The 114,615-nt window shown below is 33.6% G+C and carries 125 protein-coding genes and 1 other RNA gene (1 of these 126 only partly in view); 53 read left to right on the top strand and 73 right to left on the bottom strand.

Going from position 1 to position 114,615, the window contains the following annotated elements; translation table 11 throughout:
• From cmk to lon, 3 genes are all read right to left on the bottom strand, one after another.
• Window positions 1–618 carry the 5' portion of a (d)CMP kinase gene (gene cmk / locus Q0845_RS11185; protein ID WP_298512951.1) on the bottom strand. The gene continues 72 nt to the left of window position 1, outside the view, so only the first 618 of its 690 coding nucleotides appear in the window; its start codon is at window positions 616–618; the stop codon falls past the left edge of the window.
• 33 nt (window positions 619–651) lie between these two features.
• Complete coding sequence (gene porQ / locus Q0845_RS11180) at window positions 652–1,671, bottom strand: type IX secretion system protein PorQ (RefSeq protein ID WP_298512949.1); 1,020 nt, start codon at window positions 1,669–1,671, stop codon at window positions 652–654.
• Window positions 1,672–2,155: 484 nt separating this feature from the next.
• Window positions 2,156–4,618: an endopeptidase La gene (gene lon, locus Q0845_RS11175; RefSeq protein WP_298512946.1), complete on the bottom strand. Its 2,463-nt coding sequence runs from the start codon at window positions 4,616–4,618 to the stop codon at window positions 2,156–2,158.
• Between the two features lie 249 nt (window positions 4,619–4,867).
• On the opposite strand from lon, the gene Q0845_RS11170 reads away from it, so the two are divergent.
• The 4 genes from Q0845_RS11170 to Q0845_RS11155 all read left to right on the top strand — a co-directional run bounded on the left by Q0845_RS11170 (window position 4,868) and on the right by Q0845_RS11155 (window position 7,972).
• Window positions 4,868–5,422: an RNA polymerase sigma factor gene (locus tag Q0845_RS11170; protein ID WP_298512944.1), complete on the top strand. Its 555-nt coding sequence runs from the start codon at window positions 4,868–4,870 to the stop codon at window positions 5,420–5,422.
• 132 nt (window positions 5,423–5,554) lie between these two features.
• Window positions 5,555–6,127 carry a hypothetical protein gene (locus Q0845_RS11165; RefSeq protein WP_298512941.1) on the top strand — a complete coding sequence of 191 codons (573 nt, stop codon included), beginning with the start codon at window positions 5,555–5,557 and terminating at the stop codon, window positions 6,125–6,127.
• On the top strand, window positions 6,108–7,196 hold the full coding sequence (locus tag Q0845_RS11160) for a hypothetical protein (protein WP_298512938.1): 1,089 nt from the start codon (window positions 6,108–6,110) through the stop codon (window positions 7,194–7,196). Before Q0845_RS11165 ends, Q0845_RS11160 begins: the two co-directional genes overlap by 20 nt.
• A gap of 47 nt (window positions 7,197–7,243) precedes the next feature.
• Entirely contained in the window at window positions 7,244–7,972 is a 729-nt protein-coding gene (locus Q0845_RS11155; RefSeq protein ID WP_298512936.1) for a head GIN domain-containing protein, read from the top strand.
• Between the two features lie 79 nt (window positions 7,973–8,051).
• Here the strand turns inward: Q0845_RS11155 and Q0845_RS11150 are convergent, their stop codons facing one another.
• The 7 genes from Q0845_RS11150 to Q0845_RS11120 all read right to left on the bottom strand — a co-directional run bounded on the left by Q0845_RS11150 (window position 8,052) and on the right by Q0845_RS11120 (window position 13,809).
• Window positions 8,052–8,666, bottom strand: a complete 615-nt coding sequence (locus Q0845_RS11150; RefSeq protein ID WP_298512934.1) for a hypothetical protein — start codon at window positions 8,664–8,666, stop codon at window positions 8,052–8,054.
• An 80-nt stretch (window positions 8,667–8,746) separates the two neighbouring features.
• On the bottom strand, window positions 8,747–9,451 hold the full coding sequence (locus tag Q0845_RS11145) for a hypothetical protein (RefSeq protein ID WP_298512931.1): 705 nt from the start codon (window positions 9,449–9,451) through the stop codon (window positions 8,747–8,749).
• Entirely contained in the window at window positions 9,441–10,145 is a 705-nt protein-coding gene (locus Q0845_RS11140) for a hypothetical protein (protein ID WP_298512929.1), read from the bottom strand. The genes Q0845_RS11145 and Q0845_RS11140 overlap by 11 nt, the downstream gene beginning before the upstream one ends.
• Window positions 10,135–10,845 (bottom strand): hypothetical protein, encoded by a 711-nt coding sequence (locus Q0845_RS11135; RefSeq protein ID WP_298512926.1) that lies wholly within the window; start codon window positions 10,843–10,845, stop codon window positions 10,135–10,137. The genes Q0845_RS11140 and Q0845_RS11135 overlap by 11 nt, the downstream gene beginning before the upstream one ends.
• The gene (locus tag Q0845_RS11130) at window positions 10,835–11,557 is read right to left on the bottom strand and encodes a hypothetical protein (protein WP_298512924.1); all 723 of its coding nucleotides are present in this window, start codon (window positions 11,555–11,557) and stop codon (window positions 10,835–10,837) included. Before Q0845_RS11130 ends, Q0845_RS11135 begins: the two co-directional genes overlap by 11 nt.
• A gap of 29 nt (window positions 11,558–11,586) precedes the next feature.
• Window positions 11,587–12,915 carry an MFS transporter gene (locus Q0845_RS11125; RefSeq protein WP_298512922.1) on the bottom strand — a complete coding sequence of 443 codons (1,329 nt, stop codon included), beginning with the start codon at window positions 12,913–12,915 and terminating at the stop codon, window positions 11,587–11,589.
• Window positions 12,916–12,987: 72 nt separating this feature from the next.
• On the bottom strand, window positions 12,988–13,809 hold the full coding sequence (locus tag Q0845_RS11120; RefSeq protein ID WP_298512920.1) for a M48 family metallopeptidase: 822 nt from the start codon (window positions 13,807–13,809) through the stop codon (window positions 12,988–12,990).
• A gap of 160 nt (window positions 13,810–13,969) precedes the next feature.
• Here Q0845_RS11120 and Q0845_RS11115 point away from each other — a divergent pair, with 160 nt between their 5' ends.
• Window positions 13,970–14,842 (top strand): alpha/beta hydrolase, encoded by an 873-nt coding sequence (locus Q0845_RS11115; protein WP_298512918.1) that lies wholly within the window; start codon window positions 13,970–13,972, stop codon window positions 14,840–14,842.
• 441 nt (window positions 14,843–15,283) lie between these two features.
• On the opposite strand, the gene Q0845_RS11110 is transcribed toward Q0845_RS11115, so the two are convergent.
• On the bottom strand, window positions 15,284–17,686 hold the full coding sequence (locus tag Q0845_RS11110; protein WP_298512916.1) for a glycoside hydrolase family 31 protein: 2,403 nt from the start codon (window positions 17,684–17,686) through the stop codon (window positions 15,284–15,286).
• Window positions 17,687–18,253: 567 nt separating this feature from the next.
• On the opposite strand from Q0845_RS11110, the gene Q0845_RS11105 reads away from it, so the two are divergent.
• The 5 genes from Q0845_RS11105 (at window position 18,254) to Q0845_RS11085 (ending at window position 19,512) form a co-directional block, all read left to right on the top strand.
• A complete protein-coding gene (locus Q0845_RS11105) occupies window positions 18,254–18,427 on the top strand; it encodes a hypothetical protein (RefSeq protein ID WP_298512915.1) in 174 nt (57 codons plus the stop codon).
• Between the two features lie 111 nt (window positions 18,428–18,538).
• A complete protein-coding gene (locus Q0845_RS11100) occupies window positions 18,539–18,712 on the top strand; it encodes a hypothetical protein (RefSeq protein WP_298512912.1) in 174 nt (57 codons plus the stop codon).
• Between the two features lie 45 nt (window positions 18,713–18,757).
• Window positions 18,758–18,952 (top strand): hypothetical protein, encoded by a 195-nt coding sequence (locus tag Q0845_RS11095; RefSeq protein WP_298512909.1) that lies wholly within the window; start codon window positions 18,758–18,760, stop codon window positions 18,950–18,952.
• A gap of 36 nt (window positions 18,953–18,988) precedes the next feature.
• The gene (locus Q0845_RS11090; protein WP_298512905.1) at window positions 18,989–19,171 is read left to right on the top strand and encodes a hypothetical protein; all 183 of its coding nucleotides are present in this window, start codon (window positions 18,989–18,991) and stop codon (window positions 19,169–19,171) included.
• 158 nt (window positions 19,172–19,329) lie between these two features.
• Window positions 19,330–19,512 (top strand): hypothetical protein, encoded by a 183-nt coding sequence (locus tag Q0845_RS11085; protein WP_298512902.1) that lies wholly within the window; start codon window positions 19,330–19,332, stop codon window positions 19,510–19,512.
• 61 nt (window positions 19,513–19,573) lie between these two features.
• Here Q0845_RS11085 and glgB read toward each other — a convergent pair whose 3' ends face one another.
• From glgB to Q0845_RS11070, 3 genes are read right to left on the bottom strand one after another with little or no spacing between them, the layout of a single operon-like run.
• Window positions 19,574–21,484, bottom strand: coding sequence for a 1,4-alpha-glucan branching protein GlgB (gene glgB, locus Q0845_RS11080; protein WP_298512900.1), 1,911 nt, complete (start codon window positions 21,482–21,484; stop codon window positions 19,574–19,576).
• Window positions 21,485–21,487: 3 nt separating this feature from the next.
• The gene (locus tag Q0845_RS11075) at window positions 21,488–23,107 is read right to left on the bottom strand and encodes a phosphotransferase (protein WP_298512897.1); all 1,620 of its coding nucleotides are present in this window, start codon (window positions 23,105–23,107) and stop codon (window positions 21,488–21,490) included.
• Window positions 23,108–23,124: 17 nt separating this feature from the next.
• The gene (locus tag Q0845_RS11070) at window positions 23,125–25,062 is read right to left on the bottom strand and encodes an alpha-1,4-glucan--maltose-1-phosphate maltosyltransferase (protein ID WP_298512895.1); all 1,938 of its coding nucleotides are present in this window, start codon (window positions 25,060–25,062) and stop codon (window positions 23,125–23,127) included.
• 256 nt (window positions 25,063–25,318) lie between these two features.
• On the opposite strand from Q0845_RS11070, the gene Q0845_RS11065 reads away from it, so the two are divergent.
• Window positions 25,319–26,143: a hypothetical protein gene (locus tag Q0845_RS11065; RefSeq protein WP_298512893.1), complete on the top strand. Its 825-nt coding sequence runs from the start codon at window positions 25,319–25,321 to the stop codon at window positions 26,141–26,143.
• A gap of 190 nt (window positions 26,144–26,333) precedes the next feature.
• On the opposite strand, the gene Q0845_RS11060 is transcribed toward Q0845_RS11065, so the two are convergent.
• Entirely contained in the window at window positions 26,334–26,549 is a 216-nt protein-coding gene (locus tag Q0845_RS11060) for a hypothetical protein (protein WP_298512890.1), read from the bottom strand.
• A 230-nt stretch (window positions 26,550–26,779) separates the two neighbouring features.
• On the opposite strand from Q0845_RS11060, the gene Q0845_RS11055 reads away from it, so the two are divergent.
• The 8 genes from Q0845_RS11055 (at window position 26,780) to Q0845_RS11020 (ending at window position 32,405) form a co-directional block, all read left to right on the top strand.
• Window positions 26,780–28,006, top strand: a complete 1,227-nt coding sequence (locus Q0845_RS11055) for an alginate lyase family protein (RefSeq protein WP_298512888.1) — start codon at window positions 26,780–26,782, stop codon at window positions 28,004–28,006.
• A gap of 98 nt (window positions 28,007–28,104) precedes the next feature.
• Window positions 28,105–28,491, top strand: coding sequence for an AraC family transcriptional regulator (locus Q0845_RS11050; RefSeq protein WP_298512885.1), 387 nt, complete (start codon window positions 28,105–28,107; stop codon window positions 28,489–28,491).
• Window positions 28,492–28,539: 48 nt separating this feature from the next.
• Window positions 28,540–28,935, top strand: coding sequence for a VOC family protein (locus Q0845_RS11045; protein ID WP_298512882.1), 396 nt, complete (start codon window positions 28,540–28,542; stop codon window positions 28,933–28,935).
• A 29-nt stretch (window positions 28,936–28,964) separates the two neighbouring features.
• Complete coding sequence (locus tag Q0845_RS11040; RefSeq protein WP_298512880.1) at window positions 28,965–29,516, top strand: VOC family protein; 552 nt, start codon at window positions 28,965–28,967, stop codon at window positions 29,514–29,516.
• A 121-nt stretch (window positions 29,517–29,637) separates the two neighbouring features.
• Complete coding sequence (locus Q0845_RS11035) at window positions 29,638–30,594, top strand: SDR family oxidoreductase (RefSeq protein WP_298512877.1); 957 nt, start codon at window positions 29,638–29,640, stop codon at window positions 30,592–30,594.
• 69 nt (window positions 30,595–30,663) lie between these two features.
• Complete coding sequence (locus tag Q0845_RS11030; protein WP_298512874.1) at window positions 30,664–31,476, top strand: AraC family transcriptional regulator; 813 nt, start codon at window positions 30,664–30,666, stop codon at window positions 31,474–31,476.
• A 150-nt stretch (window positions 31,477–31,626) separates the two neighbouring features.
• A complete protein-coding gene (locus Q0845_RS11025; RefSeq protein ID WP_298512871.1) occupies window positions 31,627–31,839 on the top strand; it encodes a hypothetical protein in 213 nt (70 codons plus the stop codon).
• A gap of 170 nt (window positions 31,840–32,009) precedes the next feature.
• Window positions 32,010–32,405 (top strand): hypothetical protein, encoded by a 396-nt coding sequence (locus Q0845_RS11020; protein ID WP_298512868.1) that lies wholly within the window; start codon window positions 32,010–32,012, stop codon window positions 32,403–32,405.
• A 175-nt stretch (window positions 32,406–32,580) separates the two neighbouring features.
• On the opposite strand, the gene Q0845_RS11015 is transcribed toward Q0845_RS11020, so the two are convergent.
• Both Q0845_RS11015 and glgA read right to left on the bottom strand, forming a co-directional pair.
• Window positions 32,581–33,849, bottom strand: a complete 1,269-nt coding sequence (locus Q0845_RS11015; protein WP_298512865.1) for a glucose-1-phosphate adenylyltransferase — start codon at window positions 33,847–33,849, stop codon at window positions 32,581–32,583.
• Between the two features lie 8 nt (window positions 33,850–33,857).
• Window positions 33,858–35,060, bottom strand: a complete 1,203-nt coding sequence (gene glgA, locus Q0845_RS11010) for a glycogen synthase (protein ID WP_298512862.1) — start codon at window positions 35,058–35,060, stop codon at window positions 33,858–33,860.
• Window positions 35,061–35,276: 216 nt separating this feature from the next.
• On the opposite strand from glgA, the gene msrB reads away from it, so the two are divergent.
• From msrB to Q0845_RS10990, 4 genes are all read left to right on the top strand, one after another.
• Window positions 35,277–35,765 (top strand): peptide-methionine (R)-S-oxide reductase MsrB, encoded by a 489-nt coding sequence (msrB, locus tag Q0845_RS11005; protein ID WP_298512860.1) that lies wholly within the window; start codon window positions 35,277–35,279, stop codon window positions 35,763–35,765.
• Window positions 35,766–35,969: 204 nt separating this feature from the next.
• The gene (locus tag Q0845_RS11000; RefSeq protein WP_298512858.1) at window positions 35,970–36,545 is read left to right on the top strand and encodes a uracil-DNA glycosylase family protein; all 576 of its coding nucleotides are present in this window, start codon (window positions 35,970–35,972) and stop codon (window positions 36,543–36,545) included.
• A gap of 277 nt (window positions 36,546–36,822) precedes the next feature.
• Window positions 36,823–37,293: a hypothetical protein gene (locus tag Q0845_RS10995; RefSeq protein ID WP_298512856.1), complete on the top strand. Its 471-nt coding sequence runs from the start codon at window positions 36,823–36,825 to the stop codon at window positions 37,291–37,293.
• Window positions 37,290–37,853 carry a DUF1572 domain-containing protein gene (locus tag Q0845_RS10990; protein ID WP_298512854.1) on the top strand — a complete coding sequence of 188 codons (564 nt, stop codon included), beginning with the start codon at window positions 37,290–37,292 and terminating at the stop codon, window positions 37,851–37,853. The genes Q0845_RS10995 and Q0845_RS10990 overlap by 4 nt, the downstream gene beginning before the upstream one ends.
• A 107-nt stretch (window positions 37,854–37,960) precedes the next feature.
• On the opposite strand, the gene Q0845_RS10985 is transcribed toward Q0845_RS10990, so the two are convergent.
• From Q0845_RS10985 to Q0845_RS10915, 15 genes are all read right to left on the bottom strand, one after another.
• Entirely contained in the window at window positions 37,961–38,914 is a 954-nt protein-coding gene (locus tag Q0845_RS10985) for a hypothetical protein (protein WP_298512852.1), read from the bottom strand.
• 195 nt (window positions 38,915–39,109) lie between these two features.
• Window positions 39,110–39,976 (bottom strand): SGNH/GDSL hydrolase family protein, encoded by an 867-nt coding sequence (locus Q0845_RS10980; RefSeq protein WP_298512850.1) that lies wholly within the window; start codon window positions 39,974–39,976, stop codon window positions 39,110–39,112.
• Window positions 39,977–40,063: 87 nt separating this feature from the next.
• Window positions 40,064–41,707, bottom strand: a complete 1,644-nt coding sequence (locus Q0845_RS10975) for a serine hydrolase (RefSeq protein ID WP_298512847.1) — start codon at window positions 41,705–41,707, stop codon at window positions 40,064–40,066.
• An 87-nt stretch (window positions 41,708–41,794) separates the two neighbouring features.
• Entirely contained in the window at window positions 41,795–42,985 is a 1,191-nt protein-coding gene (locus Q0845_RS10970) for an AraC family transcriptional regulator (protein ID WP_298512845.1), read from the bottom strand.
• 31 nt (window positions 42,986–43,016) lie between these two features.
• On the bottom strand, window positions 43,017–43,520 hold the full coding sequence (locus Q0845_RS10965; RefSeq protein WP_298512843.1) for a zinc ribbon domain-containing protein: 504 nt from the start codon (window positions 43,518–43,520) through the stop codon (window positions 43,017–43,019).
• 34 nt (window positions 43,521–43,554) lie between these two features.
• Complete coding sequence (locus Q0845_RS10960) at window positions 43,555–44,310, bottom strand: hypothetical protein (protein WP_298512841.1); 756 nt, start codon at window positions 44,308–44,310, stop codon at window positions 43,555–43,557.
• A 23-nt stretch (window positions 44,311–44,333) separates the two neighbouring features.
• A complete protein-coding gene (locus Q0845_RS10955) occupies window positions 44,334–44,729 on the bottom strand; it encodes a hypothetical protein (protein ID WP_298512838.1) in 396 nt (131 codons plus the stop codon).
• An 11-nt stretch (window positions 44,730–44,740) separates the two neighbouring features.
• Window positions 44,741–45,373: a hypothetical protein gene (locus Q0845_RS10950; RefSeq protein ID WP_298512836.1), complete on the bottom strand. Its 633-nt coding sequence runs from the start codon at window positions 45,371–45,373 to the stop codon at window positions 44,741–44,743.
• 9 nt (window positions 45,374–45,382) lie between these two features.
• Window positions 45,383–45,859 carry a hypothetical protein gene (locus tag Q0845_RS10945; protein WP_298512834.1) on the bottom strand — a complete coding sequence of 159 codons (477 nt, stop codon included), beginning with the start codon at window positions 45,857–45,859 and terminating at the stop codon, window positions 45,383–45,385.
• A gap of 18 nt (window positions 45,860–45,877) precedes the next feature.
• Window positions 45,878–46,243 (bottom strand): hypothetical protein, encoded by a 366-nt coding sequence (locus Q0845_RS10940; RefSeq protein WP_298512832.1) that lies wholly within the window; start codon window positions 46,241–46,243, stop codon window positions 45,878–45,880.
• Between the two features lie 107 nt (window positions 46,244–46,350).
• Window positions 46,351–46,839 (bottom strand): hypothetical protein, encoded by a 489-nt coding sequence (locus Q0845_RS10935; RefSeq protein ID WP_298512830.1) that lies wholly within the window; start codon window positions 46,837–46,839, stop codon window positions 46,351–46,353.
• A 104-nt stretch (window positions 46,840–46,943) separates the two neighbouring features.
• On the bottom strand, window positions 46,944–47,972 hold the full coding sequence (locus Q0845_RS10930) for a hypothetical protein (protein WP_298512828.1): 1,029 nt from the start codon (window positions 47,970–47,972) through the stop codon (window positions 46,944–46,946).
• Window positions 47,969–48,553: a hypothetical protein gene (locus tag Q0845_RS10925; RefSeq protein WP_298512826.1), complete on the bottom strand. Its 585-nt coding sequence runs from the start codon at window positions 48,551–48,553 to the stop codon at window positions 47,969–47,971. Before Q0845_RS10925 ends, Q0845_RS10930 begins: the two co-directional genes overlap by 4 nt.
• Window positions 48,554–48,655: 102 nt before the next feature.
• Window positions 48,656–49,189: an AAA family ATPase gene (locus tag Q0845_RS10920; RefSeq protein ID WP_298512823.1), complete on the bottom strand. Its 534-nt coding sequence runs from the start codon at window positions 49,187–49,189 to the stop codon at window positions 48,656–48,658.
• An 81-nt stretch (window positions 49,190–49,270) separates the two neighbouring features.
• Window positions 49,271–50,398, bottom strand: coding sequence for a hypothetical protein (locus Q0845_RS10915; protein ID WP_298512821.1), 1,128 nt, complete (start codon window positions 50,396–50,398; stop codon window positions 49,271–49,273).
• Between the two features lie 857 nt (window positions 50,399–51,255).
• Between Q0845_RS10915 and lpdA the strand changes: the two genes are divergently transcribed.
• From lpdA to Q0845_RS10880, 7 genes are all read left to right on the top strand, one after another.
• Window positions 51,256–52,647, top strand: a complete 1,392-nt coding sequence (gene lpdA / locus Q0845_RS10910; RefSeq protein WP_298512819.1) for a dihydrolipoyl dehydrogenase — start codon at window positions 51,256–51,258, stop codon at window positions 52,645–52,647.
• A gap of 62 nt (window positions 52,648–52,709) precedes the next feature.
• Entirely contained in the window at window positions 52,710–53,027 is a 318-nt protein-coding gene (locus tag Q0845_RS10905) for a DUF3817 domain-containing protein (protein WP_298512817.1), read from the top strand.
• A gap of 134 nt (window positions 53,028–53,161) precedes the next feature.
• On the top strand, window positions 53,162–53,383 hold the full coding sequence (locus Q0845_RS10900; protein WP_298512814.1) for a hypothetical protein: 222 nt from the start codon (window positions 53,162–53,164) through the stop codon (window positions 53,381–53,383).
• A gap of 108 nt (window positions 53,384–53,491) precedes the next feature.
• A complete protein-coding gene (locus tag Q0845_RS10895; protein ID WP_298512812.1) occupies window positions 53,492–53,740 on the top strand; it encodes a hypothetical protein in 249 nt (82 codons plus the stop codon).
• Window positions 53,741–53,897: 157 nt separating this feature from the next.
• On the top strand, window positions 53,898–54,137 hold the full coding sequence (locus Q0845_RS10890) for a hypothetical protein (protein WP_298512810.1): 240 nt from the start codon (window positions 53,898–53,900) through the stop codon (window positions 54,135–54,137).
• Between the two features lie 250 nt (window positions 54,138–54,387).
• Window positions 54,388–54,609, top strand: a complete 222-nt coding sequence (locus Q0845_RS10885; protein WP_298512808.1) for a hypothetical protein — start codon at window positions 54,388–54,390, stop codon at window positions 54,607–54,609.
• Window positions 54,610–54,731: 122 nt separating this feature from the next.
• Complete coding sequence (locus Q0845_RS10880) at window positions 54,732–54,863, top strand: hypothetical protein (RefSeq protein ID WP_298512806.1); 132 nt, start codon at window positions 54,732–54,734, stop codon at window positions 54,861–54,863.
• Window positions 54,864–55,084: 221 nt separating this feature from the next.
• Here the strand turns inward: Q0845_RS10880 and Q0845_RS10875 are convergent, their stop codons facing one another.
• From Q0845_RS10875 to Q0845_RS10855, 5 genes are all read right to left on the bottom strand, one after another.
• Complete coding sequence (locus Q0845_RS10875; protein WP_298512803.1) at window positions 55,085–55,807, bottom strand: diphthine--ammonia ligase; 723 nt, start codon at window positions 55,805–55,807, stop codon at window positions 55,085–55,087.
• A 92-nt stretch (window positions 55,808–55,899) separates the two neighbouring features.
• On the bottom strand, window positions 55,900–56,316 hold the full coding sequence (gene aroQ, locus Q0845_RS10870; RefSeq protein WP_298512801.1) for a type II 3-dehydroquinate dehydratase: 417 nt from the start codon (window positions 56,314–56,316) through the stop codon (window positions 55,900–55,902).
• Window positions 56,317–56,401: 85 nt separating this feature from the next.
• Window positions 56,402–57,007, bottom strand: a complete 606-nt coding sequence (locus tag Q0845_RS10865) for a porin family protein (protein WP_298512799.1) — start codon at window positions 57,005–57,007, stop codon at window positions 56,402–56,404.
• A 128-nt stretch (window positions 57,008–57,135) separates the two neighbouring features.
• Complete coding sequence (locus Q0845_RS10860; RefSeq protein ID WP_298512797.1) at window positions 57,136–57,741, bottom strand: porin family protein; 606 nt, start codon at window positions 57,739–57,741, stop codon at window positions 57,136–57,138.
• A gap of 232 nt (window positions 57,742–57,973) precedes the next feature.
• Window positions 57,974–58,465: an outer membrane beta-barrel protein gene (locus Q0845_RS10855; RefSeq protein WP_298512795.1), complete on the bottom strand. Its 492-nt coding sequence runs from the start codon at window positions 58,463–58,465 to the stop codon at window positions 57,974–57,976.
• Between the two features lie 166 nt (window positions 58,466–58,631).
• On the opposite strand from Q0845_RS10855, the gene xerD reads away from it, so the two are divergent.
• Window positions 58,632–59,528 carry a site-specific tyrosine recombinase XerD gene (gene xerD, locus Q0845_RS10850; RefSeq protein ID WP_298512792.1) on the top strand — a complete coding sequence of 299 codons (897 nt, stop codon included), beginning with the start codon at window positions 58,632–58,634 and terminating at the stop codon, window positions 59,526–59,528.
• 60 nt (window positions 59,529–59,588) lie between these two features.
• Here the strand turns inward: xerD and Q0845_RS10845 are convergent, their stop codons facing one another.
• The 5 genes from Q0845_RS10845 to Q0845_RS10825 all read right to left on the bottom strand — a co-directional run bounded on the left by Q0845_RS10845 (window position 59,589) and on the right by Q0845_RS10825 (window position 62,448).
• Window positions 59,589–59,759, bottom strand: coding sequence for a hypothetical protein (locus Q0845_RS10845; RefSeq protein WP_298512790.1), 171 nt, complete (start codon window positions 59,757–59,759; stop codon window positions 59,589–59,591).
• A gap of 150 nt (window positions 59,760–59,909) precedes the next feature.
• Complete coding sequence (gene rny, locus Q0845_RS10840; protein WP_298513330.1) at window positions 59,910–61,481, bottom strand: ribonuclease Y; 1,572 nt, start codon at window positions 61,479–61,481, stop codon at window positions 59,910–59,912.
• A gap of 181 nt (window positions 61,482–61,662) precedes the next feature.
• Window positions 61,663–61,789: non-coding RNA, 6S RNA (ssrS, locus tag Q0845_RS10835), on the bottom strand.
• A gap of 53 nt (window positions 61,790–61,842) precedes the next feature.
• Complete coding sequence (locus tag Q0845_RS10830; protein WP_298512786.1) at window positions 61,843–62,136, bottom strand: cell division protein ZapA; 294 nt, start codon at window positions 62,134–62,136, stop codon at window positions 61,843–61,845.
• A 21-nt stretch (window positions 62,137–62,157) separates the two neighbouring features.
• Window positions 62,158–62,448 carry a hypothetical protein gene (locus tag Q0845_RS10825; protein ID WP_298512783.1) on the bottom strand — a complete coding sequence of 97 codons (291 nt, stop codon included), beginning with the start codon at window positions 62,446–62,448 and terminating at the stop codon, window positions 62,158–62,160.
• A gap of 185 nt (window positions 62,449–62,633) precedes the next feature.
• On the opposite strand from Q0845_RS10825, the gene Q0845_RS10820 reads away from it, so the two are divergent.
• The 5 genes from Q0845_RS10820 (at window position 62,634) to Q0845_RS10800 (ending at window position 69,504) form a co-directional block, all read left to right on the top strand.
• A complete protein-coding gene (locus tag Q0845_RS10820) occupies window positions 62,634–64,334 on the top strand; it encodes a M23 family metallopeptidase (RefSeq protein ID WP_298512780.1) in 1,701 nt (566 codons plus the stop codon).
• Window positions 64,335–64,393: 59 nt separating this feature from the next.
• Window positions 64,394–66,811 carry a TonB-dependent receptor gene (locus tag Q0845_RS10815; RefSeq protein WP_298513328.1) on the top strand — a complete coding sequence of 806 codons (2,418 nt, stop codon included), beginning with the start codon at window positions 64,394–64,396 and terminating at the stop codon, window positions 66,809–66,811.
• 148 nt (window positions 66,812–66,959) lie between these two features.
• Window positions 66,960–67,607 (top strand): hypothetical protein, encoded by a 648-nt coding sequence (locus tag Q0845_RS10810; protein WP_298512777.1) that lies wholly within the window; start codon window positions 66,960–66,962, stop codon window positions 67,605–67,607.
• A 53-nt stretch (window positions 67,608–67,660) separates the two neighbouring features.
• On the top strand, window positions 67,661–68,128 hold the full coding sequence (locus Q0845_RS10805) for a hypothetical protein (RefSeq protein ID WP_298512774.1): 468 nt from the start codon (window positions 67,661–67,663) through the stop codon (window positions 68,126–68,128).
• Between the two features lie 383 nt (window positions 68,129–68,511).
• Window positions 68,512–69,504, top strand: a complete 993-nt coding sequence (locus Q0845_RS10800) for a hypothetical protein (protein WP_298512770.1) — start codon at window positions 68,512–68,514, stop codon at window positions 69,502–69,504.
• A gap of 245 nt (window positions 69,505–69,749) precedes the next feature.
• On the opposite strand, the gene Q0845_RS10795 is transcribed toward Q0845_RS10800, so the two are convergent.
• The 4 genes from Q0845_RS10795 to Q0845_RS10780 all read right to left on the bottom strand — a co-directional run bounded on the left by Q0845_RS10795 (window position 69,750) and on the right by Q0845_RS10780 (window position 74,238).
• Window positions 69,750–70,475 carry a glycosyltransferase family 2 protein gene (locus Q0845_RS10795; RefSeq protein ID WP_298512768.1) on the bottom strand — a complete coding sequence of 242 codons (726 nt, stop codon included), beginning with the start codon at window positions 70,473–70,475 and terminating at the stop codon, window positions 69,750–69,752.
• The gene (locus Q0845_RS10790; RefSeq protein WP_298512767.1) at window positions 70,462–72,294 is read right to left on the bottom strand and encodes a glycosyltransferase family 39 protein; all 1,833 of its coding nucleotides are present in this window, start codon (window positions 72,292–72,294) and stop codon (window positions 70,462–70,464) included. Before Q0845_RS10790 ends, Q0845_RS10795 begins: the two co-directional genes overlap by 14 nt.
• A gap of 97 nt (window positions 72,295–72,391) precedes the next feature.
• Window positions 72,392–72,952 carry a hypothetical protein gene (locus Q0845_RS10785; protein WP_298512765.1) on the bottom strand — a complete coding sequence of 187 codons (561 nt, stop codon included), beginning with the start codon at window positions 72,950–72,952 and terminating at the stop codon, window positions 72,392–72,394.
• Between the two features lie 137 nt (window positions 72,953–73,089).
• A complete protein-coding gene (locus Q0845_RS10780) occupies window positions 73,090–74,238 on the bottom strand; it encodes a cysteine desulfurase family protein (RefSeq protein WP_298512762.1) in 1,149 nt (382 codons plus the stop codon).
• Window positions 74,239–74,381: 143 nt separating this feature from the next.
• Between Q0845_RS10780 and Q0845_RS10775 the strand changes: the two genes are divergently transcribed.
• Window positions 74,382–74,897, top strand: a complete 516-nt coding sequence (locus tag Q0845_RS10775) for a hypothetical protein (protein WP_298512760.1) — start codon at window positions 74,382–74,384, stop codon at window positions 74,895–74,897.
• A 21-nt stretch (window positions 74,898–74,918) separates the two neighbouring features.
• On the opposite strand, the gene Q0845_RS10770 is transcribed toward Q0845_RS10775, so the two are convergent.
• The 8 genes from Q0845_RS10770 to Q0845_RS10735 form a co-directional block, all read right to left on the bottom strand.
• Complete coding sequence (locus Q0845_RS10770) at window positions 74,919–75,305, bottom strand: hypothetical protein (protein WP_298512758.1); 387 nt, start codon at window positions 75,303–75,305, stop codon at window positions 74,919–74,921.
• A 24-nt stretch (window positions 75,306–75,329) separates the two neighbouring features.
• Complete coding sequence (locus tag Q0845_RS10765) at window positions 75,330–75,884, bottom strand: Smr/MutS family protein (RefSeq protein WP_298512755.1); 555 nt, start codon at window positions 75,882–75,884, stop codon at window positions 75,330–75,332.
• Between the two features lie 12 nt (window positions 75,885–75,896).
• Window positions 75,897–76,145: a hypothetical protein gene (locus Q0845_RS10760; protein WP_298512752.1), complete on the bottom strand. Its 249-nt coding sequence runs from the start codon at window positions 76,143–76,145 to the stop codon at window positions 75,897–75,899.
• Window positions 76,146–76,296: 151 nt separating this feature from the next.
• Window positions 76,297–76,752, bottom strand: coding sequence for a DUF5362 family protein (locus tag Q0845_RS10755; RefSeq protein ID WP_298512749.1), 456 nt, complete (start codon window positions 76,750–76,752; stop codon window positions 76,297–76,299).
• Window positions 76,752–78,029, bottom strand: coding sequence for an ornithine--oxo-acid transaminase (rocD, locus tag Q0845_RS10750; protein WP_298512746.1), 1,278 nt, complete (start codon window positions 78,027–78,029; stop codon window positions 76,752–76,754). The genes Q0845_RS10755 and rocD overlap by 1 nt, the downstream gene beginning before the upstream one ends.
• 142 nt (window positions 78,030–78,171) lie before the next feature.
• On the bottom strand, window positions 78,172–78,555 hold the full coding sequence (locus tag Q0845_RS10745) for a DUF6768 family protein (RefSeq protein ID WP_298512743.1): 384 nt from the start codon (window positions 78,553–78,555) through the stop codon (window positions 78,172–78,174).
• 5 nt (window positions 78,556–78,560) lie between these two features.
• Complete coding sequence (locus tag Q0845_RS10740; protein ID WP_298512740.1) at window positions 78,561–79,100, bottom strand: RNA polymerase sigma factor; 540 nt, start codon at window positions 79,098–79,100, stop codon at window positions 78,561–78,563.
• Between the two features lie 186 nt (window positions 79,101–79,286).
• Window positions 79,287–79,739, bottom strand: coding sequence for a hypothetical protein (locus Q0845_RS10735; protein WP_298512737.1), 453 nt, complete (start codon window positions 79,737–79,739; stop codon window positions 79,287–79,289).
• Window positions 79,740–79,969: 230 nt separating this feature from the next.
• Here Q0845_RS10735 and Q0845_RS10730 point away from each other — a divergent pair, with 230 nt between their 5' ends.
• Together Q0845_RS10730 and Q0845_RS10725 are read left to right on the top strand one after the other, a co-directional pair.
• Window positions 79,970–80,257 (top strand): hypothetical protein, encoded by a 288-nt coding sequence (locus Q0845_RS10730; protein WP_298512734.1) that lies wholly within the window; start codon window positions 79,970–79,972, stop codon window positions 80,255–80,257.
• A gap of 51 nt (window positions 80,258–80,308) precedes the next feature.
• Window positions 80,309–80,611 carry a hypothetical protein gene (locus tag Q0845_RS10725; protein WP_298512732.1) on the top strand — a complete coding sequence of 101 codons (303 nt, stop codon included), beginning with the start codon at window positions 80,309–80,311 and terminating at the stop codon, window positions 80,609–80,611.
• Between the two features lie 119 nt (window positions 80,612–80,730).
• Here Q0845_RS10725 and Q0845_RS10720 read toward each other — a convergent pair whose 3' ends face one another.
• The gene (locus tag Q0845_RS10720; protein ID WP_298512730.1) at window positions 80,731–81,516 is read right to left on the bottom strand and encodes a hypothetical protein; all 786 of its coding nucleotides are present in this window, start codon (window positions 81,514–81,516) and stop codon (window positions 80,731–80,733) included.
• 259 nt (window positions 81,517–81,775) lie between these two features.
• On the opposite strand from Q0845_RS10720, the gene rlmD reads away from it, so the two are divergent.
• The 4 genes from rlmD to Q0845_RS10700 all read left to right on the top strand — a co-directional run bounded on the left by rlmD (window position 81,776) and on the right by Q0845_RS10700 (window position 85,198).
• Window positions 81,776–83,188 carry a 23S rRNA (uracil(1939)-C(5))-methyltransferase RlmD gene (gene rlmD, locus Q0845_RS10715; RefSeq protein ID WP_298512727.1) on the top strand — a complete coding sequence of 471 codons (1,413 nt, stop codon included), beginning with the start codon at window positions 81,776–81,778 and terminating at the stop codon, window positions 83,186–83,188.
• An 18-nt stretch (window positions 83,189–83,206) separates the two neighbouring features.
• Window positions 83,207–83,782, top strand: coding sequence for a DUF6452 family protein (locus Q0845_RS10710; RefSeq protein ID WP_298512724.1), 576 nt, complete (start codon window positions 83,207–83,209; stop codon window positions 83,780–83,782).
• Window positions 83,763–84,518: a DUF6048 family protein gene (locus tag Q0845_RS10705; RefSeq protein ID WP_298512722.1), complete on the top strand. Its 756-nt coding sequence runs from the start codon at window positions 83,763–83,765 to the stop codon at window positions 84,516–84,518. The genes Q0845_RS10710 and Q0845_RS10705 overlap by 20 nt, the downstream gene beginning before the upstream one ends.
• 161 nt (window positions 84,519–84,679) lie before the next feature.
• Window positions 84,680–85,198 (top strand): phosphohydrolase, encoded by a 519-nt coding sequence (locus tag Q0845_RS10700; RefSeq protein WP_298512720.1) that lies wholly within the window; start codon window positions 84,680–84,682, stop codon window positions 85,196–85,198.
• A gap of 84 nt (window positions 85,199–85,282) precedes the next feature.
• Here the strand turns inward: Q0845_RS10700 and Q0845_RS10695 are convergent, their stop codons facing one another.
• The 3 genes from Q0845_RS10695 to Q0845_RS10685 all read right to left on the bottom strand — a co-directional run bounded on the left by Q0845_RS10695 (window position 85,283) and on the right by Q0845_RS10685 (window position 88,489).
• Window positions 85,283–85,516 (bottom strand): hypothetical protein, encoded by a 234-nt coding sequence (locus Q0845_RS10695; RefSeq protein WP_298512718.1) that lies wholly within the window; start codon window positions 85,514–85,516, stop codon window positions 85,283–85,285.
• Between the two features lie 14 nt (window positions 85,517–85,530).
• Window positions 85,531–86,700, bottom strand: coding sequence for a class I SAM-dependent RNA methyltransferase (locus Q0845_RS10690; protein ID WP_298512716.1), 1,170 nt, complete (start codon window positions 86,698–86,700; stop codon window positions 85,531–85,533).
• A 124-nt stretch (window positions 86,701–86,824) separates the two neighbouring features.
• Window positions 86,825–88,489, bottom strand: coding sequence for a hypothetical protein (locus Q0845_RS10685; protein ID WP_298512712.1), 1,665 nt, complete (start codon window positions 88,487–88,489; stop codon window positions 86,825–86,827).
• A 234-nt stretch (window positions 88,490–88,723) separates the two neighbouring features.
• On the opposite strand from Q0845_RS10685, the gene Q0845_RS10680 reads away from it, so the two are divergent.
• Window positions 88,724–89,866, top strand: a complete 1,143-nt coding sequence (locus Q0845_RS10680) for an AraC family transcriptional regulator (RefSeq protein ID WP_298512709.1) — start codon at window positions 88,724–88,726, stop codon at window positions 89,864–89,866.
• Between the two features lie 129 nt (window positions 89,867–89,995).
• Window positions 89,996–91,054: a serine hydrolase gene (locus Q0845_RS10675; protein WP_298512705.1), complete on the top strand. Its 1,059-nt coding sequence runs from the start codon at window positions 89,996–89,998 to the stop codon at window positions 91,052–91,054.
• Window positions 91,055–91,069: 15 nt separating this feature from the next.
• Here Q0845_RS10675 and Q0845_RS10670 read toward each other — a convergent pair whose 3' ends face one another.
• Complete coding sequence (locus Q0845_RS10670; protein ID WP_298512702.1) at window positions 91,070–91,681, bottom strand: hypothetical protein; 612 nt, start codon at window positions 91,679–91,681, stop codon at window positions 91,070–91,072.
• 573 nt (window positions 91,682–92,254) lie between these two features.
• On the opposite strand from Q0845_RS10670, the gene Q0845_RS10665 reads away from it, so the two are divergent.
• On the top strand, window positions 92,255–92,509 hold the full coding sequence (locus Q0845_RS10665; protein ID WP_298512699.1) for a hypothetical protein: 255 nt from the start codon (window positions 92,255–92,257) through the stop codon (window positions 92,507–92,509).
• A 185-nt stretch (window positions 92,510–92,694) separates the two neighbouring features.
• On the opposite strand, the gene Q0845_RS10660 is transcribed toward Q0845_RS10665, so the two are convergent.
• Complete coding sequence (locus tag Q0845_RS10660) at window positions 92,695–93,132, bottom strand: PAS domain S-box protein (protein WP_298512696.1); 438 nt, start codon at window positions 93,130–93,132, stop codon at window positions 92,695–92,697.
• A 139-nt stretch (window positions 93,133–93,271) separates the two neighbouring features.
• Between Q0845_RS10660 and Q0845_RS10655 the strand changes: the two genes are divergently transcribed.
• On the top strand, window positions 93,272–93,991 hold the full coding sequence (locus Q0845_RS10655) for a hypothetical protein (protein ID WP_298512693.1): 720 nt from the start codon (window positions 93,272–93,274) through the stop codon (window positions 93,989–93,991).
• Window positions 93,992–94,178: 187 nt separating this feature from the next.
• On the opposite strand, the gene Q0845_RS10650 is transcribed toward Q0845_RS10655, so the two are convergent.
• Window positions 94,179–95,294, bottom strand: coding sequence for a DUF5018 domain-containing protein (locus Q0845_RS10650; RefSeq protein ID WP_298512690.1), 1,116 nt, complete (start codon window positions 95,292–95,294; stop codon window positions 94,179–94,181).
• Between the two features lie 503 nt (window positions 95,295–95,797).
• Between Q0845_RS10650 and Q0845_RS10645 the strand changes: the two genes are divergently transcribed.
• Window positions 95,798–96,529, top strand: a complete 732-nt coding sequence (locus Q0845_RS10645; RefSeq protein ID WP_298512687.1) for a bifunctional 2-polyprenyl-6-hydroxyphenol methylase/3-demethylubiquinol 3-O-methyltransferase UbiG — start codon at window positions 95,798–95,800, stop codon at window positions 96,527–96,529.
• Complete coding sequence (locus Q0845_RS10640; protein WP_298512684.1) at window positions 96,526–97,197, top strand: ZIP family metal transporter; 672 nt, start codon at window positions 96,526–96,528, stop codon at window positions 97,195–97,197. The genes Q0845_RS10645 and Q0845_RS10640 overlap by 4 nt, the downstream gene beginning before the upstream one ends.
• A 6-nt stretch (window positions 97,198–97,203) precedes the next feature.
• Here Q0845_RS10640 and Q0845_RS10635 read toward each other — a convergent pair whose 3' ends face one another.
• Window positions 97,204–97,632 (bottom strand): DUF1573 domain-containing protein, encoded by a 429-nt coding sequence (locus tag Q0845_RS10635; RefSeq protein WP_298512681.1) that lies wholly within the window; start codon window positions 97,630–97,632, stop codon window positions 97,204–97,206.
• Window positions 97,633–97,817: 185 nt separating this feature from the next.
• Between Q0845_RS10635 and Q0845_RS10630 the strand changes: the two genes are divergently transcribed.
• Window positions 97,818–98,246 carry a DUF4268 domain-containing protein gene (locus Q0845_RS10630; protein ID WP_298512678.1) on the top strand — a complete coding sequence of 143 codons (429 nt, stop codon included), beginning with the start codon at window positions 97,818–97,820 and terminating at the stop codon, window positions 98,244–98,246.
• A 126-nt stretch (window positions 98,247–98,372) separates the two neighbouring features.
• Here the strand turns inward: Q0845_RS10630 and Q0845_RS10625 are convergent, their stop codons facing one another.
• Window positions 98,373–98,999, bottom strand: coding sequence for a hypothetical protein (locus Q0845_RS10625; RefSeq protein ID WP_298512675.1), 627 nt, complete (start codon window positions 98,997–98,999; stop codon window positions 98,373–98,375).
• A 277-nt stretch (window positions 99,000–99,276) separates the two neighbouring features.
• Here Q0845_RS10625 and Q0845_RS10620 point away from each other — a divergent pair, with 277 nt between their 5' ends.
• Window positions 99,277–101,562, top strand: coding sequence for an ATP-binding protein (locus tag Q0845_RS10620; RefSeq protein ID WP_298512672.1), 2,286 nt, complete (start codon window positions 99,277–99,279; stop codon window positions 101,560–101,562).
• Between the two features lie 264 nt (window positions 101,563–101,826).
• On the opposite strand, the gene Q0845_RS10615 is transcribed toward Q0845_RS10620, so the two are convergent.
• Genes Q0845_RS10615 through Q0845_RS10605 form a run of 3 tightly spaced genes read right to left on the bottom strand, consistent with a single transcriptional unit; the run spans window position 101,827 to window position 103,844 of the window.
• Window positions 101,827–102,369, bottom strand: a complete 543-nt coding sequence (locus Q0845_RS10615; protein ID WP_298512669.1) for a DUF4287 domain-containing protein — start codon at window positions 102,367–102,369, stop codon at window positions 101,827–101,829.
• A gap of 3 nt (window positions 102,370–102,372) precedes the next feature.
• The gene (locus tag Q0845_RS10610) at window positions 102,373–102,951 is read right to left on the bottom strand and encodes an SRPBCC domain-containing protein (protein ID WP_298512665.1); all 579 of its coding nucleotides are present in this window, start codon (window positions 102,949–102,951) and stop codon (window positions 102,373–102,375) included.
• Between the two features lie 59 nt (window positions 102,952–103,010).
• A complete protein-coding gene (locus Q0845_RS10605) occupies window positions 103,011–103,844 on the bottom strand; it encodes an AraC family transcriptional regulator (RefSeq protein ID WP_298512663.1) in 834 nt (277 codons plus the stop codon).
• A gap of 248 nt (window positions 103,845–104,092) precedes the next feature.
• On the opposite strand from Q0845_RS10605, the gene Q0845_RS10600 reads away from it, so the two are divergent.
• Both Q0845_RS10600 and Q0845_RS10595 read left to right on the top strand, forming a co-directional pair.
• A complete protein-coding gene (locus tag Q0845_RS10600; protein ID WP_298512660.1) occupies window positions 104,093–104,827 on the top strand; it encodes a TlpA disulfide reductase family protein in 735 nt (244 codons plus the stop codon).
• Window positions 104,828–104,998: 171 nt separating this feature from the next.
• Window positions 104,999–106,900, top strand: a complete 1,902-nt coding sequence (locus tag Q0845_RS10595; RefSeq protein ID WP_298512657.1) for an FAD-dependent oxidoreductase — start codon at window positions 104,999–105,001, stop codon at window positions 106,898–106,900.
• Between the two features lie 252 nt (window positions 106,901–107,152).
• Here the strand turns inward: Q0845_RS10595 and Q0845_RS10590 are convergent, their stop codons facing one another.
• The 7 genes from Q0845_RS10590 to Q0845_RS10560 all read right to left on the bottom strand — a co-directional run bounded on the left by Q0845_RS10590 (window position 107,153) and on the right by Q0845_RS10560 (window position 114,357).
• Window positions 107,153–107,617, bottom strand: a complete 465-nt coding sequence (locus Q0845_RS10590) for a hypothetical protein (protein ID WP_298512654.1) — start codon at window positions 107,615–107,617, stop codon at window positions 107,153–107,155.
• Between the two features lie 20 nt (window positions 107,618–107,637).
• Window positions 107,638–107,865 carry a hypothetical protein gene (locus Q0845_RS10585; RefSeq protein WP_298512651.1) on the bottom strand — a complete coding sequence of 76 codons (228 nt, stop codon included), beginning with the start codon at window positions 107,863–107,865 and terminating at the stop codon, window positions 107,638–107,640.
• 76 nt (window positions 107,866–107,941) lie between these two features.
• Window positions 107,942–108,667 carry a DUF2071 domain-containing protein gene (locus Q0845_RS10580; protein WP_298512649.1) on the bottom strand — a complete coding sequence of 242 codons (726 nt, stop codon included), beginning with the start codon at window positions 108,665–108,667 and terminating at the stop codon, window positions 107,942–107,944.
• Window positions 108,668–108,825: 158 nt separating this feature from the next.
• On the bottom strand, window positions 108,826–109,914 hold the full coding sequence (locus tag Q0845_RS10575) for a hypothetical protein (protein WP_298512645.1): 1,089 nt from the start codon (window positions 109,912–109,914) through the stop codon (window positions 108,826–108,828).
• A 95-nt stretch (window positions 109,915–110,009) separates the two neighbouring features.
• Window positions 110,010–110,450, bottom strand: a complete 441-nt coding sequence (locus tag Q0845_RS10570) for a LexA family transcriptional regulator (RefSeq protein ID WP_298512642.1) — start codon at window positions 110,448–110,450, stop codon at window positions 110,010–110,012.
• A gap of 12 nt (window positions 110,451–110,462) precedes the next feature.
• Window positions 110,463–111,728 (bottom strand): Y-family DNA polymerase, encoded by a 1,266-nt coding sequence (locus Q0845_RS10565; RefSeq protein ID WP_298512639.1) that lies wholly within the window; start codon window positions 111,726–111,728, stop codon window positions 110,463–110,465.
• Window positions 111,729–111,861: 133 nt separating this feature from the next.
• Window positions 111,862–114,357: a zinc-dependent metalloprotease gene (locus Q0845_RS10560; protein WP_298512637.1), complete on the bottom strand. Its 2,496-nt coding sequence runs from the start codon at window positions 114,355–114,357 to the stop codon at window positions 111,862–111,864.
• Window positions 114,358–114,615: the final 258 nt, after the last annotated feature.

The raw sequence follows: 114,615 nt of genomic DNA, 5'->3' as shown, positions 1-114,615 counted from the left end.
ATCAATAGCAATGGCGCCTTCCGCTTGTCGTAAAGGTGAATCTTCTCGATGCGAATCTATATAATCTCTGTTTTGCACATTTCGCAATACGTCTTCATAATTAACATCGTCGCCTTTTTCAATGAGTTCTTTGTAACGACGGATCGCTCTTTTTTCTGGAGAAGCCGTCATGAAAAGTTTTAATTCTGCTTCAGGAAATACAACAGTCCCAATATCTCTTCCATCCATTACAATGCCACTGTCTTGCCCCATTTTTTGTTGTTGCTTTACCAATTGATACCGTACTTCAGGAACTGCAGCGACTTTACTCACAAAGTCAGAAACTCTTAAGGTTCTGATTTCTTTTTCTACATTTTCTCCATTCAAGTACATTTCGGCGAAGCCTACTGCATCATTATATACAAAGTGTAAGTGAATGCTATCTAAGTCTTCGACCAAAGCATTGATAGAAAAATTGTCTGGATTGATATATTCGTTGCGAAGTGCGTACAAAGTTACCGCGCGATACATAGCGCCTGTGTCTACATATATATATTCTAATTCTTTGGCAAGTTGTTTAGCAATCGTGCTTTTTCCTGTAGATGAGAAACCATCAATGGCAATGATAATTTTTTTCATGATCGCATTCTTTTTTGGTGGTAACGCGTCGTTTTATTGCAAATTAATTGTAACACCAAACATACTTGTGTTTGCCGCAATAGCGTAACGTGCGTAGGTATAATCGAATTTTAGTTTATTGATTCGAAGTCCAAATCCAGCCGTAATTCCAGAGAAATTACGTTGATCTATAATTTTTAATTCTTCTCCTCTACGGAAGTTGTATCCTAATCGAATATTAAATCCTTTGTCTGGGAACAATTCCATTCCTACAATGGTTCGTCGAATTAAGTTTTTAAAGAATGTCACTTTTTCTTCCGTTACGCCACCTTCAATCGATTGTTCTGCTCTATTTGGATTGGCAAACGCAATATTCCATTCTTGTAAGTTTTCAAAGGTAACATGCCAACGAATAGGAACGTGTTCAAGCTTTTGCGATAATCCTAAAATTAATTCAAAAGGCAATTGTTCTTGCACACCTGCATAAGTTGTAAATTGAAGTCCTAAGTTTCTAGCTACTAACGCAACATTGAATTCTAGTTCTTCATTTATATACATAATTCCTAAATCTACCGCACCACCAAAAGAATTGTATTGTTCTAATTTAGAGTTGATAAATTTTGCACTGGCACCAATATGAATATCTGTCCAAGGAATATTGTATGCATATCCCATTGACAACGCAACTTCATTTCCTGTAAAGCTTCCTGTAGCATTTCCTTCTTCATCATATCCATCAAATTGACCGTATGATACATAGGTAACTCCTGCATGAAACGTTTGTACTCTTCTGTCCCAAGTATACGCATAGGCAGCTGAACCGTAATTTACATCTCCTAGATAATTGACATAATTTACTGACAACTGATTATCCATTGTATAGTTAATAGTTGCAGGATTAAACAATGCCTGATTTACATCTTTATCGTAATTCGTAATTACTTTTCCTCCAAGAGCTGCTTGCCTTGGAGAAGAAATTAAGTTTAAAAACTGGTACGTGTATCTACCTCCTATTTGAGCGGAGGCCAGCGTAGTTATAAACAAAAAAAAGGAAAAGAGGATCTTTTTCTGCATGTGTACAAAGTAACTAAAATCTTTATTCAAAACGTTTAGATATTATAAATATTTTATACGCTTTTTAAAAAAATTCAGATATTTCTGTTAATTGATTTTTTTCTGCGGCAAAACTACACTTTTTATTGGCAATCCTTTACTAATATGGCTTTTAAAGCACTTTATTTTTATTGATATTTTATAAAACCGCACCTCATGTCTTTGTTTTACAACATAAAACAACCGTTCTTCAAAAGAATTTCTGAATCAACGACATGCAAAACATGTAAGAACTCGGAGATGTTTAATTATGTAACAGTTGCTCAATAACAAAAATGTTTCGTTTCGTTTAGTTTAACACATTGGGCAGCTGTTCTTTTTTAGTTACTATCAAATTTGTATGATGCAAAAAAGACTCAGCGTTATGTAGTAACTCCAAGTCTTTTTATATGATGGTAACATTGAATTTAAAATTGTGTACAACTTCAAGTCATTGTCAATTTTGTTAATCTACAGATAATGTTTTTGCATTTTTTACAGCTTCATTGGTCACTGCATGCTTAATTACATCGCTCATTTCGGTTACATAATGAAATGTGAGTCCTTTTAAATAAGCTGCTTTGATTTCTAAAATATCACGTCTGTTTTGTTCGCACAAAATGATTTCTTTGATTCCTGCGCGTTTCGCTGCTAATATTTTTTCTTTGATTCCACCAACAGGCAACACTTTTCCTCGCAACGTAATTTCTCCCGTCATGGCAATATCTTTTTTCACTTTTTTCTGTGTGAATAACGAAACCAAAGATGTCAACATGGTAATTCCCGCACTTGGTCCATCTTTTGGAGTACCACCTTCTGGAACGTGAATGTGCACATTGTATTTTGAAAATATTTCAGGTTTTACGCCTAAAAAGTCTGCATTCGACTTCATATATTCCATCGCAATCGTCGCAGATTCTTTCATCACTTTTCCTAAGTTTCCTGTGATGGAAAGGTTTCCTTTTCCTTTTGATAAAGTAGATTCTATAAATAAAATATCACCTCCAACACTTGTCCAAGCTAATCCTGTAACAACTCCTGCCACATCATTATTTTCATATTTATTGCGCTCCATACGTGCAGGACCTAATACTTCTTCTATGATAGCATTGGTTACTTTTTTCTCGTATTTATCTTCCATGGCAATAGATTTTGCCGCATAACGCACCATTTTAGCGATTTGCTTTTCCAATCCACGTACACCACTTTCACGCGTATATCCTTCTACTATTTTTTCAAGCTGCTTCTTCCCTATTTTTAAATCTTTTTCAGAAAGTCCGTGTTCTTTCAATTGCTTTTCTAGCAAATGTTTTCCACCAATTTCTACCTTTTCTTCTGTCGTATATCCTGTGACATTGATAATTTCCATACGATCGCGTAATGCAGGCTGAATGGTACTTAGACTATTTGCCGTTGCAATGAACATTACTTTTGACAAGTCGTAGCCCATTTCTAAGAAATTATCATAAAAAGCGGTGTTTTGTTCTGGATCTAATACTTCTAACATTGCCGATGACGGATCGCCATTGTGACTGCTAGAAAGCTTATCTATTTCATCCAATACGAATACAGGATTTGACGTTCCTGCTTTTTTCAGACTTTGAATAATTCGTCCTGGCATGGCTCCAATATATGTTTTACGATGTCCGCGAATTTCAGCTTCATCACGCAATCCACCTAAAGAAATACGCACATATTCTCGTCCTAAAGCTTCTGCAATTGATTTTCCTAAAGAGGTTTTTCCAACTCCTGGAGGACCATATAAACATAAAATCGGTGATTTCATATCGTTACGTAGCTTTAGTACTGCCAAATATTCTATGATACGCTTCTTTACATCTTCCAAACCTGAATGATCACGATCTAAGATGGTTTGTGCTTTTTTCAGATTGAATTTATCTTTACTGAATTCATTCCAAGGTAAATCTAAAAACAACTCCAAATAGTTACGCTGAATAGAGTATTCGGCAACTTGCGGATTCATGCGTTGCATTTTTGACAATTCTTTATCAAAATGCTTCTTTATATTTTCGTCCCACTTTTTCGTTTTGGCACGAGCGCGCATTTCTTCTACTTCTTTTTCATACGAAACGCCTCCACCTAATTCTTCTTGGATTGTTTTCATTTGCTGATGCAAGAAATATTCACGCTGTTGCTGATCTAAATCGTGGCGTACTTTTGACTGAATATCATTCTTTAACTCCAACTTCTGCATTTCCAAGTTCATGCTTTTCAGCGTTGCTAATGCACGTTGTTTTAAATCGGTCACAGCCAATAATTCTTGTTTCTCCTTTACGGTCAAATTCATATTTGAAGATATGAAGTTGATTAAAAACGAAGAACTTTCAATGTTTTTGATGGCAAACGATGCTTCCGACGGAATGTTTGGACTCTCTTTGATGATTTGTAATGCCAAATCTTTGATCGAATCTAAAATCGCGGTAAACTCTTCATCATCTTTTTCCGGACGTGTTTCTGGCACTTCTTTCACCGTTGCTTCCATGTATGGAGTATCACGCAATAAAGTATCTACTTCAAAGCGTTTTTTTCCTTGAATGATAATCGTTGTATTTCCATCTGGCATTTGTAAGACACGCAAAATACGCGCTACAGTTCCTAGAGTATTGATATCTTCTAATGCAGGATTTTCTACTGTTTCATCTTTTTGAGAAACGACACCAATTACTTTTCCGCCATTATTAGCGTCTTTGATCAATTGAATTGATTTATCGCGTCCAGCGGTAATTGGAATTACAACTCCTGGAAATAATACGGTATTTCGTAACGGTAAAATTGGCAATGTAGGTGGTAACTCTTCTCTATTGATTTCTTCTTCATCTTCGGGCGTCATCAACGGAATCAATTCCGCATCTTCATCAATGGATTGAAATGACAAACTGTCCATATTTAAAAACTTTGTCTCGCTCATATATATTGTTCTAAGTCATTCTGTCATATAAACAGGATGATATCTTTTTATTTTTATTTTTATTTTACTGTGTAACCGCTTATAAATCAACTAAAGTCGTTGATTTCATTGGTCACAACGATCATTTAAAGACAATTGTTATGCCAAGCTTTCCTTGATAAATAGATAAAAATCAAGAAATATTAAATAATTTTAGATAAAAGTGTAACAATTTAATTTTTCACTAATCTTTACAATAAACTAAACTTTTTGAGCCACCAAAAGTTACATACTGAACAACTCATTACGTTGTGCAAAGAAGGAAATCAATCTGCGCAAATGGAGATTTACAATCGCTATTACAAAGCGATGTATAATACTGCATTTCGAATTTTAAAAAATAGCGCAGAAGCAGAAGACGCCATGCAAGAAGCATTTTTGAATGCTTTTATGAAGTTGGATACTTTTAGCGAACAAGTTTCTTTTGGCGCATGGTTAAAAAAAATCGTAGTGAATAAAAGTATTTATCTGTATAAAAAGCAACAACGAAAAGAAGAAGTTCCTATCGACACTTTGTTACATAAGGTCGAAGATAATGATGGAGTTGCTTCGGATGAGGAGTTTACAAGCTTACAGGCTCAAAAAGTATTGCAAACTTTAAAAACACTGAAGGACAATTACAGAGTTTCTTTGACCTTACATTTAATTGAAGGGTTTGATTATGAAGAAATTTGCTCAATTCTAGATATTAGCTATGCAAATTGCAGAACTACGATTTCGCGTGCAAAAGAAAGTCTAAGACGAAAATTGGAAGTATACGTATGAAACGAGCATTAATAAATTTAAAAATTAGTTTGCAAAATGAAATTTTGAAAGTTTTTAATGCGAGAGCGGAGCGGTTGCACACGTTCTCAATTTTATAAAAAAATTATTATCAGATAATAAAAATTTAAACGTGTGAAAGAGAACGACAACATTACAAACTTATTTGACCGATTGAAAGATGATTTCGATATCGAAACACCTGAATTGGGACACGAACACCGTTTTTTGAGAAAATTACAGCAACAGCAGGAAGAATCTCAAGAAACAGCTGACATCAGCAAACCGAAAATATTGTTTACTTGGTGGAAGCAAATTGCGGCAGCCTGTGTAATTTTATTGAGCTTGGGAATTTTTATCGGTTCTAATTTTGGAACTACCACTATAGAATCTCCAGAAGTTACATTTTCGCCAGAAGTAGAAAAGTCACAAGTCCATTTTGCTTCTTTGATTGAAAAAGAACTCGAAAAAGTAAAAGCTGCTGAAGATGAAGACACTAAAGAAATTGTACAAGATGCTTTGCAGCAACTAAAACGTCTTGAAACAGAATATGACAAGTTAAAAGATGAACTTGTTGCATATGGAGAAGATAAACGTATTTTACAAGCAATGGTCGCAAATTTCCAACTTCGTATACAGCTATTAGAGAATGTATTAGTACAAATTGAAGAAATTAAAATATTCAAGAATGAAGACACTGTTATATAAACTAACCATACTTGCTTTTTTAGTACCTTTTATTACGCTTGGCAATACAAAGCATAAAGGAAAGTATACTAAAGAAAAAACAATTAGTAAAGAATTTAATGTAGATGCAGATGCTCTTTTAAAAATTTCAAATAGCTATGGAACTATTCATATGACAGCTTGGGATAAAAATACAGTAGCTATTGAAGTAGTCATTAAATCCAATGGAGATTCTGAAAGTAAAGTAGTTGAACGTTTGAAACAAATTGATGTAAATTTTAATAATACAGCTTCCATGGTAAGTGCAATGACAAGTTTTAACAAAAATCAGTCAAAGTCATGGCGCAAATGGAACAAGCGTAACAGAGTAAATGTAACGGTAAATTATACGATCAAATTTCCGAAAGGAAATGAGTTAAATGTCTCAAATGATTATGGAGGAATTTTCTTGGATCGTGCCGAAAATAAAGTTTCGTTAAACTGCGATCATGGACGTATGGAAATAGGTCAGTTATTAGGAAACGATAATTATTTGAATTTTGATCATACAAATAATGTCACTATTGCCTATATGAAAGGTGGACGTATTAATGCAGATTACTCTTCTTTTTCCGTAAAAGAAGCTGAAAACATTGAATTAAATGCAGATCATACAAAATCAAGTTTTGAAGTTGTTAGCAACATCGAATACAGTTGCGATTATAATACATTACAAATTGGACAAGCATATAATGTAAAAGGAAGTGGAGATTATTTGTCACTACGTTTAGGAATCATTACTGGAAATTTGGACTTATCAGCAGATTACGGTTCTATTAAAATAGCTGAAATGACAGATGATGCAGGAGATATCAGAATTGATTCAGAGCTTGCCGGAATTAAGATTGGATATCAACCACAGTATTACTTTGACTTTCAGTTAGACTTAGAGAATGCAAGTTTAAAAGGAGCAGATGGTTTTACCATGAATAAAAAACGAGTGGAATCTAATGAAAGCTATTACGAAGGTTATCACGGAAACGGTTCAACCAGAAATAAAATTTTAATTAGTGCAGAATACGGAAGTATTCGATTCATAAAAAAACAATAATTCATCAAATCATAAAACAAAAAAATCAATCTAAAAAATCAATTATCATGAGAAAAGCAACAATATTTATCATCACATTATTATTAGCCACTACAGTGTCTCACGCACAATGGGGAAAAAAGAAAGTTAAAGGAAACGGGAATGTAACTACTATTACAAGAACTACTTCCGATTATGACGCCGTAAGCGTTGCAGGTTTTTTTGACGTAGAATTGGTAGCTGGAACCGAAGGAACTATTACACTAAAAGGAGAATCTAATTTATTAGAACACATTACTACGGAAGTGAAAGGAGATGTGTTAAAAATTAAAACTAAAAAAGGATACAACTTACGTGTAAGTAGAGGAAAGCAATTAATTATTACAGTTCCGTTTAAAGATATTAGCGGAGTTTCTTTATCTGGTTCGGGAGATGTATATACTAAAGACACCATTCAAGCAGATAGTTTTAAAATGGCATTGGCTGGTTCGGGAGATGTTATTATTGATATCAACGCAGGAAAGTTAAAAATGGCTGTTTCTGGTTCGGGAGATATGACCGCTAGAGGAACAGCAGATAATGCAGAAATAGCATTGTCGGGTTCTGGAGACATTCACGCATATAAATTACAAGCAAAAAGTGCTAAAGTAAGCTTGGCAGGTTCTGGAGATATTCGATTACATGCAACTGACTATTTAAAAGCACGTGTAGCTGGTTCTGGAGATATTACTTATAAAGGAAAACCAGCAAAACAAGATACTAAAGTAGCAGGTTCTGGAAGCATTTCTATGAACTAGAAGATTCAACAATCAAAAAATGGACAACAAAAAAACCACTCGATATGAGTGGTTTTTTTATGTGTTATGATGGTGTGTTTTATTGTCTTGTAAATACAGAGTTACTGGAAACAACGGATGTTGTTTCAATTCCTTGAGATACAGAAGTAATTGTTTGTGGATCTTGTTGAAATGTCAATGTTTGTCCGTCAGCACTGATTGTAAATTGTGCTTCTTGCGGAGAAGTTGCTAATGCATCAGTATCAATACCGTCTACTTGTAAATCGTAAAATGCTCCACTTATGGTCATTGTGTTGTTACTTGTAATCTCGTAGGTTCCATCTCCCATAACATCAGTTACAGAACTTGTATTCGTTTGTGTAATATCTGCCACTGAAACAGTAGAAGTTACGTCATAGCTTCCTTCTGTTGCAAAAGTATTATCGCTATTAAAAGTAACCGTATAGTTAAGGTTAGATCCTGACGATTGCATCATTGTTGTTGGTAATCCTGCAACATCTACACTTATTTCTGCGTTTGCACTAAAAGAAACTGCCTGCCAAGTTCCAATAATGGAAGTTGGATCATCTGTATTGTTATTATTATTATTGTTAGCATTTGCTGTTTCTTCCGTTTCTGGATCTAATGCTTCATTTTCGCAAGTAAATGCTGTGAGGGAAATAAAAATTAACAGTAATAGGGATGCTTTTTTCATATAGTATAATGGTTTTAATTTGAGTCAAATGTAATAAATTTTATATCGTAAGCAATTATTTTACTTTTGATTACACTTTATTATTTATAGTATTCATAGGTTCGAATAGCTATTTTTTCTGGTCTTTCTGAGTCTTCTGGAGTATAACTAAATCTTTTTGTCCAATTGTCATGTTCGTCAAATTCTACATACTCAAATTTTGTAGTCACGACTCCTCCATCTGGATATTTTTTTTCTATCGCTGTAGTCATTCCATTTTCATCGCGTAAAAATTTCATTTCAACCTCAAACTCTACACGTCCCTTGTATAATGTTTTAAAATTGCGTTTTATTATTTTACCATCTTTATAAAAAAGTTTTCCCGTTCCAACTTCGTTTCCATCTGGATCATAGGATACAAACTCAAGTTCTGTTTCTGAGAGATACGTATATTTTGTTATGCCTTCCGAATTTCCTTTTGCATCATACTTTAATTCTTCAACCATTTTACCATTTTCTTTTTTAGAAATCTGATGTGCGCTTAAATCGTTGTTTTTGTCAAAAATATCTATTCGTTCATGATCGCCTTCTTTTGTGAAACTCACGCTAGAACTTCCGTACCCTAAAGGCTTTCCTTTTTGCCATTCGCCAGATTTTTCAACAGGATTATAATGGTTTTCGTTATAGGTTTTTACCTTTCCTTTCAATTCATATAAATCCCAATCGGTTTTTTTATTTGTACAAGAACTCAGCATTATAAAAGCGCTGATCAATATTGGAATAATCGTGTATTTTTTAGTTTTCATAGTAATCATAAGTTCGGATGACTATTTTAGTAGGTGTTTTGCTATCATCTCCTAGATAATCTAGTCTTTTAGTCCAGTTGTTTTGATCGTCAAATTCTAAATACTCAAATTTACTGATCGTAATTTTCCCATCTTCATCCGTTTGTTTCATACTGCTTACATGTCCTTTTTCATTACATTCATAATTTACTCTAATTTCGTAGGTAACTTTTCCATTTGTAAAGATTTTGTGATCTCGCCTAACGATTCTATGATCCTCTAAAAAAGTGGTTCCTTGCACTTTTATATTTCCATCTTCATCATAGTTTGTAAATTCTAGTTTTGAATCTGAGATGTATGTATATTTTGTTTCACTTTTAAATGCTCCATCTTTATCGTATGTAACTTCTTCGATGATTTTTCCATTGTCCCATTTAGGAATTGCTCGTTCTGTTAATTCTCCATTTTTATCTAGATAATCCATTCTTTGATAAGTTCCTTCATCATCAAAATTGACACTATAATTTCCATATTCAGCTGCTTCTCCTTGTTTCCATTCTCCAAATTTTATTTCGGGCTCGTAATAATTTTCTACGTAAGTTTTCACTTTTCCTTTCAATGCATATATGTCCCAATCGGTTTTTTTACCACAAGAACTCAACATTGCAAAAACAATGATCAGCATTGGAATTACAGTATATTTTTTAGTTTTCATAGTAATCATAGTTTCTAATGACTAATCTTTCGGGCATTTTACTATCATCTACATTGTAATTCAGTCTTTTTGTCCAGTTATTTTGATCGTCAAATTCAAGATATTCGTATCTGTAATTTTCAACATTTCCATCTTCATCTGTTTGTTCGAGTGCACTTACTAGTCCATCTTCGTTATGCTTGAATTTCATTCTAATCTCAAAAATAGTTTTCCCGTCAGAGAATTCCTTATAATCTCTTCTGCTGATTCTACCATTCTCTAAAAAAGTTTTCCCTGAACCGACCTCTTTTCCATCTTCATCATAAAGAATATATTCAACTTTAGAATCAGAGAGATATTTACACTTTGCAACTTTTTCTAACTGTCCATCCTCATCATACTTAAATTCCTCAATGACTTTACCGTTCTCTCTTTTTGGAATCGTGCGTTTTCTCAATTCATTTTTTTCGTTGATAAAGTCTATTTTTGTGTAATTTCCATTCGAATCAAAAGCTACGCTATGATTTCCATATTCATACTGTTCTCCTGCGTACCATTCTCCAAACTTAGTTTCTGGCTCATAATTTCTTTCTACATACTTTTTCACTTTCCCTTTTAGTTCGTACACACTCCAATCTGTTTCTGTTTTTTGAGAGCATGAACTAAATAGTGTGAAAACAATAATTAATACTGGAATTACACTATGCTTTCTAATTTTCATAATATTCATAGGTTCTTATTACAATTCTGTCTGGCGCATCTGAATCTTTAAAAGGATATTCCATTCTTTTTGTCCAATTTTCATGGTTATCAAATTCTACATATTCAAACTTTTGAACGCTTGTTGTATCGCCTTTTGTATCCAGTTGTATTTGATGAGACATATTTCCTTTTTTATCATATTTGAAAACAGTTACTACTTTATCTTCTGTCTCTTTTCTGTCAAAAAACTCAAAATCTTGCTTTTGTAATTGTCCATTTTCATACCACATAGTTCCTTTGAGTGTTTCAGTACCATCTTTATCATGAGTCGAATACACTAGCTTTTTGCCCGTATCAGTATGGATCACTATTTTTCCAAGTATTGCTTTATTAGCATCATAAATAATTTCTTCTACCAACTTACCATGTGCTCTTTTAACAATGATTTTTTCTGAAGGCTTGCCTTCTGTATCAAAACCTTGTCGTTCTGTGTAATTTCCATCAACATCAAAAAAAGTGGTGTGATTTCCGTAAGCAACCAATTCGCCTTTTGCCCATTTGCCAGCTTCAATTATTGGTTCATAGTTCTGTTCTGTGAAAGATTTTACGTTTCCACGAATCCCGAACTTAACCAAATCTGTTGATGTCGTATTTGAACAGGAAGCAAGTAGTATACAAATAATGAAAACTATAGGAACAATGCCCAGTTTTTTACTTTTTGAAATTTTCATGAATTGTTTTTTAAAATTTATAACTGGAGTTATTGTACATATTTTGTTTTCTTCACAAAACTTAATACTATGAAAGAAATAAGGAAGAATATGGCCAAGAATAGCACTGACCATTGCATAGAACCTGTAATCGATTTTAAAGCTCCAAAAACAATCATTCCTAAGACAATTGCTACTTTTTCCGTAACATCGAAGAAACTAAAATACGTCGCCGTGTCTTCTGTTTCTGGTAGTAATTTAGAATAGGTGGAGCGTGATAAGGATTGAATCGCGCCAAGCACTAAACCTATTAATCCGCCTAATATATAAAAATACAACTCTATATTTTCTTGTGTTTTGTCAAGTGAGAAAGCAATAAAACAAACTACTCCCCAAATGATAATCGTAGTTTTTAAAGCTGTTAAGTTTCCATATTTTTTAGATACGTTTGAAAAGATATACGCTCCAAAAATAGCCACCACTTGTACTAATAATATAGCACCAATTAAGTTGGTCGTTGGCAATCCTAATTCGGTACTTCCAAAGATTCCTGCCATATAGATTATGGTTTGTACACCAACACTGAAAAAGAAAAAGGACAATAGATATGTACGCAACTGCGGATAGTTGGTGAGTTCTTTCCAAACTTTCCCTAACTCTTTAAATCCGCTAGTTAAATAACCTTTTTGAGGTTTTCTATTATGCACATTATTTGGCAATCTTCTATAGGTTATTTGTGCAAAACCTAACCACCAAATTCCAACTGCAATGAATGAAATACGCGTCGCCAAACCTTTATCAATTCCAAACATTTCGTGTCCTTCAATCAAAACCAAACACAGAATGAGTAATAAAATAGAACCTATATATCCGTAAATAAATCCTTTGGCACTCGCTTGATCTTGTTGTTCTGGATGCGCTACTTCGGGCAAATATGCATTGTAAAAAACAATACTTCCCCAAAAACCAATTCCGGACGTTACGGTTAATAAAAGTCCGATCCACAGCGATGATTCATCTTCAAAGAAAAATAATCCCATGATAGACAAAGAACCTAAGAGACAAAAGAATTTTAAAAATTTAAGTTTGTTTCCTGTATAATCAGCAATTCCCGAAAGTATTGGTGATGAAATGGCCACAATTGCCATAAAAAACGCAATCGTATAATCATATAATGTTGTTGGATCCCACTGTGTTCCTAAGAAATTGATTTTTTCATTAATTGCATATTGTTCAAATTTTGAAGTCACTGTGGCATAATATATCGGAAACACTGCTGTGCTTATCACGAGTGAATATACAGAGTTTGCCCAGTCATAAAATGCCCAAGCACCAATTAGTTTTTTGTCTCCTTTTTGTAATTGATTCGTTTTTACCATGTTGTATAAAAATAAAAGCTGCCCATTATGGACAGCTTCTAAAATACAGATTTATTTTGGAATGCGTTTTAACTAAAAGTTTTTTATTGGTCTAAAATTCGTAACTCCAAATTTTCGAGCTTCTGCTTTAGCTAAAGACGCTTCTGCTTGTAAGTTTTTGATACGTGTTTCATTTGATGGATGCGTACTTAAAAATTCTGGTGGAGCTTGTCCGCTACTTTTTGCCCCCATACGTTTCCACAATTCTGCAGCTTCATCCGGATTGTATCCTGCGATTGCCATTAAATACACGCCAATTTTATCAGATTCGTTTTCGTGTTTTCTACTAAATGGTAAAATTCCTAATACCGTTGATCCAACTCCGTAGTATTGATTGAAAGCATTTCTTGTTTTATCATCTTTAATTAAAACATTTCCTCCAACGGCTCCTAATTGCTGCATCATTCCTGCACTCATACGTTGTTGTCCATGGTTTGCCAATGCATGTGCAACTTCATGTCCCATAATTGCAGCTACTGCGGTTTCGTTTTGTGCTACATCTAAGATTCCTGTGTAAAAAACAATCTTTCCTCCTGGCATACACCAAGCATTTATCGTTGGATCATTTACTAAATTGTATTCCCATTTGTAATCTTTTAAATATCCTTGTTTTCCATTTGCATCTAACCAACGTTCTGCAGCTACAGCAATACGCTCTCCTACTCTTTTAATCATATTGGCTCTTGTGGTACCTGTTTCCACTTTATTTTCAGTCAAAAACTGATCGTACTGTGCAAAAGCTGTTGGGAATAATTGAGAATTAGGAATTAATGCTAATGTTTTCTTTCCTGTAAACGGATTTGTGGCACAGGATAATATGAATATAAAAACTGATAATGCGATTACTTTCTTCATGTCCTTTGAGTTTTTTAAGTCTTTATTGTTGTGTTTGAACTTTATATTGGTTCTAACAAAATTAGCGATTATTAAATAATTGACATAAAACTATAAAATGTATTTCCGAAGCTCGAAAATTTATCTCAATTTTGAATGATCTTAGATATCTTACCAAAAAATGAGTCAAACTGCACCAAATTTGAAGCCTGAACCCGCTGTACAAGTCCCAAAACCTATTTTATATACAGGACGTTTTTTACAATTTATTTCTACGTCACTTGCCGCGAAATATGCAAAGCGCCTGTTTATTACGCCTATTAAACACAAGATGCCGAAACGTGAATTTCACATGGATAAGCAATCTACACAAACGTTGATGCGTGTTCCTGCCATTGAGAAAGATATTTTGGTGTATTCGTATGGTGAAAGTGATAAAAAGATTTTGTTGGCACACGGTTGGAGCGGTCGCGGAACTCAGTTGGTAAAAATTGCAGATCATTTTGTGAAATTAGGTTATCAAACTATTAGTTTTGATGCGCCATCACACGGAAAGTTAAAAGGAAATAAATCTTCATTATTAGAGTTTATTGCTTCCATACATGAGTTAGAGAAACAATACGGACCTTTTGAGTTTGCTATTGGTCATAGTTTAGGAGGAATGTCTTTGCTAAATGCGATTCAGAATGGTGTACAAGTGAAAAAACTAGTTACTATTGGCGCCGCAGATATCATTTCGGATATTATTGCTCATTTTATCAAAGCACTTACGCTAAAGCCGATAGTTGCTACAAAAATGAAAGCAATTCTTGATCGCCTTTTTGGAAGTGATATCAATGCTGTTTCTGCAAGTTATTCCGCTAAAGAAGTACAAATACCAACATTAGTTGTTCATGATGAAAATGATGCAGATGTTCATGTTAGTTGTGCACGTGCCATTCATAAAGCCTTGCCAAATGGAGACATTCATATTACACAAGGTTTAGGACATCGCAGGATTCTGGGAAGTCAAGAAGTGATTGAAAAGATTGAGGAGTTTTTGTTGAAAGACTAATGGATTCCGCATCAGGTACGGAATGACAGATTCAATAAATATTCAAATGTCAGATCGAGTGATTTTTCATAGAAAAATTGTATCGAGATCTACTATGAATTTCTCATTACTTCTCGATACAATTTTCTTCTTTTCATTCGAAAATCACTCGATCTGACGGTTTAGCGATTCATCTCTGATTCGTCATTACGAACCTTAGTAACGTAATCTGTTTCTAGTACAATACTTATTTTCTTTGAAATCACAGAGTGCTTCGTCGCAAAGACGTATCATGATAACAAAAAGAGCCAAAACTCTAAAGTCAAGGCTCTACTTTTAAATTCTATTGATTTTATTTCAAATATATCTCGACTGCGCTCGATATGACATATTCAAAATTTAACATTTAGCATTCAGCATTCAGCATTCAGCATTTAAAATTTAACATCTAACATTCATAAATCATCCAATAATGTGAATTTCAGAGAAGTTTTTGTCTACAATCATCGCTCCAGATGCATCTTTTTTCACTTCTGATAAAGAAACTGTTTCATTGTCTATTTGGATTTCTTTGACTTTGAATGGCAATCCATGAATATTCAACTTAAAGTTTTCGTATGTTGTAATGTACTTTCCTTGTTTGTGTTGCTGTAAGATTAATTCTTTCGGTTTTCCAGTCAATTTGAACGTTCTTAGACTGTAACGTCCTTTTGTATAATCGTATCCATCATGCGCATCATCAAATAATTGCGAACGCTCTTTTCCTTCTGTATAGTAAATATCTAAGGTTACTTCGGTAATTTCTTTTTCACCAACATATTGTTGTACAGGATATTTCGGAATTACAGCACCAGCTTTTACAAAAATTGGCATGCTATCAATTTCGGCATCTACCCATTTTTCTTTTCCTCCTTCAACCAATTCATCTGTCCAGAAGTTATACCATTTTCCACGTGGAATATACATTCTGCGCCCTTTGCTGTTGGGTTCCTGAATTGGACATACTAGTATTTTATCTCCAAATACAAATTCGTCCGTTCTGTAATGCGTTTGATGATCGGCTTGATCAAACATTACTAAAGATTTTAATAATGGCGTTCCATGATCAACCAAATTCCAAAATGCTGTGTATAAGTATGGTAATAGTTGATAACGCAATTCTACAAACTTACGTACTACATCCGTTACATCTTCATCAAATGCCCATGGTTCTTGATCGCCGTGATCTCCCGAAGAATGGACTCTACAAAACGGATGAAAGATTCCAAGCTGAATCCAACGTGTAAATAGTTCTCCTTGCGGTTGTTCAGCAAATCCACCAATATCACTTCCTACAAAAGAAAAACCAGACATTGCCATACGTTGTGCTTGTACATTGGCAATCCACAAATGTTCCCAAGTTGCTACATTGTCACCTGTCCAAGTTGAGGTATAACGCTGCGTTCCTGAATAGGCTGCTCGTGTAATGACAAATGGACGTTTTGGATAGTTGAATTTCTTTAATCCTTGATAAGTTGCACGCGCCATCTGCATTCCGTATACATTATGCGCTTTTCGGTGACTGCAAGGGTTTCCATCATAATCGTGACGTACATCGTCTGGAAATGTTTTGTTTGGCACTTCCATCACAGCAGGTTCGTTCATATCGTTCCACACACCTTTGATTCCGATGTCTTCAATCAGCTCTTTGAATAATCCTGACCACCAATCACGCACTTCTGGTTTTGTAAAATCGGGGAAATAGCATTCGCCTGGCCATACTTTTCCTTTCATATACGGTCCATCAGCACGTTTGCAGAAATAATCTTTGTCTAATGCTTCTTTAAAAACACTGTATTCTTTGTCTATTTTGATTCCGGGATCAATAATCGCAACGGTTTTAAAACCATCATCTGCCAATTCTTTTACCATGCGTTTCGGGTCTGGAAAGTGGTTTTTATTCCACGTAAAACAACGGAAACCATCCATATAATCAATATCCAAATAGATGGCGTCACACGGAATTTTTAAGTCTCTAAATTTCTTAGTGATTTCTTTCACATTACTTTCTGGATAGTAACTCCATTTACACTGATGATATCCTAATGCCCATAATGGCGGTAATTGATGCGGTTTTCCCGTTAAATCTGTATAACTTTCTACGACATCTTGCATTTCTGGTCCATAGAAGAAATAGTAATTCATTTCGCCACCTTGTGCCCAAAAACTAGTTACATTTCTGCGTTCGTGTGCAAAGTCAAAATAACTTCTAAAAGTATTGTCAAAAAAGATTCCGTAGGCTTTGTTATGATGCAATCCTGTGTAAAACGGAATTGCTTTGTAGATAGGATCTGTATGTTTTCCATAAGCGTATGAATCAGTCACCCAATTTTGGAAACGCTTTCCTTTTAAGTTAAGATGTTCTGGCTTATCGCCTAGTCCAAAATAGCTTTCACGTTCATTGACGGTTTTGCTCATTTTTACGATGTTTCCACCGTACTCGTAACTTTCTTCCCAATGGAAACCAAGTTCGTCTTCATTGATCAAGGTATTGTCTTTTACATCATATAATTTCACACGCATGTTTGCTTTGGAAATATGACAAATCAATTTTGAAGTGGTTATGATGTATTTTTCGTCGTCTTCGTCTATTTCTAAATGATTGTATCCTGTACTTGCATATTTTGTAATGGCGTACGAGAAATCATTTCCAAATGTTCCTGTGGTTGTATATCGAAAACGCAAGACACTATCGCGTACAATTCGCAATTGCAAAACCACATCATTTTCTGCTGTAAAATACAACGTATCGACGTCTTTGCTAAAGTCTATTATTTTGGATGGAAACAAATTTCCTTTTTGTTCTAACTCTGTGTTTACAATCATCTTGTAATTTTTTAGATAATATGTAAAAAAACGCAAAAGTTTAGAGAATTGAAAGCTTTAAAACCCTGATTTATTAACGATAACGTTATAGTTGATCATAATTATTGAAATGTGAATTGTTTTGGGACTTTTTTATGATTTTCTTATTCTTAGAGCTTTAAATTTCATTATTGATATTTTTGTTTTTACTGGGTTAATGGTACAAATTTCTCTTATCTGTGGTTTGTCGAAATAAACTCTCTCTAGTAGCTTTTGTCACGAATTCACGAATAGTTTTTTGATTATTGTTTACGTAGAAACTCACACGAATTTTTCTTACTCTTATATGAAGCTGGATTAAGTTCAGGTGAACGTTTTATATTTTGTTATTTATCAAAACGAGTTTGGAAACGCTCACTAACTATTTTTTGGGATGCTTGTTTTTTAGCTTTTTGTATTCTATAGCACGAGTTTCAAATTCGCGCTAACGTATGGTAAATTTTTGACTTGTTTTTTGGCACTTTTCAAAGCGTGAGAATTCTTTACTTTATATATTCAATTTAATCAAATCCACTAAATTATTGAATCATGAAAAAAAGAACCATTAAATCATTAGAATTAAATAAAAAAACAATTTCAACTATTGAAACTGATAAAATACAAGGAGGATCATATTCTGTTTGGACAGCATATTTGGCAACTGTTGGATATGCGACTGCAGCTGCGGCTGATGCTTTGATTGACTATTTAGATAATGAATAACTTTAGTTGAATTGAAATACGTCTTTACATACATTTAAACTTGTAAAGCATTCTCTACTATTTCTTTGAGACAGAGAAATAACTTAAGAACTAACTACCAAAACATTAATTATGAAAAAAAGAACTATCAAATCATTAGAACTAAATAAGAAAACTATTTCAATTTTAGACAGTTCAAAAGTTAAAGGAGGAAGTACTGCTCCTACGAGTACTGCTGTGTACACGCCAGTAATGGTGGTGGCAATTGATGCAGCTTTAGACGCAATAACAGATTTTTTTGACTAAACAATCTGCGCACCTATTAAAAGCTAAAAATCAAACATTTTTATTATGAAAAAAAGAACGATCAAATCATTAGAATTAAACAAAAAAACGATCTCAAATTTTGAAACTGCTAAAGTGAATGGCGGAAGCACAACACCTACAAATGTAACGGTATACACGCCTGTAACTCCTCATGCTGTAGATGCTGCTATGGATGCAGTTGTAGATGCTGTAGAATTTATCACTGATTATTTCAACTAAACTGAATATCAAATATTTATCTAAAAAAAATATATTATGAAAAAAAGAGCTATAAAATCACTAGATCTAAATAAAAAAACAATCTCAACTTTTGAAACTTCCAAACTTAATGGAGGAAGTATTACATCTATTAGCTGTACGTTTGGTGTTTTTTGTGTAACCGTAGAAATCGCAATTGATGGATTTATAGATGGTTGGAATGAAAGTGCAAATAATTAGTATTTTTACACATATAAGTTTTCATGCAAAGCGAGCTTTTTAGTTCGCTTTTTTTATGAGCAACATGAAATAATTTTTACTACAAATTGTACGATTTCTGCTCCAACTACTCTTCTTACTTTTAAAGCACTTTTTTTAATTCATTCAAAAATTTAACTATGAAAAAAAGAACTTTAAAATCATTAGATCTTAAGAAAAGAGCGATTTCAAATATAGAAACTGCTAAAGTGAATGGCGGTAGCATGACTGCTTCTATGACCTGTACTTTGGGTACTATCTGTATCGAAATTATTGAGGCGACTATCGAAATTTCACAAGAAATAACTGACTATACTAATTAATAAATATAACTTCAGAAAGTATTGTTGAAGCGGACTTAGGTTCGCTTTTTTGTGTCAATACTTAAGATCTATATTTTAATACGACCATTCCTAACGGCGGAATTTTTATTTCTGTAGAATGATTTCTGAATTGCCATTCAAGTTCATCAGAAGTAACTTTGGTATTTACAAAATCGTTCGTTCCAGCGTATTGTTTTAAGTCACTGTTGAAGATTTCTTGCAAATTTCCTTTTCTTGGCAATCCAATACGATAGTTTTCATGTGGAATTGGTGTCATATTACACGCAATCACCAAATCATTTGCTGGCTTTTTTCCTTTGCGGATATAGATTAATACTGAGTTTCCAGCATCGTTATAATCGATCCACTCAAAACCATCTGCTGTAAATTGTTTTTCGTGTAATGCTGGTTCCGTTTTGTAGAGATTGTTTAAATCCTTGATGAGCGTTTGCACTCCTTTATGCACGTCATATTCCAGCAAATGCCAATCGAGACTTTGCTCAAAATTCCATTCTTCACTTTGTCCAAATTCTGAACCTTGAAAGAGTAAGTTTGTCCCTGGATGTGTAAACATATAACTGTACAACAAACGTAAATTCGCAAAGCGTTGCCATTCATCGCCTGGCATTCTTCCCAAAATGGAATGTTTTCCATACACAACCTCATCATGTGACAACGGCAACATAAAGTTTTCCGTAAACGCATAAGTCATACTAAAGGTTAAATCATTTTGATGATGTCTGCGATAAATAGGTTCTTTCGCAAAATATTGCAATGTGTCATGCATCCAACCCATCATCCATTTCATTCCAAAACCGAGTCCGCCAATACTCGTTGGACGTGATACCATTGGAAATGACGTCGATTCTTCGGCAATGGTTTGTACGTCTGGAAACATTGTATACACAGCTTCGTTCATTTCGCGCATAAATGCAATGGCTTCTAGATTTTCGCGTCCGCCAAATTGATTCGGTTCCCATTCGCCATCGTTTCTAGAATAATCTAAAAATAACATGGAAGCTACCGCATCTACACGTAAACCATCGGCGTGATATTGTTCAAGCCAAAAAATAGCATTACTGATTAGGAACGATTTTACTTCGTTTCGACCGTAATTAAAGATCAAACTTTTCCAATCGGGATGATAGCCTTTTCGTTTATCAGGATGTTCATACAAACAGGTTCCATCAAAAAAACCGAGTCCGTGCGCATCTTCTGGAAAGTGTGATGGAACCCAATCTAAGATGATTCCGATATCGTTTTGGTGTAATTTATCAACCAATAATTTGAATTCTTCAGGATAGCCAAATCGGGAGGTTGGCGCAAAATATCCTACCAATTGATAGCCCCAACTTGGATCGTACGGATATTCCATTACGGGCATCAATTCGACATGTGTAAAGTTCATTTCTTTTACATACGCCACCAATTCATCTGCCAATTCAGTATACGATAAGAATTTGTTTTCTGCTACTTTTCGCTTCCACGAACCTAAATGCACTTCATACACAGAAAATGGCGCATCTAAGGCATTGTGCTTTTTACGTTTGGTCATCCAATCGGCATCTTTCCAATCGTGATCAGCATCCCAAACAATGGAAGCAGTTTTTGGCGGATGCTCACAACGACGCGCATACGGATCTGCTTTTTCCGTTTTGATGTCGTTATGATGACTTTGTATTTTGTATTTGTATGTAGTTCCTTTTCCAACATTGGGAATGAATCCTTCCCAAATTCCACTTGCGTCCCAACGTACGTTGAGTTGATGTTCGCCTTCTATCCAAAAGTTAAAATCACCAATGACAGAAACCGTTTTTGCACTTGGTGCCCAAACTGCAAAATAGGTTCCTTCTACACCATCGACAGTCATGATATGCGAACCAAATTTTTCATACAATTTGTAATGTTTCCCGCCTTTGAATAAGTCAATATCAAAGTCAGAGAATAAACTATGTGGAACTACTTTTGCCATAAATTAATGATTGATAATGTTTGTGATTCCTTTGAGTGGAATGACTGCCCAAAGTGGTCGTGAATTGAGTTCATACCCAAGTTCGTAAATCGCTTTTTCGAGCAATGAATATTTTAGTAAAAAGATGCGTTCTTGACTGTAGCCAATGTTTAAATTGGCAGCTTGAATTTTGGTAATGTATGTTTTTAAGAATACGCCAATGAAGTATGTATATAATACTTCGCCCGCTTCAAACAATTCTTCTTGATTGCGTTTGTATTCGTCTTTGTGATTGAATATAGTAGCATAAATAGCATAGTGAAAGCTTCTAAATAATCCTGCTACATCTTTGAGCGGCGGCTGTTTTACTTTACGATCGCGAATGGTACTTTCGGGTTCACCTTCAAAATCGAGAATGTAGAAATCGTCATCTTTAACCAAAATTTGACCTAAGTGATAATCGCCATGCACTCGAATACGTTCGCCTTTCAACTTTGTCCAATCAAAATTTACCAAACGTTTACGAATGCTGTTTTTATTGTCTAAAAATTCTTGTGCTAGTTCTAATGACAAACCTTCTAGTTTGTGCAGATTATTTTCGACGGTATTCAATCGGTTTTGGAATTGATAGAGCAATCTATTTTTCAACCAAACCGTATAATCGCCATTAAAATGCGTTGGTGTAAAAGCTGTTTCTTCAAATTCACTTCCCAAAGCAATGTGCATTTCTGCGGTACGTTCTGCCAGTTTTTGAACCTTTAGGAATAAATTCAATCCAACCCAATCAATGATTCTTGGAGATACATCGCGAATGCTTAAACGTTCAAATAATTCCGTTTCGGGTAGTTTGCGAATGTCTATATTTTTAGCTTCCAGATTTAGGAATACTTTGTGTAATTCTTTCAACATATAATCCCAAGCATCACCTTCATTGGGCACCATTTCTTGCATGAGTCCGATGGTAATATTTTCCTTGTCGGAATCTACAATGCTGAGACTTCCAAGATATGCTGGCGTATTTTTGTATTGCTTTTTTTCTGATAAAAATCGACTCATTTCATAGTCAGGATTTTTATTCGCATAGATTCTTCTGAAGAATTTCAACACACAAGTTTCATTGTACACAATCGACGTATTGCTTTGCTCTAAGCCCATAAAACGGGACGATTTGTATACATCGTTAAATTGCAAACTTTTATGATACTGCACACGTGTTTGATCGTTTGGAATTGCCGTTTGGATACGCTCAAAAACCAATTTACGAAACGCTTCTAAGTTGATGGCATCAATGATAAATCCTTCTTGATTTTTGATACTGATTGGCAAAATTCGATCTTCTTTGGCAAAACTTTCATCCGACACAAAAGCAATCGGTAAGAAATAATGCTGATAGAAAGCTTCTACAAAATTGACTTCCAAAATTAAACCATAATAGACTTCGCCATGTTGCTGAATGCGGAAATATTCCGACAGTTCAATATATTTTAATTGACTCGCTTTTCCACCATACCAACGCTGTTTGATGATGTAATCTTCCAATACATCTGAAAGAAATGCCTTGACAAAGTCTTTGTTTTCTAACAAGTCTTCCCAAGCATCGTTAAAATTATATTGCGTTTTGTTTTTGGCGGTCTTTTTAGTCATGGTAGCAAGTTTTATAGCTATTTTCTGATTTCAAAAATGTGGAATGGTAAAGTTGGATGCAATTCTATATAATTCCATTCGTCATACCAATTGTAACTGTTTCCAGTCACTAAATCATGTACTTCTACTTTCTGTCCTTGATGAATTCCTAAATCGTGCAATGGCAATTGAATTGTTCCTTGCTGCATATAGTATTGATCTAAACTGATAACCACCAAAATTTCACTGGTTCGATCTTGATTCCACTTGTAAAATCCGATAAGATTATCATTTTCTATATGACAGAATTTGATATTGTTCGTTTGTTGCAGCGCTTCGTGTTCATGGCGAATTCTATTGATACGCGAAATGAGCGTTGTAAGTTTGTTTTCTTTGAACCAATCGTAATGACACAATTGAAATTTCTCCGACATATAATATTCTTCCTTTCCAGGAATCGCATGATCGAGCATTTGTTCAAAAACGGGTCCGTAGATTCCGATATTTGAACTTAAAGTTGCTGCTAGCGCATATCGCTGAATGTACTTTGATTCATTCGCGCCTTGCAAATGATATGGATTAATATCTGGTGTATTTGGCCAAAAATTCGGTCGCATATACTCTTTTTGCTCCGTTTGCGTGAGTTCTTCTACATATTCTATGAGTTCTTGTTTGCTGTTTCGCCATGTAAAATATGTATACGATTGTGTGTATCCTTGTTTCGCCAATTGTTGCATTACTTTGGGTTTGGTAAACGCTTCCGCGAGAAAGAGTACGTCTGGATGTTTCTTTTTAACTTGAGCAATAATCCAATTCCAAAAGTAGTATGGTTTTGTGTGCGGATTGTCTACGCGAAACATACGAACGCCACAATCAATCCAAACCATCAAAATGTCTAAACATTCGTTCCATAAGTTTTTATAGTCTTCACTTTCCCAATAAATTGGAAGGATATCTTGGTATTTTTTCGGTGGATTTTCAGCGTATTGTACCGTTCCATCTGGACGCCATTTGAACCAATCTGGATGCGAAGTCACCCAAGGATGATCGGGCGCAGCTTGCAAAGCGTAATCCATCGCAATTTCTATATTATGTTCTTTTGCTTTCGCTACCAAGGCTTTAAAATCGTCCATCGTTCCTAAAGCTGGATGTACGTCTTTATGTCCGCCATATTGTGAACCTATTCCCCAAGCGGAACCTACATCACCTTTTTTGGCTTCTGTAGTATTGTTTTTTCCTTTACGGTTGACTTCTCCAATAGGATGAATTGGCGGGAAATATAACGTATCAAATCCCATGTTTTCAATACGTTCCAATAAACGTTCGCAATCTTTGAACGTTCCGTGTGTTCCTTCTGTTTCTGAGCTTGATCGTGGAAAGAATTCATACCATGTACTGAATTCCGCTTTCTTACGGTCTACATATATTTGTAAATCGTGTGATGTATTTGCTAAATGCTTTTCTGGATATTTTAAGAAGATTTCGTGCAAACGCTCACTTTTGGCTTCTGTAATCGCTTTTTCATATTGTGTAGCATCTTGAAACGCTTCAATACATTCGCCTAAATACTCTTTTTCCGTTTTGGAAGCTTTTTTAAGCAATGGTTTTAACAATTCAGCACCTTCTAGCAATTCCGAGCTAATGTGTTGATTGTCGTCTATTTTACGCTCAGAACCGTGCTGCCAATTCAATGCATAATCTACCCAACCTTCTACTTTGTAGGTATAGAAACCTTGTTTTTCAACTACAAATGACGCTTGCCATTCATCATTTCCTAATTCGTGCATGCGCACTTCTTTCCAAGTTCGTTCTTTTTCGTGTTTGTACAATACAGAAGCTGCAATTACATCATGTCCATCAACTAATACATGTGCATTTACAGTGACGATTTCGTTTACAATTCGTTTGATAAAAAATTCACCACCATTTAATTGTGGAGAAATATGATCGATAACGACACGTTTTTGGTTTTGCATTTTTAGGAATAATTAGCGTTTTAAGTTCCGAAATTAGTAAAATTTAAAGCAATTTCCCTACTTCTAAAGCGATTATCTTACTGATTATGAAACTACAACGATTGCGTAACAATTATTCAACAGTGGAATAACATTAATTTGATTTTTTCACCCAGAAAAAGGATCTTTTTGGTAGTCATTTTTAAGTTACTTTTAAAACTGAATTATGAGCGAATAGTTTAATCTCTTGTAAATAACTTATCTTTAGAAAGTATCTATGAAAAAACAAATGCTATCTAAAGAACAGTTTTTAAAAGCGAGAGATTTTATCCTGACCAATGCACGAATGATTGAACGACGCTTGTTTGATTTTCATTTTGGCAGTGGAAATATAGAAGGTGTGTATCATGCTGTTTATGCATACCGAAATGTAGATGGTGGTTTTGGACATGGCATGGAACCTGATACCGCTTCGCCAGAAAGTCAGCCACTTTTTAGCATTATGGCATTGGAAACCTTAGATGAGATTGGTTACTTGACTCCTGAGTTAATTTTAAAAGACTTTATGCCTTATTTTGAAAGTGTGACTACTGCCAAAGGCGGAATTCCGTGGATGTTTCAACCAAAAGGAGAGTATCCTTGTGAAGATCATTTTAAAACAGTGAAAGAATGGGCAGCGTTAAGCACCACAGCTCCTTTATTAGGTATTTTAGAAAAGCATCATATTGATATTCCTTGGATGAAAAAAGCAGAAGAATTTGTTTGGGACGAGATGGAACGCATCCAAGAGCGACATGTTTTTTGCAATCTTTGTGTCCCGAGAAGACTTCAGTTTTTACAATACACTAAAAACCGAGAAAAAGCTGAAAAAGCCATTACTGATTTAAGAAAATGGATCATGGCAGATGGTATACTTTGTAAAGACAGATTGGATGATGGTTGGGGATTGTATCAAAAGCCACACAGCTTAAATTATGCTCCAACTCCAAATAGTATATTACGCTCGTTATTTAGTGATGATACTATTGAAGCTGACTTGACAAATCTAATTCACAAACAAAAAGATGATGGTCGATGGGGACACTTGGTACGGACTCAGTGAAGGCATGAAATTGGAATGGGCAGGTATGCAAACTTTGTGGACGCTAAAAGTCTTGAATAGCTATGACCGCATCGAATTCTAAAATATTATATGATGTATTAAAATTGATATCTCAAATCGAACGCCATTGAGAAGTTAAAAATGGTATACTATTCATAATATATCAAAGGCGCTCAATTTGATATGTATTTTAAAAATCTCTATCAACAGGAACGTCACAACGAATCGCTCCGATACTTTTTGGGTATTGACATGGACCGGGATTTCCTTGATATCCTGGACAGGTTACACGATCAGCGGCAAACGTAGGACATACATATTGCGTTCCTCCAGTGATCTTCTCTTTGGTAAAGTTGCAAATAACACTTCTTTTCAACTTTAAACTTTTTAGATTCTTTTTTTTCATGGTTCTAAAGGTTTTATTTCTAGTTTTAAAATACGACAAAAATCGCCTAGACTAAAAAATTTGTGACGAATGCATTGCTTTTGTGGTGAAAAAAGTCGTCTGAGATTTTGTAGAAGTATATTATTAATAGAACTTAGTGTAAAAAAGTAAATTATATATCTGTATTTTGTTCATACATAGAGAATAATGAAAAATTAGTTCTAATTATACATTTTGAGAAAACGTACGAAATGAAAAAAAAGTTACAAGTCATCCTTCTATTTTCAGTATTCTTATCCTACAACTGTAGCAATGATGAGGTGAAAACTAAATATGCAGCAACACTATTGATGGACAGTGCGTATTTAGCAAATACAAAAGACCTAATTCAAAATAACGATCCAACACTAAAATTTGCGTACGATCGATTGATTAAAGAAGCCGAAGCAGCGCTAAAAGAAGGTCCATTTTCTGTGACTAATAAGGAAAAACTTCCTCCTAGTAAAAATAAACATGACTACGCTAGCTACAGTCGTTATTGGTGGCCAGATTCAACAAAAACTGATGGCTTGCCTTATATTTGGCGTGATGGAGAAACCAATCCTGATAGTCAAAGTTTGAAACATTCTGACCGACAAAGAATTGAAACTTTTAGTTATAATACCGAAACGTTAGGACTTGCATATTACTTCACGGGAAAAGAAAAATATGCTAAAAGAGCAGCAGAGTTACTTCGTGTTTGGTTCTTGGATGAAGAAACGAAGATGAATCCAAATGTGAATCATTCACAAATACGACTAGGGCATAACAATGGAACAAAGTCTGGAGTTTTAGATGGACGTCTTATGATACGTGCTTTTGAAGGCGCTTTATTAATTAAAGACTCCTCATGGTTAAGCAATACAGAACAAGAAAAATTAAAGAATTGGGCAGCAATGTATTTTGAATGGCTTACCACGAGTGAATTGGCACTTCAGGAAGCGGATTCAAATAACAATCATGGTTCTTTTTATGATGTGCAGGCCATGTACTTCGCGCTTTATTCTGGTAATGAAGTGGCAGCCACACAAATTGCACAAAAGTTTATTCAAAATCGTTTGTATTCACAAATTAAACCAGATGGTTCTATGCCCGAAGAGATGGCGCGTACACGTCCACTGTTTTATAGTATTTATAACTTGCATGCTATGTTTCTTGTAGCGCATCTTGCCCAAAAAGTTGAGGTAGATATATGGAAAGCTAAAGAAGAAGATTCTCGTTTAAAAACGGCACTTGATTATCTTGCGCCTTACGCAGATTCAAACAAACCATGGCCACATAACACGATTGGAGAAACTGACCGAATGAAATTATTCATCATTCTACAAATGGCCGATCGTGTATATCCAAATCAAAACTATTTGAAAAAAGCAGATATTTTACCATTTCATAAACGTAAAATACAGCGTTCTAATATTGCATTTCCTTTGATTCGATGATTTTTAAGATAAAACCAAATTACACATCTGTTATCTTTTTTATATTTATAGAAGCTAATCAGTAAATTACTATCTCACAATACGCTACAGAGACTACTATGACATTTTACGAAGAAAAAATAAAGGAGATTAAAGACAGCTATTTTTCTAATGATAAACAGATAGAGACTGTTATTGGTATTAAAAGACATATTGATAATCATTATGAGACAGCTATAAACTTAGATACTTTATCTCAAACTGAGTTTGTGTCTAAATTTCATTTGTTGCGCTTGTTTAAAAAGTATTATGGACAAACACCGCGTCAATATTTGATTGATAAACGGATTGAAAAATCGAAAATATTCCTAACAAATGGTATGTCGGTCACGGAAACTTGTTTTGCTGTTGGTTTTGAAAGTGTCGGATCATTTAGTACATTGTTTAAGACTAGAATTGGCAAATCGCCCAGTATATATCAAAAAGAGCAATTTTCGAGAAGCTGAATACTTTGAGAATTCTGAACTTTGGCATCATCTTAAAAAGATAAAAATATGAAAGTTACCCTAATTAGCATTCCCGTTTTAGACCAAGAAAAAGCTTTAAAATTTTACACTGAAAAATTGGGTTTTATTAAAAAGAAAGACATGCCGTTGGAAGGTGGCAATCGATGGATTACACTTGTTTCCAAAGATGCACAAGACGGACCAGAAATTTTATTGGAACCTGCTCCACTCCACTTTGAACCTTCTAAAGTATTTCAAGATGCCTTGATGTCCGCAGGAATTCCTTGGACGCAATTTGATGTTGATAGTGTAGATACTGAATATGAACGTTTGACAAAACTTGGTGTGGAATTTAGCGTAAAACCAAGCGTAATGGGAACTTTTAAATTTGCCGTTTTTAACGATACTGTTGGAAATAATATGCAAATAGTTGAAATGATATAACCTTTACACAACCACCTAACACCCTAAATATGAAAAGAATAATACCAATACTCGCCATCGTTATACTAGCTTTTAGTTGCAACAATACAAACGACAACAAGCTTTCAAAAGAAGAACTCAAAAGCAAAATGGCTACAATTGATAGTTTAGAAAAATTAATCAAAGAAAAAATTAAAATGAAACCAAAAAGTCAAATTTCCACATTCTTTACCTTTCAAGAGCACAACGCCGAAGAAGCCATGAACTTTTATATCAGTTTATTTGAAAACTCAAAAGTTACGAGTATTCAGAAATATGGAAAAGACGGACCTGCCAAAGAAGGCACTATTATGTATGCTACATTTGAGCTCAATGGAAGTCAATTTGCTTGTAGCGATAGCCCTATAAAACACGAATGGGATTTTACACCAGGCGTTTCTGTCTTCGTAGAATGCAAATCGGATGCAGAAATTGAAAAGTTAGCGACACAACTAGGCGAAAATGGAAAGATCTTTATGCCTATGGGAAATTATGGATTTAGCACAAAATTCACCTTTATCCAAGATCGATTTGGCGTTTCTTGGCAGTTGAATTTGCCTTAGAAAAGGTTACAGTCACACTTCTAAAAACTTTTAAACAAACAAAAAAAGACTTTTTAACAAAATTAACTACATAATTTCTCAAGATTTTTGTACCAGTAAATTCGTATAAAAAAGAGGAATTATGAAGAAAACTCATCAAAATAAATTTGGAAAAAAAGGTTGGACACCTGAAAGGTTAAAAGATTTAACTGGCAAAACATATCTCATAACAGGTGCAAACACTGGAGCTGGTTTTCAAGCAGCCAAAATATTATTACACAAAGGCGCTACTGTGATCATGCTTAATCGAAACGAAGAAAAATCGAAAAAAGCAATTAATGATCTTAAAGAACAATTAGGAACAAATGCGAATGTTTCGTTTATTAAAATGGATTTAGCAGCACTTTCTTCTGTTCGAAATGCGGCGACCGAAGTGATGGAAACTTTACCAAAAATTGACGCATTAATTTGCAATGCAGCTATAGCACAAGTGCCCAAACAACTATTTACTGCTGATGGCTTTGAAAGTCAACTTGGCGTCAATCATTATGGTCATTTTCTCTTGTGTGCATTGCTTTATGAACGCATCGAAGAATCACAAGGACGCATTGTAGTTGTTGGTAGTGAAGGATATAAAATGGGCATAAAAACCATTCAGTTTGATGACATGAATTGGGATAAAAATTATCATCCAATGAATACCTATTGCCACAGTAAACTAGCTCAAATAATGTTTGCTTATGAATTACAAGAAAGAATCAAAGCGAACAACAAAAATGTAAAAGTGTATGTATGTCATCCAGGAGCTTCTGCCACATCACTGATAAAAAATAATGGTGGTTTACGAGATCGAATTATTTTTAAGTTAATGTCCTTAACACCTTTAGTTCAGTCGGCTGAAAAAGGAGCTTATCCAGAAGTAATGTGTGCTACAGAAGAAAACTTGAATCAGAAAGCATATTATGGACCAACTGGAAAAATGCAATGGACAGGACCTGTTGGTGAATGTAAACTTGAACCTTTTGTTTTTGATCGCGATATTGCTTCAAAACTATGGACAGATTCAGTAAATAAAACTGGACAAAAGTTTCCGTTTTAGGTCTAATAAAACACTTTACCAATAGCCTTTACCCAAACACTACCTAATTATTAATACTATTTTTGTGAGATGGAATTTCTAAATACAACCGAAAAAGGCAAAATTTTCATAACCTGTTCAATAGATCAAGAAAACACTTGGGAATATTTTTCGCCACAACATATTGTTGCCTATATTTATTCAGGTGAACTTATCATATCGTATGGAAAAAGCACGCAAACTTTTGTTGCAGGAGATGCTATTTTAGTTCCAAAACATCAATTGTCTAGAACGATAAAAAAACCTATTGGTGGGAAACCGTTTAAATGTGTATCTATGATTCTTTCAGAAACACAACTTCGTGAATTTTATTTAGACAGACCTATTTTAGAAACTTGGTCTGAACATATTATGAAACAAAGACCGATAAAATCACATTCGTTATTAGATAGCTTTTTTAGTTCGTTATTGCCTTACTTTGAAATGCAAGATGCTCTTCCTGAAGCACTCGTCGCAATTAAAACGAAAGAAGTATTAACCATTATTGACTCCATAGATAAGAGAGCTAGTTCTATTTTAGGAACTTTTAACGAGCTTGGGAAGATAGACCTCGAAAAATACATGGAAGAACATTTTATGTATAATCTTCCCTTAGAAAAGTTTGCTTTTTTAACAGGTAGAAGTCTCACTACTTTTAAATCTGATTTTAAAAAAGTATTTAAGAATACTCCTGGAAAATGGCTTACTGAAAAAAGACTACACTTAGCGCATTATAAGCTTCATACAGAAAAACTCAAAACCACGGACGTGTATCTTTCCGTGGGCTTTGAAAACCTCTCCCATTTTTCATTTGCATTTAAAAAAGCCTTTGGATATAGTCCGAGTAGTTTGCAGGGCAATTAACACTATATTCTTTCCTAAGTATTGTAAAATCAGATTGTATATGTGTAATCTTTGTTTTATTTTTAAAGAAATCAACGGAAATTCCTGTTATTATGTATGTTCCAAATTAGTTCAGCATATACGTTGAATGGAAACTAAATTTAAAAAACTATGAATCTACAAACGAAACAATTACTCATATATGGTGTGATTTCCGGGATTATTTTCGCCGTAATGATGGCTGGATTTGATTATTTTAGTGGAGAAGAATTCAGTGGATTCAAATTTCTAATACACGCTTCACTTTTTGGATTTTTTATGGCAATTACCGACAGATATGTGTTGAATAAAAAAGGGAAAAAGGAAAATACAGAAAGAGAATAACAGCATAGTTGTAAGTATTTCTTGTACGGAAAACCGTAATGTTATTTATAAGTAATTGTCTATTATTGATTACTCTAATTCTTCCTTGTTAATATAAGTGCTGCTTATAGCTGTGACTATAAGGTAGAAAGATAATGATAAAACAAAACTATTCCTTGATTAAGATTAATATGAAAAAGTCTATCCTATTGGTTATCATAGTCCTAACGACAATGATTTCTTATGCTCAATCAGATTTAGAAAAAGATGCAGCTTTTGATCAAAATACTTCAAATGTTACATACAAAATCTTTCCAACTAAAAATATGTGGAATTTTATAAAATTAAACACTAAGACTGGACAAATGTGGCAAGTCCAATTTGATGTGAATGGCAAGGATAGATTTCAAACAGATTTAAATATTTTACCTCTAGTGATAAAAGAAAAGCAAGTTGATAATAGATTTACTCTTTATCCTACTCAAAATACTTGGACTTTTATATTGCTTGACCAAATTGATGGAAATACGTGGCAAGTTCAATGGGCTATAAAATCAAAAGACAGAATGGTCATTCCGATTAAATGATTAGAAAAACAAAAAATCCCACTCTAACAAGCAGGATTTTAATTTATAATTTCACAAAAACTTAGTCATTCTTTAAGTAATCTATCTTTAGAAAAGTAAGATCTCGATTTTCATCGGGATAGTTCAACTTACCGTTTTGTGTGCGTCTTTTAGACTTCACAAAAAAGGAGTTTCGCTACTGTATAATCGTCCCTTTAGGAATCACAGCATCCTTTTTAATCACCACAATACCGTCTTTAATAAAATACGTGTCCGTTTCTTCATCTGCTAAATCTGGACCACCGTGAATTTTGACATCATCACCAATGCGACAGTTTTTGTCAATAATGGCGTTTTTGATATAACAACGTTCTCCAATTCCTAAAAGAATATCTATCTTCTTCTCCTCTATTTCCTCTAAAGATTCGTACGAATCACTTCCCATCATATACGTGTTTACTATTACGGTATCGATTCCAATACGGGAACGAATTCCAATGACAGAACGTTCTATTTTAGACGCCTGAATGATACATCCATCAGAAATAACCGTATGATTTAAGGTAGTTCCCGAGATTTTAGAAGTCGCCAGAATACGCGCGTTGGTATAGATGCGACGTTTTTGATCGTAGAGATTGAATTTTGGAATATCATCCGTCAAACCTAAATTGGCTTCAAAGAACGAATCAATATTACCAATATCTGTCCAATATCCTTCATACTGAAAACTAACGGTTTTATGTTTGTCGATACTTTGCGGAATGATTTCCTTTCCAAAATCTACCGTATCAGGATTGTCCATAAGTTTGATGAGCAAATCTCTATTAAAAATATAAATTCCCATTGAAGCCAAGTACAAACGCTTTTCTTTCTTCATTTCTTTACTCACATCCGACTTCCACTCTGGCAATAATTCTGCCGCAGGCTTTTCAATAAACGACGTAATGACATTCTCTTCATTGGTTTTCATGATTCCAAACGACGTCGCATCTTTCGCATTTACCGGATAGGTTGCTATGGAAATTTCCGCACCCGATTGTTCATGCTGTTTGATCATTTCGTTAAAATCCATCTGATATAATTGATCTCCCGAAAGGATCAACGCATACTCAAAATCATTCTTTAAAAAATGATGCATACTTTGTCGTACTGCATCGGCGGTTCCTTGAAACCATTTGTCACTCGAAATAGTTTGCTCTGCCGCCAAGACATCCACAAACGCCGAACTAAAGAAACTAAAGTGATAGGTTTTTGAAATATGCTTGTTTAACGAAGCCGAATTGAACTGCGTCAATACATACATCCGTTTGATATCGGAATTGATACAGTTAGAAATTGGAATATCTACCAATCTGTATTTTCCAGCAATCGGAACTGCTGGCTTTGAACGTGCTTCTGTTAATGGATAGAGTCGTGAACCTTGTCCGCCTCCGAGAATGATACTTAGTACTTTGTCGTTAATCATGGTGGTAATTATATGATAGATTTATATAGGTTTTCGGTTTGTTTTGCAATGGCTTTCCAGTCAAAAAAGTCTTCTACACGTTTTCTACTGGCAATTTCCATCTGATGTCTGAGTTCGCTATCATTGACAACTTTGTTGATTCCGTTTGCTAAATCTTTGGCGAATTTTTCTGGATTTACAGGTTCAAAAGGCGCTGTGTTTTGTTGCTCCACTTCTATTAAAATTCCTGTTTCATTTGGAACCACGACTTCTTTGATGCCGCCAACTGCACTAGCTACTACAGCCGTTTTGCAGGCCATGGCTTCTATATTGATGATTCCGAAAGGTTCATAAATCGATGGACAGCAAAATACTGTTGCCTGCGAATACAATTGAATAATTTCTTCTTTTGGTAACATTTCTTCAATCCAAAACACATTGTCACGCGTTTCTTTGACTGCAGCTACACTTTCTTGCATTTCTTTTGCAATTTCCTCTGTATCTGGCGCACCTGCACAAAGCACAATTTGCGTGTTTGTATCAATATGTTTGATGGCATTGACCAAATGAATGATTCCTTTTTGGCGTGTAATGCGTCCCACAAACAATACATATGGTTTGGAAGCGTCTATATTGAACTTTTCAAGTGTTGTTTTGTCGTCTGTGTATTGATACTGCTGTAGATTGATTCCGTTGTAAATCACCTTTATTTTATCTTCAGCTACGTTGAAATGTGCTAGCACATCTACTTTCGTTTCTTCTGAAACAGCAATGATCGCATCTGCCATTTCGATCGCTGTTTTTTCTATCCATGAAGAAGCATCGTATCCGCGACCGAGTTGTTCGCGTTTCCAAGGACGTAACGGCTCTAAAGAATGTGTGGTAATTACCAAAGGTTTACCATAACATAATTTTGCCATAATACCCGCAAATTGCGCATACCAAGTATGACAATGCACTACATCTGCATCGATACCATTGGCATTCATATGCAAGTTTGTTTGCATGGTATTAAAGATAGTTTTTAACTTTTTATCTGTGGATTCAAAGCTTTCGTGATTTCCTAAAAATCCTGTAATGCTAAGATTTTCTGTATCAATATTTTGATCTCCAAAACTGCGTACATCAACCTTCATCAATTCTTTAAGTTCATCTGCTAAATATTCGACATGAACTCCTGCACCTCCGTAGACATATGGTGGAAATTCTTTCGTAAAAAAAAGTACTTTCATCGTTAATTTTTAACCCTTTTTCTAGTTTATTTTTCGGTAATAAGTTTAAAGCTAAGTAATTAATATGATATAAGTACTATAATTAAGTGACAGTTAACGGAATATTAAAACGAAAAGGTTTTCGTAATGATTCATTTTTTGTTACGACAGATCATTTATGTAAAAAACCGTATTTTTAGAGTATAAAATTGGCTTTGAAAATTTAAAAAAGAAGAGATGAAAAAGATTTTTTTAATCGCCTTGATAGGCATGTTATTTAGTTGCAATACTTCTGCTCAAAAACAAGCAGTAAAAAATACCGAAAAAGAAACTTTTAAGGTTACAAAAACGGAAACTGAATGGAAAAAGCAATTAAGTGCCGAAGCATTTTATGTGTTGCGAAAAGCGGGAACAGAACGTTCATTTTCGAGTCCGCTGAATAAAAACTATTCCAAAGGAACCTATCATTGTGCAGGTTGCAATACACCTTTGTTTAAAAGTGATCATAAATTTGATTCAGGAACAGGTTGGCCAAGTTTTGATCGTGAGATTGCAGGAAATGTTTCTTTCAGCACCGATTATAATATTGGCTATGCCCGAACGGAAGAACATTGCGCTACTTGTGGCGGACATTTGGGACATGTTTTTGATGATGGTCCACGAAAAACTACAGGAAAAAGACATTGTATTAATGGAGTTGCGTTGAAGTTTGTACCTGAGAAATAGACTGCATAGATTATTAGACTTACTTTGTTCTTAGATTTTTAGACTAGCTTAGATAATTAGAATTTTTGAAACGTCATTGCGAGGAAGTATGACGAAGCAATCTTTTTGTTCAAATAACAGACATATTTTTTAACTGACAGACTACCACGTCGCTGTAACTCCTCGTAGTGACGTTTGATTGTTCATTTTGATATCGATACTACTATGGAAAATTTATTAGAAGAAATATTGGGTTGTACTATTTGTAAAGATTTTTTACCGCTTGGTATCAACCCGATTTTGGCAGCGCATGCATCTTCTAAGATTATTTTGATTGGACAAGCGCCCGGATTAAAAGTCCATCAAAATGGTATTCCATGGAATGATATGAGTGGAAAGCGCTTGCGCAATTGGCTTGGTATTACCGATGAAGCTTTTTATGATGCTAAAAATATTGCCTTGATTCCGATGGGATTTTGCTATCCTGGAAAAGGAAAATCAGGTGATTTACCACCACGAAAAGAATGTGCAGAAGCTTGGCACGAACAGTTACTTTCTAAAATGCAAGAAGCAGAATTGGTATTGCTCGTTGGGCAATATGCTCAGAAATATTATTTAAAAGAGAACGCTAAAAAAACCTTGACAGAAACGGTTTCCAATTACGAAAGTTATTTACCAAAGTTTTTCCCTTTACCGCATCCATCACCAAGAAATCGTTTTTGGTTGAGTAAAAACCCTTGGTTTGAAGAAGATGTAATTCCGAAATTGCAAGCTGAAGTTGCTCGGTTGTTGGATTTTTAGACTTTCTTAGACCGTTAGACTTTTTAGACTTCTTAGACGCACTTTGTTTTTAGACTTGATGAGGAATCTCACTCGTTTTTTAACTGCTTACTGTTACTTAAAATTTCACCACGAATTCACGAATGTTTTTTTGAGTTGTTTGATACGTCTTTGCAAAGAAGAATAACGAAGTAATCTTTTACTTTAAAATAACAAAAATGCTTTCTAACAAACAGAATACCGCATCGCTTTGCTTCTCGCAATGATGTTTCATCGTAGTTTTTAGTATCTTTACTATATGGAAAAACGCTATTTTGTTTTAAAGAAAGGCTATTTAAATATTAATGAAGAATTCTTTTATTTCAACGATCATGGGAATTGGCAAACTTGTGAAATTTTGAAAGAAACAGAAACTCCAAAATTGACTTTTTTTTATGCTTCAAATTATATTATCAACATTATATATACAGGTCTTGTTGTAATTTTTGCTTTTCTGATTATACAAAAAGAAATAAGTTTTTCATTCATTCCTTTATTGGTATTAACTGTTATCCATCTTTTAAATCGTAAGTACCAACTAAAACATTTTAAAGTACCACTACATAAAATTGAACATATTATCCTTAGGAATCAAGATTTGACTGTCAAATTTGCTAGCGTTAAAAATGTCCCGATTACGTATACTGTAACGCTAGATGATGAAAGAGAAACAAAGGATATTCAACTTTTTTTACAAGAGCATTTCCAACCTAAACTTAGCATCGCATGAATTCTATTTCCGAAAATTATTTAGAAAGTACGCGCAAACAATTTGCCTATTATAAAAGTTTGGGCGATAAAACCTTTGCGCAATTAACTGACGAAGAAATTCATTGGCAACAAAACGAGGACAGCAATAGCATTTCCATCATTGTAAAGCATATTGTTGGGAATATGTTGAGTCGTTGGACAAACTTCCTCACAGAAGATGGCGAAAAAGAGTGGCGACATCGCGATACAGAGTTTGAAGCTACCTATAAAACGAAAGCCGAAATGATGACCGCCTGGGAAAAAGGTTGGCAATGTTTGTTTGATGCGATCAATCCGTTGCAAGCGGAAGATGTTTCACGCATTATTTACATCCGAAATCAAGGACATACCGTTTTGGAAGCCATGACGCGTCAACTGAGTCATTATTCATATCATGTTGGTCAGTTGGTCTATGTTGCTAAATTGATTCGTTCTGATGCTTGGGAATCGTTGTCTATTCCAAAAGGAAAATCATCAAATTATAACGCTGATAAGTTTAGCAAAGAGAAAAGCAAGAAGCATTTTACGGATGATTTGTAGACTTCTTAGACTTACTTTGTTCTTAGACTTACTTAGATCGTTAGACTATCTTAGACGCACTTTGTTTTTTGACTTGTAGACTTGTTTCGATTGTGTTTATTGAAATATTACCAATAAGTAATGTCTCTGGTTTCTAATAGATAGAGATCAAATGTTTCGCCAGATGCTGGATTTCTGTTTATATGCGTAATTTTTTTAATCCAGTTTCCTTGCGCATCATATTCGTAGGTATAGGTAAACACTTTTTTCAACGCTGCGTTTTCGTAATGACTAATTTTAACAGCATTCTTATGTGCATCATAATTGGTAATCATATCCAAAAACACTTCTTCGCTTAGCGGAATGCTATAGTTTTTCATTTCAACACGTTTCCCATTCTCATACGTATATTCGTCTCTAAATTTTAGACTTCCAATGTTTGCTTCATGTTTTATAAGATTTCCTGAGTCATCATACACATTCGATTGTACATTTTTGATATTTTCTTTATCAGAAGTCTCTATGATTTTAATGATACGATCCTGATCGTCCAAAAAAGTTTCCGCAGTTTTGGTCATTGTTTGATTATTATGCAAATACCTCCATGTTGTAATATTCTTTTCGGTATCATAGGTCACATCTGCCTCAAACACAAGCTTTTGATTTTGAAAATGCTCTTGATGTTCTAATAAAGCATCCTCATTGTAGGTATTCAATTCTCGTACTTCCATATTTTCATCTCCTGAAAAGCTTCGCATTTTAAATTCTACTAGGAGTTCATTGTTGTTGTATAGAAACGCACTTCGTGTGTCGAGTTTGCCAAAATCATTGAAAATTTCAGTTTTCTCAAAGTTTCCAGCTTCATTGAAAGTATATATAGCATGTACTACCGCTTCTTGAAATTCCGTTTCTGAATCTCCTAAAGGATATGCCTTTTTCAGCGTAAATTCTTTTACATTTCCATGTAGGTTTTCAAATTGTAAATCATTTTTCAAATCTTTGTCGGTGGAATGCACTTCTTTTTTGTTTTGACAACTGATAAGAATCATTAAAAGACAACTGATAGATGCTATTTTTTTCATAAATCATGCGGAGTTTGGTAAATAATCGGTTTTAATGTTACTGTTTTTATATGTGTAGTTGTTTGAATGATTTTGTTTCAGTAAAAATACATTTTTTTTACGTTTTTAGTTCTCGTACTCCTTTAAAATTAGCTTATAAAAAAGTCCAAACTAAACTAGCTTAGACTTTATAAATATTGGTGTTCGCGATGTTTTTTATACGATTGAATGCTTAAATATTTTTATAGGATCTTCTCCAAATATTTTTTCAATTTTAGCATGATAAATGTTTGCAATTTCTCTGTAACCTGAGTTTTTTAAGTGAATTTCATTGTCCCATTGCGAATCGTTCGGGAATTTTCCACGCAAGTCAATATGATGAAAGTTATTGTATTGTGCATCTAAATCGATCAGCATTTGATTAAACTCATCTACTAAATATTTTATAATTGCTTTATGATCTGACTTTCGAGAAATTTGTTTCGCAACAAACGATGGCAATAACCACGGTCCTTTTATATTTCTGAAAATAAAATTATAACCTTTTCCATTCACTTTTGCATAATCGTATCCATCCATTAAAATATTACAATCGACATGTGTGGCACGAACCGATTTTATAAAAAACTCAATCGCAGTTTTCATTTCTGCCAAACGCGCTTGAAAAATCTCTTTATTAAGTAAACTCGCCGGATTGGATACACTGTGATTTAAATATCCTAAAATTTCACTTCCTACAATATCATTTCCTCCTGCGCTAAAAAGCACTATTTTAGGTTTGTGTTTTCGAATGGAATTTAAAGTTTTTTGCAACGATATAGCGCCTTTGTTACTGTACGAGTTCCGGCGTTTTTTTACTTCTGTTCCATACACCATATTTTCTAAGGTATCGCCCGCTTTGGCATATTTATCAATTGCGTATCCTTTTTTAATTAAATAGTCAATGATATCTTTTCGAAACGGATAATCGAACCAAGAATCACCTTCTGCTACAATAGTTAATTCTCTTGGATATGTTGTTTTTAGTCTTTTCTGAGAAATGCGCGCTTGTTCTTGCTTGAACTGTTTGAGTTGTTGTGACATGATCTTACCTTTTGTAATTACCTAAAAATAAGCTAATTCTCTGTAAAATCATTACGGTTTTTCTTATTAGTCACTAGCAATCAACTTTTATTTCCGCACAAAACGTACATTCTGAATACGATCTGTCGTTACTAGAATTTCGTTGATTTTCCCATTGCTGTCTTTCTCAAAAGACAAATTGTAATCGTCGACAAGCATTTCATTTTCATACACTAACAATCCTTTCATGATATCTTCTCCAAAGATGATTTCGTAGTTTTCTTTTCCTATGTTTTTGATGGTAAATGAAACATTGGTTTCTGAATTTAGATAAGAACCATTCAACATTGCAAAGTCAAATTTGCTTAAATCACTTTCAATACGCGTTAATGTAAATGGTTTTACAGATGGATAATACGCCGTAATTTGCATGATTCCTTCTTTGTTTTTGGTAAATTCTTGTTTGAAAGGTGCATCATTCCATTGATGGAAAATATTATCGGCTTCGCGTACAAGTTTAATGTCGTTTCTTCCAGAACGAATCATGTATAGATTGCCTTCTCGTTCTTCAAATTTCATGATATAACCGCCTTTCGTACGATAGATTCCCAAGATATCTTGATTTGTTACCTTCGCTCCTATTTTTTCAGGAACTATTGGAAAACTTTCTTTTTCATTGGTTTTGTTGAGCAATACATCTGCCATTTGCAAGGTTTGCATCATGGGATCAATTTTTCCACTGTTCGTTAACGTTACTACGGTGAAATTGCCTGTTTCAAATCGTGCAGTAATGGCTTTCCACGCGCCAGTTCCTCCAGCATGATAACGGTATTTTTCACCTTTGTGTTCCATAAATTCTACGCCGTATCCGTAGTTTTCAATGTTTGTGTTGACAATTAACTCTTGACTTTTGATGATGATTTCTTTAGAGAAGTTTTTACTTTTTTTAGTTTGCAAGATTTTTTCCCAATGCAGCTGATCTTCCAAAGTAGAAAATAGGTTTCCGTCTCCGTGTAAGTTGCAAGTCCAATCATACGTTGTCCAAGTATCAAAGTTAAAATACGGTTTTGCTATAGGTTCTTCGATGTTTGTATAATCGTTTACGAATGAAGTATTTGGCATGCCCAAATCGTTAAACATCTGATTGGTAACGTCTACAAACGATGTTTCAGTCACTTTTTCTATAATCTGAGTCAACACAATATAATTGGAATTGCTGTACAAATATTTGGAACCTGAAGTAAAGTTCAAATCCTCTTGTTTTTCTAACAATTGCATAGCATCTGCGTTGTTGTATTGCTGTTTCCACCAAGTATATCCTTGTAAACTCCATAAACGATATACATCGCGAATTCCACTAGAATGATTGAGTAAGTGTTTTATTTTAATCGGATTTTCAATGTTTTTATAGAGCTTTGGAAGGTATTTTCGAATGTCGTCTTCTAGACTTAATTTACCTTTTTCTTCTAAGATTAAAATGGCAAAAGCGGTAAATTGTTTTCCGTTGGATGCAATGTTGAATCGTGACGATTTTCCAATGTGCATGCTATCTTTTAAGTTGGCATAACCTGCATATTTTGCATATATAATTTTACCATCTTTCACAATTCCTCCGGCAACTCCAGGTGCTTTCTTCGGAACATCTTGTGTCGTGATTTTGTTTAATTGTTCACGTTGCGAATTGGTGATTTCTTGTCCAAAAGTGAGCATTGATGACAAGAGAAAAACTAAAAATATTATGTTCGATTTCATTAGATTGTTTTTTACGTTTTTTGATGCTACAAATGTTGTAATATATCCAATGTAATGCGCGCCAAATCGTGATTTGACACTTCTTTTTTAGTTCTTTTGGCTAAAATATTCTTTGGGAGTTTGCTGTGTTTGCTTTTTAAAAGCTCTGTTAAATGTTGATTTTGAGTTAAATCCGGAATCTAAAGCAATTCCCAATAACGTTTTGGAAGTATTTTCATTGGAAGTTACTTTTTTGATGACTTCTTCTGTTCTGTACGCATTGACAAAGTCGTTAAAGTTCATTTTGAAACCTTTGTTGATGATATTTGACACCTTTTTTGGATGCGTATTGAGTTTTGAAGCCACATCAAACAAGGTCAAATTTGGATTTGTAAACAACTTCTCAGAAACCATAAAATGTTCGAGCTGTTTTTGCAAAGCTTTGTCTTCTTCTGTGATTTGGATTGCTACTTTTTCTGAAGTTTTTACAGGTTCATTTTGTGCTTCTGCTTCCGCGAGAAAATCTACAGATTCCGTCGAAATTAGTTTTGGTAAATACGGAAGATTTATTTTGATGCTATGTATATATCCGCTTAAAGCGATATAATAAAATAAGATTGAAAACGCGAGATAGTACCAATATTTATTTCCAAAGTTTGCCCATTCAGGATTGAGAATGAAGAATAAAATTCGGATGAGTAATAATCCTAAGAAAGCGATTAAAAAACGTTCCATCCAAACGTATAAAATAGAATCTGCAAAACTTACGGTTTCATAGGTTTTCTTTTTGTATTGCGCATACAGTTTTAAAGACGCAAATAAGTAGAATACCATCATAATAAAACCAGCTATTTGATACCAAAGTGCTAAATCTTTATCTCTTTCAATTGCATAAAAATAGTATTCATCCAACACGATTGTATCTGTAATCCAAATAATTAAACTATAAATTCCATACAGAATGGTAGGAACAAAGTGCAGCCAATCTTTCCGTTGAAATGTAAATGAAGGATTCAAAGAACTTTTTATATAGAAATACAATAATGGCGGCAATAAAAACAATTGCTGAAATGGTATAAAAAATAGAATATCTCGATACGGATCTTTTGCATACCAACCTGCATAACCCAACATAAAAGGCGCAATGTACATGGAACATAAAAAGATAAAAGCTGCCAGCCAAAAACTCGATTTGTGTTCGTTTCGGATGCCTTTATACACTAAAAGTAACGTAAATATCAATCCGTGAATAAAGAAGATAAGTAAGGTAGAACTTTTGAATCCGAAACCGAAATGCATATGTAACGCTTATTAATTGATCGTTTTATAATTATTTTAAATGCTTGCGAATATCTTTTAACCAATACAATATTAAAAATAAAATTGCAGGTACTACAAAGAAAACTAACATTGCAGAAGATAGGTTTTCGTCTTTATGAGAATGCGCAGATGCTGCGTATATGACAGTCGCAATATATATGACTTGAAATACGGTGTATATGTATAATCCTTTTCGTTGTTTGAGCAACATAAATACGGCTCCCAAAATGGTTCCGACGGAAGTGACTACATAAATAATGGCTCGGATTCGAATGCTGTCATCATTGGTTGCGGAACCAAATAAATCATATAAAAGTGCGCGTCCTATGCCAAACAGTGATCCGCAAATGGTTAAAACTGCCAATATGATAATAATTGTTGGAGGTTTGGCCTGCGCTTCTTGTTCTGCTGTATTTGGAATGTTTGCTGTTTGCGATGGTTGTTTTGCTCCACAGTGAGGACAAAATTTAACTTCAGCTGCTATTGGTTGATTACATGCGATACAGTTTTTCATACGATCTACTTTTTCTAAATATAATTAATAAATATTAAAGTAGGTCAGGTAGGTTTCGATCATAACGTGTTAAATAATCGAGTCTGTTGAAACTGAAGATTTCTAAAAGCTGATCTATTGAAATTTTTATATCTCTTATATCAAATGTTTGCACACCTTCACTAATAGTTCCCAAAATTAAATCATAATATCCTTCTTTTCCTGGCTTGTGCATGATGCGAAAATCTACAATATCATGCCAAAAAATTCTCTTGCGATGTATTGTCAATCCTTGCACATCTGTACTAAAACCTACTTTTGCTGGCGTATATGTATCAATAACTAATCGTATTCCTAAAAAAACAACCGAAATAAAAATTAAGAAGCCAAATAATAGCTTATAAGCATTGCCTTCAGTATTGAATATTGCCATTATAGATGCAAGTAAAACCATAGAAACAATGGTAGTCCAAGCATTTTCATCCTTGGGTCCTTTTATCTTAATTTTCTGTGTATTTTCTTTGGAGTAGTATTTAGAATAAAAGGGTTGATTTGGTAAAATATAGTGTTCCTTTTTTAAATAAAACGAATCGTATTTTTCTCGTATGTAATCAAGAATTGCATTGTGAAGATCGATTTCTTGCCCTTCTACTTCTTCAAAATCAATACGTATAGATGGGCATTCACTTTCAAAATCGGCAACATTTTTTGTCAGCGCACAAGTAATTCCTTTTTGATTATCAAAGTCTCTGTATTCACAAACTTTACAATACGCAAGTTGATTGTTTCGTTTGTCTGAAAGGTGTTTCATTGAGATTGTTCTTAAAAAAAAATCTAGCGAATAATTAAAAATAACACAGCGGTAATTCCTCTGAATACCATAGAATTACTCATCTGTTCCACTCTAAGTAATTGTGTAAACATGAATAATAGCAGCGGTCGCCATAATATTAAAAACCAAAAATGTAATGGAACTCTGCCCGAATTAGGTTCCATTCCTGACACCATCATAATTGCTTCATGATACGCATAACATACGATCAGCGTTGCAAATATATATACGATTCCAAGTATGGAAATGACTTTACAAATTTTCTGATCGATCCTAAAAAACTTTGGTTTTATTGCATCTGCGAGTTTTAAGGCAACTAAACCTAGAGAATACCAGAAAAAAATAGGCATCAATATGCTGTCAAAAATATAAGTACTTTGTTCTATAAATTCGTACACGTATGTTGTTTTTATTTTCTAAATTGAGAATCGAATAATGCTTTTAACATGACCTTTTTGTCTCTCTCATTATTATAATTAATATTTACACTGAATGAATGCCCATTAATCAACTTGATATACATCAATTGGTTTAGGATCACTTCTCCACTTGTTTTTTTTATTGTAAATCCATAACGTTTAAAATCGAGTCCATCAATGCGAACTGTTGTGGTTGCTGTTGAATCTACATTGACTCCATTATTCTTAAACATTTCATATAGATAATATTTTAAATCTGCATTATTTTGTTCCCATTCACCTTCAAAGTCTTCTTTAAAAGGCTCTGAACTTGAAATAAATATATTGAACTGATTCTTTTTAAAACTTATTAAATCTTTTAATTGAGAATCATCTATCTCGACACCAAGTCCTTCTTTAAATATTTCTTTCCCTCTTTCTGAATATTGATCACTTTGTTCTTTGGTCACAATATCCCAACCATTAGGAATTAGTATTTGCCATCCAATTTCTTTGCTTGTATAGACTTGATCACTCACATAACCTTCATCAATTTGCTTGTTGGGATCAACTTCTTTACAAGCAAAAACAAGCAGACATATACTCAGAAAGAATAATTGTTTTTTAAACTGTATTTTTTTCATGATCAATATTTATTTCGTCAAATAATCTCTAATATCTTTCGACCAATACAACACTAAGAAGATTATTGCGGGTAATGCCACCAACATGGTATAACTTGTAGAATAATATACATCTGCCGAAGGAATTCTACTCAATATAAACATGGCAATAAAAATGATTTGACATGCCGAATAGAGATACAAACCTTTCAGTCTTTTGGAAAGCATCATAATAGCGCCAATCATTGTTCCTGCACAAGTTAAAGCATATACCCAATAAGTATAACTTCCGCCAAAACCAAAATATGATTCCACCGTATCATAGAAAAGCGATTTTCCCATAGAGAACAACGATCCAATGATGGTAAATATCACAAGAATAGTCAGCATCGTTGGTGCGCCTCTTCTTTCTACAAATACTACTTCTCTTTGTTGATTGTTTCCGTCATGTGGAGGAAACTGAATGTCGTCAATATTATTTTTTTGAGGTTTTAATGAATTGCTCATGCGTTGCTTTTTGTTTTTTTATTCATCGTAATATGTAATATCTCTCAACATAACGCTAGTTTTTGTAAAATCGCCAGCTTTGTCAAGGACTGATTTATAATATTTTGTCTTCTTTATCCAATTTCCTTTTGCATCATATTCATACTCAAACTTATCTTCCATTACAGTTTTCTTGTTGTCAAATGACTTGTATATTGGATGGTAGTATTCATTAAACTTTTGTATTGAAATATCGTAGGCGTCTCCTGCTTTGTTTACACGATATGTTTTTTGTTGTACCAACATGTCTCCTTCATACGTATATTCTTCTTTGTATTGGGTAAAACTAAGATACGTAGTTTCTTCAATAACTCGTTTTTTATCATCATATATAAATGTCCCCAACGTATCATCTGGTTTCGCTTCCTGAATTTTGAGTCGTAATGCTAGTTTATTGTCATGAACATATATGTTGTTATATGTTTCTTCTAAGGTTGTTTCTTTGTACGATCTTATGGCTTTATATTGTCGTGTTTGTCATCAAAATACGTCATTGTATAGTCCAAAACACTATCTGTATATACTTTATATGTTCTAGATCGTTGCTCTTTGCTTTCCGCGATACGTAAAAGCATTTCTGTTTCTGTTTTAAATATTTCATCTCCTGGACTGACAACATACTTTTTCGTCAACTTATTTTCATCATCATATGCATATGTTGTTTTTTTATCTAATTCTCCTTTGTAATCGTACACTTCAGAATTTAGTAAAAAACCATCTGCTGAAAATTCTTGTACTTCAGCTAGTATTGCAGGTTCCAGTTTGTCACTTGAAGAACTTTCGAAATCTGCATTTTGTGTTACTACTTTTTTTACTTTCCCTTGAAACTTAAGTGTTTCTAAATCATTTTTAAAATCTTCGTACACAACACCTTCTGCTGGTTTTTGTGTACAGCTCACCAAAATGATGATTGCTAGAAAGTAGGGAAAAAATTTATGCATTGTAATTCGTTTTAAAGATGAAATCATCTGTTATTTTTATTATTTAATGAAATGCAAACATACTCGATTTCCTTAAATTTATGAGAATCCTTATTTAAACGTTCTTAAAATTTCACTAAACCTTCTTTGTTGTGAATAGGTTTGTTTTTTTTGACTTCAAATTCGGATACATATTTTAATTTTAGACCTAAATTAGAAACGCCCGTAATACACATGCGCCAATAAATCTTTACATCTTTTTGCTCCATCGTTGCATAGCTCAAATTGCCTGGATACGGAAATGTGAAAGCTGTATTTTTTTTAAAACTCTTCATTTCTTTACGAAATGATTTATATAACTCCTGTCTATTAGTACTAGAACTTGTACCTCGATTGTCTACAACTTCTTCAATGATTTCATAATAGACATGCTGTTCTTTTAAATTAATTTTTTTTGTCTTTTCAATCGCGCAATGAAAGTTTTCATCATCGTCATCTGCTAATTTCATGGTCAATCTTCCCAAAGCATCTTCGAGATAATAATGTATCATAAACGTAAACGTAATCAAGATTACAATACCCAGAATCGTAAAACTAAGATCGAATTCTGGAATCAACGATATGTATATCAAAAATAAAATTACAGCAATTGCTAAGGGTAATATATAATTGAGTTTCAGCTTAAAATCATATGTACCTTCTTTTACACTATAGGTATTATGAAGGTCTGCGACTTCAAATTGTTTTTGCGCGCGTAATCTTTTATCGGAAGTGATGAATGATTTTACACTTGCTAAAAAATTCAATCCTAACTTTTTAAAATCTTCCTCATCTACATGCATCATGACCTCGCATGTGTACGTAAAACTCACATTTTTGCCTTCATAGCTTTCCACAAAATCATTGATTTCAAATGAAAAAGGAATGCTATTTTCTTCTCCTGCTTTTATCAATATTGGTTCTGTGATGATGGAAAACGAAAGTACTTCGTTTTTGTAACCACTCATTTTTCCACGCGCTTCAAAGTATATTTTGGCAGTAATTTCATCCATGAGAATATCTTCAGTAGATACAATATCCAAATATCCTGTACAAACTTCGCCTTTGTGTACTTCATCTATACATATTTCTGCTTGTAGTGTTGAACTGCTCATTGATAGTTTTCGTATAATTTATTTATAATTCCTCGGTAATTGTCTCCATATTTTTTGATGAGTTCCTGCAACTCGCTTTCACTTACCTGTATTTCTTGCTTTTGGTTATCTTTTTGTGCTAATGATAATCGATTGTTTATGATTTTTTTTAATGTGTGAATATCAATTCCTTTGAAACGAATGACTTTCAGCTTTTTCTGTGTCAATACACACGAGAGTTTTCGCGTATAATGTGTGGTGTAAATCACGACTCTTTTTGCCTTAAATAGCTGTAAGCGTTCTTTGAAATTTAAGTGATGAATACTATCCACAAAAACAACTTCCGAAGCATGCTGAAGTATCTCGGTTATCTCTGTATTTTTTCCTAAATGAAAGATTGGATATTCAGGTAATTGCTGTTGCAACCAAATCAGATGTGTTGTTTTTCCGCGTCCTTGTTTGCCTATCAGTTCTATGGCAATCGATTGATTATTTTCTATTGCTGCAACAATCTCTGAAATAGGAAATCTCGGTACAATCGTATGATTGACTTCATGATCTAAAACACCTGCAAAAGGATTAAAATGATAGTTTTCTTTCAATAGTTTATATTAAATTTCTAGCTGAGATCTTCACTTTTGGTTTTCAAAAGATACAAATTATGTGTAGTTGTATTTTAAAAAGTGTTACAACTTCTTTTATTTTTAATTGAAACGACTTTGTATTTTTAAAACGTTATTTTGTACAGAATCTTCACTATTGATCTCCATAATTTCACAAGAAAGTGACGCCAACCAATCGCGATGAATTTTGATAGAACGACCTGTAAATGTTGGATTGTCATACTGTTTTGCCCAATTGAGAAATGCTTCCGAAGTCGCTTTGATTTTCGAATCCGTTTCTAGTTGATTTCCGTAACGTTCATATTCTCGTTGTTGTAAGCGTATCATGCGAATGTCTTTGTCTAAGGTGACAAAAACTACCAAATCGAATGCCGTTTTCCAATAATTTCCCCAACTGACCAACGAACCGCTGACAATGACATTTTCATATTTCTCAAAAGCTGTTTGTAAATGTGCTTGTCTCTCAGCTACATCAACTTTCTCTTGAAATGGCGGATTCGTAGGTTTCCAATAATAAGCATCTACATCTAAGTGTGGAAATGAAGTTGCTTTCGCCAATGCTTTTCCAAGTGTTGTGGTTCCTGAGCCTGAGGCACCGATGAGGAGGAGTTTCATTTTTTGGGTGTTGGGTGTTGGGTGTTGGGTGTTGGGTGTTGGGGAAATTACTTTTACATTTAAAATTTAGCATTTTACATTTTATTTTATTTTAAAAACTCTCTTTAAAAAGCGTACCATTTCTGGAGAATTGATTTTAAATCCGTTCAATTTAAATTCAGTAATTGTTACTAAGCCACCAAAAACCTTTTCTTCATTTTTTTCTTCTAAAACTTGCAATTCAACAGAAGCTTCTTGTTGGTAAACTTTCATATTCAAACTCTTAATTTGTTTGTCTTTCTCTTGTAACATCACACTTGCTAAAGCTAATTGAGATTTATAAAAATAGACTTGTGAAGCTAACCTTTGTACAGACATATCTGTAAACTCTGAAGCGACACTTTCAAACTCTGGACTTTCTGGTAGCGACAAATATATTTGCAGTGCTTTTTTGATTTTATCCAACGCTTCTTCTCCATTTGCTGGAATTACGGTAAATAAGGTTTTATGTGCTTTGGATTCAATTTTGGTTTCTGCATTGATACCGATGTCTTTTAAGAATGTGGCGAAGTAGATAAGATATTGCTCACAGGAACTTTGGATTTCTGGTGGGAATGTGAAGGTGTTTGATAGGTTTGAGTTATTTTGTTGAGTTAATTCTGAAATTGTTAAATCTATTTTTAGTTTTAACTGTTCTACGACCTCTTCATATAAAACTTTAATTTTTTTAAATTCTATATCTATATCAAAATACAAGGAAAATACACTTATCGTTGCTAGGCTTGGATTCTTTAGTATTTCTGAATCAATTCTAATAGTTTCATCATTTTGAATGAAAACAGATAAGGTTTCAATAAAAGATTTTACACTAAAAGAAAAATCCCAACGGTACAAAAATAGACGAAGATCAACTATAGGCTTACATGATCTAGACAGATAAATATGTGAACTCGAATTGGGATACCATTTGTAATAAGCTGGGGCTGATTCTTTCAACCAACCATAGCATGAAAAAAAAATCTCATCAAAAGTAATTACCAAATCTTCAAAATTATATTTAAACAAATTTGAAATCAAAATATCGTCCAACTTAAATACATCTTCAATAATAATTCTGTCTCCTTCTTCCTTTCCTGAATACGAATTAGATGTATCTACTTTACCTATGATCTCCCCATCCAAAAAAACTTTTTTTTGCTCTCTATCTATTACCAAATTCGGCTTTCCCATATCTTAACTCGTATTTACAATAAGTTAGTTGCTACAATGTACTCAAATGTTACATTTCCTACAAAAAAAGAAAAACTCAAAATGTAAAAGTGTTAGTATCTGAGAATGTTTTGAAAAAACGGATAGTAACCTAACAATAGAGAAACAGATTACTTCGTCATGCTTCCTCGTAATGACGTTTCTAATTCTATTCTAGAAAAACTCTAAACGTCACTTCGAGTGAAATTTCGAAGAAATTTAGTATCGAGAAGTACTTTGATTTTCTGAGCTGTTCTCGATACATTTTTGCCTATCCCGACTGCACTCGATATGACAAAAACACTCGAACTGACGGTTAGAGAATAAAACACAAAAGAATAAATGGGCGAAAAAACTAATCAACAATAAATCAACAAAAGATAAAATACTCAGTATTCTCGACTGCGCTCGAATTGACATGCAGTGTATCAAATAAAAAGCGTACTTCGAACTGAGTTAGTGATAGCAGTGGAAAGCCCACAGCGAGTTTCGAGCGCGGACTTGCAGCGAATAGCGCGACCTGAAGCGTAGCGAAAGGGAACTTCCTTATTGTGTCAATTTGTTGATTTGTCTTTTTGTCTATTTGTCAATTTGAGAGTAACGATAAACGTACTTTGGAATTCTTGAATGAAATTGATATACGAAATGAACGAATAAACAAATTGATAGATTGACAAAGACACACAATCCCAAAGCGCAAGCGTGTCTATAAGCAAAGCAAGTCTAACAATCTAAGAGCAAAGCGTGCCTAACAATCAAAAACAAGTACATATAGTTTATTCTTAAAGCAGAATTCCGTAAATTTGCATCTTGAAAAACAGACAACAAAATTTTAAGATATGAGTACATACGATATCATCGTTTTAGGAAGTGGTCCTGGTGGATATGTAACTGCCATTAGAGCTTCTCAATTAGGGTTTAAAACCGCAGTCGTTGAGAAAGAAAGTCTTGGTGGAGTTTGCTTAAACTGGGGATGTATTCCAACGAAAGCTTTATTGAAATCAGCACAGGTTTTTGAATATTTGAAACATGCTGGAGATTACGGATTGTCAGTGAAAGAATACGATAAGGATTTTGACGCTGTCGTACAACGTAGTCGTGGTGTTGCTGACGGAATGAGCAAAGGTGTTCAGTTCTTAATGAAAAAGAATAAGATTGATGTATTGAACGGTTTTGGAACCTTGAAAGCTGGAAAGAAGATCGATGTAAAAGATGCTGATGGAAAAGTAACCGAATATAGTGCACAACATATTGTGATTGCTACTGGAGCACGCTCGCGTGAGTTGCCAAGCTTGCCACAAGATGGAAAGAAAGTTATTGGCTACCGCGAAGCAATGACCTTGCCAACACAACCAAAGAAGATGATCGTAGTAGGATCTGGAGCGATTGGTGTGGAGTTTGCTTATTTTTATAACTCAATGGGAACAGAAGTTACTGTTGTAGAATATATGCCTAAGATTGTTCCTGTAGAAGATGCAGATGTTTCTAAACAGTTAGAACGTTCGTTTAAGAAAAGTGGAATTAAAGTGATGACTTCTGCAGAAGTTACTTCGGTTGATACTTCGGGCGATGGCGTAAAAGCTACCGTCAAAACGAAAAAAGGAGAACAAGTTTTAGAAGCTGACATTGTATTATCGGCTGTTGGAATTAAAACAAATATTGAAAATATTGGATTGGAAGCTGTTGGAATTGCTACCGATAGAGATAAAATCTTAGTAAACGATTACTACCAAACGAATATTCCTGGATATTACGCAATTGGAGATGTTACGCCAGGACAAGCTTTAGCTCACGTTGCTTCTGCGGAAGGAATTTTGTGTGTAGAGAAAATTGCAGGAATGCATGTAGAAGCCTTAGATTATGGAAATATTCCTGGATGTACGTACTGTTCTCCAGAAATTGCTTCGGTTGGTTTAACAGAAGCACAAGCAAAAGAGCAAGGATACGATATCAAAGTTGGTAAGTTCCCGTTCTCTGCATCTGGAAAAGCTAGCGCAGGTGGAAATAAAGAAGGTTTTGTAAAAGTAATTTTTGATGCTAAATACGGAGAATGGTTAGGCTGCCATATGATTGGTGCCGGTGTGACTGATATGATTGCCGAAGCTGTATTGGGTAGAAAATTAGAAACTACAGGACACGAAGTATTAAAAGCTGTCCATCCGCATCCGACCATGAGTGAAGCAGTCATGGAAGCAGTTGCTGATGCGTATGATGAAGTCATTCACATTTAATGATATATTTTGAAAAGCTGCTCCTAGAGCGGCTTTTTTTATACTTTTTTACGTTTATATTTATGGACTCAACTATCAGAGAAACAAAAACTTTAAAAAACTTTCGTTGGATTGCCATAGCGGAAGGAATTTCATACATCGCATTTTTTATTACAATGCCATTAAAGTATATGATGGAAATTACCATGCCGAATAAGATTGTAGGAATGGCACATGGTCTTTTGTTTGTAATTTATGTGGTATTTGCTTATTTAGTTACGGAAGAACAAAAATGGACAATGAAGCGTTTTGCTATTTTATTTATTGCATCGTTAGTTCCTTTTGCAACGTTTTATATTGAGAAAAAATATCTGAGAACAAAAACTCTTGAGCACAAATAAAAACTTGCGTATAACCATTGATTTCTAGCAATTTATAAATAACGAGTCGTGATTTATAAATGCAGAGAAATAGCGTTTTTATTCTGCTGTTCATCTTTTTATCATTGTACTATATCAATGTAAATATATATACTATGAAAAAAAAGAATCCAAAAAATTTACGCCTTAACAAAACGCAAGTTTCTAATTTTACAGCATCAAAAATTAAAGGAGGAAGCATTACTACATTCAGATTTATTTGCACAAATCATCCAACACAGGATACTGATTTTTGTCCACCTGGAGGTACTTTTTTTGGTACTTGTGCTTGTGTCACAGAAAATAATGAACATTCCTGTGATTGCTCAGTTGCCTAACAACTTATAAGCGAACTTCGGTTCGCTTTTTTTGTGCAATTTCATAACATAGGGTAACATTTTACTACTTCACGAACTAGAAAGTATTAACATAAAATCATTTAGATTATGAAAAAAAAGAGTTTCAAAAGCCTAGCGCTTAACAAAACGCAAGTTTCTAATTTTAATGCGCTACGCGGAGGTCAAATTCCGACCTATTCTAGAAATTGTGCAACAGTTGTTGTAGATGTATGTTTATCACAACAAACGCATTGTACGCAATGTGACCCGCATACTATAGAAACTGTTTGTGATGGTAAATCGAACAAACCAACAGGTTGCTGGTATTCATCAGATGATACTTTTAACGTTTGTTAATTAATGTAATTATCAAATTAAGCGAACTTCGGTTCGCTTTTTTTATGTCTATTTTGTTTTTACGAATATGAATTAAAACACTACAAATTTGTATTCTCTATTGTTTCCGCTCATTATTTACCTGACTTTTAAACAATTAATATTAAAATCATTTATTATGAAAAGAAAGAATCTTAATTCTCTTAAGCTTAACAAAAAATCAATTTCCAGCCTTCAAGTTCGCGATTTGACAGGAGGTAATGCAGGATCATGGTTATTTCCTGGTTGTGATTCGCATCCAAAAATATGTGGTTCACACACTTGCCCTTCAGTAGCGAATGACTGTCCTTCAATAGATTTTGGATGTAATACTACAGATCCTGGAGAAATAGGACCTTGTACAGAAACTGTAAGGTAATTTTTTAAGGCGAACCGAAATTAGTTATGGTCGGAAGAAAAAATCTTCCAGCAATGACTAAACCGAAGTTCGCTTTTATTTTAATGTCATTCGACTACTAGAATTGTATTGCCAATATTTCAATTCATAAATTGTGCAATACTTATGCCTGTTAATTTATAAATTGCACGCTGCACTACATAAACACTTACTCATAATAGATTCATTATCAATACTTTTAATTCATTATTAATTTTAAAATTTATCTATTATGAAAAAACGAAATTTAAAAAATTTACAGCTTAACAAAAATTCCATTTCTGACTTAACTCCAAATCAAATTATTGGTGGAAGAGATGGATCACAGACTTGGTCCATTTGCAGTAGAGTGATGTCATGTATTACCTATACACAGCACAACAATACATGTGTTTCTTGTTTGAGCATACAATTATGTATCACCAGAGACATTCCTTGCCAACAAGAACAGTAGACTTTAACTAACTATGATAATTATTGAGGTCGTTTTAAAGGCAACTTTAACGACCTCTTTTTTTATTGTTTCTTTTCTCTATTTGCTTTTTATTTGCAATAAGAGATTTTGTACGTTTTAAGATGGATAAAAAACAAAAAAGATGGTTGTGGGTTGTCATCGTATTAGCAGTGATTGCTTCTATTGTGTATACTGCTATTAAATGGTTACTTCCTATAGCTGTAATTGTGTATTTTAAAGAGATTTTTATGTGATTTTTATAAATGCAAAAAGCCATTCAATCTCACTTGAATGACTTTTCCCTCAACCAACCTAATAACTGATATCCCACCTTCAGCTATGAAAAAATTGCTGTGAAACTTCGTTTTGTTTCACATTCAAATATAGCTTAGATGTGTCTTAATTTGTTCTTAAGTAATTGCCAAAACTTATGTAAAGTTTTCACAGGGAAATGTTAATTTTTAAGAGATTTTGTCTATTTCGGAATCAAATCACAATACCAAAAAGCCCGATCCCAACTAGAATCATCTGAGCCACAAGTATCTTCCTCTTTTTTAGATGGTGCGTAGGTTTTTAACACTTTTTCGCCAATTGTAAAATCAATCGGAGACGAAAAAATAGGTCCATCAAAGGTAAATGTATGAAATTCTCCGTTTTCGCCACAAGGATCAACGTTTTCAGGCAAGTCATTGATAAAGTCTTCATCTAAAATTCTACCTACAAACGATTCATCCAACAATTTCGCATTGACACAAACTGTAATGGCTTTAAAGCCTAACGAGAGAAATTCTTTCAATAAGGCTTTTGTATCTTGCTTCCAAAGTGGAAAAACACCTGTAATACCGACTTCTTGTAGTTTTTCCTCACGATATTTTCGTAAATCTTCTAGAAAGATATCTCCAAAAATTCCATACTTATAATCTTGCTCAATCAGCTTTTGAGTAGCGTTGCGCATTGCTTTGTCATAATCGGACATGGTGACTTCCGCTGGAAAGTATATTTTTTGCAAAGGCAATTGCAAACGTTCCACTTGCGCATCCAACAGTGCTTCTCGCAAACCATGCATCGAAACACGTTCGTAATCTTTATTGACCGTAGTCACTAATTGCGTTACATTGTATTCTTTTTGTTGTAAAATATGATATAAAGCCAGCGAAGAATCTTTTCCTGTACTCCAATTAAAGTATGCCTTTTTCATCTGTGATTTTTTGTTTTAGTTTTGGGTCAGATGGAATTCGTCAACAAAAATTCAGGGAATGATGACAAATTGATATCGTTTATTTCGTGAAATTAAGCTAAGAAACTCTGAATTGCCAATTGATAACTTTGCATTCCAAAACCTAAGATGACACCTTTGGCATTAGGAGAAATATACGATTGATGACGAAATGCTTCTCTGCCAAATGTATTAGAAATATGTACTTCTACTACAGGCGAAGTAATTCCTTTGATTGCATCGCCAATGGCTATAGATGTATGTGTATATGCGCCTGCATTGAGTATGATGCCATCGTATTCGAAACCTACTTCTTGTAGTTTATTGATCAATTCACCTTCTACATTGGATTGATAGTAGCTTAAATTTACTTTAGGAAATTGAGATTTCAGTGTTTCAAAATAATCTTCAAACGTAGCACTTCCGTAGATTTCTGGTTCGCGCTTTCCAAGCAGATTTAAATTTGGTCCATTGATTATAATGATATTCATGGCAATTGTTTTGGTAAAAATACAAATTTCAATGCACAAAAAAAGAAGCCTGAAGCTTCCTTTTTATGATTTGTGTATGTGCGTCTTATTTTCGTAAAAAATAACCAATGGATAGTTGTGCTACACCATATCTGTTTTTATCCGTAAAACCACTCACATCATTTATATTTGAGAGTCCTGCATTGTAACGTACACCAAAGTTTAATCCGTTTGAGAATTTATAAGCTATGCCAAAATTCACACCAAAATCGATACTTTTTATACGATCTTTTACATCTATAATTTGTCCTTCTTCTCTTTGCTCTGCGGAAAGCAAAAAACCTATTTGAGGTCCTAATTCTATACTCAATCCTTTTACAATATAATATTTTGCCATGATTGGCAGATTTATAAAATTGTAACGCGCTTCCAATTCCCCTTCTAAAAGAGGAAATTCACTGAATATAAAAATCGCATTATTATTTGCGCCTTGTTGTGAATACATTAATTCTGGTTGAATTGAAAAGTTACTAGCTAACTCAAATTCAGCAACAGCTCCTAAATGAATACCATGGCGCATTTTAAATCCATTAGAATTATCTCCTTGTATACCTGCTAAGTTATATCCGCCTTTAAAACCAAAAGAAAAATTTTGCGCATTGGCGGTAATTCCAACACATAGCAATAGGAAAAGAATAGTCACTTTTTTCATATAATATTCGATTTTAATGATTGTTAATGTCTTACGAATGTATTAAGTTTAGAAGTATTATCAATATGTTTTCCACAAAAAAAGAAGCACAAAGGCTTCTTTTTTCAACTTATATGTCGTTTTAAAAATTATTTAAAGAAATAACCAACGGATAATTGGAATACGCTATTATAATTTGTTGCAGATACACCTGATGTCCCATTCAAATTAGTTAAACCAAAATTGTAACGTGCACTTAGGTTCAATCCATTATTAAATTTATAACTAGTTCCAATCGCAGCTGACAGATCCACATACTCCAAACTGCTTCTTACATTTACTTCTGCACCAGCAATGTCACGTTTTGCAGAAAGTAAAATTCCCAATTGAGGACCAGCTTCAACACTCCAATTGTTTGTCAAATAATATTTTGCCAAAATAGGTACATTCAAATAGTCGTAACGTGATTCCACCTCTTGGATCAAAGATGGCGCAATAGAAACCAAAGCATCTTGTTTGACTCCTTGTTGCGAGTAGACTAATTCTCCTTGTAGTGAAAACTTATTGGAAAGAGATAGCTCAGACATAACTCCAACGTGAAATCCGACTCGTGGACTCGTAATATCTGAGCCCGTATTTGTGCCTGAAACAGTGGACAAGTTACCTCCAGCTTTGACTCCAAAAGAAAATTTTTCTTGTGCATTCGTGGTAAATCCAATACACAGTAATACAATTAGGATAGTAGTTTTTTTCATGTAGTAATCGATTTAAATTATGAATTAATGTTACTACGAATCTATCTAAAAAGTTCTATCCATTACTATTGCTTTAACTCACTTTAACAAAAAAAAGAAACTGAATACTTCCTTTTATGATTTCTATAAGAACTTGATAAGTTTATTTTAAGAAATCCCTTTACAACATTTTCTATAACAAAAAAAGGAAGTCAAAATTGACTTCCTTTTTAGTTTGTATGTTTGCGTATTATTATAATCCGAACGCAACTCCTAATCCGATAGTATCCCAAGTACTCAAACCTGGCGAATCAATGGATATTCCTGTATACGACAAGTTAATGTTAATTTTTTCAGTAACATCATACCCAACTTTTGGTCTGTAGTAAAATCCACCATCGTTTCCATCGTTGATTCCAATTGCGTACCCTAAATCAGCACCTACATAAAATTTACTAGAAACATTGTAACGTGCAGCTCCAGCAATAGGAATAAATTGCGCATCATCAACAGAAACGCCTGCAATGTCTTTTGCAAATGCATTTGTAAATCCTGTTGCAACACCTGCATCAAAATCTTCAGATACATTCCATAATGCAGCTGCATCTATTCCGATACTAAAGCTCGAAAAATCTCCAGCATCTCCTATAGGAATAGCTCCGTTAATACCTACTTCAAAGTTCTGTGCGTTTGCAGAAAAAGCAAATGCAAAAACAGCTACTGCTGCTAAAATTAGTTTTTTCATTTTATTATAGTTTTTTAATTAATTCAACAATAAAGTAACTAATTTTTGTAATTTCAGCTACATTTGTTAACTAATTATTAACATTATAGAATAGTTCAATTGCAATAAAAAACTGACAACCAATCCTTTAAAATCAAGGTAAAAACTTACACAAAAGCGATTTTCTATGAAATGGATACATACTCTTAAAGACTTTAAACATTTTTTAAAGATTGAACGTGGCTTATCCGACAATACAATTGTAAACTATTCACATGATATTGAAAAGCTGATTCGGTATATTGAACACAATGAAATCAATCATACTCCTATATCTATTGACGAAGAAACGGTACAGCAATTTATTTATGAAATTGCCAAAGTACTGAATGCCCGATCGCAAACGCGTATTATTTCTGGCTTGAAAAGCTTTTTTAATTATTTGGTGTTTGAAGATTACCGAAAGGACAATCCCATGGAAATGATTGAAGCACCTAAAATAGGAAGGAAATTACCTGATACTTTAGCGCTTGAAGATATTGAAAAACTGATTGCTGCAATTGATTTAAGTTCGGCCGAAGGACATCGAAATAAAGCAATTATTGAAACTTTGTACGGTTGTGGTTTGCGTGTCAGCGAATTGGTCAATTTAAAGTTGTCTGATTTGTTTTTTGATGAAGGTTTTATTCGAGTCACTGGAAAAGGTGACAAACAACGTTTTGTGCCTATTGGTGCTGTTACGCAAAAGTACATTACTATTTATGTAAAAGAATCACGCCCTTTGGTCAAAGAAGTTCCTGCTTTTAGCGATACTGTTTTTTTAAACAGACGTGGAAAACAACTGACGCGCGTTATGATTTTCACGATTATCAAACGCTTAGTGGCAAAAATAGGTTTGAAAAAAAATGTGTCTCCACATACTTTTCGACATTCGTTTGCAACACATTTATTAGAGAATGGAGCCGATTTACGTGCCATACAACTCATGTTAGGACACGAAAGTATTACTACAACAGAAATTTACATGCATGTGGATAGAAAGCATTTAGCCCAAATTATGGAGCAATTTCATCCACGAACATAAAAAAAGCAGAAACCTTTTGTAAGATTTCTGCTTTTTCCTCTTTTTCTAGCATTACTGATTTTAACAAGATTTCCAACAATCTTTTACGGATCTTTTTTCTCCGATAAAAATACTGTTACAGTAACACATAAAAGAAGATGCGACGGAGGAGTCTTTTCCTCCATTGGCTTGCACTTGGTCTATTTTTGTAAGTGCATCAACGCCAGTCAGATTCAAGATTTTCTTTAACATGTTGGGTTCTTATTTAGGTTATACTTAAAGATACCCATAAAAAAAACCGCGCCGTCATAGGTTTGCCATAAACAATAAACGTGAATACCGTAGTTTCATAAAACCTCGATATTCACGTTTTGTGAATGTATTTTGATAAACGTTGCCCGTTTATTTTGCAATATTTACAGCTCTTGTTTCACGAATTACTGTAATCTTCACTTGTCCCGGATAAGTCATATCCGTTTGTATTTTTTGTGAAATATTGAATGATAATTCAGCTGCTTTTGCATCGTCAACTTTTTCACTTTCAACAATAACACGTAATTCTCTACCTGCTTGAATTGCATACGCCTTTTTCACTCCGCTGAATCCGAAGGCAATGTCTTCTAAGTCTTTTAAACGTTGAATATAACTGTCTAATACTTGACGACGTGCGCCTGGTCTTGCTCCTGAAATTGCATCACAAACCTGAACGATTGGTGATAATAATGAATTCATTTCAATTTCGTCGTGGTGTGCTCCAATAGCATTGCAAACTTCTGCTTTTTCACCATATTTTTCAGCCCATTGCATTCCTAAGATTGCGTGTGGCACTTCTGTTTCTGTATCTGGCACTTTTCCAATATCGTGTAGTAATCCTGCTCTTTTCGCTAATTTTGGATTCAATCCTAATTCAGCTGCCATCACACCACAAAGTTTTGCTACTTCACGCGAGTGTTGTAACAAGTTTTGTCCGTATGAAGAGCGGTATTTCATACGCCCTACCGTTTTTATCAACTCTGGATGCAATCCATGAATTCCTAAATCGATTACAGTACGCTTCCCTACTTCAATAATTTCTTCATCAATTTGCTTGCGTGTTTTCTTAACTACTTCTTCGATACGTGCTGGATGAATACGTCCGTCTGTAACCAATCTGTGTAATGATAAACGTGCAATTTCTCTACGAACCGAATCAAAACATGATAAAATGATCGCTTCTGGCGTATCATCTACAATAATTTCAACTCCCGTAGCAGCTTCTAAAGCTCTAATATTTCGTCCTTCTCTACCAATAATACGACCTTTTACATCGTCAGATTCTATATTGAATACAGAAACACAGTTTTCTACAGCTTCTTCTGTTCCAATACGTTGAATGGTATTGATAATTACTTTTTTCGCTTCTTGTTGTGCGGTTAGTTTTGCTTCTTCAAGTTTTGCTTGAATATAGCTCATCGCATCTGTTTTCGCTTCTTGTTTTAAGGAAGCTACTAATTGTTCTTTGGCTTCGTCTGCAGATAATCCTGAGATAACTTCCAATTGTTCTACCTGACTTTTATGAAGTCGCTCAACTTCTGATTTCTTTTTATCAATAAAATCCAATCGATAATTGTAATCTTTTACTTTTGATTCTAATTCTTGATTGAGTTTCTTATTCTTTGATAATTCACTAGAAATTTGAGATTCTTTATCTCGTGTACGCTTTTCAGCTTCTGCCATTTTCTTATCCTTTGATAAGATAAATTTTTCGTGTTCTGCTTTTAATTCGAGGAACTTCTCTTTGGCTTGAAGAATCTTGTCTTTCTTCACATTTTCGGCATTTGCCTTCGCATCTTTTAGTAAAGAAGAAGCTTCTTTTTTGGCTTCTTCTATCATTTTAGAAGCTTGTTTTTTCTCCAAACTCTTTGCTATGAGAAAGCCTATGATTAAACCAATCGCTCCTACCGCGACTGCAATTATGATTGTTGTGCTATCCATCATCTATCGATCTTAATTATGTATTCGTTTTTTAAGGTAAAACCTTAGTTTCCGCGTTGCAGCGGTATCAGTTCAACTTTATTTTGAGTGCATCTCGATTGTGTTTGATGTGACACGCTATAGACTTCTCAAAACTGAGTTTCGCTAATAAAAAAAGCCTACATTGATTAGAGTTTTGTATAAACTCCAAAAAACAAGTTTAGAGCTAACAGATTGATCAAGGATCCGTCCAAATACAAAGTAAATTTGTATTGACAGCGTGCTTTTACAACCATGACTCACTCTTTTTAATTAAATTAACGTTGAGTTTATCAAAAATAAAAACCAATGTAGGCAGTAACCTATTTATATTTTAAAGAACTTATGAACTAAGCTGCGCTTTCAATAAATCGTCAAGCGCTTTTAATTTTTCTTCTAATGCTGTTTGATTTGTGTCTTTATCTATAGTTTTTTGCTCTACTTGAGCTGCAAATTGCAAGGCACACATGGCCAATACATCTTGTTTGTCTCTTACTGCGTAGCTTTGCTCAAATTGTTTAATCATAGCTTCTATTTTTTTAGCCGCTTTCCGCAATCCTTCTTCTTGGCCTGCTGAAATGGTTAATGGATAGACTCTATCCGCAATAGAAAGCTTTATTTTGAGCTTGTTGTCCATAGTGTAAAGAACTGTCTTCTTTTATTCGGCCAATTGTGCAATACAATGGTCAATTTGCCGAATTAATGTATTTATTTTAAGCTTAGCTTCTTTTTTGTTGTTATCACTGCCAAGCATTGAATTTGCAATTTTTAACGTGTTATACTTTTCTTCCCATTGTGAGATTTCTTGTTGTAAACGTTGAGATTCTTCCTTTGAATTGGCTAATTCTTGACGTAGTTGATGATTTTTTTGCTCCAAAACCTCAAGTCTGTGAAGCATTTTACTCACTCTATTCTCAAGAGAATCAACGATTTTCAAAGTACTGCTCATTACATTTTAATTCAATGCGTATGGATACAAATTTAACATTCATAAAATTAGTTCGCAAGGGTTTTGACTATTATTTAAAGTAAAGCTTTAAGATTCCTTTAATTTTTGGTGCAGTTTTTGAATTTAAAGATTCCAAATTAACTAAGTATTAGCTATTTTAGCTCTTCGAAACGCACTTTTGATTTATGTACAGACTGTTTTATATTTTTTTATTTTTCTTTTCATTTGCCTTTTCTCAAACAAAAATTAAGAATGTCGATTTTAGATCGCCGTTAGATATTCCTATTATTTTATCGGGAACTTTTGGCGAATTGAGAAGCAATCATTTTCATTCAGGAATTGATATTAAAACAAAGCAAAAGGAAGGTTTTGAAGTGTTTGCCATTGGCGATGGCCATATTTCTCGTATTAAAATTCAACATTGGGGATTTGGGAAAGCATTGTACTTAACACATTCGAATGGATATACTTCTGTGTATGCGCATTTGAAAAAATTGTCTCCAAAATTAGAAGCGTATTTAAAGAAACAGCAATACAATAAAGAAAGTTATGCGATACAGTTGTATCCAAAACCAACGGAATTAGTGGTTAAAAAAGGAGAAGTTATTGCCTATTCTGGGAATAGTGGTTCTTCTGGCGGACCGCATTTGCACTTTGAAATTAGAGATTCTGCATCAAAACCTATGAATCCGATGTTGTTTGGTATTGAAGTGAAAGATTCACACAATCCGACAGTAAATGGTGTTTATGCTTATGCACTTTCAGATTCCGCACAAGTAAATGCTTCTAATAAAATTGTACAATTGCAATTACGAAAAGGAAAAGAGAAAAATAATTTTATTTCTTCAAAAATATATGCTTCTGGCGAAATTGGTTTAGGAATCAATTCTTTCGATCGACAAGATTTAGCATTTAATAAAAATGGTGTCTATCAAGTAGAAAGCTTTGTAAATGGCGCTCCAAACTTTAGCTATACTTTCAATAAGTTTTCGTTTGGCGAATCGAGATATATCAATACACTGATTGATTATGCGCGTTTTAAAAAATTAAAGCAACGTGTACAACGCTGTTTTATAACTCCTGCGAATAAGCTGAGTATTTACGATAATGTGATAAATAACGGACGTATTCAAGTTGAAGAAGGAAAAGAATATACCGTTGTGTTGAAGGTCAAAGATTTTAAAAATAATATTACCACGATTACCATTCCTATTGTTGGTAAAAAACAAAAAATCACGCAAAAACGACAAAAGAATGTTACCAATAATTTAGTGACAAGAAACGCTGAACATACGCTGAAAGAAGGTGATGTTAGTGTGTATGTTCCTAAACATACGTTTTATGAAGATTTTTATTTCGATCTATCAAAAGATAAAAAAGGACGTTACAACATTCATAATGATAAAGTAGCCGCACATAAAAACTTTGTAATTTCGTTTGATGTTTCCAAGTATTCCGCAAAAGAACGCAAACAGTTATTTATTGCGAGTTTGAATAGGAAGCAAAAACCATCTTATAGTAAAACGAAAAAGAAAGGCACAAAATTTACCACAAGCACAAAGAGTTTAGGAACTTATTTTCTTGTAAAAGATTCTGTTCCGCCAAAAGTAAAGCCTGTCAACTTTTCAAAAGATAAATGGATTTCTTCCAAAAAATATTTAAAAGTTAAAGTAAGCGACGATCTTTCTGGTGTCCGAAGTTTTCGTGGAACGATTAACGGAAAGTGGATTTTATTTGAATATGATCCTAAAAAAGGCATGCTTACCTACGATTTTAACGATATTAGTTTTACCGAAGCAAAACATAATTTAAAGTTGATCGTTACTGATAATGTTGGAAATAATACTACTTTTACCAGCACATTTTATAGAAAAACTAAAAACTGATACTATTGAAACCCACACGTTGTATACTTTTCTTGAGTTTTTTATTGTTTGCTAGCGTTATGTTGGCACAAACAGGAACTGTACGAGGAGTTATTTTAGATGGCGATAAGCAACCGATTGATGCAGTAAATATTAAAACTTCTGCCGGCACAGGAACACAAACCAATAAGAATGGTTTTTTCAAAATTGTAATTCCTGCCAATGAAAAGGTTACCTTGACATTTACGCATATTGCTCACAAACCTATTATTATAACTGTTGAATTGAAAAACGGTGAAGATTACGATTTCTTCCCTGTAATGTCTACAACGGCAGAACAAATTGGGACTGTTATTTTAGATTCACGCAAACGAAAAGCGGTACAAGGTATTGAAGTGCTTTCTGCGGAAACGGTGCGTTTGATTCCTGGCGCAACTCCTGGTGTCGAAAACTTACTGAAATCGCTTCCTGGTGTTAGTGGGAATAACGAACTAAGTACACAATATTCGGTTCGTGGTGGAAACTACGATGAGAACTTGGTATATGTCAACGAAATTGAAGTATATCGTCCGTTTTTAATTCGATCGGGACAACAAGAAGGATTGAGTTTTGTGAATACAGATTTGGTTCAGAATGTAGATTTTTCTGCTGGAGGATTTCAAGCGAAGTTTGGTGATAAATTATCTTCTGTTTTAGATATTACGTACAAAAGACCGTCTCGCTTTGGCGGAAGAGTCAATTTGAGTCTCCTTGGCGGAAGCGCTTCTGTTGAAACTGCAAGTAACGATAGTAAGTTTACCACAATTTCTGGAATTCGTTATCGAGACAATAGTTTATTGGTAAATAGTAAACAAACTGAAACGAATTTTAGACCGCGATTTACAGATTTCCAAACCTATATGACGTATAAGTTTTCAGATAAGTTTCACTTGAGTTTTTTAGGAAATGTTTCTTTTAACGATTACGATTACGAACCTTTAACTCGTCAAACGAATTTTGGAACCTTACAAGATCCGATTGCCTTATTGATTTTTTATCAAGGACAAGAACAAGATCGTTTCCGTACGTATTTTGGAGCTTTTAAAGCGAATTATTTCTTGAATGATGATGTCACGTTGAAATTGATTACTTCGATGTATCATACCACAGAACAAGAACATTTTGACATTTTTGCGCAGTATCGTTTGGGAGAAGTAAACACAAATATTGGCGATCAGAATTTAGGTGATGTTGAATTTAGTGAAGGAATTGGTTCGCAATTGAATCATGGTCGAAACGATTTAGATGCCTTAATTGTAAATGTAGAACACAAAGGAACTTACGAAATAGATGAAGACGAAAACCAAGTAGATTGGGGATTGAAATATACACATGAAGACATTCGTGACCGTTTGATTGAATGGGAAGTGATTGATTCTGCAGGTTTCTCTATTCGTCCTCCATTACCAGGTTTAGGAAATAATCAACCGTATGAAGCATTTGAAGGTCCATTAGAGCCTTTCCAATCGATTCGTGCGCGTAATAATACACAAATTGATCGTATTTCAGGATACGCACAATGGAGCAAGCAATCAATGATTGGAGAACATGAATTGTACACTAATATTGGTGTTCGTGCACATAGTTGGACCGTTAGTGGCGAAGGAATTCAGAGTAAAACACAAGCTGTGGTGAGTCCAAGAGCACAAATTGCTATCAAACCGAAATGGGAAAAAGATATGTTGTTCCGTTTGTCGGGAGGATTTTATCATCAACCACCATTTTACAGAGAATTACGTGGTCCTGATGGTGTTGTAAATCCGAATGTAAAAGCACAGCAATCTATTCATGTCGTATTAGGAAATGATTATAGTTTTAAGTTGTGGGACAGACCTTTTAAGTTGACCACCGAAGCGTATTATAAAAATCTATCTGATGTAAACGCATATACCATTGAAAACGTTCGTATTCGATACCGAGCGGATAATAATGCCAAAGCTTTTGCTTATGGTTTGGACATGCGTTTGAATGGAGAATTTGTTCCTGGAACGGAAAGTTGGGTAAGTTTTGGATATTTAAAAACAGAAGAAAACATTAACAATCGTGGATTTATCAGACGACCAACGGATCAGCGTTTGAAGTTTGCTATTTTATTCCAAGATTATATGCGAAAGATTCCGAATTTGAAATTATACCTGAATCTAACGTATAATACAGGATTGCCTGGTGGATCGCCAAGTTATTCAGATCCGTATTTATTCCAAAGTGTATTGCCAGATTATAAGCGTGCCGATGTAGGATTCTCGTATGTTTTGGTTGATAAAAAGAGACAGTTTGAAAGTGGCTGGCGTTCGGCATTCAAAGAATTAAATGTAGGTTTTGAGATTTTCAACGTATTTGATGCACAAAACTCTATTACCAATACGTGGGTTCGTGATGTATATACCAAACGTCAATTTGGAATCCCAAATTTCTTAACTGGTCGTGTGTTTAATGTGAAGATGGGAATGCGTTTTTAGGTGTTAGGTCTTGGGTGTTAGGTTTTAGGTCTTGGTTCTTACTCATGGACTAAAAACACTAATTATAATTTGAAATTGAAAAAGATTGGATTTCTGCTTGCATCTGACTTCGTTTGATGTGACACGCAGAAATGACAAAAGAATAAACATGAAAAAGATACTTACTTCTTTGCTTATTTTAATCGTTGGAATGCAATTTGCCAACGCACAGAAAAAGATTTATGAAAGTGATAAGTTTGATGAACTTTCAAAAGATCATAAGATTATTGCCATTCTTCCTTTTCAGACAACACTGAATCTTAAATCCAAAGATAAAACGTATACCAAAGCACAAATTCAAGAATTAGAAGAACGCGAAGGTGTTGCGGTACAGGAAGCTTTGGAAAGTTACTTTTTGAATAGAAAGCGTAAGAAGAAGTTGAAAATTGAATTTCAAGATATCAATACAACGAATCGTATGCTGAAAAAGGCTGGCGTTGTTTCTGAAGATATGGACATTTATTCGCCGCAAGAATTGTGTAAAATTTTAAAAGTAGACGCTGTCATTAGTGGTTCGTTGACTTCTCGCCTATTGCTTTCAAAAGATATAGATACTTCTTTCGACTTGATTACCTATTTAAAAGGAAAATCTGATTACGGTAAAATCATCATTAAATTGAGTGATAAAACCACAGGAAAGTTGTTATGGCGCTACGAAAAAACTATCAATCGTAAATCGGGAAAAAACACGCAAAATATCATCAATAGAATGATGCGAAAAGCGAGTCGTAAGTTTCCGTATGAGGAAAAGCGATAGTGCTTCTCTATACACTTTTAAATACATTGAACGGAATCTACTTTAACAATTAAATGGCTTCACTTATACATATAGACGTCATAGAAAATGACAAAGGCGGACATGAAGATCTAGTGTTTGAAATTCCTAATTTAATTAGTCAGAAACAATTTGATACGTATTATTTTGCTTTAACCATTGAACCCAAAAGTGGCATACGAGCAATTAAAAATGCCGTATCTCAATTAATAACTTCGTGGAATAAAAGATTGATGACCTTGAAAAATGGACACATTATTTATTTACCTATTGATTTTTCAGACCAATATACAGGCTGTTTAAAAGTAGAAAAGAATAGTGATTTGCATTTGACTTACGGATTTTCTAGACGAGAAGGTTGGAGCGTCAATCCAATAAATCCGATTGACTATTTTGAATCAATCACTGATTTTGAGGCAAACGACGAAAAGTCAATAACCGTACCTCAAGAGCCGTTTCAAAAGTGTTTGACTGAACTCAGTGAAAAACTAAAATCTATATAAAATCGTGTTCGTAATTTTCGGTTAATTCATTTAAAACAAACCGAGTTTCAAAATACAATACATGGCTCTTACGCCATCTTTCCATCTTTTTCCCTTCATTGTATCTTCTGTTTTCATAAGAAATGGGAGCTTCTTGCAAAAGAAGAGTTCATCGTGAAAAGAAAAAATATTAAAGTTGATTTTAAAATTCCCTTGTGAGATGATTAAAATCATTTCAGTAAAGAAACATGAGCACAAACTAAAAAAGGTCAATTATAATATTGTAAGAACATACTTTTTATTATTCAGAACAAACTACTATTCAATCAAAACATTTCCTATCTATTACATAAGAATAATCTCTACATTGATTTAAAAGTAACTAATTTAAAAATGTAATTCTTATGGAAGAAGCAGAAATTAAAAAACAAATTGAAGATGCTAAACTAGCATTTGAACAATCAAAAAATCCAGAAAACTCAAAAAACTCAGGTCTTGGCTGGGAAACTGATGAACACGCAAAATTGGGTCCTAAAGTTGATATATACATGAGACCTCAAGGATACTCTATGACCTATGGTGAAATAGTTGCATTGGCAGGTGATTGGTTTGAAACTCCTGAAGATCTAATAAACGCTAGCAAAGAAAAAATAGATGCAATACTAGGAGGCGAAGGTGTAGATGATAGACCTTATAATAAGGAATTATATAATGAAGCCTTTGGAGAAATGGCCACTATTGCGCTAACTAATACTTCACATTTTAGTCCCCAGAATATTGAAACATGGAAAAAATTTAAGGCACAAGCAGAAGATTATGCTATGAAAGCGTTTCATTCGCATACTATTACTTTAACTAAAGACGTGGTGAATGACTATTTAAAAGGTGGTGATTTAGAAATACGAAACGCATTTTTATATAATGCATTTGCTGACCATTTTTTATCAGACAGCTTTTCAGCAGGACATATCAGGACTCCAGCAAAAGTAATGAGAGAAAATCCCGAAAGAATAGAAGTAGGAAGGGAAAGTAAGATATTAAATGGCGCATTGTTTATAGCTCAACATTTTCCAAAAGGCACAACTACACAAGTTTTTCTAATTTATGCAGGCGTACTAATAAAGGAAATGCACGATGAAGATGGCAAAAACGGCTTGAATGTACAATCTTCAAATGGAAAAAAATGGAGAGCGTATGGAGATGGAAGATTAGAGACTAGTGAGAATAAAGAAAACTATGATTTAGTAAAAAAAGCAGTGGATAATTCGGCTGAGTCTATTTATTACATTCTTCAAACTGGCAGAAAGACTCCTACTATAATAGCTGATATTGAAAGCAGTGTTCCTTATGCAAGTAATGACAATAGTCCTCCAATGTGGAAGGTTAAGACTAGTTGATCGGTGTAAATTAATTAGCAAAACAAACAGCTTTCTAAAATCAATAAAAAAACAGAAATCAAAACCTTTGAAATGTTTACAGCACTCTTGGAAAAATTAAAGCAAAGAGAATTATGTGATAAACAAAGAGAAGGTTTTGAAAGTTACATTTACAATTTGAACTGCTATACTACTTATTGGTAGCGTATTGATAGATGTAAAAATAAAGCGATAGAAACGCTCTTTCTATTTTTGAGTACTTAGAGTCAATTCATTCGAAACAAACCATATTTCAAAATACAATACATAGCTCTTACGCCGTCTTTCCAACCAATTTTTTTTCCTTCGTTGTATCTTCGACTTTCATAAGAAATAGGAACTTCTTGCAAACGAATTCCTTTGATTCTGGATATTTTCGCCGTGATTTCTGGTTCAAAACCAAAACGTTTCTCTGTAATCGTAATGGATTGCATCATTTCTGTATTGAGTAACTTGTAACAGGTTTCCATATCTGTAAGTTTCAAACCTGAAAATAGGTTCGAGAGAAAAGTCAAAAACTTATTCGCATTGTAATGCCAAAAATAAGACGTTCGTTTTTCTTTTTTGTTTAGAAAACGGGAACCATATACCACATCGGCATCTCCTTTTAGTATAGGTTGTAAAAGCAAATTGTATTCTTCTGGATTGTATTCTAAATCCGCATCTTGTATGATAAGACATTCACCTGTAGCTTTGGAAATTCCGGTTGCTATGGAAGCGCCTTTTCCTTGGTTTTTTTCGTGTTCGTAGAATTTTATCGTTACTGATGGATTTTCTTTAAGGAAAGTCTGCACCAATTTCTTTGAATCATCTTGCGAACCATCATCGACTATAATGAGTTCTTTTTCAATATTCTGGATCAATTGCACCGCTTTGATCTTGTCTAAAATTAACCGAACTGTAGCAGCTTCATTGTAAACCGGGATGATGATGGAGAGTTTAGTTACTTTCATTGATCACTTCAATTTTTGCATTGTCTTTATACATACTTTTCTCGATAATGACACCATTTGCATCTCTTTTTACGGCTTTTCCATTTAGTTTGCCGTTTTCCCAGCTTCCTTCCAAACTTTCCCCATTGTTAAAATATACTGTTCCTTTTCCGTGTCGCACATCATTTTTCCACTGACCTGAATATTTTTGACCATCTTTCCAAAGATAATTTCCAAAACCATTTCTTTTTTCATCTTTCCAATCGCCCCAATATCCTAGTTCTGGCTCAAATTTCATCAAATAGGTATTTGGATTTGGTAGTTGTAAGATGGTTTTAAATTTGTTTGGATACCGATCTATCGCAGGCACTAAATATTTACTTGTCGTAGAATAGCCTAATTGTTCTACTACTACGTAGCTAATATTTTTTTGTTTTAAGTATTCAATTTGTGCTTCTCTATCAAGTGTTTTTTGATAATTTGTCACCTTCTTTTTTGAGAAGAGATAGAACAATCCTTCCTTTCGAGTTACTGTAATAGCATCGTCAGCAGCATTTTTATGGATCCATTCCGCCAAAGCAAAATAGTTTTTATAATTATCAGCATAATCACTGTTTGCTTGTTCTCGCAGTTTTGAAATAGAATTACTTCCGTAGAAAAAAGACCAAAAAATTAACAATACGACTACCACTATTGGTACTAATGATGTTGTTTGTTTTGGCAACATTTTTATTTGAAGCAAGCTTAAGAATTCTATCAATCCAAAAATGAGTAGAAACATACAAAGCGGAATGAGTGGTACTAAAAAGCGTGTTCCAAACCAAACGCTTGGCCAAACCATGAGCAATCCGAAAAAAGCCAACATGTAGAATACTATAAAGGTTCTGTATTTTTTTAATCTGTAAATTCCGAAAGCAATCGTTCCCAAAATAAAAAAACCTAAAAACCATTCAGCAATTGAGATAGACAAATCTTTATACACTATTTCTTTAGAAGAAATTAGTCCAGACGGTATTTCTATGGCAATATAACGTTCAAGGTTTCGAAAAACTCGGGAACAGATATCTATAATATTTGCTTGTCCTAATTCAGGTTGATACGGATTTTTCAATGATAATTGAGATACATACGTATTTCCAACCGCATTCATATTTCGGATCATCCAAGGCAGGTATAGTATGATAAAACCTCCCATCAAAGTCATGGCGTATTTCCACTGTTTTTTAGATCCTAAACTGCAAACCATGCTTACTAATAACGCCAATCCGACTGAACGAATGTAGAATGAAAATACTAAACACAGTAGCATTAAAAAGAAAAGCCAATTTTTAAAAATAGGTTTTGAGAAGTCTATTTTTAAGAAAAGCCAAATACATAATAAGGAGAAAAACAGAAACGGAATTTCACTCATCATAATCGTAGAATACTCTAAAATATGGTAATTCAGTAGTGTAAGTAAACTTGCTGCAAAAGCAATATGATCATTTTCCGAAAGTCGTTTTACGATAAAAAACAATAATAAAATAGCGCCTAAAAGAAATACGCCGTTTAGTATTTTTATGGCTATAATATCGTTTGAAAATACTGTGGCTACAGCAGCAATAAGTACTGGATATCCTGGCGGATAATGATAATGTGCTTCTTTTTCAATATGTTGAATGTTGGTATATCCTTCGCCATTCGCTAAGGAGTTTCCCAAAATATAATAGTTTGCATTGTCGCCACCTAGACTTACCTTTTCGTCAAAAATAGTACTGTAAATCACAAAAAAACCAATGACCAGCGTAAGAATGTATATAATTCTGATACGTTCCGGATGGGATGCAATAGATTTAATCATTTTAGGTTCGGCATTTTAAAAGCCTAGTTTCTGATTGGTGTTTCAATATAAAGATATTATTAAATATAATTAGTGCCAGCGCTACTTAAAATTGTTGTTATGCATTGCTGTTCGTAATTTCCTCTATATTTTTTTCTACTTCATTCACCTTTTCAGTCCAATATTCCACCGCTTTTTTTAGATCCGTTTTTTTGTTCTTTTTTGTTCCTGTTTCATATTCAGCGGGCAATCTGTATAAGAAATGACTGTTCTTTTTTTGGTCTCTATTTTTTTCACTTTCAGTCTGTGGTTCTATTCTTGTCATCCAAAAACGCAGATGTTCAATATAGGTTTCCCTTTTTTCATTCAGAAAGTCAATCAGCGTAGATGTATCTCTTGGAATATAACCAGGACCAGAACATCCGCAAGAATGAAATGTAATTCCTGTTTTATAAAGATCTTTTACGTGGTTCCACGCTTTCAAATCAGACTTTTTTGGCGATTCAAAATCTAAGCCCATATTTGCGGTCATTCCACCACATTCAGGACATTTGTACGGTTGCGATTCAAACTCTCTTGAACCCTTATTTATATCAATAAGAAATCTTCTTTTAAATGTTTTTCGACATTCAAAACAAGCGTAATGTGGTTTGTAATCATGAAATCCGTATCGACACATTTTTGTTCAAATTAGTAGTAGTTATTAGGTGATAAAGTTAGAAAAAAGAGCTAAAACTTCAGTCTATTTCAAATAAAAAAGCGAATCCATTTCTGAATTCGCTTTCGGTATTTTGTTATGTATTAGATAAGTTCAGATTACGAATTTGCATATTCGTGTAATGTCTGTACTACATAATCAATTTCTTCTTTGGTATTGAATTTAGAGAATGAAAAACGCAACGATGGCTTTTCTAAATCTTCATCACTCAAAATAGCTCTTAATACATGCGAACCTTTGCTGCTTCCAGATTGGCAAGCACTTCCTTTGGAACAAGCAATTCCTTTTAAGTCCATATGAAATAATAACATTAATGCTTTTTGCTGATCGAATGGCAAACAAACATTGATCAATGTATAGGTACTTTTGGTTGTTTCATGACAGTTTCCGTTGAATTTGACTTCTGGCAATACTTTTTTAAGTTCCTCCATGAAGTATGATTTCAATCCTTCTACATAGCTTTTTTCTTCTTCCAAATTGTCATACGCCAATCGAAATGCTTCTTCTAAACCTACAACATTGTGTACAGCTTCGGTTCCTGCTCTGAATCCGCGTTCTTGCGATCCTCCAAAAATTAAAGGTTTTAATCCAGAATCTTTTCGGATAAATGCAAATCCAATTCCTTTAGGTCCGTGAAATTTATGTGCCGCAGCTGCCATAAAATCGACTGGTGTTTTTTGTAAATCCCAATCAAAATGTCCGATAGATTGTACCGTATCTGAATGAAATAATGCGCCGTATTCTTTGCAAATACCAGCTACTTTATCTACATCTAAAAGGTTTCCAATTTCATTATTTACGTGCATTAAACTCACTAATTTCTTAGAGTTATCCGCTTTCAACAATGCTTCTAAATCCTCATAATCAGGTGTTCCGCAAGATTGCAATTTTACATACGCAACTTTTATATCGCTTTCTACACGCAATTGTTCTACGGTATGTAATACGGCATGATGCTCAATTGGAGACGTAATAATTGTGGTAACACCTAAATCTCTCACGGAACAACGCAATGCCATATTATCGGCTTCCGTTCCTCCAGAAGTAAAAATAATTTCCTGAGGAGAAGCATTTAAATATTTTGCAATGGTTTTACGTGCCGTTTCAATAAGCGTTTTGGACGAGCGTCCGTAACTGTGCGTCGAAGATGGATTCCCAAAATTCTCTTCTAATGCTTTCTTAATACGCTCTACAACTTCTGGTCGAATTTGCGTCGTGGCTGCACTATCAAAATATACGTTTTTCATTTAGTTATGTTTGTAAATAGGGTTGGCTTAATAGATGAACAAAAATAGAAGAAATAAAATTATTAACAATAAGTTTGGATATAAATAGAGTTTTCTTAATACATTTGTTTACAAATTTGACGGAAAATTATAATTGTACCTTTATGAAGAAAATAGTACTACTTTTTGTACTCGCATTTACTTTTTTTAGTTGTGATGATGGAGATTTAACTTTAGATGAAATTGATTTGACAACCAGTGCTACTGTAGACGCTTGCTCAACAGCATCTGGAGTTACATTACTGTTTAAGATTAATAGTGCAGAAACCTTGATTTTGGAAGTTCCTAATGATTTGCTGATCAATGAAGTTACCGAAGATACAGATACGCCTAGAGTAAGTCCATTAAATAGTGAATCCTCTTGTTTTTATAGAAGCTTTGAAAGCAATATTACTAGCGGTTATTTTTGTGACGAATTACCTTCAGACATTGCTATTACTTTAGAATATACGGCAGTTTCTGGTTCGGTAGAAGTGATTACTGAAGAAGTTATAGAAGGAACTACATTAACAGGTTATAAGCATACCATTTTACTAACAAATGTAGTGTTTACAGGTGATAACGGACAAGATGTACGCTATAATGAATTTCCGTATGGCGAATTTGAAACTACGTTATAATAAAATTTTAGAAGGAAATTATTAATTGATTTTTACTCCGTTTTCAGTCAGATATTTAAATTTTTCGCGACTGGATTGGAAGATTTCTCCGAGTTCTTCAAAAACCTTATCATATTCTTTCTCTGAAAGATTCAACTTTTTTGCAATCGTTTTAAAACCTCTTGATCTGATGTTAATTTCAGTTTTATAATAGGTTAGTTTTCCATTAATTCGAGCTGATATTACATTTGGATGCACACCTTCTTCGAGCAATTTGATTCCTTTGTCAAAATAATATAGTGAAGAATCATTTATCCTTTTCATTTCCGATTGAAAGTGTTCAATTTTCAATTGTTTATCACTCTTTGTTGGTGTACAAGAAATGTGTATGATGAATACGATAAATAGTATGGAAATGTATTTTTTCATGATGAGAACTAAACTTTAAAAAAATTACTTCGGATTCTGGTAAATATAGACTTCGGTTGCGCCTAAACCATATTTTTGGTAATTAGCATCGTAATATTTTACATTGTCGTAACGGCGAAATAAATATTCCAATTCTTCTCGCAATACACCTGCGCCAACTCCGTGAATAAAAACTACTTTCGGAATGCGTTTTCTAATGGCAAATTCCAATTGTCGTTTTGCAGTATTTGTTTGCAACTCCAACATTTCATAATTGCTCATGCCTTTGCTTGATTTCGTTAATTGATGAATATGCAAATCGACTTCCATAACGTTTTCTACACGTTCTTTTCGCGTTTTCTCTAGCGTACGTTTTGGCTTTTTTGCAGCTTCCTTCTCTTGAAGTGCACTGTATATTTTTTGATTGGATAGTTCGCGTGAAATTTCATCAACTGACACTTTCACCAATTCGGAAGCTTCAAATGTTAACGGAAAACCTTCATTTGTTTCAATCGTAATTGTTGTTCCGTTTACAGCTTGCACAACTCCTGCAAGCACATCATCAATTGTTTCTACTTTATCTCCTACTTGAAAACTCATTATACTTCTTCTTTACTCTTCTTCTAGTTCTTCTTGTTGCGAATATTTTTCTCTGTTAAAATATTCTTGATCATTGTATTCTTTTTTTTGATTGGACATTTGACTAGAAGTTACTTTGTACAAGCCAAACATCATCACGCAGACAGCAATTACCGTTACTACGATTTGCGTTTCACCTTTTATATCTTCTCGAAAGAGCAATAATCCGCCTCCAAGAAATACCATAAAGAAATAAATTGCTGTTTTATATTTAGAATTCACGTTGCTACAGTTTTAAAATACAAAAATAGTACTTTCTGTATAAGCACCATTTTTTTTGTGTAAAACTACTATGTAATGTGATGTGAAAGTGGTGAAGATAAATTTCAGGCTTCAATAAAAGAAAAGTTATTTTTCTAGCAGTATCAATTTTTTACGAATTACTTAAAAGAATTAAAAACAATATTCCTAAAATCGCTACGAAGACGACACTTATAATGGCTAAGACTAAAAACTTATAGTATGATTTTAGTTTGGAAAATGCTGTAGTTAAATCTTCTGTATCTTTCTCTGACAAAGCGACTTTCATTTTCCTGGAAAAGGTATATAAATATAATGCTGGAAAGAAACTTATCACCGCAATGAGCATGTAAATGATGGAATAAGCATACGGAGGCAATTCGCTCAAACTTGCCAAAACTGTCGCGGCATCGTTGAAAAAGATCAATGAAAAGATGCCTACAAATAATAGAAAACCTGATAACACAAACCCAATGATAGAAAGCACGAAAGCCCATTTTGAAGTTTCGCGTAGAAATTTCTTTGAGCTTTCGTTTAATCGTAATTCGAAGTTATCGAATACGTTAGTATCTTGTTTGCGTATTGGCACTATTCAAATTCTTTAAGTGTTTTTGTGATAATAGCAACACATTCTAATAATTGTTCTTTGGTCATTACTAATGGTGGCGCAAAACGGATGATGTTTCCATGTGTTGGTTTTGCTAATAATCCATTGTCGCGTAATGCCATACAAATATTCCAAGCAGTATCACTATCTTCAGAATCGTTGATTACAATTGCATTCAACAATCCTCTTCCTCGTACTAAAGATACAATTTTACTTGTTTCAATGTATTTATTTAATTCGCTTCTGAATAATTCTCCTAATTGGAAAGCATTTTCTGCCAACGATTCGTCTTCTACAACTTCAAGTGCTGCCATTGCTACTGCGGCTGCAATTGGATTTCCTCCAAAAGTTGAACCGTGATTTCCAGGACGAATGACACTCATAATATCGTCATTTGCTAATACTGCAGATACTGGATATGCTCCGCCAGATAATGCTTTTCCTAAGATTAAAACATCTGGTTTTACGTCTGGTGTTCCGCTACAGTTTTTCTTTTCACAAGAACAGTTTCCACAAGTTGCTAACAAACGTCCTGTACGTGCAATCCCTGTTTGTACTTCATCGGCAATGAATAATACATTGTATGCTTCACATAAGGCTTTTGCTTTTGCTAAATATCCTTCTGTTGGCACATATACTCCAGCTTCACCTTGAATTGGCTCTACTAAGAATCCTGCTACATTTGGATTGTTTTTCAACGCAGTTTCCAATGCTTCTAGATTGTCATATGCTATTTTGATGAATCCGTCTGTGTAAGGTCCGAAATTTTTACGTGCTACTGGATCGTTTGAAAATGAAATAATAGTTGTAGTTCTTCCGTGAAAATTGTTTTCACATACAATGATTTCTGCTTGATTTTCTGCGATTCCTTTTTTCTCATATGCCCATTTTCTACAGATTTTTAAAGCAGTTTCTACCGCTTCTGCACCTGTATTCATTGGTAATAACTTGTCGAAGTTAAAGTATTCGGATGCAAATTTTTCATAGCGACCTAACATGTCGTTGTAAAATGCACGAGATGTTAAGCTAAGCGTTTGTGCTTGCGAAGTCATTGCATTGACAATTTTTGGGTGACAATGTCCTTGGTTTACTGCAGAGTAAGCAGAAAGGAAATCAAAATATTTTTTTCCTTCTACGTCCCAAACATACACGCCTTCTCCTCTACTCAATACTACTGGTAATGGATGGTAGTTGTGCGCTCCATACTTGTCTTCTAATTCAATTGCTTGCTGAGATGTTAATTGTTCTATAACAGCCATTTTTAATAAAGTTTTTAAATGATACATAAATTACCATTCCTTCTCTACCTTTATCTTTCCGAAGGACTCGAAAATTCAGCGTGGGAGAGAAATCATCCCTAGAGGCTTGCAAATTAATAAATATTCACCTCGAAATAAAATCTTATTCAGATATTTTAGCTGATAAAGAAGATACTTGCAATTCCAAACGCTTCATTTCTCGTAAAATCGCGCGTTTGTCCATTTGCATCCAAGCGTATAATTTAATCATTGCATTAAACATTGAACAGATTAAAATTCCCAATCCCCATTTAAGCATTTCGTTAGTTTCTGTAACCGTGAAAAATTGTATTAAACAATATACTAAAACTCCAAACGCAGCTAAATTCACAATGTTCATAATAACGGCAAGCCAGCCTAATTTGCCCATAAAGATGCTTTTGACAGATCCCCACAGCCCTTGTTCTTCTAACTCATCATAGAATTTAGATTCTTCTTCCGTTAGTGTTTCTTTAATTAATTTGTCGATGTCTTCTAGTGTGCTCATAATTTCTATTTTTTTAATTGTTTTTTTAATTGTTCTCTCGCATGATACAAGCGTGATTTGGCAGTTCCAACGGAGATTTCTAAGGTTTTAGCAATGTCTTTTAAACTTAGTTCATGTACATAAAATAAACGAACTATTCGCTGTTGTGAAATGGAAAGCTTTGCAATGGCTTCCTTAAGTTGCTGCTTTACCAACGATGTATCTGCTGACGGAATATCACGAATGGATTGTGTGACTTTGTAATCGCTCTTTTGTTGCTTTTGCTTTGCCATCGTACGTGTCCAATCAATGGATTTCCGGTGTACAATGCGCAACGCCCAACTTTTGAAACGCGCTGGATTTTGCAGTGTTTCCAGTTTATCAATAATGAGTTTCCAACTGTCTTGAGCAATATCTTTTGCGACTTCTGCATCTTTGACAATCCAATACGCATGATTACAAAATGTTTTATGAAATCGCTTCACCAATATTGTCAATGCTTTTTGATTGCCTGCAACATATTGTGTTACCAATTCGCCATCTGATATGTGATTTTTTTTATGCATAAAAAACATTCCGTTTACACTAGAGACGGGAAAAAGTTGGAAAGGTTCATTTTTTGAAAAGAATTTTGTCTTTTCTAAAGATACAAAGAAGGTCGGAAATGTATAAAAACAGCAACTGTGGTAGATGATTTGATGCAGAAGTATGGGTAATTGCTGGTTGCTGGTTGCTGGTTTCTGGAAATTAATTTAATAGTTGTTCAATTTTTGTTTGTAGATGAAAAACTCTATGTAAATCAAGACAAAGAATATTCCAATAAAACCCAATACCGTTATCAAGTCATTTGTTAATCTACTTGTACTTAAGAGTTCATACACATTTGCCAACAAAGCCAAACAAAGAATAATTGATAGTAAGAATGTAAAAAGTCCCAGTTTTACATTGAACTTTTTATTCTTTTCGAGTTCAGGAAACTCTATAATTAATTTTGGTAAGAATCGTAATACCGAAAGTCTACGAATTCGTGTAATTGATAACACTTCATTTTCATATTTCCCATAAAAATCTTTATCATTTTCGGTCATGTTTACGGTATTCATGATACTTAGTGTTTTTCCCGTTTTTAAGGTTTTATGCACTAATACTTTTTCAAATTCTGCTGATTTTTTAGTAGAATCAATTTTACTTTTAAAAATAGTCATTATCATGAAGTTTGTGAATCGGTTTTAAAAATAATGAAATATTACTGTGATCAACTTATTTTTTGTTTTTATGTGGAAGAAAATTACTTGTTTCAACAAAATAGGTGTTTTCCTTCTTTACCAGACTGTAATAACACTATAATTTTGTAATGTAAACTTTTATTATTTACAAAGGTGTTATCTGAAAAACCTATAAAAAAAGAGTAGGAAACCTATCAAAACCAAAAATTATGAGTAATCAATGTAATTCAGTGGTTGTGAATCCAATTAGAAACGGAAACAACCTAAACATTATGGTCGGAGCACAATCTGGCACAAATCCAGCTATTTTAACGTGGATTATTGTACGTCAAGGAGGTCTTACACGTTATTTTTACCCAGACGATTTTAATATTGGCGGACAATATGTGTATCCTGGCGTAAGTCAATCGAAACTCAACATTAATATCTCTTCGGGAGATGTCAAAGTAACCGTGTATTATAGTGATTCTAATTGTACGGCTTCTGCAGGAGCATAAACGCTTTTATGAAGTGAATTTATTTTTATTAATATTTAAAAAACAAACACTATGAGTACACAAACAAAAATTCGTCAGATTTCTCTGAGTGCTGACGCATTGCATATAAAATCTCAATCCATTGAAGTAGCCACAGAAGCTTTTATGGAACACATTCAAGAAGCTGCTTTGAAATTAGCTCATGAAGGCGTAAGCGTTGGCAACGCACGTATTGTAGAAGTAAAAGCGGAAGAAGATGTGTTTCACTTTAAGTTTGACGATCCAGACAATTTTATTGATCATATTGCTTTGCATCTCAATGCAATAAATCCGAAAGCAAAAATTGAAGTTCATCATACTTCTGCTAGGAGTTAGTTATTAGTTACTGCATCTCGACTCTGCTCGATGTGACAGTTACTAAAGGATATTTTAAAAACCAACTTGAGGAATGTTTTTTCTTGGGTTGGTTTTATTATTTCTAAACATTCAGAGAATTATCGTAGATTATTTTTTTCAATAGTATTTTTTATTTTTAAATATTTTTGATCTAAAAATCTTATCTGATATTTTCTTTTTAATCTTTTAGTCCACGCAATAGTTTCTGTAAGTATAACACTAGTCAACAATAAAATTGAAGATATCAAATTTTCTGAGTTTATTTTCAAATAAGATTGGATATCTGTTTCAAATTTTCCTACAGTAATTAAAAGTGTAAAAAAAATGAAGCTTAAAGCCCAATTCCTAGAATCTCTCATCCAATTACTAGAAAAATAATCCCAAAAAATTCTATTCTGAAGCTTTTCAACTTCATTATACTTATTGGCTCTAAAAGTATCTGTTACTCTCTTTTTTATATATGGTTTAAATGTTTGCCAAAACAACATATCTAAAATCCAAAAAAGAAGATATAAGATTATGAATAATTCAAAGTTTTCAGAATGATAAATTATCATTGAAGAGAATGATACTGTAAAGAGTAATAAGAGTATATAGCCTTGCCATGGAAACTTATTACTGCTAATTTTTATAAACTCTCTCTTCATTTCTTTTAAATCCATAAATACCCCATACAATCTGGAATTAAATAAAAATATTAACATTATTTTCAATACTAACAAGTAACTTAAGTTATTTATTTCCTCTTTAACTAAATCAGTGAAAGGTGAAAAAACAACATATTTTGCAAAAAGAATACCTATTATCAATGAAGCAAGCCTTAGAAACCAAATAGATTTATTCGCTAAATCCAAAACGTCTTTTTTATCTTTATTTTTTGTCATATCGCTGTATTATAAAAGTTTTAAACTATGGTATAGCAATTCAATAAGAATAATTAATTCAAAATTTTGATTTTAGATAATTCTTGTAAAATTAATCTAAAGACTTATTAATACCTTACGGCTTTCCTTAACCACAGAAAAAAAATAAAAACAACTCCTATCATCACCTACTTCGTTAGCTAACAAAACTTTTAGCATTTTTTTAAAGATTCGCCGAATAAATAATATATATATTTACCGCTATTGTTATTTTTGCCGCATGGGAAGAAAGAATCGTAAGAAATTGTTTGAGCAGGTTGAAGTAGTTGATACAGCTACGAAAGGAAAAACGGTTGCCAAAACGGAAGAAGGCACCGTGATTTTTTTACCAAACGCGGTACCTGGCGATGTAGTAGATATTCAAACATACAAGAAGCGAAAAGCGTATTATGAAGGAAAAGCCGTGAAGTTTCACACGCTTTCAGAGAAACGTACCGAACCTGTGTGCGAACATTTTGGAACTTGTGGCGGTTGCAAATGGCAACATATGGCATACGAACACCAATTGTTTTATAAGCAGAAAGAAGTACTGAATAACTTAACGCGTATCGGAAAGGTTGAATTGCCTGAGCTAACGCCTATTTTAGGAAGTGCCGAACAATATTTCTACCGAAATAAAATGGAGTTTTCGTTTTCCGACAGTCGTTGGTTGACACAGGAAGAAGTTGATTCACAAGAAGATTTAGGCGATAGAAATGCGTTAGGTTTTCACATTCCAGGCATGTGGGACAAGATTTTAGATGTAAAGAAATGTCACTTGCAAGCCGATCCTTCAAATGCGATCCGTAATGCGATTAAGGAGTTTGCTACAGAGCATAATATTGCTTTTTTTAATACACGCCATCAAACAGGATTGTTACGAACGTTAATGATTCGTACCTCATCAATTGGTGAAGTAATGGTGTTGATTCAATTTTATAAAGAAGATAAAGAGAAACGCGAATTACTCTTAGATTATGTACAAAAAACGTTCCCTGGAATTACAGCATTGTTATATGTAATCAACGGAAAAGGAAATGATACGATTTACGATCAGGAAGTGATTACCTATCATGGTCGTGATCATATTTTTGAGGAAATGGAAGGTTTGAAGTTTAAGATTAATGCCAAATCATTCTATCAAACAAATTCTGATCAAGCGTATGAATTGTATAAAATTACACGTGATTTCGCAGGTTTAGAAGGTGATGAATTGGTATACGATTTATATACCGGAACTGGAACCATCGCACAGTTCGTCTCAAAAAAAGCAAAAAAAGTAATTGGCGTCGAGTCTGTTCCTGAAGCCATTGAAGCTGCCAAAGAAAATGCTGCTTTTAATGATATTACCAATACTGAATTTTTTGTCGGTGATATGAAAAAGGTATTTAATGCTGAATTTATCAACGCACACGGAATTCCAGATGTAATCATTACCGATCCGCCACGTGACGGAATGCATGCAGATGTGGTGCAACAAATTTTAAATATTGCACCTAAAAAAGTAGTCTATGTAAGTTGTAATAGTGCAACACAAGCGCGCGATTTGACACTGATGGATGCAACATATAAAGTGACAAAAGTACAAGCTGTGGATATGTTTCCGCAAACGCATCATATTGAAAATGTGGTACTTTTAGAAAAAAGAAGTTAACGAAGAAGTAAAAAATATATGAAAAAATTATCCTATATAGGACTTTTAGGAATGCTTATGACCGTAGCATTTTTATCGTTTTCCTGTGAAAAAGATGATATTTGTATTGAAGGTACACTAGCGACACCATTGTTAGTGATTGAATTCTTTGATATTAACAATACTACAGGAACTGAAGTTGCAAAAAATGTGACTGATTTATGGGTAGAAGCTGTAGATCCAAATACGGAAATCATTGATGGTATTCCTGTGATTGTAGATGCAATTCAGGCAACGCCACAAACTGTAAGTACCGTTTCTATTCCGTTACGTACTAATGAAACTAGCACTCAGTATCGATTTATCTCTGAATATGAAGAGGACGTTGATGGAAATCAGTTAGGAAACGAAGACATACTTACATTCAACTACGAAACTCAGGAAATTTTCCTTTCGCGCGCCTGCGGATACATTACCAATTATACGTTAAATGTTTCTGGCGGTGCTGTAGTGACTGACGATGGCAACAATTGGATTAATCTTACCAATGGTATACAGATTTCAGAAATAAATGTTCAAAATGAAACCGTTACACATGTTAAAATATATCACTAGTATACTCGCAATTTTAGTTTGTAGCGTAAGTTTTGCTCAAGATGCTGAAACTACAGTGGCAAATGATACACTTCCAAAATTAGAAACGTTTCCATTACGTATTGGAATTGATATAAGCAAGCCGATTCGTATGTTGTTAGAAGACGATTACCAAGGTTTTGAAATTGCTGCAGATTTTAGATTGACTAAGAAGTTTTATATCGCTGCCGAACTCGGAAATGAAAAGAAAACCGTTGATGAAGAACAACTAAATTTCACCACAGAAGGAAGTTTTGTCAAATTAGGATTTGATTTTAATGCCTATGAAAATTGGTTTGGAATGGAGAATTCTATTATTGTGGGAATGCGTTATGGATATAGCACACACAAACAAACGCTGAACAGTTACAGAACTTATCAAACCAATCAGCATGTAGAAGGTGAAAGTTTACTGACACAAACTCCAGGTACTGAATTTTCAAGTCTTAACGGACATTGGGTGGAAGTAGTTGCTGGGATAAAAGTAGAAGTCTTAAACAACATTTACATGGGATTCAGTGTACGTTTAAATCGATTGATAAACACCAAAGAACCTGAGAATTTTCAAAATCTATTCATTCCGGGATTCAATAAAGTAACTACCGATAATAATGTAGGTGCAGGATTCAACTATACCATTAGTTATTCCATTCCAATTTATAAAAAAGCCAAAAAGAAAAAGGTAGAAAAAGAAATAGAAGAAGAAACGGAAGAATAAAATTCTTAAAAGCATATAAAGACAGAAAGCGCCCTCAAATATTTGATGGCATTTTTTTATATAAGCGTATATTTTTTACGATTTATAAAACGTAGTTTAGCTATATTTTTTGAGTGTATTCAATTCAATATTTACTACTTTTAGATAGAAATTTAATTTTTATGGGAATTACCATTATCAACGAAAAAGCACGCTTATACGCATCTGAAAAACATAGAGATGCCAATCATATGTACGATCAGTATCCGTATGAGTTTCATTTACAAATGGTTGTTAATGCTGCTGAACAATTTTTACATCTCATCCCTCAAGAAGCGCAACACAATGTATTGGCTGGCTGTTGGGTTCATGATGTCATTGAAGATGCCCGTGAAACTTATAATGATGTAAAAAAGGCTTTGAATGAAGATGTTGCCGAACTCGCCTATGCTTTGACAAACGATAAGGGACGCACACGAAAAGAACGCGCTGGAGATAAATATTATGCTGGTATTCGAAATACACCGTATGCCACCTTTATAAAATTATGCGATCGTATTGCGAATGTGACACATTCTAAAAATACAGGAAGTCGTATGTTGAATGTTTACCGAAAAGAAAATCCTGCCTTTATTGAAAAACTATATGATGAAAAGTATGTGGAAGTGATTCTGTATTTAGAAAAATTACTGGAAGAATAGCTTCATAAAATCACTTATTGATTCAAGATAACCTTATCAAAAAAGACTTTTTCAAAATGTGTTTTTACTGGGATAGTTGTTAAATCACAACTCCCTAATATCCTTACTAAAAATGGTTTTCATAATCAGCTTTTCTTTTCCTTGATCTTTTACTACAAAAAACTTAGGTGCTAAAATACTTGTAATCACTGCTGCAATAAATGCTAACCATAATCCATCTGTAGAAATGATATAACCTAATACTAAGTAACGTAACACTACAAAAAGTGATACAAAGGCAATAAGGTTCAAAATCAATGCTTTTGTTTTTGGTGTCATGTTGTTTAAATCTTTTAAGAGTTTTTATGTTGATGTTTGGCTTTTTTACTTCCTGCGTACATTTCATACTTTACCAAACGTGATTCTAGTTTTCCGTTGAATACTTTTATTTTTCGCGATGGACGCAAACCTACAAATTTTAAAGCTTCCAGATTTGAAGTAATAAACCAAGCATTTGTATTGGAATATCCTTGCTTTAAAGTATCTCCTATATCTGCATAAAATTCTTCCATGTCAATATGCAAACGTTCTCCGTATGGCGGATTGAACAAAATATGCAACTTTTCTTCTCCTTCTTTTTTCGTTTCAAAGAAGTTTGCACGACTAATTTTGATGTAGTCATCCAAATTAGCATTTTTCACATTGTCTTTTGCTTTTTGTACTGCCGAAGGCGCTTTGTCATATCCGTAGATATTGTAGTGGAATTCACGAATTTTTTTCAAAGAAGATTCTTCTATCTTTTCAAACAAATCGACATCCCAATCTTGCCATTTTTCAAAACCAAATTCTTTTCGGTTGATGTTTGGCGGAATATTACACGCAATCATAGCCGCTTCAATAGCCAATGTTCCGCTTCCGCACATTGGGTCGAGTAAATCAGATTGTCCATCCCAACCAGACATCATCACCAAACCAGCCGCCAATACTTCATTGATTGGTGCAATATTGGTTGCCGTTTTGTATCCACGCTTGTGCAATGAACCACCCGAACTGTCTAAAGAAATTGTACAATCATTGTTTTGAATATGTACATGTATGCGTAATGTTGGAAACTTTAAATCTACATTTGGACGTCTGCCTTCCGTATTACGAAATTTATCGGCAATAGCATCTTTGGTTTTTAAAGCAATAAACTGCGAATGTGTAAATTGTTCCGAAGCTACTGTAGCATCAATCATAAAGGTATCGCTATGCGTTAAGTATTTATCCCAATGCATATTATATACCTGATCGTACAAGTCTTGTTCGTTTCTAATTTTAAAATAACGAATTGGTTTCAGGATTTTAATTGCTGTACGCAAGCATAAGTTCGCCTTGTACATAAACCCTTTGTCGCCTCTAAAAGTAACATTACGCGTTCCTTTTCGGATGTCTTGCGCACCTAACTTTTTAAGTTCGTCTTCCAATAAGTCTTCAAAACCATGTAAGGTCTTGGCAACCATTTTAAAATTATCTTGTCCCATTTGCTTCTCTAATCTGACTGCAAAAGTACATTAATTTGTTGCCTTATAAAATTTGTTTTGAGAAAGCTTACCACTAAACAAACTAATTTAAGATTTGTTAGCCTGCTTAGTGGTACTTTTAAGATTATTGAGCTGCCGAATTTTCCAAAATATAAATAGCAGCTGTTAGTGTTGCCATTGGACTGAACCATAGAAATAGTTCACCAACTTCATTTTTTAAAGGTGTTGATCCTTTTCCCTTAGGCCAAGTTGGTGTTGGTGCAGCATTGGCAGATTGAATAATTGCATTATTTTCTGTACTTAATATTGAATCGACCGCTTTTTTGACTGTATCGTTGGTTTTATACGTTTGTAAAAGGTAACGCCAAAAAACTCCTGCGCCAGACCAATAATCGCGTAAGCAAAAAAGATTGGCATGACTTCCCCACTCTTCATACGGTTGAAAATGCTGCAAACTTCCTCCAGAAGAAGCGCTTTGTGGATAAAACAGTTTTCCATCAACATCAAGAGTACTTGTAATTAAGTTTGTAATTAGTTCACTTATTTCTTCAGAATTTCCATTTGCAAGTTCATACTCCACAAGTCCACCCAATAACAACCCTTGATCACCTGTCCACACTCTATTTGTGGGGAAATCTGGATTCGGAATAGGTGTTCCATCAGTCTCCGCTTTATCAGAAGCCCAATATCCACGTACTTTCATTTCTTCCAACTTTCCTCCTGCTCCTTTTTTAGGCGCATACGTACCAACACGTTCGCGCGCTAGAATTTTAGTGCCACTTATATCATCATCATAATGCCATAATAATTGATTGTCGGCAGTTTTTCCAGAAACTCCTTTTAGAGTAAACCAATTATCTAAGAATCCTTTCACACCTTTGGCTACATTTAAATAAGCACTTTCTGGAGTATCCGATTTCCATGAATGTAAACGTGATGCATATACCAATACCAATCCGCTCATTAAGGTATTTTGAAAAGGTCCAATACGAAAGTTTGTGTTTTTTGGATCACCATTCTGCGCACAACATTCTTGGGGCGTTCCATCTTTATAACTATCTGTTTTATTTACCGGATCCCAATAGTAATCATACTGCCACATTCCGTTTGGATAGCGTGGTTCTACATAACTATTCGCGGACGGACTGTCAAAATAATCTTTGACTCCTTTCGGAGTATCTTCTGTAATCCGTTTCCAAACATTTGGTGAACCGCCATGATACGCTTTACGAGCTACAAATTTTGTTTTAAAATCTTCGTCAAATCCAGGATAATCCGCTGGAATTGTACTAAAGATCGCTTCATATTTTCCATTATTTACAACTTCCCAAATTTGAGTTGCCATATTTTGAAACGTTTGTACACCTTCGCTTCCAAAAAGATCTAAAAATAAATGGTAGTAAGGACTTTTAGGATACGCTTTCGCTGAAACAATTCCCCACCAAGCAAAATCATCATAACAACAGGAAGCACAGAATTTAATCATGGTTTTTAAATATTGTCCATACGGATCTACACGTGTTTCCCAATTGGTCGTATTTTTTAATTGCGTTTGAAGTGAACTTTTATAAGCATTATATAGACTTATATCTTCTTTAAGTGTAGAATCTTTAATCAATAATAGATAATCTGTCATGGTATCAAAAGAGCAACCCATTCGCCAATAAGACATTTCATTGGTAGTTCCCTTTCCTGTATTGGGATCATTATTTGGGTTTTCGATTGCCGATTTTAACTTCCCAAAAACGATTCTTGCTTGTTCGCGATATGCGCTTGTGTCTATTGCCATATATAAGGTTTGTTACGTAATTTAAGTGTTACATTTTGTAATATAAAGCTAATAAACGGTGATTGATCTCCTTTTATGTTCTTATTTCTATTTCAGTATAAATACATCAAAACACTTACATAAAGTTGTAGTCAAGCACTTTATTTTATTGCTTTTGCATCTGCAAAAAGCTTATCTCATAAATCATTTTGATATTCAATAAGATTATTATAGTTTTAATCCGATTCAAACTACATGGAAAATTTCGACTACTTATTTACCATTGTCACCATTTCAATATTCATTTCTTTATTTTTAGCAGTATTCCTTGTAACGGTATCTTCTAAAAATAAATTGAGCAATCGACTTTTCGCATTGTTTTTAGTATTGACAACTATTGATGTTAGCGGTTTTTTGTACCAACCTGCTGCAGGAGAAATGTCTAATTTGGCAATGTTTCGGAATTTAGTCATCTTTTTGCAACTGCCTACCTTGTACTTGTATATCCTTTCTGCTTCTTATACCAACTTTATATTGAAATGGAAACATCTTTTGCATGTGCTTTCATTTGTGTTGGTAAACTTGGTGTTTGTACCACGTTTTTATTTGGCAAATACTTCTGAAAAAATAAGCTTTCTAAGCGATTTTAAAAATGTGTTTGAAGTGCAATTCAATCATGTATTTCTGCATGTACAAGTAGCATTTTATATTGTTTTAATTTTTCTCGCATTACGAAAAGCTAAAAAATTATATCTCCAAAATTATACAGGAAACAGTTTACAATCGCATCAATGGTTGTTTCAACTTTCTGTGGCTATTACTATTTTTTATGTGCTTGCTTTGGTGAAAAATATCTTTAAATTTTCAACTAATGACGATGTTTCCGATCAAATTACGATTGGATTGTATGTGTTGAATTTAGTTATTATTTGTTGGTATTTATTCAAAGCGCTTCACCATCCGACATTATTTAAAAGTGTCAATTCCAATTTAAAACTGGTAGAAACCATCATTTCTGAAGAAAAAAAGAAGTCAACGGCTACGGTTGACAATATTACTTCCAATGCTGAATTGCAAAAGCTTCAAGCATATATGAAGACTGAAAAACCTTTTTTAAATGCTTCCTTAACGATTCAAGATGTTTCGGATGCAATTGATATTCCGGTACGCGAATTATCGGTCTTGATTAACCATACTTTGGAACAGCATTTTTTTGATTTTGTAAATTCATACCGCATCAAAAAAGCGCAAGAATTATTAATAGATACTACCGATACAAAACGCACTGTACTTGAAATTTTGTACGAAGTTGGGTTTAATTCGAAATCTTCTTTCAATACGGCTTTTAAAAAACATACGGGCGTTACACCAACTGCTTACCGAAAAAACAACTCATAATCAGCTGTTTGTAAAAAGTCGTACGTTTTTATTTTAAAGAAATCCGTTCGACTTTACGTAATCGGTCGCACAGCAACTGTTTCTATTGCACATTTGTATCCAACAAAATCACAAATACATTTTTGCAACATGAAACATACCGCTACACTTTTATTCGTCCTATTATTTATTCATCAGTTTTCGTTCGCGCAAAGCAACACACAACAACTAGATTCTATTGTACAAAGTTATCATCAAAAGTATCCTGAAATTAGTATGAGTATTGGTTTTATACAAGATCAACAAGAGTTTTATACGGCATACGGAAACCTCAGCAAAGAAAGCGCTGTTAAAGTAAATAAGAATTCCGTTTTTGAAATTGCTTCCATTACTAAAATTATCACCACAAATTTAATCGCGCAAGCTGTTCATGAAAACAAATTACAGTTAGATGAGTATATAGATGTGTATTTACCTAAAGTATACACACTTCACAATAACATTCAACAAAAAATAAAGATTTCAGATTTGGGCGCGCATATCTCTGGCTTACCTGATATTGACTTTAAGGAATTAATTGCGCAAAATCCGCAGCAACCTACAAGTAGTGTAACGCAAGCAACACTCACACAACTTATAAATAATTGTACCACATTGACCGATTATGGTACCTATCGTTATTCTACCATTGGATATGCCTTGTTGGGACAAATTTTAGAAAGCGTATATGGTAAAAGTTATGAGGAAATTGTCAAAGAAAAACTCATTGCGCCTTTGCAACTTACCAATACATTGACTACCGATTTTGATGTGCCTAACAAAACCGTTGGTTATAATGTAGAAGGCGGCGCACAAGATTTTTTTACATGGAATATTCTGGCTTCTGCAGGATTGATAAAATCGAATGCTAGTGACTTAATTACGTACATAAAATCTTTATTGAATGAAGATTCAATACTTGGGAAAGCGGCTATATTGACCGAAAAACAGTTTTACAAAGATGATAATAGAGTTATGGGATTGGGGCTCATGATTTTAAATGATGAAGCGAATACTTTATACTTAAAATCGGGAGATTCTATAGGACAATCGTCTATACTTTGTTATAATAGAGCTAAGAATTGGGGCATTGCAATTTTATTGAATCACAGAAATCACAAATTACGCAATGAAATATTGAAAACTATATATGAAGTAGTGTTAAAGTAAATACTGTATGATTCTTTACTTTATCAATGCAAGTGATTGAAATCGTTCCTTTTTTACAATATGTGTAAACTCCACTAGTACTTTTTGCAATTGTTGAATGGATTGTACAGATTCTTTTTTAGTGTGAATCATTCTTGTAAATGATCCTGGTGTAAAGTCAATATTTTTATACGCATAGTCTTTCGCTTTTTGTATATACTCTTTACTATTCATATCATATATGCTACCATAAACCGTAAAAGTGGCCGTTTTTGGAGTATGGAGATCTACATCAAATGCGATATGAAGATCGTTTATTTCTGCAACCACAACATGGTCTACCAAACTGTTGTGATTGGTTTTTAACGTTTTTTCTACAAATCCGATAGAAGCTAATTCAGAAAAAGGATATTGAGCAAGTATTTTACGTTTAAAACGTCGTTTGCGAAACCAATCTAGCGACCAAGCAGAAATTAGAAATAACGGTATGATCACTAATGTTAAACTATAGATAATAAGCATCCACTTGGCACTAATTTCGGCAAAAAAGAAGCATACGTAGATAGAAAATAAAAAAGAACCAATACCACTAATCCATAAAAATGATTTTCGTAAAAATATTTTATTGAGTGCTAGGAGTTCTTTCATATAATTTCTTTGTGTATAAGTAGATAAAAGTAGTTTCTTGTTACAAAGAAATCACAAATTGCACAATAAAGTTTTGAATACGATGAATGAAGTCCTGTTAACGTAATAACTATTCTTCTTCGTCTGGTATTTTGTTAAAAACACATTCAAAACTCATAATCCTTTGTAAGATGATGTATAATTTCTGTGATTTCTTTTCTATTAATTTTATCAACGATAATCATATCTGAAGCCCAAAAATATTTACCATCTAAGTAATCGTCTTGATCTTTATGATCTTTGTTGAAACTCTTGCTGTAATGAAACTAAATTGTTGGTAAGAATAAAGAAGTACAAAACTTAAGTGAAGCTTTGCGAGATGAGTTGAAACGAAGGTTATTAAAGATTTCTTTTGAGTGTTAAGCACTCGTTATAAACGAGCGCTAGCGTGGGTTGCTTTTTTAAAATAAGCGTTATGTTTTTATAAAATATTAGTGATTCCACTACTATAAATAGGGTGATTTTCCTACTCTCTTCTTTTTCAGGTGTGTTAGCTTTGTATCATAATTATTAATCACTAAAGAGAAAAAAGTTATGCCACATCATCCACAAGGAACTAAAGGTTGGACTCTTCTAAAAGGCTATCAAGCTATTTGGGATCCAAAAGTAGATTTAGGAAAGTTTTATTTTACTGATTTTAGAAACAATCGTAAAGAAACACCATATATGAACGCTGAAAATTTTGCGCGTGTTATTGATATTTTACGCAACGAAAAGCCTGTATACGGAAACGCAAGCACAGGTTCTGTAAATACTTCAACAGAAGATGTTGGAGAAGAAGAAAGCTAGAATTCTTAGAATTCATTAGAAAAAGAAAGTCCAACAATTTGTTGGACTTTTTGTTTTTATACTACTTGTTTTTCTAATGCTATAAAATGTGTCGTTTCTTCATTGTACAATGGTATAATGTTGACTTCACATGTATAGGTAGTTTTATCCTTTTTATGATTTATAATGATTTCCTTAAAAGGTTGTTACTGTTTAATTTTTTGGCGAATTCTATTTTTTGTTTCCACAGAAGTCTCGGTTCCTTGTAAAAATCTTGGCGTTTTGTGCAAAGCAAACTTTTGCGAATAGCCTGTCATATTGGTAAATCCTTCATTGACCCAAATAATATTTTGATGGATATCTGTAATGATCAATGCTTCATATTCATGTTCAGAAAAAACCAAATCCAAATCGTTTTGCCAATTGTATTTTTTAGCTAAACTCGCTACTTGTAACTGCTCTGCTTTCTTTTTTGAAGCAAGTAACGTATTATGATAGTTTTCCATAAAAATATCCCAACTCATTAACGGCATGGTCTTATAACTTACGGATTGCATTTTTACTTTCTTTTGAGCGTGTTCGTCTTCGGTAATGTTGGATAAATAAATATCCAAGCCTGCCATATTGTTGAGATTATTTTTCATAGTGTTTTTTGAATGCTGCAATTACGACTTAAAAATTATTGCTAAAACTATGGGAATCTTATATAAAAACAAAATGGCATGTTAGGAATGGTTTTTGATATGTTTAAAACCATTAATAAACACTTAAAACCAAGTTATTATGAAGTTACCATCTAAAATTATGTGTGTTTGCATGTTATTGCTTATAGGCACCAATGAAATGTATTCTCAAAGAGTAAGCTCTTATCATGATAGAGAATTTGCTTTTATACATAACAATATCAATTCATTAGCGTATAGCGATCTTACGAACGGAGAATCCTTAGAAAGTGTTATTAGCAAAGCTGAAGGCTCACAATTTTACGATGCAACTTTTAGAGAAGCAACGATATCGAGTACAGAAAATGTTTTTAAAGTACGATACAACGCTTTTTTGGATGAAATGGAAATTTTAGACAAAGATGCTGTTGTTATACTTGACAAGAGACACCAAAAACACTTGATTGCATTTCCTGAGAAGAACTTAAGGTATAAAGTATTAAGAGAAAACAATGAAGATAATACGTCTACACTAGCGTATTTTGTACTCTTGGAAGAAGATAATTATTTATCATTATATAGAAAAGACCATAAAAAGTACGTGCCTTCTAGAAATCAAAGAACGAGTGATAAAGCAGAATTTCAAAATGCACGAAGTCGCTTTTATGTAGAAATCAACAACTCAGGAACCGTAATTCCTTTGCCAAGAAACAATAAAGAATTTGCGGCATTGTTTTCTACAAAAAAGGAAAAAGTAAAAGCTTATATAAAGCAAGAAAATCTTAAAGTGCGTAAAGAAAACGACTTGCTAAAACTTATAAAGTATATCAATAGTATTTAATAGTACATATATATAAGGGAAGAAATTGAAAAAGAAAAAATAGTTTTTTTAAACCTACAAAGGATACAAGATAGTTCAGCTTTACTACTGAGCTACCTTTGTATCCTTTTTTTGATATCTTGATTGTATCGTAAAACCAAGAACTAACTAAATACGAGAAACTTTTTAAAATTCTCTTACTTATTTTTTAATCAAATTCTATTAAATAATAAAGTGCGTCCGTTGCAGGAATATCATTCCATTGCCCTGCCGTTCCGAGTCCGCCTGTAGGTTGTGGCCATACATTTAATCCTAAGCCTAAAGCATCTTGATTGCCAAAATTGTCTGGTTCTATTCCCCAATTATTATATAATCCGTTCACCGGAAGACCACTAGCATCACCTTGCCAAAATTGTGTTGTAATTGCGTCATTATTGCCATTCCAAACCCAAGTTCCTTCAGCATCAATATCATTTCCGCCTAAAAACACATACGATGCAGCGCCTCCACTGTTAGATACTGTATTACTTAATGTAATTCCGGCATTGTTCATTAACTCATTAAAAATAGCTGTGTTTTCTGCTGCATCATTAATTTCTGCTAAGTATCCACCTCTTTCTACAGCACAAGCTGCTGCTTCCGTCCAGGTTTTATTTTCTCTTACCAATTCATACGTTTTTCCGTTGTACTGAAATGTATAAATGTTTGCAGGGTTTGCGCAAGTACTTGGTGTCACGGTAACCGTAATTGTATAGTTTACTGTACTATTATCTTCTGCTGTAACAGTATACATTACAGGATTTGTAAAGTCTTGTGCAACTCCCGAATTTGGTGAAATAGTTGCATTATCTGATACGGAAATGACAGGACTTAACGACGTTGCATTGGTTCCTGTTGGTAACGTAATCATGATTGTTTTTGCTGTTTCATCAATAGTTCCATTTACTGTATTGATGCTAAAACTAGTGATTTGCTTTTCAGAACTCTGAGCTACGGTAGTAATGGTAGCTGTGTATATTACGGTACTTGCATCTTGTGCTGTAACCGTATATAGTACAGGAGCAGAAAAATCTTGAGTTTCACCTGAGTTTGGAGCAATAGCCGCATTGTTTGATATGGTAATTAGTGGCGCTATTGCTGTAATGTCTGTTCCGCCTGGTAATACAAGACTAATTGTTTTGTCGGTTTCGTTTATTGACGCTTCCATACCGTTAATACTAAAACTTACGATTGCTTTTTCACTGCTTAATGTTATGATGGGCGCAGGTTCATTTTCGCAAGAAATTATAATGAGCATCAAGAGTGCATACATTGTGTTTTTCATATTTTTCATTTTATAAAACATATTAAGATTCAGGAGCTAAAGTAGCTACAAAATGAAGTCTATAATAGGAACACTTACGTCAATTCACGGAATTATAAAGAAATGGCAACATGCGTAAAACCTGCAATTCACGGAATTACATGTAGTTTGAAACTACGCTTTTAAAGCAGCTTTTTTGAAAAGCACAAAAGCTTGTATATCTTTTTTTGAAATTATTTTATCCTTGCTACGACCATAAAAGTGTAAAATACGTTAATTTTGCACTTTGATTATTTGTAGTTACTAATTGGGTTAAGGATAGCAACGACATCCTTTTTAAAAACTTTATTACGTTATTACGAGGCTATACGCCGAAGTAATTTGTGTATTGAATGCAGAGATTGCCATGAATTTCTATTAAATTCTCGCAATGACTACTTTTTTTTAAAAAGATATAGTGGATAGCCTGGCCGATATACACGTAACAAAGTGGAAGTGTATAGCGGAAACCTCAAAAGAAAATTATGCAGACAGAAAATACAACTTGGTACGCGTCGTGGTTTGACACTCCGTATTATCATATTTTATATAAAGACAGAGGATATGATGAAGCGGAAGCGTTTATGAAACATTTGGTGGAGTTTTTGAATTTGCCCGAAGATGGAACTATTTTAGATTTGGCGTGTGGTAAAGGAAGACATTCCGTGTTTTTGAATACGATGGGATATAATGTGACAGGTGTCGATTTGTCTCCAAATAGTATTGCGCATGCTTCTGAGTTTGCCAATGAAACTCTTCGTTTTGAAGTCCATGATATGTGCAAACCATATCCGCAACAGTTTGATGCTGTTTTTAATCTGTTTACTAGTTTTGGTTATTTTGAACATGAATCAGATAATTTGCGCACCATTAAATCTATTAAAGCAGAACTCAATGAACATGGTTTTGGTGTGATTGATTTCTTGAATGCTGATTTTATTATAGAGAACTTAGTAGAAAATGAAATTAAGGAAGTAGATGGTATTATCTTTCGTTTGCATCGTTATGTAGAAGACGGATTTATTTATAAAGATATTCGTTTTGAAGCTGATGGACGTGACCATCATTATACAGAAAAGGTAAAAGCTTTGAGTTTAAAAGATTTTGAATCCTATTTTACTGCGGCAGATATTAATTTATTAGCTATTTTTGGCGATTATAGTTTGGGGAAGTTTAATAAAAAGACTTCTACAAGACTGATTATGATTTTCAAATGATGCATTATATACTACCGATCTTAGCCGTAGTGCTAGGTTTTACTTTTGTGACAATCTTTCGTCCAAGCGAAAAGAAACACATGAAGCTTTTACTAGCTTTTAGTGGAGCTTTTTTATTGGCAATTACCATTTTTAATTTATTACCAAACGTTTTTAGCAATTATAAAGGTAGCTACGGCATTTTTGTCATGGCAGGAATACTGTTGCAAATTTTCCTAGAGTTTTTCTCTAAAGGAGCCGAACATGGGCATGTACATATTCATAAAGATAATAGTAGTTTTCCATGGCTTCTATTTATTAGTTTGAGTATTCACGCCATTTTGGAAGGATTTCCTATGCATCATCACGATCATTTGATTTATGGCATTGTAGTACATAAAATTCCTATTGCTATTATTTTAACAACGTTTTTTTATAAATCGAAAATACCCAGAGCTTCTATTTTAGCTTTTTTATGTTTGTTTGCATTAATGACACCATTGGGAAGCTTTTTGTCGGAACATTTGACATTTTTAGAAGCTTATCAAAACGAAATTACAGCATTGGTGATTGGAATCTTTTTACATATTTCGACAACGATATTGTTTGAAAGTTCGGAAGGTCATAAGTTTAATTTGACCAAATTACTTGTCATTATTAGTGCTACCGTAATTGCGTATTTTATTTAATACTTTTTAATCTTTAAAACCTTCAATATGCGTTTGTACCGAGAAACGTATATACTTATTGTTTTTATGATTCGTTTCTATCGTTATTGATTTTTTCTGCATTCCGCGAAAGCCTTTTGTATCAAACTCCACTGCTATTTCCATGGATTCATTGGGTTGTAAAAGCTTTTTAGCATATGTAGTTTTTACACATTTACAACTTGAATTTACCGCAACAATCTCCGTAGGAACGTCAAATAGGTTATCGATGATAAATGTTGTTTTTAAGATTTGATTTCCGCTTGTATTTCCAAAATCGTAGGTTGCATTGGCAAGGTAAAACTTGTTTGCATTGTTATCTTTGCTACATCCAATCAATAGTATAGCGATACAAACAAGTGCTATTCTTGTCAATTTTAACTGAACGATACGGTTGTATATTTTTTGCTTGTTCATACTAGTTATGTATAATGCTTTCTTATTCTTGAAACAACGTAAATAAACGGATAATAGTTTTAGGATACGCTATAAATACTTTTTAAAAATATAATATCTTTGATTTTGAAATTTAGTATAAATATTCTGCATCAAACTTTGACAAGTTCAATGTACAATGCGGAATGAAAAATTGCAGTTTTTTCATGTTTAGTAAAGCAGAATCAAGGAAATTACGAGAAGATTTTTGGACTTCGTTTGGGAAATCATTCCCACGAAAGTGGATTTTGTACAACACAAAGATTCGCGATTTTTCGTTTAAGTTTTATTTTGATAAAAAGAAAGCCATGGTTACGTTGGATATTGAAGATCAGAATATTGAGAATCGTATCAAATATTGGGATAAAATGATTTCACTGAAAGCTATTTTGACAGCCGAATTTCTACCAGATGCTACTTTTGATGAAGATCATGTGTTACCTAATGGCAAAGAAATTTCCAGAATTTACTTGGAAAAGCACCATGTTTCTATTCACAATAAAAATACTTGGCAAGAAACGATGGTATTTTTGAATGAAACGATGCAACAGTTTGAAGCGTTTTATTATGAATATGAAGATTTTATTAAAGCTTGATTTAGACTTCTTAGATTGTTAGATTGTTAGACGCGGCTTTGCCTTTTGGTATGTTGGTATGCTGGTATTTTGGTATGTTGGTAAAATTTATTAGCTATCTTTTATATACTGTATTGTAGTACACTTTTAGTATTTAAATTTCGATTTTACTCTTTTCCAAAAAGTTTGTTTTTCTTTTTCCTCATCTTCTTTTTCCGCATCTTCTTTTGTCAAATCAAACGTTATTGAAGCTACTCGTCCGTCAATCATTTCCACTTCATCCGCATCTTCTGCTCCAGCATCCAAAAAGGATTGAGTCAGCATTTCAGATTGTTCTCTTACTCCTTTCCAAACTGGCGCATCAAATACTTTGTTTTTCGCATCACTATATTCAAATCCAAAATCTTTGACTAAAATAAAAATTGTAACTATAGGTGAAATTCCTATACGTTTTAAATCTGAAATCAATTTGTCAAAATCGATTTCTTCTTCTGAGTTTTTTAATTTGTGTATCAACTCATTTTTTAGATAGTCTTTGGCTACTTCTTCGGCTTTTTCTCGTGCTTTTTCTCCTCCAATAATTCGTTCATCATATTCATTAGCACTATCAATCTGATTTTGATTATCAAGTGTATCATAAACGCACCACCACCAATAGTCTTCATCCATCCATTCTGCGCGTAACATTAATCCTGACCACTTTGCTGTGCAATCATCATCTAAATCTCCACTCCATTGTATTGGCTGGTTATAATCTCTATTTTTTTCGTTCATTTTCATTGATTCGTAAAAGTACTAAAATGGTTTCGACTCTATGTAATTGCATGGTTTAGTATTAAACTTATAGCAAATACAAATCAAGTTGATAACTCATTTTTTTAATAAGGTTGTTCATATGCAATTATGTCCGAGAGTCTTTTAGAGATAGGTTCTGAATTTTTAATACTCATATCTTCATATTATAGTTGTTTAGAGGATTTCTTAAAGTATTAAAAAGCAATTCTTTATTAGAAAATATGTATCTTGTTGTTCCCAAACTCTCAAGATTAACATGAAATTGCTTACGAAAATATTAATTCTAATTATATCCTGCTTTAGTTTGACTTTGCAAGGTCAGACACAAGATATAGATCCTAATTTAAATTCAAATAATCTTAATTCCATATTAGACGCATTACCTACAATATCTAAAGACTCTACAAAAACTGAGATTACAGCACATGTAGATGCCATGATTAAATTAATGAATGAAGAGCATTACAAAGCAAATTATGCTCCTATTTTAATTTATGCAGATAAAGGTTTGGCTTTAGCAAAAATGAGCAGCAATGCAAATCATATTCACGATACTAGAGGAGTTGTTGGTAATACCTTAATTAAGGTAAAAGATAGTGTAAAAGCAAAGAAATTATTTTTAAAGACTTTAGCATATGCAGAGAAAACAAATGATAGTTCTCTTATTTTAAAATCAAAAGCCAATTTGGCAAATATTTATTACTACAAAGAGGGTCAAAAAAACATAACCATACGTATATATTTAGAAAGTGTTGAATTGGCCGAACGTTTAAAAGATACGACACGCCTATTTATATTGCATCATAATTTAGCACGTGCTTTTAATGAAGTTAATAACCCTGATAGTAGCAATTATCATATAGAAAAAACAGCGTTCTACTTAAATGCCATAGGAAATCCTCCGCATTTTCAAGCAAGTCATTTTCACAATGTAGGAAGAAGATTTTTATTGCTTAATAAAGCAGATGAAGCGATAGAAAACTTTAAAAAAACAATTGCGCTTTGTGAAAATACTGATTTTGTGGAAGCTTTAGTAGAAGGCTACACAGGCTACAGAGAAGCTTTGGAGTTGAAAAAAGATTATAAAGAATTTTATAAAATTAATAAGATACTGAAGGTCTATGAAGAAGGAAGAGAAGAAAGTGAAGCCAAAAATATTATTGATGCGGTAAATGCAAAGTTAAATGTAGAGCGCTATAAAAATCAGATTAAGACTAATGAGCTGGAAAAAGAACTTTTAGTAGAACAAGCTGAACGAAGAAATACTTTTTTTATACTCGCTATAGCTACTGTTGCTTTTTTGATTTTAATATTAGTAATAACATACGTTTCTAGTAAAAGAAGAAAAGCGCTCGTAGAAGATTTAAAAATTAAGAATAAGCAGTATTTAATAGCTAAAAAAGAAAGTGAAGAATTTGCAAAAACGAAGACTAAATTCTTTGCTACAGTAAGTCATGAGTTGCGAACACCTTTATACGGCGTTATTGGCTTAAGTTCTATTTTACTTGAAAATGAGGATTTAAAAAAGCATGAAAAAGATTTAAAATCATTAAAGTTTTCAGCGAATTATTTACTCACGCTTGTTAATGATTTACTGCATATTAACAAGATTGAAAATAAAAACTTTATAGATGAAGATATTACGTTTAATTTAAAAACGCTAACGACTAGAATAGTCTCTTCATTCGAGTATATAACACTACAACATCAAAATGAAATTAGTGTAACGCTACATAAAGAAGTTCCTTTGTTATTAAAATGTAATTCGGTACGATTGTCTCAAATACTTATGAATTTAATAGGCAACGCCTGTAAGTTTACAGAGAAAGGAAAGATTGATATCACTATAGAACTATTAGAAAAAACAGATACTGTTGCAAAGTTGAAATTTACAATTAAGGATACTGGTCCTGGCATTGAGAAAACTAAATTAGATCACGTTTTTAATGAATTTGCGCAAATAGATTCGTCGTCTTCCGCTTATCAAGGCACTGGTTTAGGTTTACCAATTGTTAAAAAACTAATAGAGCAAGCTAACGGAACTATTGCCGTAGAAAGCGAGCTTGGAAAAGGCAGTACGTTTACTTTTACGCTAAGTATGCTAATTTCTAATGAGACTTTAGAACAGAATATGTCTCCTATTTTAGATTTTAAACAATTACAACATAAAAGAGTACTTATTGTAGAAGACAATCGTATCAACCAAACTGTTACGAAACGTATTCTAGACAGTGAAGGAGTTGTTTGTTCTATTGCGGAAAATGGAGAAAAAGCAGTCAGCGCCGTTAAACAATCTACATTCGATTTGATATTAATGGATATTAATATGCCTGTAAAAAACGGCATTGAAGCTACTAAAGATATTAGACAGTTTAATACCACGATTCCTATAATTGCACTTACTGCCGTAGACATAGAGGAACAAAAAAATCAAATCTTCGAATGTGGTATGAATGATATTATTTTAAAACCTTATGATATAGATTTATTCAAAAAAACAATTGCCTCTAACTTGAATTCCAAATTAGAAACTGAACTTTAAAAAAAGAGTTTATTGTTTTCAAATCCTCAATTAAAAAGCTTGATTTCAGAAACTTAGGGTTTAGACAATTACACTTGCTTCATTTCGACAAGCTCAGTACGAGTGTTTTTAGATATATTGAATAAAATTATAATCTCAAAACGTCTTTTCGAGTGATTTTTGCAAAAAATTGTATCGAGAAATGTATGATGTTGAATACTCTTCACTTCGAAAAACTCAATACGAATTCTCTTAGTTTTTTCTTAATTATATAAACACACCATCTTATTGTGCTTTTTCATAGGCTTCTAAAAGCCATTCTTTTAATTCAGCATCCACTTGATTAGCGTCTGTCAATCGTACTCTATGCGTACACATGGTTCCAAATGGTCCTGAATTTTCAAGTCGTTCCGTAGTTGGTTTGTCTTTTATTTTTAAACCTAAGTCAATTCTCGTTTTAGTTGCTGGTTTTATAAGTGCAAATTGTTTTTTTCTAATGATGCTTACGCTAGTCTTTTTAGGTGTAATGGTTACATCTTCACCAAAAGCGCTTACTACCGACAAAAGTGCTTCGTATATAGAAACTAGACTTTCTTTGCCTTTATATTGGTTTTGAACAAGATCATCTGGTGTGTTGTTTTCTTCCTTTGATAAAGTCACAATTGTATTGGCAAAACCATGTGTTACGCCGTGTTCTTTTTTAAGAAAATTTACGGCTTCAGAATGCTTGGCAAAGGTTTTGTTTTTTAACAATGCTTTCCATTCGGTTAGTGATTTACCTGTTTTTTCAGGCATATTATCAATCATTGTTTGAAGTGCTTTATCCATAATTTAATATTTTACTGAAGGTTTTCCTGTTTCTAAATACGATATCAAGTTTATATACGATTGTTCATTGCCTTGAATAAAAAACTTCATTAAAGACATATATTTTTCATTTTTCTTATAGCCAATTCCGTAGGATATCACTTTTGTTTTGGTTGCGCTGATTTCTTCAAAGAGAATCATATTAAATAAGTCTTTTTCATCGGCTTTCATGAACGCAGGAAAGTTTTTGGTAATCTCTGCTTGAAGCGTTAACATACGTTTGGGAATGTAATTTATAATATGCAATGTAATGGTTGAATCGTCTCCAATTTCTCCATTTTTATTGTAATTCGTTTTGATAATTCCGTTTATTTTGAAGTCAATTTCAGCTTTAGCAGTTGCCCAACTTTCCCAACCTTTTTTTGTAGTATAAGCATTCCATACAGCATCTAGCGGCGCATTGATTTCAAAAGATTGTTTTAAAACTAAATTGTTTGCATGCGAAGAATCTATCACAGATTGAACTCTATTTTTTATAGGTTCTTGTGCCAAAAGCAATAAAGGAAGACACAAGAAAACAGCTTGAAGTATTATTTTTTTCATAATTCTATACATGTGAATTACAAATTAAGATATTAAAAAATTAGCATGATAGTAAAAAATTAACCTTTTCGATCAATCGGAAAAAAATTGGTTTCATCATCTTTATGAAAATCTGAGTTTATAAACTCTTGCGGATTGAACCCGGAAAACTCTTTGAATTCTTTTATAAAGTGTGATTGATCTGCATATCCGAATTCATACGCTATTTGCGACCATTTTAGATCTTCTTTGTTATGGATTTGCTTTAGTATTTCATTAAATCTATAAATTCTATGAAACACTTTAGGAGTCAAACCGAAGTATTTTTTAAACTGGTTGATCAAATGTTTTTGAGAGTTTGGATAAGAAGAAACGATTTCATTGGCTTCTGAAACAGGTTTTGTTTGTAACTGAGAAAGTACATGTAAAGCTTCAGTAGGAGCCGTTTTTTTTGTATCAAGTTTACTGAGTAACCAGTTTTCGGCTTTTGTAAACTTACCCGTAATTTCTGTTTCTTCTAAAATTTGAGTTCTTAAATCTAGAATGTCATCACCAAAAAATTCTTGACCATCTATGACTTTATTATTTACTTCGTGTATTGGTATTTTTAAAAAAGGATATGCGCCACTGGTTTTAAACTGAATTACAAACATTTCAGAATCTTGATGTGCCGAAATGGTCAAGTGATTTTTATGCATTCCTGAAATCCATACATTTTTATAGTTTCCATTAGGTTGCAGCGTTTCATTATTAAACGTATTTCTTTCAAAACCATCCAATTCAAAGATGATAAAAAGATGTCCTGTTGGCACGACTCTTTCTATGGAATGATCTGGCGTAAAGCCTTTAAAATAAAAGATAGATTCAATATAATCTGCTAAAGGTTTTTCTAGAATGTGGTTTTCAAAAATCAATGGCTTTCGGATTTTAATTGGCTAAAAGTTGTGTGTACACTTGATAAACACTGCATTTCAAATTGGCATCAAGTCAAATATACTACTTTTGATTATACGCTCAGATTTTGAAACAGTAAGACTTTGTTCGTTTCAATCAAAAAATAACTAGATTGCTTTTTGGATTTCTTTCTTACGAAGACTGTTTTTCTTCTTCTATTATTTGATGTATATTGAATTTCCTAACTTTCTAAAAAGACAACTGTATCATGCCGAAGTACTTCTTTGTATTCCTAGTTTTTATTTTTTGTATACCTACAACGCAGGCACAAGAATATTTTAAAACACAGAAAGGAAACAAAGTTCTTACCAAAACACAGTTAGACGAAAGAATTAAGAACTTAAATGATAAAGCAAAAAATAACACTTTTGTAGTGACTACGAGTTATACGATTGTGAATACTATGGAAAGAAATGATTCCATCATCCATATTATTAAGTATGAATTTGAAAGTGCTCCAGGAAGAAACGAAAAGCTGTATACACTTGAACACAAAGCCTTTCCTGATTTTAGATTGCGAAATTTAGCAGGCAAAAAAGTAACGGCTAAAGATTTGAAGGGAAAGGTAACTTTTATCAATCTTTGGTTTGTGGATTGTGTTCCATGCAGACGCGAAATGCCAATATTGAACAAGTTACAAGAAAAGTATAAGGATAAAGTTGATTTTAGATCGATTACTTTTGATTCTAAAGAAGAAGTAACAACGTTTTTGAAAACGAACACTTATAATTTTGATCATTTGGTCAGCGCAAAATCTTTTTTAAAGAATGATTTAGGAGTCAAAGCTTATCCAAAAATTATAATCGTAAACACCGATGGAATTGTTGAATATATCGGTCCTGGAATTCCTCCAACATTTAACAAACAAACTAAGGAAGTGAAAGATTTTACAGAGAAAGACCTTGAATATCTGGAAGTTATTTTGAATAAGTTGCTTCAGTAGATTGCTGAAACACGTTTTCTATTTAGATAGATATCCTTCTTAGATTTACTTTGCTTCTCTATAACTAAACGTAAATTCTGCTGTTTAGTTCATATTTATACTACAAACACTACTTTTTTTCCTTAACTTTCTAACATACCATATAATTAATCACCTAAAAAATTAACAATCATGGATGAAAGTACATTTGCGTCTACAATGACTTTTTTACGAAAAACAGATCAGAATGGTGGCGAACTGGAAATGTTCACTACAAATTTTGATCAAACACAAATCTTAGAACGAAAAATTGGCTCTACCCTTTTTTCTATAGATATCGGCGACGGCGAAGAAGCTATTGTTATTGGAGCTGGCGTTGCTGGTTTGTCAATTGCGTATGAATTATTGAAACATACAAAATTTAAAGTAACGGTTTTAGAAGCGCAAAATAGAATTGGCGGACGTAGTCTTACCGTACGACCTGGCGATAGTTTTACCGAAAACCCAGAGAATAAACCTGGGACAAGTTATACCCAAACTTGCGAGTTTACCGTGGAAGATATGTATAATCTACCTTATTTAAATTGCGGTCCAGGACGGATTCCTTCTGCACATAGAGACGTATTGAATTATTGTAAAACACTTGGTGTAAAGTTGGAAGTGTATGTGATGCAAAGTCGTTCGAATGTTGTGTATGATGGAAAAAGCTTTGTGAATTCAAAAAATAAACCCACAACTATTGTAAATCGTAGGTTGGCAAACGATCCTAGAGGCTATTTTTCTCAGTTTTTATATGCTTTGCCTGAATTATTAGATATCATAAAAAAGAGTGACGATCCTACAAAACATACCAAGTTTTTAAGTTTTGTAAAACCTTTGATGGATGCTTTGACAGATGATGCTGGCGAAGTAGATGAAGAAAATAAAGCTCGATTCCATGCATGGTTGAAAAAGTTTGGTGATTTGAGTGAGAGCGGCATTTTTGAAAAAACATCTCGTTCTGGATATACTGAATTGCCAGGAAAAACAATGCTGGGCGAGGAAGAAAATATTATGCCGAAACTTGATTTTACAACCATGTTAGAATCTGAGTTTTGGAATTTGAGTTTTTACCAACCAGATGATTTTCTGTGGCAACAAACTTCGTTTCAACCTGTTGGCGGAATGGATATGTTTGTAAAAGCACTAGCTGTGGAAGTACAAAAACTAGGCGGAACTATTATTTTAAATGCGCCTGTGACTAAAATTATGAGAAAAGGTCATCGCTATATTGTGAATTATGCAAGTGGAGAAACTCATGAAACGATCACGGCAAATAATTGTTTTAGCAATATGCCAATTCCGCTATTACAAGATAAAATTACTCCGGGATTGTTTAAAAATGCTGATTTTGAAAAAGCCTTGAATATTGTATTTGATCATAAAGAATTTCTGCGTCCAACCGTAAAAGTTGGTTGGCAAAGCAAGCGTAAGTATTGGCAAGATCCAGCAGATAAGAATACGGTTCCAATTTTTGGAGGAATTTCTTGGACCAATCATCCAATGGTACAAATGTGGTATCCGTCAAATGATTATCATCAAAACTTAGGAATTTTAACAGGCGCTTATAATTTTTCAGATAATGCCATTGATTGGGGCGATCACGATCCTGCTTGGCGATTAAATGAAGCGAAAGAAGGCGCCGCATTGTTACATGGAGAAGGATTTGCAGATCAATTGGATCACGGATTGACCATCGCTTGGCAAAATATTAAAACACAACGCGGTGGTTGGGTAGATTGGACAAAGATTGACGATCAAACCAAAGATCCTAATTTGAATTACCACGATATTCTTCGCATTAGAAAAGGAAATATTTTAAAACGCGCCGAACATGCACCGCATGAATCTGCCGAATGGGTTTATAATACGTTACAGGAAGGAGACGATGGTTTTTATATTGTTGGCGATCAGCTTTCCGCATTACCAGGTTGGCAAGAAGGCGCCGTTTCATCAGCTTTGGTAGCTTTTGGATTGTGTGTAAAAATGGAAGGTTTTAGCGCTCCAAAATTGCGTCAAGTACCATTTACCGCTCAGTTAGTAGAAGGAAGATAGTTCTTTTATCGGCTAATTAAGTGTAAGTAATCTGTTGAATCAAAAATGAAAATGTTCACAAAACTTTTATTTAAAATGTGAATTTGATACAACTGAATTATTATCTATTTGATGCTTATCTCTTTAATATAAATGTCTAATCGAGCGCAGTCGAAATTTAATAGAACTAGTCGTATTCCTTTCTCGACTGCGCTCGAACTGACACATTGTTAATTGTAAAAACTTTTCGTTAATACTATAATTAATAAATAATTACGCTACACACAACCAAACCATTCCATCTTCTGCAGCAATGATATCAAGAGAATTTTCAAAGTAGCTTAAATTTTCTTTATGCATTTTCATGATTTCTGGATCAAGTCTTATTTCACCTATATTATGTAATATCTGTCTTATCACGTTTAGGATGCGCTTAGCATCAAACATTACTACATGGTTTACTCCATTTTCCATTCTGTAGCCACTTCCAGACATATTATCAGCAATGCAATGTATAAAAGCAGCATCTGATGTACTATATAATCCAAAAACACTGTAGTCTTCAATAGCTTTATTAAAGATGTCTATTTCAAGTCGCAAATCTGTCTCGCTTCTATCAATTCTATCATTTGTATTGTCTATAGCTAAATTTACTTCATACCATCCAAGAACTTTAATTTCGCCAGTGATATAGTCTTGATTTTTTTTATATCCAATGACATGTAATGCGATTCCCATTATTTATTTCTTTAGATTTTTTACTTTCTTAATTCTTTCGCTGTCATTTCGGAATCATATATTTTTCCATCTTTGTCAAAAGCCCAAACATTTGAAATTTCACGTAATTCTGGCAATTCTGTTTTCCCTAATTTTACTTTTTGTTTTACTACTCTGCGAAATTTTCTATTTGCTTCTTGTTTGTTTGCTTTTTCAGAAGTTGCACTCGTAATTCCTTGTATTTTCGTTTTCTTTTTTGAGCGACTCATACTCTTGTTACTTTTTTAATATTGTACAACGTGTTTATTATCAAAGATATTACATCTCCAAAGTACTGCTGTATTTTTATATGGTGTTCGGGTTTTCTATTTTTTTCAATCCAATCCATTCATGTTCAATATTTTTCATCAATAGTGCATTGTCAAATTTTACTGAACCTTTTGGAAAAATATCTGTATTCTCAAAAAAACTAGATTGCACCTTATGCACATTCAAAAGTGATACTTTCCAGTGATATGCTTTGAGCTCTAGTCCATCAAAATCATGATTGTTAGGAGAATATCCAACAGCGCCATTTTCAAAAAATTCTGAAACACAATTTAGGTTTTCAAATATACTTTCTTCATTCCAATCATCCGTTTCACTGGCTTCAATTGATAAAGAGGTTTCATCATCGCTGACAAATGCCACTTTATAATTTCCTTTAGATTCATTTACTGTGAATTGCGCAAGATGATGAACACCTGGAAAAATAGTTCCTCCTGCCAAAGAATTTAGTTTGGAAGAAGTGTCTCTTCTTGGAATATAGACTCCTTCTTTTAATGCTCCGTTTTCACTCCATTCCACCGCAATTCTATGCGCACCATTTTCAGAAGAAATCCCAATTTGCCTTGGCAATCCTTTAGGTCTAACTTCTTTGAGTCTGATTAAACATATTCCGGCAATACCTTTTCCATTCACCAGTTTAGGCTTAAATGGTTTCGGGAGATAATTTTCCAAAACTTCTCTATCAACTTGATAGTTGATAAGAATTCGCCTATCAATTATTCCTTTTATTTTGGGTATTTTCATTTTTTAAAATTTACACAAATAGTAATGCTTTTATTTCCTCATATATAATGCTAAATTCAGCATTTTCACCTTGTAAACTCTGTCATACATTTCAAATTTACTTTCTAAGATATGATTTTAATTACAATTACACATTCATCATCATATAGATTGTCATACTATTCGCGATAGCTTTCTTTATATCCTTGAATTGCTACGAGTGCATGAAAGATACTTTGTTGATCCGTTTTCTTTCCCCATCCTTTTAGGGATAATTCTGCTCTGACTTCACTTTCGGTTTTCCCCATTTCAAAGAGATAAATTGTGTATTCAATGACTGCTTCTGGCACTTTTTTTATGTCATGATTCATAACAATCATTGCTACTTTTGCTTGCGCTAAGATAAATGGAAACACTATTTGTAACAACCAACTTATTACGAGGCCAATCCATCCTAAATTCGATTTTTTTATTGTCAATCCTGCTTCTAAAAGTAGGTTTAAAAACTCAAAAAAACTTAAATCACTAATATTAGCTTTCGTTGTAATTAATACATATTGAGTGAAAAGGTTTGTGAGCAACATGACTAACATCATTCCTGCTAACGTAAACTGAACTGTTTTAAATTTGAGATAGTTTGTCTTCTTTAAAACTTGACCAAATAAATACCCGATTCCAAAACCTATTCCGACTTCATATAATCCGATTATGTATGTGAAACTTTGCGTTAAGAATCCAACTAATATTCCAAATATGATTGCAATAATTAATCCGCCAACTATTGAAAGTACGACATTAGGTTCTTTGTAAATGCCTGGTTTTGGTAATTCGGTTGGAACTTCGTAATCGTCCCAACCATACTGTTTTTCGTGCGCTGTTTGTATTTTGGTAAGTTCATCACTCTTTTCGTATGCATCTGCTAACTTTTGAAACAGTGCTATGAATATTCCTGTTCGCTTAGAGTTTCTTCCAAAATCAATAAAATTTCCTTCTAAAGTCTTGCTATGTACTTTTATTCTTCCTGCTGCCTTTATGGTAATTGTTATTTTTTCTGTAAACTTTCCCCAAGTATCTTTCCTTTTCGCTTCTATAGATTTTTCATCAAAAAACACAATTGCCCATCCTAATTTTTCAAAAACTTTATTTGCCAAAGGTATTATTTGATTGTCCTTAATTTTTGTAGTAAATGATTCTGAAAATTCAGGTTTGTATTTAAAACTATACTTCTTTTTTATTGTTAATTCTAGTTTATCGATGTCTATATTCATTCGCGTATTTACAGTTAGGGTTTATTAAAAATTATATGCGTTAGATTATATCAGTATCTTTTTTGAGAAAATTGTTACTTCAAATTTTTATACAATCATACTTTTTTAATCACGTACGTAACAATTCCCCAAATGAGTAATTGCTTATCTTTCGTTACTTTTATCGGCTTATAATTATCATTTTCTGGCATGAGATATACACATTCTTTTGTTATTTTTAAACGTTTTACTGTGAATTCTCCATCTACGTAACACACCGCAATTTTACCATTTTTCGGAGGAATACTTTTGTCAATAACTAATAAGTCGTTATTGTCCAAACCTGCGCCAATCATAGATTCTCCACTTACACGTGCGTAATAGGTTGTGTTTTCATCTTTGATAAGTTCTCTATCTAAACTGATGCGTCTGTTTTTAAAATCGTCCGCTGGTGAAGGAAATCCTGCAGAAATTCCTTCCTCTACATATTGCAATTTTATATTCCCTTGAATGGATGTGTAAAATGTGAGCGATGTGTCATTTTTGTGTTTCTTCATCTTTCTTCTGAATTAAATCGTATCACAGTTTAGAGTTATAATATCACTAAATTTTGTAGTGTATTCTGGAGATAAATGTGCTTGTCGCATTTTCCATGTGCGTTGTAAGTCTTGATTTGCCATTTTTATTTTTCGTCCGCCATATTTCTCATTCAACACATCCATAGCATTCATAAGTTGTTTGTGTTTTGGGTCTTCGTTTTTGAATAAATCTAGCTGTAATGCGTTTGTTTTGATCAATCCCATTAAAATGACGCCTGCTCTTTTGTACTTGATTCCTGGTTTGAAAATTTCATACAATGCTTTTTGTGCAAATTGATTGATGGTAAGTGTAGAATCTGTTGCGTACGGCAGCGTTATTACTTTACTAGCTCTGTATTGCGATTCGTTTTTTTTGTTTCGATCGCTTCTCAAATACACCATTACAATATTGCATGATGAATCTTGCATGCGTAGTTTTTCTGCACATCTAGAAGCAAAAGTCGCAATGCGTTCTTTCATGTTTTCTTTGTCTGAAAATGTAAATTCAAAGCTTCGAGTTGTGGCAATCGCTTTTTTGTTTTGTACTTCATCTTCAAGCTGAATTGTGGGTTCGCCTTCCAAGTCTTTTTTGAGTCGCAGTCCTACAATTGACATATTTCGTTTTACCCAATCGTCTTTGAGTTGTGTAAATTCATATGCTGTTTGTGCGCCTTTGTTTTGGAGGCGTTTGGTATTTCCGCGACCAATTCCCCAAATATCTTGTACCGGAAGCCATTGGAGCATTTTTATGCGTTTTTCTTCAGTATCAATAACGTGATATCCATTTGTTTTTTTGGGAAATTTCTTAGCTATATTATTTGCTGCTTTTGACAATGCTTTTGTGGGTGCAATGCCAACACTTACAGGAATTCCGGTACATTGGTAGATATACGTTTTTATGGTATGTCCTAGTGTTTGATAATCGTTTGATGTTGGTAATTTTAAAAAAGCTTCATCAATACTATACACTTCTACTTCGGGTGAAAATTTTTCAAGAAGTTTCATGACGCGTTCACTCATATCGCCATATAAAGAATAATTGGACGAACGTACTTGAATATTCTTTTCAGCAATGACTTGTTTGTATTTAAAAAGTGGTGCGCCCATAGGAATTCCTAAGGCTTTAGCTTCGCTACTTCTAGAAATTACACAACCGTCGTTGTTCGATAAAATAGCCAATGGTTTGTCCATCAACTCAGGATTAAAAGCTCTTTCGCAAGAAGCGAAAAAACTATTACAGTCAATTATTGCATACATATTTTAAGGGGAATTATGTATAAAAATAATTTTTAGTCTATTCTTTTGGGAAGAATTCTATTGAATATTCCTGTCTTTGCAGCAAAAAAAAGCAGCTCGAAAGCTGCTTTTTATAAGGTATGTGAGAAATGTATTATTTCGGATCTAAAATAGCATCGATACGTTCAACTGCATCACGTAAGTGTATTTTACTCATTGTATTACTTGTACGACCAATTGCATTTCTAATTTGTCTTTTTAGTGTATTCAATTCTGCTCTAACAACTGCACGTAAGTCAGATTGACTTGTGTTGTGTGGTGTGTTCTTAAGAATTCCTCCAAAATCAGGACTTCTTCTCTGACTTTTAGCTGTCATTAAATATGCTAATCTATCAATATGAGCTCTTTGCAAGTTACGTCGATACGCATCAATCGTTTTTCCTGAGCGTAACTCTGTCCAAATTCCTGTACGTAAATCTTTCATCATTTCTAGGATCGTATATGAATCATTTCCATTTAATGTTTCATTTTCCATCAAACGTGCAAGTATTCCTAAACTTAAAATTTTGTTCAATGTACGTACTTGTAATCCTCTAATTCTATCTGTAGTTCCAGAATATTGAGTTTTACTAAATATGTTTTGATCTATTAACCAATCTTGTGTTTGGAATAATTCTTCATTGATAAATTTCAATGCTCTTTTTTGATCTGCTTTTGCTACATGTGTATATACAGCTCCTTCTTGATCGTATGTTTTGAAATTTTCATAAACACCTCCAATATTTGAAGAAACATGTCCCATATAACGATTATATTGACCTAATACTTGTCCGTACATTTCGTCTAAATCATCATAGTTTTTACCATCTTTAGCAGTCCATTTAATTAAATTAGGAACAATTCTCTTAAGATTTGCAATTCCATAAGCACTAGCCTTCATTGCATCATCTCCTAAATCTTCTGTTTGAGAACTTGGATCAACTATATCTCCTACTTGCTGTCCACCAAATCTGTACATTGGATCTCCTGCTTTCTCAAGAATCCACTTATCTAATGTTTTCTTTTCATCAGTAGCGGTTTTAGCGTCTAAGATTGGACGATATCCCCAACTAATAGAGTACTTGTCGTAAGGACCAATATTTGGCATCAATGCTACACCTTCATCTCCAGGTTGTGCTACATAATTAAAACGCGCATAATCCATAATAGATGGTGCTGTTCCATACTTTTTAGTGAATGCTGCATCGCGTAATTTTTCTACAGGATATGCAACACTACTTCCCATATTGTGAGGTAAACCTAAAGTATGTCCTACTTCGTGAGCAGATACGAAACGAATTAAACGTCCCATTACTTCATTTTTAAACTCTAATGTTTGTGCATCAGGATTGATCGCTGCTGTTTGAATAAAGAACCAGTTTCTTAGTAAACTCATTACATTGTGATACCAATTGATATCACTTTCAAGAATTTCTCCACTTCTTGGATCACTTACGTGAGGTCCATTTGCGTTTGGAATTGGAGATGCTAAATAGCGAACTACTGAATAACGTACATCTTCTGGACTCCAATCTGGATCTTCTTCAACTGTTGGAGGATCTTTCGCTATAATAGCATCTTTGAAACCTGCAGCTTCAAAAGCTACTTGCCAGTCTTCGATACCTTGCTTGATATATGGCTTCCATTCTTCTGGAGTTGCTCTATCTACATAATACACAATTTGTTTTTTTGGTACTACAAGTTCTCCTCTTTTGAATTTTTCGATATCTTCATCTCTTACTTCTAATCTCCAACGATCTAAAAACGTAAGTCTTTTACTTTTCTGTGCCTGTAATCCATAATCAACTTGACTGCTTGTAAACCAACCTACACGCTCATCAAAGTAACGACGCTTCATTGGTTCTTTTGGAAGTAAGATCATTGAGTTGCTCATTTCTACAGAAATAGAACCTACACTTCCATTTGATGGTGGCGAACCTGCATTATACGTTTTAACATGTCTAGCTTCAATATTTAAAGGATAACTCTTTAACTTATCGATATATGATCTAGAAGCATCTAAACGTGAAATTTTATATTGTCTTCTTCTAAATTGAGGAATCCCTAAAGCTTTCACATCTTTTGAAAACAAAGGCGTTACATCAATAACTGTATTCAAAGAATCTTTACTGAATGCTTTGATTGGGAATGAATATAAAATAGGTTCAAAATTAGAGTTAACAACTGCTTCATGTACTGGTAATGAATCTTCAGCTACAACACTATGAGAAACTACTCTTAATAAAACTTGCTTTTTCTTCTTTTCCCAACGAAGTACTTGTGTATTTTGCTTTCCTCCTCCGAAACCAAGTCCTGAAGCTGTTTTTGCAATTCTTGTCACCATTAACATCTCTCTATTAAAAAGAGTATCTGGGATTTCATAAAAATATTTATCATCTACTTCATGAATCGTAAACAGTCCTTCATCACTTTTCGCTTCTTTAGTAATAACTTTACTATAAGGTTGAATTCCGCCTTTTTTTGGTTTTTTCTTTGGTTTTGATGCGGCTACTGCTCCTTTTTTACTTGCTGAAGCTTTCTTAGCTGTAGAACAAGAAGTCACAGAAATCAACAACATTCCCAATAGAAATAGTGGTATTTTTCTTAACATATTTTGGATTAATTAGTTTTGACAGTGAAATTAACAATAAGCTAAGACTAATAAGAAATATTAAGAATATTTTAAGATATCTTTAACTAGCTCACACCCCTTTTTTAGAGCGTATAGCTATAGATTACAAATCAATAGCTAGATCATTTAAGTTTATGTGATACAAAAAAACCCTTATCAGTTAAGATAAGGGTTTTAAAAAAAGGCGGCGACATACTCTCCCACATTTCTGCAGTACCATCTGCGCTAATGGGCTTA

This window comes from uncultured Kordia sp., from assembly GCF_947489565.1.
Taxonomy (GTDB): domain Bacteria; phylum Bacteroidota; class Bacteroidia; order Flavobacteriales; family Flavobacteriaceae; genus Kordia.
This window is presented reverse-complemented; position numbering and strand designations above follow the sequence as displayed.

Excerpts from the sequence above, each read along its gene's own strand:
- Q0845_RS11050 (WP_298512885.1), top strand. The coding sequence starts at position 28,105 with ATGACATTTTACGAAGAAAAAATAAAGGAGATTAAAGACAGCTATTTT.
- Q0845_RS10700 (WP_298512720.1), top strand. The coding sequence starts at position 84,680 with ATGGGAATTACCATTATCAACGAAAAAGCACGCTTATACGCATCTGAA.
- Q0845_RS10975 (WP_298512847.1), bottom strand. The coding sequence starts at position 41,707 with ATGAAATCGAACATAATATTTTTAGTTTTTCTCTTGTCATCAATGCTC.
- Q0845_RS11065 (WP_298512893.1), top strand. The coding sequence starts at position 25,319 with ATGAAAAAACAAATGCTATCTAAAGAACAGTTTTTAAAAGCGAGAGAT.
- Q0845_RS10680 (WP_298512709.1), top strand. The coding sequence starts at position 88,724 with ATGGAAAATTTCGACTACTTATTTACCATTGTCACCATTTCAATATTC.
- Q0845_RS10740 (WP_298512740.1), bottom strand. The coding sequence starts at position 79,100 with ATGCATAAAAAAAATCACATATCAGATGGCGAATTGGTAACACAATAT.
- Q0845_RS11000 (WP_298512858.1), top strand. The coding sequence starts at position 35,970 with ATGGAAAATTTATTAGAAGAAATATTGGGTTGTACTATTTGTAAAGAT.
- Q0845_RS10815 (WP_298513328.1), top strand. The coding sequence starts at position 64,394 with ATGTTGGCACAAACAGGAACTGTACGAGGAGTTATTTTAGATGGCGAT.
- Q0845_RS11085 (WP_298512902.1), top strand. The coding sequence starts at position 19,330 with ATGAAAAAAAGAACTTTAAAATCATTAGATCTTAAGAAAAGAGCGATT.
- Q0845_RS10560 (WP_298512637.1), bottom strand. The coding sequence starts at position 114,357 with ATGTTAAGAAAAATACCACTATTTCTATTGGGAATGTTGTTGATTTCT.
- Q0845_RS10915 (WP_298512821.1), bottom strand. The coding sequence starts at position 50,398 with ATGGGAAAGCCGAATTTGGTAATAGATAGAGAGCAAAAAAAAGTTTTT.
- Q0845_RS10960 (WP_298512841.1), bottom strand. The coding sequence starts at position 44,310 with ATGAAACACCTTTCAGACAAACGAAACAATCAACTTGCGTATTGTAAA.
- Q0845_RS10820 (WP_298512780.1), top strand. The coding sequence starts at position 62,634 with ATGTACAGACTGTTTTATATTTTTTTATTTTTCTTTTCATTTGCCTTT.
- Q0845_RS10720 (WP_298512730.1), bottom strand. The coding sequence starts at position 81,516 with ATGACAAAAAATAAAGATAAAAAAGACGTTTTGGATTTAGCGAATAAA.
- Q0845_RS10595 (WP_298512657.1), top strand. The coding sequence starts at position 104,999 with ATGGATGAAAGTACATTTGCGTCTACAATGACTTTTTTACGAAAAACA.
- lpdA (WP_298512819.1), top strand. The coding sequence starts at position 51,256 with ATGAGTACATACGATATCATCGTTTTAGGAAGTGGTCCTGGTGGATAT.
- Q0845_RS10845 (WP_298512790.1), bottom strand. The coding sequence starts at position 59,759 with ATGTTAAAGAAAATCTTGAATCTGACTGGCGTTGATGCACTTACAAAA.
- Q0845_RS11135 (WP_298512926.1), bottom strand. The coding sequence starts at position 10,845 with ATGAAAATTAGAAAGCATAGTGTAATTCCAGTATTAATTATTGTTTTC.
- Q0845_RS10920 (WP_298512823.1), bottom strand. The coding sequence starts at position 49,189 with ATGAAACTCCTCCTCATCGGTGCCTCAGGCTCAGGAACCACAACACTT.
- msrB (WP_298512860.1), top strand. The coding sequence starts at position 35,277 with ATGAAAAAGATTTTTTTAATCGCCTTGATAGGCATGTTATTTAGTTGC.
- Q0845_RS10685 (WP_298512712.1), bottom strand. The coding sequence starts at position 88,489 with ATGGCAATAGACACAAGCGCATATCGCGAACAAGCAAGAATCGTTTTT.
- Q0845_RS11070 (WP_298512895.1), bottom strand. The coding sequence starts at position 25,062 with ATGCAAAACCAAAAACGTGTCGTTATCGATCATATTTCTCCACAATTA.
- Q0845_RS11055 (WP_298512888.1), top strand. The coding sequence starts at position 26,780 with ATGAAAAAAAAGTTACAAGTCATCCTTCTATTTTCAGTATTCTTATCC.
- Q0845_RS10610 (WP_298512665.1), bottom strand. The coding sequence starts at position 102,951 with ATGAAAAAAATAATACTTCAAGCTGTTTTCTTGTGTCTTCCTTTATTG.
- Q0845_RS11095 (WP_298512909.1), top strand. The coding sequence starts at position 18,758 with ATGAAAAAAAGAACGATCAAATCATTAGAATTAAACAAAAAAACGATC.
- Q0845_RS10945 (WP_298512834.1), bottom strand. The coding sequence starts at position 45,859 with ATGAGCAATTCATTAAAACCTCAAAAAAATAATATTGACGACATTCAG.
- Q0845_RS10875 (WP_298512803.1), bottom strand. The coding sequence starts at position 55,807 with ATGAAAAAGGCATACTTTAATTGGAGTACAGGAAAAGATTCTTCGCTG.
- Q0845_RS10695 (WP_298512718.1), bottom strand. The coding sequence starts at position 85,516 with ATGACACCAAAAACAAAAGCATTGATTTTGAACCTTATTGCCTTTGTA.
- Q0845_RS10775 (WP_298512760.1), top strand. The coding sequence starts at position 74,382 with ATGAAGAAAATAGTACTACTTTTTGTACTCGCATTTACTTTTTTTAGT.
- Q0845_RS10575 (WP_298512645.1), bottom strand. The coding sequence starts at position 109,914 with ATGAATATAGACATCGATAAACTAGAATTAACAATAAAAAAGAAGTAT.
- glgA (WP_298512862.1), bottom strand. The coding sequence starts at position 35,060 with ATGAAAGTACTTTTTTTTACGAAAGAATTTCCACCATATGTCTACGGA.
- Q0845_RS10780 (WP_298512762.1), bottom strand. The coding sequence starts at position 74,238 with ATGAAAAACGTATATTTTGATAGTGCAGCCACGACGCAAATTCGACCA.
- Q0845_RS10985 (WP_298512852.1), bottom strand. The coding sequence starts at position 38,914 with ATGAAAAAAATAGCATCTATCAGTTGTCTTTTAATGATTCTTATCAGT.
- rlmD (WP_298512727.1), top strand. The coding sequence starts at position 81,776 with ATGGGAAGAAAGAATCGTAAGAAATTGTTTGAGCAGGTTGAAGTAGTT.
- Q0845_RS11130 (WP_298512924.1), bottom strand. The coding sequence starts at position 11,557 with ATGAAAATTTCAAAAAGTAAAAAACTGGGCATTGTTCCTATAGTTTTC.
- porQ (WP_298512949.1), bottom strand. The coding sequence starts at position 1,671 with ATGCAGAAAAAGATCCTCTTTTCCTTTTTTTTGTTTATAACTACGCTG.
- Q0845_RS11150 (WP_298512934.1), bottom strand. The coding sequence starts at position 8,666 with ATGAAAAAAGCATCCCTATTACTGTTAATTTTTATTTCCCTCACAGCA.
- Q0845_RS10650 (WP_298512690.1), bottom strand. The coding sequence starts at position 95,294 with ATGAAAAACACAATGTATGCACTCTTGATGCTCATTATAATTTCTTGC.
- Q0845_RS10615 (WP_298512669.1), bottom strand. The coding sequence starts at position 102,369 with ATGGATAAAGCACTTCAAACAATGATTGATAATATGCCTGAAAAAACA.
- Q0845_RS10890 (WP_298512810.1), top strand. The coding sequence starts at position 53,898 with ATGAAAAGAAAGAATCTTAATTCTCTTAAGCTTAACAAAAAATCAATT.
- Q0845_RS11015 (WP_298512865.1), bottom strand. The coding sequence starts at position 33,849 with ATGATTAACGACAAAGTACTAAGTATCATTCTCGGAGGCGGACAAGGT.
- Q0845_RS10770 (WP_298512758.1), bottom strand. The coding sequence starts at position 75,305 with ATGAAAAAATACATTTCCATACTATTTATCGTATTCATCATACACATT.
- Q0845_RS10995 (WP_298512856.1), top strand. The coding sequence starts at position 36,823 with ATGGAAAAACGCTATTTTGTTTTAAAGAAAGGCTATTTAAATATTAAT.
- Q0845_RS10800 (WP_298512770.1), top strand. The coding sequence starts at position 68,512 with ATGGAAGAAGCAGAAATTAAAAAACAAATTGAAGATGCTAAACTAGCA.
- Q0845_RS10905 (WP_298512817.1), top strand. The coding sequence starts at position 52,710 with ATGGACTCAACTATCAGAGAAACAAAAACTTTAAAAAACTTTCGTTGG.
- glgB (WP_298512900.1), bottom strand. The coding sequence starts at position 21,484 with ATGGCAAAAGTAGTTCCACATAGTTTATTCTCTGACTTTGATATTGAC.
- Q0845_RS11110 (WP_298512916.1), bottom strand. The coding sequence starts at position 17,686 with ATGATTGTAAACACAGAGTTAGAACAAAAAGGAAATTTGTTTCCATCC.
- Q0845_RS10570 (WP_298512642.1), bottom strand. The coding sequence starts at position 110,450 with ATGAAGAAACACAAAAATGACACATCGCTCACATTTTACACATCCATT.
- Q0845_RS10620 (WP_298512672.1), top strand. The coding sequence starts at position 99,277 with ATGAAATTGCTTACGAAAATATTAATTCTAATTATATCCTGCTTTAGT.
- Q0845_RS10630 (WP_298512678.1), top strand. The coding sequence starts at position 97,818 with ATGTTTAGTAAAGCAGAATCAAGGAAATTACGAGAAGATTTTTGGACT.
- xerD (WP_298512792.1), top strand. The coding sequence starts at position 58,632 with ATGAAATGGATACATACTCTTAAAGACTTTAAACATTTTTTAAAGATT.
- Q0845_RS10810 (WP_298512777.1), top strand. The coding sequence starts at position 66,960 with ATGAAAAAGATACTTACTTCTTTGCTTATTTTAATCGTTGGAATGCAA.
- Q0845_RS11115 (WP_298512918.1), top strand. The coding sequence starts at position 13,970 with ATGAGTCAAACTGCACCAAATTTGAAGCCTGAACCCGCTGTACAAGTC.
- Q0845_RS10855 (WP_298512795.1), bottom strand. The coding sequence starts at position 58,465 with ATGAAAAAACTAATTTTAGCAGCAGTAGCTGTTTTTGCATTTGCTTTT.
- Q0845_RS10745 (WP_298512743.1), bottom strand. The coding sequence starts at position 78,555 with ATGAGCACACTAGAAGACATCGACAAATTAATTAAAGAAACACTAACG.
- Q0845_RS10580 (WP_298512649.1), bottom strand. The coding sequence starts at position 108,667 with ATGAAAATACCCAAAATAAAAGGAATAATTGATAGGCGAATTCTTATC.
- Q0845_RS11035 (WP_298512877.1), top strand. The coding sequence starts at position 29,638 with ATGAAGAAAACTCATCAAAATAAATTTGGAAAAAAAGGTTGGACACCT.
- Q0845_RS10675 (WP_298512705.1), top strand. The coding sequence starts at position 89,996 with ATGAAACATACCGCTACACTTTTATTCGTCCTATTATTTATTCATCAG.
- Q0845_RS11025 (WP_298512871.1), top strand. The coding sequence starts at position 31,627 with ATGAATCTACAAACGAAACAATTACTCATATATGGTGTGATTTCCGGG.
- Q0845_RS11020 (WP_298512868.1), top strand. The coding sequence starts at position 32,010 with ATGAAAAAGTCTATCCTATTGGTTATCATAGTCCTAACGACAATGATT.
- aroQ (WP_298512801.1), bottom strand. The coding sequence starts at position 56,316 with ATGAATATCATTATAATCAATGGACCAAATTTAAATCTGCTTGGAAAG.
- Q0845_RS10705 (WP_298512722.1), top strand. The coding sequence starts at position 83,763 with ATGTTAAAATATATCACTAGTATACTCGCAATTTTAGTTTGTAGCGTA.
- Q0845_RS10830 (WP_298512786.1), bottom strand. The coding sequence starts at position 62,136 with ATGGACAACAAGCTCAAAATAAAGCTTTCTATTGCGGATAGAGTCTAT.
- Q0845_RS11140 (WP_298512929.1), bottom strand. The coding sequence starts at position 10,145 with ATGAAAACTAAAAAATATACTGTAATTCCAATGCTGATCATTGTTTTT.
- Q0845_RS10640 (WP_298512684.1), top strand. The coding sequence starts at position 96,526 with ATGATGCATTATATACTACCGATCTTAGCCGTAGTGCTAGGTTTTACT.
- rny (WP_298513330.1), bottom strand. The coding sequence starts at position 61,481 with ATGGATAGCACAACAATCATAATTGCAGTCGCGGTAGGAGCGATTGGT.
- Q0845_RS10735 (WP_298512737.1), bottom strand. The coding sequence starts at position 79,739 with ATGACTATTTTTAAAAGTAAAATTGATTCTACTAAAAAATCAGCAGAA.
- Q0845_RS11105 (WP_298512915.1), top strand. The coding sequence starts at position 18,254 with ATGAAAAAAAGAACCATTAAATCATTAGAATTAAATAAAAAAACAATT.
- Q0845_RS10965 (WP_298512843.1), bottom strand. The coding sequence starts at position 43,520 with ATGAAAAACTGTATCGCATGTAATCAACCAATAGCAGCTGAAGTTAAA.
- Q0845_RS10980 (WP_298512850.1), bottom strand. The coding sequence starts at position 39,976 with ATGTCACAACAACTCAAACAGTTCAAGCAAGAACAAGCGCGCATTTCT.
- Q0845_RS10710 (WP_298512724.1), top strand. The coding sequence starts at position 83,207 with ATGAAAAAATTATCCTATATAGGACTTTTAGGAATGCTTATGACCGTA.
- Q0845_RS10690 (WP_298512716.1), bottom strand. The coding sequence starts at position 86,700 with ATGGGACAAGATAATTTTAAAATGGTTGCCAAGACCTTACATGGTTTT.
- Q0845_RS10565 (WP_298512639.1), bottom strand. The coding sequence starts at position 111,728 with ATGTATGCAATAATTGACTGTAATAGTTTTTTCGCTTCTTGCGAAAGA.
- Q0845_RS10805 (WP_298512774.1), top strand. The coding sequence starts at position 67,661 with ATGGCTTCACTTATACATATAGACGTCATAGAAAATGACAAAGGCGGA.
- lon (WP_298512946.1), bottom strand. The coding sequence starts at position 4,618 with ATGAGCGAGACAAAGTTTTTAAATATGGACAGTTTGTCATTTCAATCC.
- Q0845_RS10825 (WP_298512783.1), bottom strand. The coding sequence starts at position 62,448 with ATGAGCAGTACTTTGAAAATCGTTGATTCTCTTGAGAATAGAGTGAGT.
- Q0845_RS10790 (WP_298512767.1), bottom strand. The coding sequence starts at position 72,294 with ATGATTAAATCTATTGCATCCCATCCGGAACGTATCAGAATTATATAC.
- Q0845_RS10625 (WP_298512675.1), bottom strand. The coding sequence starts at position 98,999 with ATGAACGAAAAAAATAGAGATTATAACCAGCCAATACAATGGAGTGGA.
- Q0845_RS10935 (WP_298512830.1), bottom strand. The coding sequence starts at position 46,839 with ATGCATAAATTTTTTCCCTACTTTCTAGCAATCATCATTTTGGTGAGC.
- Q0845_RS10645 (WP_298512687.1), top strand. The coding sequence starts at position 95,798 with ATGCAGACAGAAAATACAACTTGGTACGCGTCGTGGTTTGACACTCCG.
- Q0845_RS11040 (WP_298512880.1), top strand. The coding sequence starts at position 28,965 with ATGAAAAGAATAATACCAATACTCGCCATCGTTATACTAGCTTTTAGT.
- Q0845_RS11145 (WP_298512931.1), bottom strand. The coding sequence starts at position 9,451 with ATGAAAACTAAAAAATACACGATTATTCCAATATTGATCAGCGCTTTT.
- Q0845_RS10600 (WP_298512660.1), top strand. The coding sequence starts at position 104,093 with ATGCCGAAGTACTTCTTTGTATTCCTAGTTTTTATTTTTTGTATACCT.
- Q0845_RS10950 (WP_298512836.1), bottom strand. The coding sequence starts at position 45,373 with ATGAAAAAAATACAGTTTAAAAAACAATTATTCTTTCTGAGTATATGT.
- Q0845_RS10665 (WP_298512699.1), top strand. The coding sequence starts at position 92,255 with ATGCCACATCATCCACAAGGAACTAAAGGTTGGACTCTTCTAAAAGGC.
- Q0845_RS10585 (WP_298512651.1), bottom strand. The coding sequence starts at position 107,865 with ATGAGTCGCTCAAAAAAGAAAACGAAAATACAAGGAATTACGAGTGCA.
- Q0845_RS10655 (WP_298512693.1), top strand. The coding sequence starts at position 93,272 with ATGAAGTTACCATCTAAAATTATGTGTGTTTGCATGTTATTGCTTATA.
- Q0845_RS11120 (WP_298512920.1), bottom strand. The coding sequence starts at position 13,809 with ATGAAGAAAGTAATCGCATTATCAGTTTTTATATTCATATTATCCTGT.
- Q0845_RS10990 (WP_298512854.1), top strand. The coding sequence starts at position 37,290 with ATGAATTCTATTTCCGAAAATTATTTAGAAAGTACGCGCAAACAATTT.
- Q0845_RS11060 (WP_298512890.1), bottom strand. The coding sequence starts at position 26,549 with ATGAAAAAAAAGAATCTAAAAAGTTTAAAGTTGAAAAGAAGTGTTATT.
- Q0845_RS10970 (WP_298512845.1), bottom strand. The coding sequence starts at position 42,985 with ATGCATTTCGGTTTCGGATTCAAAAGTTCTACCTTACTTATCTTCTTT.
- Q0845_RS11155 (WP_298512936.1), top strand. The coding sequence starts at position 7,244 with ATGAGAAAAGCAACAATATTTATCATCACATTATTATTAGCCACTACA.
- Q0845_RS10730 (WP_298512734.1), top strand. The coding sequence starts at position 79,970 with ATGAGTAATCAATGTAATTCAGTGGTTGTGAATCCAATTAGAAACGGA.
- Q0845_RS10865 (WP_298512799.1), bottom strand. The coding sequence starts at position 57,007 with ATGAAAAAAGTGACTATTCTTTTCCTATTGCTATGTGTTGGAATTACC.
- Q0845_RS10635 (WP_298512681.1), bottom strand. The coding sequence starts at position 97,632 with ATGAACAAGCAAAAAATATACAACCGTATCGTTCAGTTAAAATTGACA.
- Q0845_RS11075 (WP_298512897.1), bottom strand. The coding sequence starts at position 23,107 with ATGACTAAAAAGACCGCCAAAAACAAAACGCAATATAATTTTAACGAT.
- Q0845_RS10785 (WP_298512765.1), bottom strand. The coding sequence starts at position 72,952 with ATGTGTCGATACGGATTTCATGATTACAAACCACATTACGCTTGTTTT.
- Q0845_RS11030 (WP_298512874.1), top strand. The coding sequence starts at position 30,664 with ATGGAATTTCTAAATACAACCGAAAAAGGCAAAATTTTCATAACCTGT.
- Q0845_RS10660 (WP_298512696.1), bottom strand. The coding sequence starts at position 93,132 with ATGAAAAATAATCTCAACAATATGGCAGGCTTGGATATTTATTTATCC.
- Q0845_RS10725 (WP_298512732.1), top strand. The coding sequence starts at position 80,309 with ATGAGTACACAAACAAAAATTCGTCAGATTTCTCTGAGTGCTGACGCA.
- Q0845_RS10765 (WP_298512755.1), bottom strand. The coding sequence starts at position 75,884 with ATGAGTTTTCAAGTAGGAGATAAAGTAGAAACAATTGATGATGTGCTT.
- rocD (WP_298512746.1), bottom strand. The coding sequence starts at position 78,029 with ATGGCTGTTATAGAACAATTAACATCTCAGCAAGCAATTGAATTAGAA.
- Q0845_RS10860 (WP_298512797.1), bottom strand. The coding sequence starts at position 57,741 with ATGAAAAAAACTACTATCCTAATTGTATTACTGTGTATTGGATTTACC.
- Q0845_RS10900 (WP_298512814.1), top strand. The coding sequence starts at position 53,162 with ATGAAAAAAAAGAATCCAAAAAATTTACGCCTTAACAAAACGCAAGTT.
- Q0845_RS10895 (WP_298512812.1), top strand. The coding sequence starts at position 53,492 with ATGAAAAAAAAGAGTTTCAAAAGCCTAGCGCTTAACAAAACGCAAGTT.
- Q0845_RS11125 (WP_298512922.1), bottom strand. The coding sequence starts at position 12,915 with ATGGTAAAAACGAATCAATTACAAAAAGGAGACAAAAAACTAATTGGT.
- Q0845_RS11100 (WP_298512912.1), top strand. The coding sequence starts at position 18,539 with ATGAAAAAAAGAACTATCAAATCATTAGAACTAAATAAGAAAACTATT.
- Q0845_RS10670 (WP_298512702.1), bottom strand. The coding sequence starts at position 91,681 with ATGAAAGAACTCCTAGCACTCAATAAAATATTTTTACGAAAATCATTT.
- Q0845_RS10930 (WP_298512828.1), bottom strand. The coding sequence starts at position 47,972 with ATGAGCAGTTCAACACTACAAGCAGAAATATGTATAGATGAAGTACAC.
- Q0845_RS11045 (WP_298512882.1), top strand. The coding sequence starts at position 28,540 with ATGAAAGTTACCCTAATTAGCATTCCCGTTTTAGACCAAGAAAAAGCT.
- Q0845_RS10885 (WP_298512808.1), top strand. The coding sequence starts at position 54,388 with ATGAAAAAACGAAATTTAAAAAATTTACAGCTTAACAAAAATTCCATT.
- Q0845_RS11090 (WP_298512905.1), top strand. The coding sequence starts at position 18,989 with ATGAAAAAAAGAGCTATAAAATCACTAGATCTAAATAAAAAAACAATC.
- Q0845_RS10795 (WP_298512768.1), bottom strand. The coding sequence starts at position 70,475 with ATGAAAGTAACTAAACTCTCCATCATCATCCCGGTTTACAATGAAGCT.
- Q0845_RS10590 (WP_298512654.1), bottom strand. The coding sequence starts at position 107,617 with ATGGGAATCGCATTACATGTCATTGGATATAAAAAAAATCAAGACTAT.
- Q0845_RS10880 (WP_298512806.1), top strand. The coding sequence starts at position 54,732 with ATGGATAAAAAACAAAAAAGATGGTTGTGGGTTGTCATCGTATTAGCA.
- Q0845_RS11160 (WP_298512938.1), top strand. The coding sequence starts at position 6,108 with ATGAAGACACTGTTATATAAACTAACCATACTTGCTTTTTTAGTACCT.